At 66.8% G+C, this 96,411-nt stretch carries 89 protein-coding genes (1 of these 89 running past the window's edge); 77 read left to right on the top strand and 12 right to left on the bottom strand.

The features are described from left to right. Positions 1–76 precede the first annotated feature (76 nt). The 39 genes from rpsJ to WEG36_14015 all read left to right on the top strand — a co-directional run bounded on the left by rpsJ (position 77) and on the right by WEG36_14015 (position 24,639). On the top strand, positions 77–385 hold the full coding sequence (gene rpsJ / locus WEG36_14205; protein MEX1258764.1) for a 30S ribosomal protein S10: 309 nt from the start codon (positions 77–79) through the stop codon (positions 383–385). Between the two features lie 40 nt (positions 386–425). After that, complete coding sequence (gene rplC, locus WEG36_14200) at positions 426–1,043, top strand: 50S ribosomal protein L3 (GenBank protein ID MEX1258763.1); 618 nt, start codon at positions 426–428, stop codon at positions 1,041–1,043. A gap of 4 nt (positions 1,044–1,047) precedes the next feature. Further along, positions 1,048–1,704, top strand: a complete 657-nt coding sequence (rplD, locus tag WEG36_14195; GenBank protein MEX1258762.1) for a 50S ribosomal protein L4 — start codon at positions 1,048–1,050, stop codon at positions 1,702–1,704. Beyond that, positions 1,697–2,008 carry a 50S ribosomal protein L23 gene (gene rplW, locus WEG36_14190; protein ID MEX1258761.1) on the top strand — a complete coding sequence of 104 codons (312 nt, stop codon included), beginning with the start codon at positions 1,697–1,699 and terminating at the stop codon, positions 2,006–2,008. The genes rplD and rplW overlap by 8 nt, the downstream gene beginning before the upstream one ends. A 10-nt stretch (positions 2,009–2,018) precedes the next feature. Next, the gene (gene rplB, locus WEG36_14185) at positions 2,019–2,858 is read left to right on the top strand and encodes a 50S ribosomal protein L2 (protein MEX1258760.1); all 840 of its coding nucleotides are present in this window, start codon (positions 2,019–2,021) and stop codon (positions 2,856–2,858) included. A gap of 12 nt (positions 2,859–2,870) precedes the next feature. Further along, positions 2,871–3,161: a 30S ribosomal protein S19 gene (gene rpsS / locus WEG36_14180; protein ID MEX1258759.1), complete on the top strand. Its 291-nt coding sequence runs from the start codon at positions 2,871–2,873 to the stop codon at positions 3,159–3,161. Positions 3,162–3,184: 23 nt separating this feature from the next. Then, a complete protein-coding gene (rplV, locus tag WEG36_14175; GenBank protein ID MEX1258758.1) occupies positions 3,185–3,535 on the top strand; it encodes a 50S ribosomal protein L22 in 351 nt (116 codons plus the stop codon). A 4-nt stretch (positions 3,536–3,539) separates the two neighbouring features. After that, a complete protein-coding gene (gene rpsC / locus WEG36_14170; protein ID MEX1258757.1) occupies positions 3,540–4,199 on the top strand; it encodes a 30S ribosomal protein S3 in 660 nt (219 codons plus the stop codon). Positions 4,200–4,215: 16 nt separating this feature from the next. Beyond that, positions 4,216–4,638, top strand: coding sequence for a 50S ribosomal protein L16 (gene rplP / locus WEG36_14165; GenBank protein MEX1258756.1), 423 nt, complete (start codon positions 4,216–4,218; stop codon positions 4,636–4,638). 6 nt (positions 4,639–4,644) lie between these two features. Beyond that, complete coding sequence (gene rpmC, locus WEG36_14160; protein MEX1258755.1) at positions 4,645–4,848, top strand: 50S ribosomal protein L29; 204 nt, start codon at positions 4,645–4,647, stop codon at positions 4,846–4,848. A 14-nt stretch (positions 4,849–4,862) separates the two neighbouring features. Continuing rightward, positions 4,863–5,150, top strand: a complete 288-nt coding sequence (gene rpsQ / locus WEG36_14155) for a 30S ribosomal protein S17 (protein ID MEX1258754.1) — start codon at positions 4,863–4,865, stop codon at positions 5,148–5,150. Between the two features lie 43 nt (positions 5,151–5,193). Next, on the top strand, positions 5,194–5,562 hold the full coding sequence (gene rplN / locus WEG36_14150; protein ID MEX1258753.1) for a 50S ribosomal protein L14: 369 nt from the start codon (positions 5,194–5,196) through the stop codon (positions 5,560–5,562). Next, complete coding sequence (gene rplX / locus WEG36_14145; protein ID MEX1258752.1) at positions 5,562–5,927, top strand: 50S ribosomal protein L24; 366 nt, start codon at positions 5,562–5,564, stop codon at positions 5,925–5,927. The genes rplN and rplX overlap by 1 nt, the downstream gene beginning before the upstream one ends. Before the next feature lie 19 nt (positions 5,928–5,946). Then, a complete protein-coding gene (gene rplE / locus WEG36_14140) occupies positions 5,947–6,522 on the top strand; it encodes a 50S ribosomal protein L5 (GenBank protein MEX1258751.1) in 576 nt (191 codons plus the stop codon). A gap of 37 nt (positions 6,523–6,559) precedes the next feature. Beyond that, the gene (locus WEG36_14135; GenBank protein ID MEX1258750.1) at positions 6,560–6,745 is read left to right on the top strand and encodes a type Z 30S ribosomal protein S14; all 186 of its coding nucleotides are present in this window, start codon (positions 6,560–6,562) and stop codon (positions 6,743–6,745) included. A 13-nt stretch (positions 6,746–6,758) separates the two neighbouring features. Then, a complete protein-coding gene (gene rpsH / locus WEG36_14130) occupies positions 6,759–7,151 on the top strand; it encodes a 30S ribosomal protein S8 (GenBank protein ID MEX1258749.1) in 393 nt (130 codons plus the stop codon). 49 nt (positions 7,152–7,200) lie between these two features. After that, positions 7,201–7,740, top strand: coding sequence for a 50S ribosomal protein L6 (gene rplF / locus WEG36_14125; protein ID MEX1258748.1), 540 nt, complete (start codon positions 7,201–7,203; stop codon positions 7,738–7,740). 67 nt (positions 7,741–7,807) lie between these two features. After that, on the top strand, positions 7,808–8,176 hold the full coding sequence (rplR, locus tag WEG36_14120; protein ID MEX1258747.1) for a 50S ribosomal protein L18: 369 nt from the start codon (positions 7,808–7,810) through the stop codon (positions 8,174–8,176). Then, positions 8,176–8,703 (top strand): 30S ribosomal protein S5, encoded by a 528-nt coding sequence (gene rpsE, locus WEG36_14115; GenBank protein MEX1258746.1) that lies wholly within the window; start codon positions 8,176–8,178, stop codon positions 8,701–8,703. Before rplR ends, rpsE begins: the two co-directional genes overlap by 1 nt. Then, positions 8,696–8,899, top strand: a complete 204-nt coding sequence (gene rpmD, locus WEG36_14110) for a 50S ribosomal protein L30 (GenBank protein MEX1258745.1) — start codon at positions 8,696–8,698, stop codon at positions 8,897–8,899. Before rpsE ends, rpmD begins: the two co-directional genes overlap by 8 nt. A gap of 6 nt (positions 8,900–8,905) precedes the next feature. Continuing rightward, positions 8,906–9,352: a 50S ribosomal protein L15 gene (gene rplO / locus WEG36_14105; GenBank protein MEX1258744.1), complete on the top strand. Its 447-nt coding sequence runs from the start codon at positions 8,906–8,908 to the stop codon at positions 9,350–9,352. A gap of 47 nt (positions 9,353–9,399) precedes the next feature. Beyond that, entirely contained in the window at positions 9,400–10,713 is a 1,314-nt protein-coding gene (gene secY, locus WEG36_14100) for a preprotein translocase subunit SecY (protein MEX1258743.1), read from the top strand. Positions 10,714–10,726: 13 nt separating this feature from the next. Continuing rightward, positions 10,727–11,395 carry an adenylate kinase gene (locus WEG36_14095; protein ID MEX1258742.1) on the top strand — a complete coding sequence of 223 codons (669 nt, stop codon included), beginning with the start codon at positions 10,727–10,729 and terminating at the stop codon, positions 11,393–11,395. Positions 11,396–11,402: 7 nt separating this feature from the next. Further along, positions 11,403–12,176 carry a type I methionyl aminopeptidase gene (gene map / locus WEG36_14090; GenBank protein ID MEX1258741.1) on the top strand — a complete coding sequence of 258 codons (774 nt, stop codon included), beginning with the start codon at positions 11,403–11,405 and terminating at the stop codon, positions 12,174–12,176. A gap of 97 nt (positions 12,177–12,273) precedes the next feature. Continuing rightward, the gene (rpmJ, locus tag WEG36_14085) at positions 12,274–12,390 is read left to right on the top strand and encodes a 50S ribosomal protein L36 (GenBank protein ID MEX1258740.1); all 117 of its coding nucleotides are present in this window, start codon (positions 12,274–12,276) and stop codon (positions 12,388–12,390) included. Between the two features lie 41 nt (positions 12,391–12,431). Continuing rightward, positions 12,432–12,812: a 30S ribosomal protein S13 gene (gene rpsM / locus WEG36_14080; protein ID MEX1258739.1), complete on the top strand. Its 381-nt coding sequence runs from the start codon at positions 12,432–12,434 to the stop codon at positions 12,810–12,812. Positions 12,813–12,866: 54 nt separating this feature from the next. Continuing rightward, complete coding sequence (gene rpsK / locus WEG36_14075) at positions 12,867–13,277, top strand: 30S ribosomal protein S11 (protein ID MEX1258738.1); 411 nt, start codon at positions 12,867–12,869, stop codon at positions 13,275–13,277. A 51-nt stretch (positions 13,278–13,328) separates the two neighbouring features. Continuing rightward, positions 13,329–13,964 carry a 30S ribosomal protein S4 gene (gene rpsD / locus WEG36_14070; protein MEX1258737.1) on the top strand — a complete coding sequence of 212 codons (636 nt, stop codon included), beginning with the start codon at positions 13,329–13,331 and terminating at the stop codon, positions 13,962–13,964. 32 nt (positions 13,965–13,996) lie between these two features. Then, positions 13,997–15,049: a DNA-directed RNA polymerase subunit alpha gene (locus tag WEG36_14065; GenBank protein MEX1258736.1), complete on the top strand. Its 1,053-nt coding sequence runs from the start codon at positions 13,997–13,999 to the stop codon at positions 15,047–15,049. 69 nt (positions 15,050–15,118) lie between these two features. Continuing rightward, positions 15,119–15,484 (top strand): 50S ribosomal protein L17, encoded by a 366-nt coding sequence (gene rplQ / locus WEG36_14060; GenBank protein MEX1258735.1) that lies wholly within the window; start codon positions 15,119–15,121, stop codon positions 15,482–15,484. A 37-nt stretch (positions 15,485–15,521) separates the two neighbouring features. Further along, positions 15,522–16,049: a hypothetical protein gene (locus tag WEG36_14055; GenBank protein ID MEX1258734.1), complete on the top strand. Its 528-nt coding sequence runs from the start codon at positions 15,522–15,524 to the stop codon at positions 16,047–16,049. Between the two features lie 9 nt (positions 16,050–16,058). Further along, on the top strand, positions 16,059–16,280 hold the full coding sequence (rpmB, locus tag WEG36_14050; GenBank protein MEX1258733.1) for a 50S ribosomal protein L28: 222 nt from the start codon (positions 16,059–16,061) through the stop codon (positions 16,278–16,280). After that, a complete protein-coding gene (locus WEG36_14045) occupies positions 16,217–17,101 on the top strand; it encodes a uroporphyrinogen-III synthase (GenBank protein MEX1258732.1) in 885 nt (294 codons plus the stop codon). The genes rpmB and WEG36_14045 overlap by 64 nt, the downstream gene beginning before the upstream one ends. Positions 17,102–17,227: 126 nt before the next feature. Beyond that, the gene (locus tag WEG36_14040) at positions 17,228–18,571 is read left to right on the top strand and encodes a nucleotide sugar dehydrogenase (protein ID MEX1258731.1); all 1,344 of its coding nucleotides are present in this window, start codon (positions 17,228–17,230) and stop codon (positions 18,569–18,571) included. Then, positions 18,538–19,398 (top strand): 3'(2'),5'-bisphosphate nucleotidase CysQ, encoded by an 861-nt coding sequence (gene cysQ, locus WEG36_14035; GenBank protein ID MEX1258730.1) that lies wholly within the window; start codon positions 18,538–18,540, stop codon positions 19,396–19,398. The genes WEG36_14040 and cysQ overlap by 34 nt, the downstream gene beginning before the upstream one ends. 10 nt (positions 19,399–19,408) lie before the next feature. Beyond that, a complete protein-coding gene (gene cysD, locus WEG36_14030; GenBank protein ID MEX1258729.1) occupies positions 19,409–20,314 on the top strand; it encodes a sulfate adenylyltransferase subunit CysD in 906 nt (301 codons plus the stop codon). Further along, the gene (gene cysN / locus WEG36_14025) at positions 20,314–22,224 is read left to right on the top strand and encodes a sulfate adenylyltransferase subunit CysN (GenBank protein MEX1258728.1); all 1,911 of its coding nucleotides are present in this window, start codon (positions 20,314–20,316) and stop codon (positions 22,222–22,224) included. The genes cysD and cysN overlap by 1 nt, the downstream gene beginning before the upstream one ends. A gap of 118 nt (positions 22,225–22,342) precedes the next feature. Then, the gene (locus WEG36_14020) at positions 22,343–23,680 is read left to right on the top strand and encodes a UDP-glucose/GDP-mannose dehydrogenase family protein (GenBank protein ID MEX1258727.1); all 1,338 of its coding nucleotides are present in this window, start codon (positions 22,343–22,345) and stop codon (positions 23,678–23,680) included. Further along, positions 23,677–24,639 carry a UDP-glucuronic acid decarboxylase family protein gene (locus WEG36_14015; protein ID MEX1258726.1) on the top strand — a complete coding sequence of 321 codons (963 nt, stop codon included), beginning with the start codon at positions 23,677–23,679 and terminating at the stop codon, positions 24,637–24,639. Before WEG36_14020 ends, WEG36_14015 begins: the two co-directional genes overlap by 4 nt. 37 nt (positions 24,640–24,676) lie before the next feature. Here the strand turns inward: WEG36_14015 and purU are convergent, their stop codons facing one another. After that, positions 24,677–25,537 (bottom strand): formyltetrahydrofolate deformylase, encoded by an 861-nt coding sequence (gene purU, locus WEG36_14010; protein ID MEX1258725.1) that lies wholly within the window; start codon positions 25,535–25,537, stop codon positions 24,677–24,679. A gap of 246 nt (positions 25,538–25,783) precedes the next feature. On the opposite strand from purU, the gene WEG36_14005 reads away from it, so the two are divergent. The 10 genes from WEG36_14005 to WEG36_13960 all read left to right on the top strand — a co-directional run bounded on the left by WEG36_14005 (position 25,784) and on the right by WEG36_13960 (position 41,197). Next, on the top strand, positions 25,784–26,569 hold the full coding sequence (locus WEG36_14005; protein MEX1258724.1) for a tetratricopeptide repeat protein: 786 nt from the start codon (positions 25,784–25,786) through the stop codon (positions 26,567–26,569). Continuing rightward, positions 26,566–27,525: a tetratricopeptide repeat protein gene (locus WEG36_14000; GenBank protein ID MEX1258723.1), complete on the top strand. Its 960-nt coding sequence runs from the start codon at positions 26,566–26,568 to the stop codon at positions 27,523–27,525. Before WEG36_14005 ends, WEG36_14000 begins: the two co-directional genes overlap by 4 nt. 61 nt (positions 27,526–27,586) lie before the next feature. Beyond that, positions 27,587–28,720, top strand: a complete 1,134-nt coding sequence (locus WEG36_13995; protein MEX1258722.1) for a DegT/DnrJ/EryC1/StrS family aminotransferase — start codon at positions 27,587–27,589, stop codon at positions 28,718–28,720. A gap of 213 nt (positions 28,721–28,933) precedes the next feature. Continuing rightward, positions 28,934–29,815 carry an outer membrane protein assembly factor BamD gene (bamD, locus tag WEG36_13990; protein ID MEX1258721.1) on the top strand — a complete coding sequence of 294 codons (882 nt, stop codon included), beginning with the start codon at positions 28,934–28,936 and terminating at the stop codon, positions 29,813–29,815. 11 nt (positions 29,816–29,826) lie between these two features. Then, positions 29,827–30,432, top strand: a complete 606-nt coding sequence (gene nadD / locus WEG36_13985) for a nicotinate-nucleotide adenylyltransferase (GenBank protein ID MEX1258720.1) — start codon at positions 29,827–29,829, stop codon at positions 30,430–30,432. A gap of 79 nt (positions 30,433–30,511) precedes the next feature. Continuing rightward, positions 30,512–33,790: a preprotein translocase subunit SecA gene (gene secA, locus WEG36_13980; GenBank protein MEX1258719.1), complete on the top strand. Its 3,279-nt coding sequence runs from the start codon at positions 30,512–30,514 to the stop codon at positions 33,788–33,790. 82 nt (positions 33,791–33,872) lie between these two features. After that, a complete protein-coding gene (locus WEG36_13975; GenBank protein MEX1258718.1) occupies positions 33,873–34,868 on the top strand; it encodes a fibronectin type III domain-containing protein in 996 nt (331 codons plus the stop codon). Between the two features lie 649 nt (positions 34,869–35,517). Further along, positions 35,518–38,670: a SusC/RagA family TonB-linked outer membrane protein gene (locus tag WEG36_13970; protein MEX1258717.1), complete on the top strand. Its 3,153-nt coding sequence runs from the start codon at positions 35,518–35,520 to the stop codon at positions 38,668–38,670. Positions 38,671–38,694: 24 nt separating this feature from the next. Beyond that, positions 38,695–40,413: a hypothetical protein gene (locus WEG36_13965; GenBank protein ID MEX1258716.1), complete on the top strand. Its 1,719-nt coding sequence runs from the start codon at positions 38,695–38,697 to the stop codon at positions 40,411–40,413. A 64-nt stretch (positions 40,414–40,477) separates the two neighbouring features. Beyond that, on the top strand, positions 40,478–41,197 hold the full coding sequence (locus WEG36_13960) for a hypothetical protein (GenBank protein MEX1258715.1): 720 nt from the start codon (positions 40,478–40,480) through the stop codon (positions 41,195–41,197). A gap of 86 nt (positions 41,198–41,283) precedes the next feature. On the opposite strand, the gene WEG36_13955 is transcribed toward WEG36_13960, so the two are convergent. The 10 genes from WEG36_13955 to WEG36_13910 form a co-directional block, all read right to left on the bottom strand. Further along, positions 41,284–41,721 carry a hypothetical protein gene (locus tag WEG36_13955; protein ID MEX1258714.1) on the bottom strand — a complete coding sequence of 146 codons (438 nt, stop codon included), beginning with the start codon at positions 41,719–41,721 and terminating at the stop codon, positions 41,284–41,286. Positions 41,722–42,014: 293 nt separating this feature from the next. Next, positions 42,015–43,238: an FAD-dependent oxidoreductase gene (locus WEG36_13950; GenBank protein ID MEX1258713.1), complete on the bottom strand. Its 1,224-nt coding sequence runs from the start codon at positions 43,236–43,238 to the stop codon at positions 42,015–42,017. A 61-nt stretch (positions 43,239–43,299) separates the two neighbouring features. After that, the gene (gene ggt, locus WEG36_13945) at positions 43,300–45,078 is read right to left on the bottom strand and encodes a gamma-glutamyltransferase (protein ID MEX1258712.1); all 1,779 of its coding nucleotides are present in this window, start codon (positions 45,076–45,078) and stop codon (positions 43,300–43,302) included. A 166-nt stretch (positions 45,079–45,244) separates the two neighbouring features. Then, entirely contained in the window at positions 45,245–47,731 is a 2,487-nt protein-coding gene (locus WEG36_13940; protein MEX1258711.1) for an ABC transporter permease, read from the bottom strand. A 4-nt stretch (positions 47,732–47,735) separates the two neighbouring features. Continuing rightward, positions 47,736–50,153, bottom strand: a complete 2,418-nt coding sequence (locus WEG36_13935) for an ABC transporter permease (protein MEX1258710.1) — start codon at positions 50,151–50,153, stop codon at positions 47,736–47,738. Between the two features lie 5 nt (positions 50,154–50,158). Beyond that, complete coding sequence (locus WEG36_13930) at positions 50,159–52,576, bottom strand: ABC transporter permease (protein MEX1258709.1); 2,418 nt, start codon at positions 52,574–52,576, stop codon at positions 50,159–50,161. Next, positions 52,569–54,980, bottom strand: a complete 2,412-nt coding sequence (locus WEG36_13925; GenBank protein ID MEX1258708.1) for an ABC transporter permease — start codon at positions 54,978–54,980, stop codon at positions 52,569–52,571. Before WEG36_13925 ends, WEG36_13930 begins: the two co-directional genes overlap by 8 nt. Before the next feature lie 268 nt (positions 54,981–55,248). Continuing rightward, positions 55,249–56,583, bottom strand: a complete 1,335-nt coding sequence (locus WEG36_13920; GenBank protein MEX1258707.1) for an aminotransferase class V-fold PLP-dependent enzyme — start codon at positions 56,581–56,583, stop codon at positions 55,249–55,251. Between the two features lie 75 nt (positions 56,584–56,658). Next, the gene (locus WEG36_13915) at positions 56,659–59,070 is read right to left on the bottom strand and encodes a membrane dipeptidase (GenBank protein ID MEX1258706.1); all 2,412 of its coding nucleotides are present in this window, start codon (positions 59,068–59,070) and stop codon (positions 56,659–56,661) included. Positions 59,071–59,131: 61 nt separating this feature from the next. Continuing rightward, the gene (locus WEG36_13910) at positions 59,132–60,442 is read right to left on the bottom strand and encodes a Rid family hydrolase (GenBank protein ID MEX1258705.1); all 1,311 of its coding nucleotides are present in this window, start codon (positions 60,440–60,442) and stop codon (positions 59,132–59,134) included. A 409-nt stretch (positions 60,443–60,851) separates the two neighbouring features. Between WEG36_13910 and WEG36_13905 the strand changes: the two genes are divergently transcribed. After that, entirely contained in the window at positions 60,852–61,298 is a 447-nt protein-coding gene (locus WEG36_13905) for a cytochrome c (protein ID MEX1258704.1), read from the top strand. Positions 61,299–61,461: 163 nt separating this feature from the next. On the opposite strand, the gene WEG36_13900 is transcribed toward WEG36_13905, so the two are convergent. Then, positions 61,462–63,114, bottom strand: coding sequence for an FAD-dependent oxidoreductase (locus WEG36_13900; protein ID MEX1258703.1), 1,653 nt, complete (start codon positions 63,112–63,114; stop codon positions 61,462–61,464). 306 nt (positions 63,115–63,420) lie between these two features. On the opposite strand from WEG36_13900, the gene WEG36_13895 reads away from it, so the two are divergent. The 27 genes from WEG36_13895 to WEG36_13765 all read left to right on the top strand — a co-directional run. Further along, entirely contained in the window at positions 63,421–63,858 is a 438-nt protein-coding gene (locus WEG36_13895; protein ID MEX1258702.1) for a hypothetical protein, read from the top strand. After that, positions 63,855–65,174 (top strand): radical SAM protein, encoded by a 1,320-nt coding sequence (locus WEG36_13890; protein MEX1258701.1) that lies wholly within the window; start codon positions 63,855–63,857, stop codon positions 65,172–65,174. Before WEG36_13895 ends, WEG36_13890 begins: the two co-directional genes overlap by 4 nt. Beyond that, on the top strand, positions 65,171–65,413 hold the full coding sequence (locus tag WEG36_13885) for an acyl carrier protein (protein MEX1258700.1): 243 nt from the start codon (positions 65,171–65,173) through the stop codon (positions 65,411–65,413). The genes WEG36_13890 and WEG36_13885 overlap by 4 nt, the downstream gene beginning before the upstream one ends. Positions 65,414–65,518: 105 nt before the next feature. Continuing rightward, a complete protein-coding gene (locus tag WEG36_13880) occupies positions 65,519–68,539 on the top strand; it encodes an AAA family ATPase (GenBank protein ID MEX1258699.1) in 3,021 nt (1,006 codons plus the stop codon). A 189-nt stretch (positions 68,540–68,728) separates the two neighbouring features. Beyond that, positions 68,729–71,311, top strand: a complete 2,583-nt coding sequence (locus tag WEG36_13875; protein MEX1258698.1) for a putative Ig domain-containing protein — start codon at positions 68,729–68,731, stop codon at positions 71,309–71,311. Positions 71,312–71,344: 33 nt separating this feature from the next. Then, positions 71,345–72,007 carry a DNA repair protein RadC gene (radC, locus tag WEG36_13870; protein ID MEX1258697.1) on the top strand — a complete coding sequence of 221 codons (663 nt, stop codon included), beginning with the start codon at positions 71,345–71,347 and terminating at the stop codon, positions 72,005–72,007. A gap of 158 nt (positions 72,008–72,165) precedes the next feature. Next, on the top strand, positions 72,166–74,385 hold the full coding sequence (locus tag WEG36_13865) for a bifunctional (p)ppGpp synthetase/guanosine-3',5'-bis(diphosphate) 3'-pyrophosphohydrolase (GenBank protein ID MEX1258696.1): 2,220 nt from the start codon (positions 72,166–72,168) through the stop codon (positions 74,383–74,385). Between the two features lie 12 nt (positions 74,386–74,397). Next, the gene (gene uvrB, locus WEG36_13860) at positions 74,398–76,383 is read left to right on the top strand and encodes an excinuclease ABC subunit UvrB (GenBank protein MEX1258695.1); all 1,986 of its coding nucleotides are present in this window, start codon (positions 74,398–74,400) and stop codon (positions 76,381–76,383) included. Between the two features lie 16 nt (positions 76,384–76,399). Then, the gene (gene tsaE / locus WEG36_13855; protein MEX1258694.1) at positions 76,400–76,867 is read left to right on the top strand and encodes a tRNA (adenosine(37)-N6)-threonylcarbamoyltransferase complex ATPase subunit type 1 TsaE; all 468 of its coding nucleotides are present in this window, start codon (positions 76,400–76,402) and stop codon (positions 76,865–76,867) included. Then, complete coding sequence (gene tsaB / locus WEG36_13850) at positions 76,864–77,631, top strand: tRNA (adenosine(37)-N6)-threonylcarbamoyltransferase complex dimerization subunit type 1 TsaB (protein ID MEX1258693.1); 768 nt, start codon at positions 76,864–76,866, stop codon at positions 77,629–77,631. Before tsaE ends, tsaB begins: the two co-directional genes overlap by 4 nt. Next, the gene (gene hemB / locus WEG36_13845; GenBank protein ID MEX1258692.1) at positions 77,628–79,184 is read left to right on the top strand and encodes a porphobilinogen synthase; all 1,557 of its coding nucleotides are present in this window, start codon (positions 77,628–77,630) and stop codon (positions 79,182–79,184) included. Before tsaB ends, hemB begins: the two co-directional genes overlap by 4 nt. 651 nt (positions 79,185–79,835) lie before the next feature. Beyond that, positions 79,836–80,984 carry a LysM domain-containing protein gene (locus tag WEG36_13840; GenBank protein MEX1258691.1) on the top strand — a complete coding sequence of 383 codons (1,149 nt, stop codon included), beginning with the start codon at positions 79,836–79,838 and terminating at the stop codon, positions 80,982–80,984. A 54-nt stretch (positions 80,985–81,038) separates the two neighbouring features. Next, positions 81,039–81,848: a cytochrome c biogenesis protein CcsA gene (gene ccsA, locus WEG36_13835; GenBank protein ID MEX1258690.1), complete on the top strand. Its 810-nt coding sequence runs from the start codon at positions 81,039–81,041 to the stop codon at positions 81,846–81,848. Positions 81,849–81,850: 2 nt separating this feature from the next. Then, the gene (gene hemA / locus WEG36_13830) at positions 81,851–83,242 is read left to right on the top strand and encodes a glutamyl-tRNA reductase (protein MEX1258689.1); all 1,392 of its coding nucleotides are present in this window, start codon (positions 81,851–81,853) and stop codon (positions 83,240–83,242) included. Between the two features lie 74 nt (positions 83,243–83,316). Further along, on the top strand, positions 83,317–84,279 hold the full coding sequence (locus WEG36_13825) for an NAD-dependent epimerase/dehydratase family protein (protein ID MEX1258688.1): 963 nt from the start codon (positions 83,317–83,319) through the stop codon (positions 84,277–84,279). Further along, positions 84,276–84,995, top strand: a complete 720-nt coding sequence (locus WEG36_13820) for a MotA/TolQ/ExbB proton channel family protein (GenBank protein MEX1258687.1) — start codon at positions 84,276–84,278, stop codon at positions 84,993–84,995. The genes WEG36_13825 and WEG36_13820 overlap by 4 nt, the downstream gene beginning before the upstream one ends. A 35-nt stretch (positions 84,996–85,030) precedes the next feature. After that, entirely contained in the window at positions 85,031–85,426 is a 396-nt protein-coding gene (locus tag WEG36_13815; protein ID MEX1258686.1) for a biopolymer transporter ExbD, read from the top strand. A gap of 82 nt (positions 85,427–85,508) precedes the next feature. Beyond that, positions 85,509–86,276 (top strand): TonB C-terminal domain-containing protein, encoded by a 768-nt coding sequence (locus WEG36_13810; protein MEX1258685.1) that lies wholly within the window; start codon positions 85,509–85,511, stop codon positions 86,274–86,276. Positions 86,277–86,301: 25 nt separating this feature from the next. Further along, entirely contained in the window at positions 86,302–87,699 is a 1,398-nt protein-coding gene (locus WEG36_13805; GenBank protein MEX1258684.1) for a hypothetical protein, read from the top strand. 168 nt (positions 87,700–87,867) lie between these two features. Further along, positions 87,868–88,449: an OmpA family protein gene (locus WEG36_13800; protein MEX1258683.1), complete on the top strand. Its 582-nt coding sequence runs from the start codon at positions 87,868–87,870 to the stop codon at positions 88,447–88,449. A gap of 144 nt (positions 88,450–88,593) precedes the next feature. Further along, the gene (locus WEG36_13795) at positions 88,594–89,412 is read left to right on the top strand and encodes a tetratricopeptide repeat protein (protein MEX1258682.1); all 819 of its coding nucleotides are present in this window, start codon (positions 88,594–88,596) and stop codon (positions 89,410–89,412) included. Between the two features lie 81 nt (positions 89,413–89,493). After that, entirely contained in the window at positions 89,494–89,991 is a 498-nt protein-coding gene (nrdR, locus tag WEG36_13790; GenBank protein MEX1258681.1) for a transcriptional regulator NrdR, read from the top strand. Between the two features lie 22 nt (positions 89,992–90,013). After that, the gene (gene tatC, locus WEG36_13785; protein MEX1258680.1) at positions 90,014–90,859 is read left to right on the top strand and encodes a twin-arginine translocase subunit TatC; all 846 of its coding nucleotides are present in this window, start codon (positions 90,014–90,016) and stop codon (positions 90,857–90,859) included. Continuing rightward, a complete protein-coding gene (locus WEG36_13780) occupies positions 90,856–93,855 on the top strand; it encodes a putative LPS assembly protein LptD (protein ID MEX1258679.1) in 3,000 nt (999 codons plus the stop codon). The genes tatC and WEG36_13780 overlap by 4 nt, the downstream gene beginning before the upstream one ends. A 178-nt stretch (positions 93,856–94,033) precedes the next feature. Further along, positions 94,034–95,176 (top strand): hypothetical protein, encoded by a 1,143-nt coding sequence (locus WEG36_13775; GenBank protein MEX1258678.1) that lies wholly within the window; start codon positions 94,034–94,036, stop codon positions 95,174–95,176. Between the two features lie 76 nt (positions 95,177–95,252). Continuing rightward, positions 95,253–96,302, top strand: coding sequence for a glutamate formimidoyltransferase (gene ftcD / locus WEG36_13770; GenBank protein ID MEX1258677.1), 1,050 nt, complete (start codon positions 95,253–95,255; stop codon positions 96,300–96,302). Beyond that, a protein-coding gene (locus tag WEG36_13765) for a tetratricopeptide repeat protein (protein MEX1258676.1) crosses the window boundary here: on the top strand, positions 96,299–96,411 show its start. Its footprint extends 1,936 nt past the window's final position; 113 of the gene's 2,049 nt are visible here — the first part of the coding sequence; it begins with the start codon at positions 96,299–96,301; the stop codon falls past the right edge of the window. The genes ftcD and WEG36_13765 overlap by 4 nt, the downstream gene beginning before the upstream one ends.

Raw genomic sequence — 96,411 nt, 5'->3', positions numbered from 1 at the left:
GCCGGCGGAGCCCCTCGGGAGGAGTGCCCCGCGCCCCTCCCTCGCCTCGCGATCCAGGACTGACAAGGGAAGAGACATGGCGAGCAGGATCAGAATCCGACTCAAGGCCTTCGACCACTGGGTGATCGACCAGACCGCCTCGGACATCGTGCGCACCGCCGAGAAGACGGGCGCGACGGTGAAGGGCCCCATCCCCCTTCCCACGAAGCGGGAGCGATGGACGGTTCTGCGAGGGCCCCACATCGACAAGAAGTCGCGCGAGCAGTTCGAGCTCCGCACGCACAAGCGGCTGATCGATATCGTGGACAGCCGGCCGGCCACGGTGGACGCCCTGACGAAGCTCGACCTCCCGGCAGGCGTGGACGTCGAGATCAAAGTGGACTGAGACGGAAAGGCTTCAGCTAGACTTGAGAGAGATCGGAACGATGGCGGGACTCATTGGACGTAAGCTCGGGATGACCCGGCTCTTCGACGACGGAGGGTCGGCGGTTCCCGTCACGGTCGTCGAGGCCGGACCCTGCCCCGTGGTGCAGGTCAAGAATCCCGACAAAGATGGTTACGCCGCCGTTCAACTCGGCTTCGGCCGGAAGAAGGAGACGCGCAGCTCGCGCGCCGAGCTCGGTCACGCCGCAGGCGTCGGGCTGGACTACGCGCCGAGCGTGTTGCGCGAGTTCAAGGTCGCCGGGGACGAGGCCTTCGAGGCCGGGCAGCAGCTGACCGTGGAGCTCTTCCAGCCGGGGGACCGTGTGAAGGTGGTCGGCACCTCCAAGGGAAAGGGCTTCCAGGGCGTCGTGAAGCGCCATGGCTTCGCCGGCCGTCCGGCCGGCCACGGGCACCCGATGTCCCGAAATCCCGGCTCGATCGGGCCCGGTACGAATCCCTCGCGTACCATCAAGGGGAAACGTCTCCCGGGCCAACAGGGAAATGTGCGGTCCACGGTCCGGAATCTCGAGATCGTGAGAGTGGACCCGGAGCGGAACCTCCTCTTCGTGAGGGGGGGCGTCCCGGGTGCCCGCAACAGCTACCTCTTCATTTCGAAGTAGGACTATGGCCAAGGCTCGCTACTACAAAGCCGACGGGAAGAAGGGGCGCGCACGCGCCCTTCCGGACAACCTCTTCGCTGGAGAGGTGAACGAGCCAGTCCTCCATACGGTGGTCAGGGCGTACCTCGCGAACCAGCGCCAGGGCACGGCCTCCGGGAAGAACCGGGCCGCCGTTGCTGGAGGAGGCCGGAAGCCGTGGCGCCAGAAAGGGACCGGACGTGCTCGCCAGGGCTCGATCCGCTCGCCCCAGTGGACCGGAGGCGGACTGGCTTTTCCGCCCCAGCCCCACTCGTGGAGGCAGCGAATTCCGAAGAAGGTGCGGGCGCTCGCCAGAAGGTCCGCGCTCACGGCCCGTGCCGGCGACGACCGCGTCATCATCATCGACGCTCTCGAATTCGAGCGTCCGGCGACACGTCGGCTCGTGAAGTACCTGGAACAGATCGAGGTGCAGGGGAAGGCGCTGATCCTGACCGAAGGGACGAAGGGATCGGTGGTCCTCTCCGCCCGCAACGTCGCCGAGATCAGGGTGCGCCCCTTCGGAGAGGAGTCCACATACGACATCCTCTGGGCCGGAACCGTGGTGATCGAGCGGGGAGCCCTGGGCCGGATCGCGGTGGACGAGACCGCCGGTGACGGCGAGGAGGAGGAGGCCGATGCGTGACCTTCACGACGTGATCGTGGCGCCGGTCGTGACCGAACGGGCGACTGCCGCTCAGGAAGAACGAAACGTCTACACCTTCATCGTCCACCCCGACGCGAACAAGCACCAGATCGCCAAGGCGGTCGAGGCCGCGTGGGATGTGGTCGTCGAGGACGTGCGTACGGCACGCTACCAGGCCAAGACGAAACGCGCACTTCTCGGCCGGATGAATCCGCGGGCGCCGGTGGGACGGCGGGCCGCGTTCAAGAAAGCGATGGTCCGCCTCGCCGAGGGGGACAGCATCGAGTTCTACGAAGTGGGATGAGGATCTGACGATGCCGCTCAAGAAATTCAAGCCCGTGACTCCCGGAACTCGGTTCCGGTCCGTCGTGGACCACTCCGAGGTCACCCGGAAGGGTCCCGAGCGCTCCCTTACCGAGCCCCTCCATTCGAAGGGTGGACGGAACCACCATGGGCGCGTGACCATGCGGCGCCAGGGGGGTGGCCACAAACGGCGCTACCGGCGCATCGACTTCCGACGGGACAAACACGAAATCCCCGGTCGGGTGACGGAGATCGAATACGATCCGAACCGGAGCGCCCACATCGCGCTCATCACGTACGGGGACGGTGAGAAGCGATACATCCTTCACCCCAAGGGACTCCAGGTCGGGGATGAGATCGTCGCGGGAACGCACGCCGACATCATCGTCGGACACGCGCTCCCCTTGGACCGCATTCCGCTGGGCACGCTGGTGCACAATGTCGAGATGCGCCCGGGAAAGGGTGGACAGATGGCGCGCTCCGCGGGGTCGTCGGTGAACGTCGTCGCGAAAGAAGGGGATTACGTCACGGTACGGACTCCGTCGTCCGAAATTCGCCGCCTGCGCAAGGAGTGCATGGCCACGATCGGGCAAGTCGGAAATGTGGACCACGAGCTGCGCTCGCTTGGGAAGGCCGGTGCGTCCCGCTGGCTCGGGAAGCGGCCGAAGGTCCGCGGCGTCGCGATGAATCCGGTGGACCATCCGCTGGGAGGCGGCGAAGGCCGCACTTCGGGTGGGCGTCCGCCCGTCACTCCTTGGGGGAAGCCCGAGGGGGTGAAGACCCGCAAGCGGAAAAAAGAGTCGAACAAGCACATCGTCCGCGGACGCCGCCGCGGAAAAGCCACGCAGTAGGGGAAGCCGAAGATGCCGCGTAGCGTGAAGAAGGGCCCGTATATCGAGGAGAGCCTCCTGAAGAAGATCGAGGCTATGAACTCGCGTGGGGACCGAAAGGTCATCAAGACCTGGTCGCGCGCTTCCACGATCTTTCCGGAGTTCGTGGGGCACACTCTCGCCGTCCACAACGGGAACAAGTTCGTTCCGGTATACGTGACAGAGAACATGGTTGGGCACAAGCTCGGCGAGTTCGCCCCCACGCGGCTCTTCCGGGGACACGGCGGGAAACTCGCCGACAAGCGGGTCAAGCCCGCCGAGTGATCGCACCCGCGGAGACGAGAGAAATGGAAGCGAAGGCCATCGCGCGACATATCCGGATCAGCCCCCGCAAGGTGCGGCTCGTCGTGGATCAGATCCGTGGGCGCTCGGTCAACGACGCTTACGCCGTCCTTCAGTTCTCGAAGAAGTCCGCGGCGGAGCCGGTCGGAAAGACCCTCCGTTCGGCCGTCGCGAACGCGCAGGCGAAGGGCGAAGGGACAGGAGAAGTCGTGGACGTGGACGAGCTGATCGTCCGCGAAGTCTTTGTGGACGAGGGCCCGACCCTCCGACGGTTCCGGGCCGCAGCGATGGGGCGCGCCGCCCCGAGACGCCGGCGCACGAGCCACATCACCGTCGTCGTGGACAAGAGGGAGTAGGCGGATGGGACAAAAGACACATCCGACGGGATTCCGCCTGGGAATCCTCAAGGACTGGAAGTCCAACTGGTACGCGGAGAAAGACTTTCCCCGCCTCCTCCACGAAGATGAGACGATCCGCCGCTATCTGGAACGCAGGCTGTCACACGCCGCGATCTCCCAGGTGACGATCGAACGGAAACCCTCCAAGATCGTCGTGACCGTTCATACCGCCCGTCCGGGCGTGGTGATCGGGAAGCGGGGCGCGGAGGTGGACAAGCTCCGCGACGAGCTCGGTGTCCTCACGAAGTCCGAGGTCTCCGTCAACGTCGAAGAGGTGAAGCGCCCCGAGATTGACGCCCGTCTCGTCGCGGAAAACGTGGCACACCAAATCCGGAACCGGATCTCGTTCCGCCGCGCGATGAAGCGGGCGATCCAGTCGGCCCAGCGGGCGGGAGCCGAGGGGATTCGCATCAAGTGCAGCGGGCGCCTCGGAGGCGCCGAGATCGCCCGCGTGGAGGGATACAGCGAGGGACGCGTTCCCCTGCACACACTCCGCGCGGACATAGACTATGCGAACGTCGAGGCGCACACGACGTACGGAGCGGTCGGCGTGAAGTGCTGGATCTTCCTCGGCGAAGTGGTGGACGAACGCCGCGGCCGCACCTACTCGACGGACAGCTGACGAAGGGATCGGAACGATGCTTTCCCCGAAACGGGTCAAATACCGGAAGAAACACAAGGGGCGCATGCGCGGGACCGCGCAGCGCGGTAACCGCGTGTCTTTCGGTGAATACGGGTTGCAGGCGGCGGAGCCGGCCTGGATCTCGAACCGGCAGATCGAGGCGGCGCGTATCGCGATGACGCGCCACATCAAGCGGGGCGGGAAGGTCTGGATCCGGATCTTTCCCGACAAGCCGATCACCTCGAAACCCGCGGAGACCCGGATGGGAAAGGGAAAGGGAAACCCCGAGGGGTGGGTCGCCGTCGTGAAGCCGGGCCGGATGATGTTCGAGATGGAAGGTGTCTCCCGCGACATCGCCGAGAAGGCGATGCGGCTCGCGGCGGCCAAGCTTCCCATCAAGACCCGTTTCGTCGCGCGTGAAGAGGAGCTCGGGAGCTGAGCCATGTTGAGCGCCACCGATATCCGGGAGATGACCGACGAGCAGATCCGGGAGCGGGTCGCGGAGCTCCGGGAGGAGCTTTTCCGCCTCCGCTTCCGGGGAAAGATGATGCAGCTTGAAAGCGCGCAACTTCCGAGGCAGGTACGGAGAGAGATCGCGCGGATGAAGACGATCCTGCGCGAGCGGGAGCTCCGCGCCGCGAAGGCCTGAGACGAGACGATGAAATGAGCGAGACCGAGGGAGCTGCCGAAGCCAGGAGAAACGATCGCAAGGTCCGCCAAGGGGTGGTGGTCAGCGACAAGGGCCAGAAGACCATCGTGGTGCGGGTGGACCGGCACATCCGGCACCCGCTCTACCACAAGGCGATGGTCCGGTCGAAAAAATTCCACGCTCACGATGAGAACAATGACTACCGCGTGGGGGACGTCGTCCGAATTCAGGAGACCCGCCCCATTTCGAAGCTGAAGCATTGGCGTGTGATCAGCCTCGTCGAGCGCCCCGAAAGCGCCTGACCGGCCAATCCCACGCGACCGGACCCACTGTGGAGACTGAGGCATGATCCAGCAGGAGTCGATCCTGAGAATCGCGGACAACACGGGCGCCAAACGTGCGCTCTGCATCCGTGTACTCGGGGGATCGCGTCGCCGCTACGCGCGCGTTGGAGACGTGATCGTCGTGACCGTCAAAGACGCGATTCCGAACGCCGGGGTGAAGAAGGGAGAAGTGGCTCGCGCCGTCATCGTCCGTACGACCAAGGAGATGCGCCGGAAGGACGGCTCCTACATCCGCTTCGATGACAACGCGGCCGTCCTGATCAACGAGGCCGGGGAGCCGAGGGGGACACGCATCTTCGGTCCGGTGGGACGTGAGCTGCGCGAGAAGCGGTACATGAAGATCGTTTCGCTGGCACCCGAGGTTCTCTGATGGCGACGAAGAAACAGGCGAAACGGGCCAGCCGGCGGAAGGGCCGGACCCGAATCGTGAAGGGCGACCGGGTGCGCGTGATCCGTGGCAATTTTCGGGACGTCGAGGGACGCGTCGTCCGGGTGGATGTCGGACAGGGGCGGGTCGTCGTGGAGGGGGTGAACATGCGGAAGCGCCACCAACGACCGTCGCAGGACAATCCCGAAGGCGGGATCGTCTCCTTCGAGGCCCCGATTGATATCTCGAACGTGATGCTGATCGACCCGACGTCCGGCAATCCTTCCCGGGTTCGGGTGCGAATGGAGAAGGACGGGACCAAAGAGCGGATCGCCGTGAAATCCGGCAACGCCGTCCCGCGGCCGTAAGAGGGTAGAGAGAAAGGCGATGGAACCGAGACTGCTGAACCATTACAAAGAGCGGGTGAGACCGCACCTCCGGGAGGAGTTCGGATTTACGAACCTTCACCAGGTGCCGGGGATCCAGAAGGTGATCGTCAACGTCGGGATCGGCGACGCGGGACGGAATCAGAAGCTCCTGGATTCCGTCGTGGAGGAGTTGACCACCATCACTGGACAAAAGGCGCTCGTGACCCGAGCCCGGAAGTCCATCGCGAACTTCTCCCTGCGAGAGGGGATGCCGGTCGGCGTGGCCGTCACGCTCCGCGGCACGCGCATGTACGATTTCCTCGATCGCCTCGTGAGCGCCGCGATTCCGCGAATCCGTGACTTCCGCGGGATTCCGACGCGCTCCTTCGACGGGCGCGGGAACTACACGCTCGGGGTGAAGGAGCAGATCATCTTCCCCGAGATCGAATACGACTCGGTGGAGAAGGTGCATGGGATGGACATCACGATCGTCACCTCGACGCCCAAGGATGACGAGGCGTTCGCTCTTCTCCGGGAGATGGGATTCCCCTTCCGGGGGACGACGCCGGTTCCGATCGGGGCCGCGGCGAACTGAGGGACGGGTGAGATTTCAACTGGAATCGGGGTGTTGAATGGCTAAGAAGGCGCTGATCGAGAAGTCCCGGCGAAAGCCCAAATACGGGGTGCGCGCGTACAACCGCTGCAATCGGTGCGGGCGGCCGCGCGCCTTCATCCGCAAGTTCGGGCTCTGCCGGATCTGCTTCCGGCAGATGGCGCTCCGGGGAGAAATCCCCGGTGTTCGCAAGGCCAGTTGGTGAGGGGACCCAGACGATGATGACCGACCCGATCGCGGACCTGTTGACCCGGCTGCGGAATGCGGCCGGGGCCGGACACCGGTGGGCCGACATGCCGGTTTCGCGCCTGAAGGTGGAGGTGGCCCGTATCCTGAAGGAAAACGCCTATGTCTACGACTACAAGATCCTGGACGACGGGCGCCACGGCGTGCTCCGGATCTACCTCAAATATTTCGAGGGTCAGCCGGTCATCCGGCACCTGGAGCGGGTCTCGAAGCCGGGGCGGCGCCGGTACGTGGGGGCGCAGGCGATCCCCCGGGTCAGGAACGGCCTGGGAATGGCGATCCTTTCCACTTCCCGCGGCGTGGTCTCCGACCGGACCGCGAGACAGGAAGGGGTCGGTGGCGAGCTGCTCGCACTTGTCTGGTGACATGGCTGCGGCCCGAACGTTTTTTCTCGTGAAACTCTGAAGGCGAACGATGTCCAGGATCGGAAAAAGACCAGTGGAGGTTCCCAAGGGAGTCGAGGTCCGCCTCGACCGGGGGAGCGTCCACGTGAAGGGACCGAAGGGTGCCCTTTCGCTCGAGGTGCATCCCGAAATGCAGGTGGGGATCGCCGACGGCGAGGTCACGGTGGCGCGCCCGAGCGAGGAAACTCGCCACAAGGCGCTCCATGGGCTGACCCGCACCCTCATCGCGAACATGATCGAGGGAGTCACCCAGGGGTTCTCGCGAAAGCTCGAGATCCAGGGCGTCGGGTACCGGGCCGAAAAGAAGGGGAACGGGATCACGCTCCATCTCGGCTATTCGCATCCGATCGCCTTTCCAGCGCCCGCGGGGATCGATCTCCAGGTTCCCGTGCCGACCGAAGTGGTGGTCAACGGGATGGACAAAGCGCTCGTCGGCCAGGTCGCCGCCGAGATTCGAGGATTCCGTCCTCCCGAGCCGTACAAGGGGAAGGGCGTCCGATACGTGGGCGAACAGGTCCGGCGCAAGGCCGGCAAGACTGCCGGCGCGTAGTGCGCCTGGCCATGTGCACTGAGGCCGGCCGGAGGAGAGAATCGTGGCGAGGGTGAAGCGTTCGAAAATGCGCAGGAGCCGGTCCCTTCAGAGGACGCGGAGGCATTTGCGGGTGCGGGCGAAGGTTTCGGGGACGGCAGAACGCCCCCGGCTCGTCGTCTTCCGTTCCCTCCGGAACACCGAGGGGCAGCTCGTGGACGATCTGGCGGGTCGGACCCTGCTTGGACTCTCCACGCTCGCCCCCGAGTTGCGCACGCTGGTGCCGGAGGATGGCAGCGCTCGGATCGGGCGGGCTTACGCGGCGGGGAAGCTCCTCGCCGAGCGCGCCCGTGAAAAGGGGATCGAAGCCGTGGTCTTCGACCGCGGCGGATACAAATACCATGGCCGTGTCCGGGCGTTTGCCGACGGGGCCCGTGAGGGAGGGCTGAAGTTCTGATGGCCAGAGACAAGGAGCGGAGCCGGGATCGCGAGCGCGAAAGCGACCTCGTCGAGAACGTGGTCCACATCAATCGGGTCTCCAAGGTCGTGAAAGGGGGGCGGCGGTTCTCGTTCACGGCCCTCGTCGCGGTCGGGGATAAGAAGGGGAAGGTTGGGATTCAGCTCGCGAAGGCGAACGAGGTCGCGGAGGCGATCCGGAAGGGGATGGACCACGCCCGCAAGAGCATGATCCAGGTCCCCCTCGTGAAGGGGACGATTCCCCACGAGATCATCGGCGAGTGGGGCGCGGGGCGGGTGCTCCTCCGCCCGGCGGCTCCGGGGACCGGCGTGATCGCGGGAGGACCGGTGCGGGCCGTCGTCGAGGCGGCCGGCATCACCGATATCCTGACGAAGAGCCTCGGGACGAACAATCCGATCAACGTGGTCCGCGCGACGATTGACGGGCTCAGCAAGCTCGTGACCGCCGAGCAGGTGGCCCGCGAGCGGGGCGTAGCGGTCGAGACACTGGGAGGACGGCGTGGCTAAGAAGGCGAAGGCAAAGAAACTCGCGGTCACGCAGATCCGCAGCATCAGTGGCCGACCGGAAATCCATCGGCGCACCCTTCGCGCCCTGGGTTTCACGCGTCACCAGCAGACACGGATCCACGAGGACAACCCGGCCATCCGGGGGATGCTCACGCAGGTCCGGCACCTCGTGTCGGTCCGGGAAGTCGAGGAGTAGAGAACGATGACGGAGCTTCATGACCTGCGGCCCGCCCCGGGCTCCCGGAAGAACCGGAAGCGTATCGGACGCGGCCCGGGTTCGGGCACGGGGAAAACGGCGGGAAAGGGGCACAAGGGGCAGAAGGCGCGTGCGGGGGGCCACGTCCGCCCCGGCTTCGAGGGGGGTCAGATGCCCCTCCAGCGCCGCATTCCAAAGGGCGGCTTCACCCCCCTCAGGCGGGTGGAGTATCAGGTCGTAAACGTCCGTACACTCGAGGAGATGGCGGAGAGCGAGATCACCCCGGAGGTGCTCAAGTCCCGCGGGCTGATCGGTTCGGTCAAGGAACCCCTCAAGGTCCTGGGCACTGGCGAGCTCACGCGCTCGCTCAAGGTGTCAGCCCATGCCTTCAGCAAGTCGGCGCGGGAGAAGATCGAGGCGGCCGGCGGCTCAGTCGCCACTCTCGAGGCGTAGGATCCTGTCCGCCGTGTTCCACTCCCTGAACGGGATCCGTTAGCCTGATGGCGAACCCGATCCAGAATCTCTTCCGGTTCCCGGAGCTCAAGGACCGGATCCTTTTCACCCTCCTGATCCTCCTGATCTACCGGATCGGCGCGCACATCACCGCCCCGGGGATCGATCTGATCGCGCTGGAGGCGCAGTTCGGGGCGCTTCAGGGGACGCTGTTCGGCGTCTACGACATGTTTGTCGGCGGCGGGCTCTCGCGGGCGACGATCTTCGCTCTCGGGATCATGCCCTACATCTCCGCTTCGATCATGTTTCAGCTTCTTGCCGCGGTCTTCCCGGCCGTGGAGAAGCTGCAGAAGGAAGGGGAGGAAGGGCGGAAGAAGCTGACGCAGTGGACGCGTTATGCCGCGCTCGTCCTCTGCGTCCTCCAGTCCTATGGGTACTCGGTCTTCGTCGCTTCCATCGAGGGCGCCGTGATCGTCCCCGGCTTCCTCTTCACCTTCAGCACCGTCCTCGCCCTGACCGTCGGGGGGATGTTCGTCATGTGGCTCGGCGAGCAAATCACCGAGCACGGGGTGGGGAACGGGATGTCGCTCCTCATCTTCTTCTCGATCATTCAGGGGCTCCCGGCCGCGATCGTCCGGACCTGGGAAGCGATGCGGGTGGGCGAGATCACCCTCATCGCCGTGTTGGCTCTCCTCGCCGTCGTGCTCGGCGTGACGGCCGGGGTGGTCTCCATGACGATGGGCGCGCGGCAGATCCCCGTGCAGATCCCCCGGAAAGTCGTGGGGCGCGGAAGGGTCCAGGAGGGACAGAAATCTTATGTCCCGATCCGCCTGAACGCGGCCGGCGTGATGCCGATCATCTTCGCCCAGTCCTTCATCATCATCCCGGGGACGCTCGCGGCGGTTTCGAACATCGCCTTCCTGCGCGAGATCTCGGAGTACCTTCAGCCGGGGAGCTGGGTCTACTACGGCCTTTACGGGACCCTCGTCATCTTCTTCACCTACTTCTACACGGCGATCATCTTCAACCCGGTGGATCTCGCCGAGAATCTGAAGAAGCAGGGGGCGTTCATTCCGGGAGTGAAGCCGGGAGCGCGCACCGCCGAATACATCGACCGGGTCCTCACCCGGGTGCTCGTCCCCGGCTCGATCTATCTCGCGATCATTGCGATCCTCCCTTTCTGGATCTTCGACCTGTTCGGCATCCAGACCTTCTCGTTTGGAGGAACGGGGCTTCTGATCTGCGTGGGTGTCGGCCTCGATACGGTCCAGCGGGCGCAGCAGCACCTCCTCCTCCGGCACTACGACGGCTTCATGAAGAAGGGGAGGGTCAAGGTTCGCGGTCGGCAGAGGTACATGTGAGGGCAGTGAAACGATGGTCGTGATCCTGCTCGGCCCGCCGGGAGTCGGGAAAGGAACGCAGGGAGCCCTTCTCGCCAAGTCGGTCGGGTGGGACCGGCTGGTGACCGGTGACCTCCTGCGTGCGGCGCGGCGCGAGGGCACGGAGTTGGGAAAAAGGGCCCAGTCGTATATGGACCGGGGGGACCTCGTCCCCGACGACGTGATCGTCGCCCTCGTCAAAGAGCACTTGAAGGAGCTCCCTGAAGAACGGGGCGTGATCTTCGATGGGTTCCCGCGGACACTTCCTCAGGCGGAGGCGCTCGCGAAGGCCCTTCCGGAGGTGGGACGAGAGGTGGACGGCGTGCTCCTCCTTGAGGCGCCCGACGAGGTCCTCGTGAAGCGGATCGCGGGCCGGAGGAGCTGTCCACAGTGCGGGCGGGTCTTCAATGTCCACTTCGACCCCCCGGTGACGGAGGGGGTGTGCGACGAGTGCGGGGCCCTCCTCGATCATCGGAGCGACGACACTCCGGAGACGGTGCGGCACCGCCTGGAGGTGTACCGGGAGATGACGGAGCCCCTCGTCCGTTACTACGAAAAGAGCGAGGCACCGGTCCTCCAGGTGGATGGCGACCGGGCGCCGGAGCTGGTGCGAAAGGCGCTCTGGCAGGCGCTGGTTGAAAGTCTCGACGTGGATGCGGTGTGAGGAACCGATGATCGAGCTCAAGTCCGCCGCGGAGATCGAGGAGATCGCGAGGGGCGGAGCGATCATCGGCGCTCTGTTCCGGGAAGTCGAAGCGCGGGTCGCCCCCGGGGTTTCGACCCTGGAGCTCGATCGATTCGCCGAGGAATTCATTCGGGCGCATGAGGGAGCGGTCCCGGTCTTCAAGGGGCTGTATGGGTTTCCGGGGTCACTCTGCACGTCGATCAACGAAGAGGTCGTGCACGGCATCCCGTCGGCGAAACGAGTTCTCGCTCCGGGCGACCTGATTTCGATCGATGTGGGCGTGAAGCGGGACGGGTGGTGCTCGGACGCGGCGCGAACCTTTGCCGTGGGTGAGGTTGACGAGGAGACGGAACGGCTCCTCGAGGTCACGCGGGAGGCGCTGAAAGAGGCGATCCGGGCCGCGGTCCCCGGGGGACACGTGGGAGACATCGGGCACGCTGTAGAGGGGGTCGTCGAAGGGACGGGGTTTCGCATCATCCGGGACCTGGTGGGGCATGGCGTTGGACGACAGGTGCATGAGGAGCCCCAGGTACCGAACCTCGGAACGCCCGGGACGGGTCCCCAGCTCCGGGAGGGGATGGTCCTGGCGATCGAACCGATGATAGCCGTCGGCACGCACCGGATCCGGACCCTCTCGGACCGATGGACGATGGTCACGGCGGACGGCTCGCGGTCGGCGCATTTCGAGCACACGGTGGCGGTTACGGGCGACGGCCCGCGGATCCTGACCGCCGAGCCCTCCCCCGTTCCGGCGGGGTGAGACCGGGGGGGCCTCGAGAACGTCGGGGCATCCTTGAGGGCATGCGGCCTGGGGATTATACTTCTAAGCTCTACAATGAACGCCTGGCGAGGTCCCGATGAAGGTGCGCACAAGTGTCCGACCGATCTGCGAACACTGCAAAGTCGTTCGCCGTGCTGGTGTCGTGCGGATTATCTGCAAGCGGAACCCCCGCCACAAGCAGCGTCAGGGCTGAGGCACGCCGTCTCGGCGCCCTGCTGAAGTTCAGGAGACCCAATGGCACGCATCGCGGGAGTTGACCTCCCTCGCAACAAGCGAATCGAGATCGCGCTGACCTATATCTTCGGGATCGGGCGGCCTCGTTCGAACGAGATTCTCGAGGCGGCTGGGATCAGCCCGGACACGCGCACTCAGGACCTCACGGACGACGACATCGCCCGGCTCCGTCGCGAGATCGAGTCGAAATTCAAGGTCGAGGGAGCGCTCCGTACCGAGACCTCGATGAACATCAAGCGGTTGATGGACATCGGGTGTTATCGGGGCGTCCGGCACCGGCGGGGCTTGCCGGTGCGCGGACAGCGGACCAGCACCAACGCGCGCACCCACAAGGGGAAGCGCCGCGCGATCGCGGGAAAGAAGAAGGCGCCGAAGAAGTAGGTCGCCGGAGAGTCCGGTGGCCGCTTGGCCGTCCAAATTTGAGGGGGTGGGGGTTTGACCACGACGGGTCCAGGTGAAGCGAAGCCGACGACGCGCGGAAAGCGGTCGAAGCGCGTGGTCGAGGCGGAGGGGGTCGTCCACATCAAGGCGACCTTCAACAACACGATCGTGACGATTGCCGACAGTAAGGGCGACGTCGTCACCTGGTCGAGCGCCGGAAAGGCGGGGTTCAAGGGCTCGAAGAAGTCCACTCCCTTCGCCGCCACGATGGCCGCCGAGCAGGCCGGGCGGGACGCTTATGCCCTCGGCGTGCGGCGCGTGCACGTGCGCGTCCAGGGTCCGGGCTCGGGGCGGGAGTCGGCGATTTCCGCCCTCGCTACGGCCGGTCTTCATGTGAAGTCCATCGAGGACGTGACTCCGCTCCCGCACAACGGCTGCCGCCCGCCGAAAAAACGGCGCGTTTAGCGGGTCGCTGAACCCTCACTCCGAACTTCGCTCGATCGCACAAGGTGCCTGATGGCTCGTCATACTGGATCGGCCTGTAAGCTCTGCCGCCGCGAGGGACAGAAGCTTTTCCTGAAGGGGCAGAAGTGCTACACGGAGAAGTGTCCCGTGGACCGCCGCGCGTATCCGCCGGGCCAGCACGGCCCCGCGCAGGCGCGTCGTCGCAAGCAGTCCGAGTACGCGGTGCAGCTTCGCGAAAAGCAGAAGGTGAAGCGGATGTACGGGCTGCAAGAGCGGCAGTTCCGGAATCTCTTCCAAAAAGCGAGCCAGCAGGGCGGAGTTACCGGCGAGAACCTTCTCGTTGCGCTCGAAACCCGGCTGGACAACGTTGTTTTCCGCCTCGGCCTCGCGTCGAGCCGGAATCAGGCGCGCCAGTTGGTGCGGCACCGCCATGTCGAAGTCAACGGAGAGCTCGTGGACATCCCGAGTTATCACCTTCGTGCGGGGGATGACGTTTCCGTGCGGAGCGCGTCACGGGATCTCGACCCCGTCGCCGTGAGCCTTGGGCTGAGGACGCGCCCGAAGCTTCCGGAGTGGCTGACGCTCGATGAAAAGAACCGCGTGGCCCGCATCGTGAGGGCGCCCACCAGGGCCGACATCCCGATGGAGGTCGAGGAGCAGCTCATCGTGGAGCTTTACTCCAAGTAACCCGAACCCCCCGCGCCGCAGGCATGGAGGAGATGGTGGACATTGATCTGACCGGACTGGTTCTTCCCGAAAAGGTAGAAACCGTCCAGATGTCGGAGGACGGAAGGATCGGGGAGTTCCTCGTCGAACCGCTCGAGCGGGGCTACGGACACACGTTGGGGAATTCTGTCCGGCGCGTGCTTCTCTCGTCCCTGCGGGGTGCGGCGGCCTGGGCCTTCCGAATCGAGGGAGTGGTACACGAGCACCAGACGATCCCCGGAGTCGTGGAGGACGTGCACCAGGTCATCCAGAACATCAAGGCGCTCATCGTCGTGCTCGACGATGACGTGGACGAGGTCACTCTCGAGATCAAGACGAAAAAGGCCGGCGCGATCACCGGCGCCAGCATTCAGCCGAAGTCGGGCGTGCGGGTCCTGGATCCGGAGCACCACATCCTCACGCTTCAGGAGTCGCGCGACTTCCGAATGGAGATCCGGATCGACAAGGGACGGGGCTTCGTCCTGGCGGATCAGCACACGGTCGAAAAGGGCTCGCCGGTGGACCTCGTGTGCGTGGACTCGATCTACAATCCGGTCCGGCGCGCCAACTTTCAGGTCCTCGAGACCCGGGTCGGGCAGCGAACCGACTTCGACCGGCTGACCTTCTTCGTAGAGACTGACGGCTCGGTCAGCCCGGAACAGGCTCTGGCGGCCGCTGGCATGCTCCTGCGCAAACACCTCGAATACCTCCTCTTTTTCGGCGGAGAAGATCTCCCGCGTCCGGCTCCTCAGGGTGCGAGCCCCGTTCCGGAGTCGGTGCAGGATCTCTTCGGACGGCCGATCGAGGATCTCGCGGAGCTCAGCGTGCGTTCCCGGAACTCTCTCCAGAAGGAGAACATCCGGACGCTCGGAGAGTTGATCCAGAAGACCGAGGAAGAGATGCTCGGAATCGAGAACTTCGGGAAGAAGTCGCTGAAGGAGATCCAGGACTTCCTCGCGGAACACGACCTCCGCTTCGGAATGCGCATCACCGAACGGGACGACGGGCAGTTCTTTTTTGTGGACGAGGACGGTGCGGCGCTGCCGGTTCAGGCCGAAGACGAGTAGAGACGCCGCCGCGGGCGGACGAATAATTGGAGGCTCCCCTTTGGGGGGCTCGACGGAGGGAAAACGACCATGCGGCACCGGAAAACCGGCCGACAGCTTTCACGCACGGTGTCCCACCGGCGCGCGACGCTCCGGAATCTGGCTATAAGCCTGTTCCGGCACGAGCGGATCGAAACGACTACGGCGAAGGCGAAAGAGCTCCGCCCTTACGCCGAGCGGCTGATCACGCTCGCGCGCCAGGGAGACCTGCACGCGCGGCGACGGGCGGGGCGGCACATCCACGACCGGGATGTGCTCGGGAAGCTCTTCGACGAGCTCGGTCCGCGTTTCCAGGAGCGTCCCGGCGGATACACCCGCATCCTGAAGCTCGGGCATCGCCGGGGCGACGCCGCGGAGATGGCCTTGATCGAGCTCGTGGATCGGGCCGACGGGTAACCGACAAGCCTAACAAGCGGGAACCGGAGAGGGGACTATGGCGAAGCAGAGTGGCGGAGTGTTCGGCACCGTCTCGATGATCGTGGCCTTCGTGGTGATGGGGCTCTTTCTTTATTGGCTCTCGATCGTCTCGGAGCCGTCCGAGGTCGCGGTGGCGGAGGAAGGCGAGGCGATGCCGTCGCCCGCGGTTTCGCTCGGCCAGTTCGCGATGAACCCGATGGCATACATGAATACGCCTGCGGACCTCGACGGGGTCGAGGTGCAGGAGATCATCGGTGCCCAGGCCTTTTTCTTCGCGCTGCCGGACGGATCGCCCTATCTCGTGAGGCTTCCGGCTCCCACGGGGACCCCGGGGATCCAGGTCGCCCCGGGGGACCGGACACGGGTGACTGGGCAGGTGGTGGTGATGACGGATAGCGTGCTTCAGGCATGGGACGCCGAGGGAGTCTTCACCAACCCGGCCCATCGGATGGCGGTCGGCTCGGTCCCGAGCTTTCTCGCGGCGCAGACGATTCAGGTGACGCAACCGGCCGGTGCCGCCCCGGCGCCTGCGGGCACGAATTAAGAGGATAGAATGGCACGAGTCTGCTACGTTTGCGGGAAGGGACCGGGGAGTGGAAACCGGGTCAGCCACGCGAACAACAAGACGAGGCGGCGCTGGCTCCCCAATATTCAGCCCGTGAAGATCGTGGACGCCGCGGGCGAGCGGCGCCGCGTTCGGGTCTGTACCTCGTGTATCTCGGCCGGAAAGGTGAAGCGCGCCCCCGCGCTGAACCCGTTGGGAGACCGGGACTGACGGTTCGGCCGGGTTCCCCCTCCGAGACTCTCAGAGACCTTCGGGTCGCCGTCACTCGGGCCCGCTCGGGCTCCTCCGAGGACCGGCTTTCGGTCCTCCTCCGGGCGCGCGGCGCCCGACCCCTGCATTACGCTCTGACCCGCACCCTTCCCGCGACCGACCCGCCGGGGCTACACGCCGCCGTGTCCGGGTTCTTCGACTTCGACTGGGTGGTCGTCACCTCGGCCCGCACCGTGGAGCCGCTTTCCGAGGCACTCTCGAGTGCCGGGATCTCCCCCGCCGGCATCGGCGCGTCCTCCCTTCGAATTTGCGCCGTGGGACCGGCCACGGCGGCCGCGCTCCGGGAGGCGGGCTTTCCGGTCCACCTCGTTCCGGATCGCTTTCGGGCGGAAGGGATCGTTGCGGCACTGCGAGAAGAGGGTGGAGGCCGTGGGCTCCGCATTCTTTTTCCCCGCGCCGAGGAGGGGAGCGACACGATTCCCGGGGAGCTCTCGGAGGCGGGATTTTCGGTGGAGGTCGTCACGGCGTACGAGACGGCGCCCGACGAGGCCGAGGCCGCCCGCCTCGGCGCGGACGTGGCCGCCGGGAAGATCGATCTGTTGACCTTCACGGCCGGGTCCGCGGCCCGGAGCTTCGCCGCCAGCTGGGGCGCCCGGAGATCTCTCCCCCCGGGCGTGGGAGTCGTTGCGATCGGGCCCGCGACCGCCGGGGCCCTCGAACGCCTGGGAATTCCCCCCCAGGAGATCGCCGACCCCCACACGCTGGAGGGGGTGGTCGCGGGGGCCGAGAGATGGGCGCGCGCGAGGACCCAGGGGCCTTGAAACACCGCATCAACGCGATTCCACGCGTTGCCCGCCCTTCTTCCCTCCGCGATATTCCCGGCCGCCCGGGGGGGCCGTATCGGTGTGGGCTCGATCGCCGGACGAACTACGCAAAGGAAGCGCCGAATGGCCAAGTCCTCACTCGCCGACCGTTTCGGCGGCGACGACGTGATTTTCGGGGTGTTGGGGTTGGGCTACGTCGGCCTTCCCCTCGCGGTGGAAATCGGGAAGAGCGGGTGCCGCGTCATCGCGTTCGACGTGAAGAAGGACGTGGTGCAGGGGATCCAGGAGGGGCGGAGCCACATCCAGGACGTTCCCTCCGAGGAGGTGGCCGCGCTTCGAGAGGCGGGACTCCTCGAGGCGACCGACGACATGGCCCGCCTCGGGGAGGCGTCCGTCATCTCGATCTGCGTTCCAACCCCGCTTTCGAAGACGAGGGACCCTGACATCTCCTATATCCTCGCGGCGGGGCAAGCCGTGGCGGCGACGCTTCGCCCGGGCCAGCTCATCGTCCTCGAATCCACGACCTATCCGGGGACGACGAGGGACGTCCTCCTCCCCCTCTTCGAGGCTCGGGGGCTCCAGGTCGGGAAGGACTTCTACCTCAGCTTCTCTCCCGAGCGGATAGATCCGGGGAATCCCGCCTGGGGAACGCGGAACACCCCGAAGGTCATCGGGGGGATCACTCCGGCCTGCCTCGAGGCCGGCCTGGCGGCGTACCGGCGTTTCATCGAGACGATGGTCCCGGTCTCCTCCCCGGAGGCCGCGGAGATGGTGAAGATCCTCGAAAACACCTTCCGGGCGGTCAACATCGCCCTCGTGAACGAAACGGCTCAGATCGCCGACCGCCTCGGGGTGGACATCTGGGAGGTCGTGGACGCGGCGGCCACGAAACCCTTCGGATTCATGCGCTTCACTCCGGGTCCCGGCCTCGGGGGACACTGCATCCCGGTGGACCCGCACTATCTGTCCTGGAAGATGCGCACTCTCGATTATCGGACGCGCTTCATCGAGCTCGCGTCCGAGATCAACGCGGAGATGCCTCACTTCATGGTGGGCAAGGTCCGCGAGGCGCTGAACCGCGAACGAAAGGCGGTGAACGGCTCGCGCATCCTCCTTCTCGGCGTGGCGTACAAGAAGGATATTGACGACATCCGCGAGTCGCCGGCCCTCGAGATCATAAAGGATCTCGAGCGCGAGGGGGCGGAGGTCCTCTTCCATGACCCGTATATCGAGTCGTACGAGGATGACGGGAAGCGCTGGACGGGGGTCCCGCTCACCGATGAGGTACTCCGGTCCGCCGATGCCGTGCTGCTCGTAACGGATCACTCGAGCTTCGATCTGGGGCGCATTCTCGAGCACTCCAGGGTCCTGGTGGACTCGAGGAATGCGACCGCCAAGGTGACCGGCGAACAGGTGGGGGGGCGTGCGCCGCGGTGGATTGTGAAGGGGAGGGAGGCGCCTCGCTAAGGACTCGGCTTCCCTTTTCGCTCGATGATCTCACGGCGATCGTGCGTCGTACCGGCGAGGAGGTCCTGCGCCACTCCCCGACCCTTCCGACGGAAGAGAAGGGGGACGGGTCTCCCCTGACCGTCGCCGACCGGGCCGCACACCTCACCCTCGAGCGTGAATTGGGCACGCTCCTTCCGGGGACCCCATGCCTCTCCGAAGAGTCGGACCCGGAAGCGATCCGGGACCGGGCGAACTGGGATCGTTTCTGGCTCGTGGATCCCGTGGACGGCACCAAGGAGTTCCTGAAGGGAACGGGGGAATTCACGGTGAACGTCGCTTTCGTGGAGGGGGGACGGCCGATCGCCGGGATCGTTCACGCCCCTGCCCTGGGCCGGACCTTCAGGGGCGCGGAGGGGTGGGGCGCGGAGGCCGCGGAAGGCGACGACGCGTTTCGCGCGATCAGCTCCCGGCGCTTCCGGGCCGGGCGCCCCGTGTTGGTCGCGAGCCGCGACCACGCCGGGCCCGGGGTGAAGGCGCTCGCAGGGGCGCTCGGGGACAACGTGGAATTCACCAGCATGGGGAGCTCCCTAAAGTTCTGTCTCCTCGCCGAGGGGAAGGCGGACCTCTACTTCCGGGACCGTCCCACCATGGAGTGGGATACGGGAGCCGCCCAGAGTGTGCTCGAGGCGGCGGGCGGACGGGTGTTCACCTTGGACGGCGCGAGCTCCGGGGGCACGCTGCGTTACAACAAGGAGACCCTGACGAACTTGCCCTTCCTCGCCGTCGGGGACCCGGCGGGCCCGTGGCGCGACCTCCTGGGGCGCGCGGGGCTGGCACCACGATGAAGGGATAGCGATGAAGCAACGCGTACAGGGGCACCTGAGGGCCCTCGAAAACGAGGCGGTCCACGTCTTCCGTGAGGTCGCGGCCCAGTTCGACCGGCCGATTCTCCTCTTTTCCGGGGGAAAGGACTCGATCGTGATGGCCTGGCTCGCCCGTAAGGCCTTCCATCCGGCCCCGATACCCTTTCCCCTCCTCCATGTGGACACGGGGCACAACTTTCCCGAGACGATCGAATTCAGGGACCGCTTTGTGGCCGAGATGGAGGCCGAGCTCGTCGTCCGCTACGTGCAGGATTCCATCGACCAGGGAAGGGCGAAAGAAGAGAAGGGTCCCGAGGCGAGTCGGAACGCGCTCCAGACGGTCACCCTCCTCGACGCGCTGAGGGAGCTCCAGGTGGACGCCGCGCTCGGGGGAGCCCGTCGCGACGAGGAAAAGGCACGCGCGAAGGAGCGTTTTTTTTCCCACCGCGACCGCTTCGGCCAGTGGGACCCGAAAAACCAGCGCCCCGAGCTCTGGAGCCTCTACAATGGGAAAAAGAACCCAGGCGAGCACTTCCGTGTCTTTCCCCTGTCGAACTGGACCGAGCTCGACATTTGGCAGTACATCCGGCACGAGGACCTTCCGATTCCCTCCCTCTACTTTGCGCACGAGCGGGCCCTCGTCCGTCGAAATGGGATGCTTCTCGCACGCACCGAATTCATCCGGGTGCTCACGACCGACGAGGAGGTGCGGACGCGCGTGCGCTTTCGCACGATCGGCGATGCGACCTGCACCGGTGCCGTCGAATCCGCGGCGGGGACGGTGGACGAGATCATCCAGGAGACCTCCGTGGCCCGCGTCACCGAGCGGGGCGGGCGGAGTGACGACAAGCGTTCCGAGGCCGCGATGGAAGACCGGAAGCGGGAGGGGTACTTCTGATGTCCTCCCCCAGAGTTTACGCCGAGACGGAACTCCTCCGGTTCACGACGGCCGGGAGCGTGGACGATGGGAAAAGCACCCTCATCGGCCGCCTCCTCCACGACACCAAATCCATCTTCGAAGATCAGATGGAGCAGATCGAGGGGGCGAGCCGGCGCCTTGGGGAAGAAAGGGTGAACCTCGCTCTCCTCACCGACGGGCTCCGGGCCGAGCGGGAGCAGAAAATCACGATCGACGTCGCGTACCGCTATTTCGCGACGCCGAAGCGGAAGTTCATCATCGCGGATACGCCGGGGCACGTGCAGTACACGAGAAACATGGTCACCGGCGCCTCGACCGCCGAGCTGGCGGTCATCCTCGTGGACGCACGAAAGGGAGTGCTGACGCAGTCGCGGCGGCACGCCTTCATCACCTCCCTCCTGGGGATCCCGCACGTCATCGTCGCGGTGAACAAGATGGACCTCGTGGGCTACTCCGAGGAGGTCTATGACCAGATCCGCGCCGAATTCCGCGAGTTCGCGACCAAACTCACGGTCAAGGATATCTCCTACGTCCCGATCAGCGCGCTCGAGGGCGACAACGTCGTGGACTGGTCCAACCGGATGCCCTGGTACAAGGGGGGCTCGCTCCTCCACAAGCTGGAAAACGTCAGCGTCGGGGCGCGCCGGAACCAGATCGACTTCCGCTTTCCGGTGCAGTACGTCCTGCGCCCGCATCAAAACTTCCGAGGATACGCCGGAACCGTGGCGTCGGGCTCCATCGGCCCGGGTGAAGAGGTTCTCGTTCTCCCCTCCGGGATGCGAACCCGCGTGCGCACCGTGGAGACCTATGAGGGCGTGACGCAGGAGGCGCGAGCCGGGGAAGCCGTCGTCCTCACCATGGAGGACGAGGTGGATATCTCCCGGGGCGACATGGTCGTCCGGAAGAAAAATCTCCCCGAGCTCGGCAATCGTTTCGAGGCTTACCTCTGCTGGATGAATGAAGAGGAGATGGAGCCGGCCCGTCCGTATCTCCTCCTTCACACGACCCGGCAGGTGCAAGCCTTCGTGGACAAGGTCGAGTACCGGGTGGACGTGGACACGCTTCACCGCGAGAAGACCCGGACACTCGGCCTGAACGAGATCGGGCGGGTGGAAATCTCGACGTCGAAGCCCCTCTTTTTCGACTCCTACCAGATCAACATCCAGACGGGGAGCTTCGTCCTCGTGGATCCGCACACCAATGTCACGGTTGCGGCCGGGATGATCCGAGGCATGGTGCGACGGTTGGATCTCGAAGGGGAAGATTCTCCAAAATCCGGCCGACCGGTCTCGCCGAACGTCGTCTGGCAGGCCTGGAACATCCCGCGGGAGGAGCGGGAGCTCCGAAACGTGAACCGGGCGGCAGTTCTCTGGCTGACAGGTCTTTCCGGTGCCGGAAAGACCACGATCGCGCGCGAATTGGAACGCCGCCTCTTCGAGCGGGGCGTGCGGACCATGCTCCTCGATGGGGACCAGATCCGGCACGGGCTTTGCGGAGACCTGGCCTTCAGTCCTCGCGACCGGGTGGAGAACATCCGACGGGCCGGTGAGGTCGCGAAGCTCTTCTTCGAACATGGGAATCTCGTACTTTGCACGTTCGTATCGCCGTACCGGGAAGGGCGCGACAACCTCCGGAAGCTCTTCCCGGAGGGACGGTTCCTGGAGATCTGGGTGCATGCGCCGCTCGAAGAGCTTCGAAAGCGAGATCCCAAGGGGCTCTACCGGCTGGAGGCGGAGGGGCGGCTCGGAAACCTCTCCGGGAGCCGCGGACCGTACGAACCGCCCGAAAAGCCCGAGATGGAGCTCGACACCTCATCGATCCAGGTCGAAGAGGCCGTGGATCGCATCGTGGACCGACTCGTCCAAGACGGACTAGTACCCCCGGGATGACCTCGTCCTGTCGTATCCGTCGCGGCGCCGGGGGGGCGGGTGCCGTCGCGTTGTCGGAGCGGTCCCAGTCAGGTAGGTTTTCGCCCATCCTTCGTTCTCGATCCCATTCGAACGCCTCATGAAAGTCACCATCGTCGGAACCGGATACGTTGGACTTGTCGCGGGTGCGTGCCTCGCGGAGACGGGGAATGACGTCACCTGCGTGGATTCGGTCGCGGAAAAAGTGAAGGCCCTCTCGGAGGGCAAGGTCCCCATCCACGAGCCGGGTCTCGACCCGCTCGTCGAGCAGAACCTTCAGGAGGGACGCCTTCGCTTCACAACCGAGATCGGGGACGCCGTCCGCGCGGCGGAGGTGATCTTCATCGCCGTGGGGACGCCCGAACGTGAAGATGGGTCCGCCGATCTCCAGCACGTGCTCGCCGTCGCACGGTCCATCGGCGACCACATGAATGGCGAAAAGGTCGTCGTGACGAAAAGCACGGTCCCGGTCGGGACGGCGCGCCTCGTCCGCCGGGAGATCGAGGCCCGCACCTCCCATCCCGTCCACGTCTGCTCGAATCCGGAGTTCCTCAAGGAGGGAGCCGCGGTCGAGGACTTCATGAAACCCGACCGCGTGGTTCTCGGGGTGGAGAGCGAGCGGGCTCGCGCGACGCTGGAGGAGCTTTACGCCCCCTTCGTCCGGACGGGGAATCCGATCCTGTTCATGGACGTGGCTTCCGCCGAGATCACCAAGTACGCCGCCAACGCGATGCTCGCGACCCGGATCAGCTTCATGAACCTCATGGCGCGCCTCTGCGAGGTCACGGGCGCCGACGTGGATCGAGTGCGCCATGGCGTAGGGAGCGACTCGCGGATCGGACAGGCCTTTCTCTTCCCCGGGATAGGGTACGGCGGGTCTTGTTTTCCGAAGGACGTGAAGGCCCTGCTCAAGACGCTCAGCGAAATGGAGCAGGAAGGGGGCCTCCTCGACGCGGTGGAGCGGGTGAACCACGACCAGAAGCGGCTCCTCGTGGACCGAGCCGTGCAACGATTCGGCGAGGACCTTTCGGGGCGTACCTTCGCGGTATGGGGGCTGGCCTTCAAGCCGGGAACCGACGACATGCGCGAGGCGCCGAGCCTTGTCGTCATCGAGGGACTGCTCGCCCGGGGCGCGCGCGTTCGGGCCCACGATCCGGTGGCGATGGATCGCGCCCGCTCGATCCTGGGGGAGCGAATCGAGTTCAAGGAGCACAACTACGATTGCCTCGAAGGAGCCGACGCGCTTTTCATCTGCACCGAGTGGCAACCGTACCGGCGGCCGGACTTCGATCGGATGCGGGGGCGCTTGCGGCATTGCATCATCTTCGACGGGCGAAACCTTTACGAGCCCGCCCGCATGCGTGAGCTCGGCTTCGAATATCACTCGATCGGGAGGCCGGCCGTGCTCCCAGAAGCGCCGAAGGGGCCGCCGGCATGAGGGTTCTCATCACCGGTGCGGCGGGTTTCCTCGGGTCTCACCTGGTGGACCGCTTCCTCGCGGACGGCCACCGGGTCGTGGGTGTGGACAACTTCATCACCGGGCACCGGAGAAACCTCGAACACCTCGCGGACAATTCAAGCTTCTCCTTTATCGAGCACGACGTCTCGACACCTCTCCACCTGGCCGGGGAGTTGGACGGGATCCTCCACTTCGCGTCACCCGCGAGCCCGGTCGATTATCTCGAGCTTCCAATCCAGACCCTCAAGGTGGGAAGCCTAGGCACGCACAACATGCTCGGAATGGCGAGGGCGACAAACGCGCGCTTCCTCCTGGCCTCGACCTCGGAGGTTTATGGAGATCCTCAGGTCCATCCGCAACCGGAGAGTTATTGGGGAAACGTGAACCCGGTCGGGCCGCGCGGAGTGTATGACGAGGCGAAACGATTCGCGGAGGCGATCACGATGGCGTATCACCGCGCCCACGGGATCGATACGCGGATCGTGCGGATCTTCAACACCTATGGGACCCGGATGCGGCCGGGCGACGGGCGGGTCGTCTCGAACTTCATCGTACAGGCGCTCCGGGGGGAGCCGCTGTCCATCTATGGATCCGGCGAGCAGACGCGGTCCTTTTGTTTCGTGGACGACCTCGTGGAGGGGATCACGCGACTCTTCCACGCCTCGGGTTCGGACCCCGTGAACCTGGGGAACCCCAACGAGTTTACGGTGGCGGAGCTTGCGAGGGTGATCGTCGAGGAAACGGCCAGCGCCTCGGAGATCCGATATTACCCGCTTCCGGTGGACGATCCCAAGGTGCGGCGCCCCGACATCTCACGGGCCCGCGCCCTCCTGGGGTGGGAGCCCAAAGTGGAGCTCACCGAAGGAATTCGCCGAACCGTACCCTGGTTTCGCGCTCTCGTCGAGACTGGAAACGCGCGCGCCCGGACTCTTCAGTAACCCGGGAGCGGGGAGCCGCAGGGCGAGCGGGCCGGCGTCAGGAGGCGCCGCCGAAACAGATCGTACGGCGGCCGGAGACGATGATCTGGTGTTCCACATGCGCCTTCACTGCGCGCGCGAGCACGATCCGCTCCACATCGCGTCCGATTCGGCGCAGCTCCTCGGGGGTGTGCTCGTGCGTGACCCTCTCCACACCCTGCTCGATGATCGGCCCCTCGTCGAGCTCTTCCGTGACGTAGTGCGCCGTGGCCCCGATCATCTTCACGCCGCGGGCATACGCGCGTTCGTAGGGATTTCCCCCCTGGAAGGCTGGAAGGAAGGCGTGGTGGATGTTGATGATCCGGCCGCGATAGGGCGCCACGACGTTCGCCGTGAGGACCTGCATGTACCTCGCGAGCACGACCAGGTCAATGTGATACCGGCGAAGGAGCTCCTGAAGGCGCTCCTCTTGCTCCGCGCGTGAATCAGGCGTCACCGGAAGAAAGTGGAAGGGGATGCGAAAGCGGTCCGCCACACCTTCGAGCGTGGCGTGGTTGCTGATAATCACGGGGATCTCGCACCGGAGCTCGCCCTCCTCCTTTCGGAGGAGGAGATCGTAGAGGCAGTGCGGCGCGGTGGTCACCAGGACGGCGATCCGCTGGACGTAGTCCGTGTAATGGACGGACCACTCCATCTCCAGCTCCCCGGCGAAGGCGGCGAAGTCTTCTTCAAGCTCCTTTCGCGAGGTTCCGAGGTCCTCGAGGCTGAGTTTCATGCGCATGTAAAAGTGCCGATCCTCCGGGTCCACGTATTGCTGGCAGTGGAGGAGGTTGAAGCCTCGCTTGTAAAAGAAGTTGCTCGTGGAGGCCACGAGACCCTTCCGGTCGGGGCAGTCAATGAGGAAGACGATGGCGGACATCCGGCACAACCCCCTGGAAACAAATGAGGCGCGACCGAGGGGGCCTCGCGGCACTTCGGAGCGCGCGCACGGAGGGTACGTGGACCAGGGAAGGGAATCAAGGCTCTGGAATGGCTTCAGGAATGGCTGCGAACGGAATCGTCGTCGAGGGTCCGGCGCCCTCAGGACCAAAGTGAGGGCCGGAGGTGTTTCACTCCCGCGAAGGGGCCGGCGGTCCCCCTCCAAACCAGAACGGAGGCCTCCACGATGCTCGAAGACGCGAACGATGGTTGGACCCCCGGTCCTTCTCCGGGCCGGCAGGGCTTCGCTTTCAACCTGAAACATCTGATCGCACGTGGGAGAGCGGCGTGGGAGCGGGACGATTACGCTTCTGCGCTCGCTGACTTCGAGGAGATCCTCGCCGCTAATCCCGACTTTCCCGATGTCCGGAATTGGGCGGGGGTCTGCAGGGCGATGTTGGGGCACCCGGACAGGGCGCTCGACGAGTTCGACCAGGCGATTCGGCTGAATCCACGGTATGCCGATGCCCATCTGAACCGCGTCGTGATCCTGAGCGAGCTCGGGCGCTCCGATGAGGCCGGCGAGTCGGTGGATCGGCTCCGCGAGCTCGATGCGGCGGCGGACGACTCGTTCCCGGCGGAACTCGGAAACCGGATCGCCGTGGACCACTCCCGGCTTGGAGACCTCTACATGCAGGCGGGGCGCGCCGAGGACGCGGTGGAAGAGTACCGGAAGGCGCTCGAAATCCGACCCTGGTTCGTGGACATCCGGAATCGGCTCGCCCAGGGATTCGTCGCGATGGGAGAGCTCGAAGACGCGGTGGACGAGCTGACGCTCGTGCTCGCGGAACACCCTTCCTTTCTCGACGCCCGGGTGCGGCTCGGCGCGCTTCTCCTTCGGATGGGGCGACGCGACGACGCGATCGCCGAGTGGCGGCGCTGCCTGGAGATGGACCCTCATGACCGGCGGTCGCGCGCCTACCTGATCTCGGCGGGAGTCCAGTTCGACGAGGTCGAGGTATCACCGGTATGACCGGACTCCTTCGCAAGCTCCGCCGCGGAGCCCGGAAAACTCGGGTTACCATGCTGCTCCTCCTCGGGGCGATTCCGCTCGTGGCATGCGGCGGATCAGGATCCGAGGAAGGCGCGATGCGCCGGGGCGACCAGGCGTTCGCGAGGGGCGATCTCCCGGAGGCACTCGCCGAGTACCGCCTCGGGCTGCGCCAGGGCGATCGAACCGTCGAGCTCCTGGTGCGAGCGGCGCACGCGTACGCGCGTTCCGGACGGATCGAGGAGGCGCGCGCGCATTACGCGGAGGCGGTGGCGCTCGATTCGGCCGTCGCGAACCTGGCCGCTTCGGACTTGCTCCGGGTGGCGGGGGAAGCCGTGGCACGGGACGACGGGATCGCGGCCGCGACCGCTTACGAAGCCGCGATGGAGATCCGCCCGGGGGTCAGCCTGTCGGGGGTCGCCCTCCCGCTCGCGAGACATTTCGCGCGCAGGGGCCAATACGGGCAGGCGGTCCCTTTCTTCGAGAAGGCCGTTCTCGAAGCGGCGTCGTCGCCGGACGTCGTCTACGAGATGGCACGGGCACACCGCGAGCTCGGCGATTGCGAGCGCGCTCTGATCTTCTTCGAGCAGGCTAGAAACGGACTTCGGCGTGACCTCCTTTCGGAGCTGGACTACTACGTCGGGGACTGTTCGACCGAGCTCGCCCGCGCGGCTCAGATGAATGGGGACACCGAGGAGGCGCTCCGGATGTATCAGAACACGATCTCGATCGGCGAGCCCCGAAGAAATGTGGCGCCCGCCTGGTTCGAGATCGCGGAGATTCTCGCCGCGAGGGGCGAGTGCGCGGCCGCCGTCCGGGCCTTCGAAAACGTCATCGAGGTCCTGCGCCAGGACCAGGCGACGGGAGCCCTCTGGGACCGGGCGCGCGATCGGATAGACCAGATCCGTTTTGGCCGTGGCACTGACGGGCCCTGCTGACCCCGCTGTTTCGGGACCGCTCCTTTCCCAACCTCTCCCCCGGTTCTCCCACGAAGGCCAGATGCGCGTTCCCCTCCTCGACCTGAAAGCCCAGCATGAGACGATCAGGGACGAGGTGTCGGATGCGGTCTCGCGTGTGGTCGAGTCCCAGGGCTTCGTCCTGGGCCCGGAAGTCGAGGGTCTGGAGAAGGAGATGGCCGCCTTCCTGAACGTCCCCTGCACGATCGGGTGCGCCTCGGGGACGGACGCACTGCTTCTCCCCCTCCGGGCCATGGACCCGAGGCCCGGCGACGAGGCGATCGTCCCGGCCTTCACCTTCTTCGCGACCGCGGGCGCGGCCTGGAACGCGGGGTTCCGGCCCGCCTTCTGCGATGTGGATGCCGAGTCCTTCAACGTGACGCTCGAGACCGTCGAGGCGGCCTGGTCCGATCGGACACGCGCCGTCGTTCCCGTGCATCTCTTTGGCGAAATGGCCGCGATGGCGGGACTCGTACAGGTCTCGAAAACTCGAGGGGCCTTCGTCCTCGAGGATGCCGCGCAGGCGATCGGGGCGCGAAGGAGGGAAGACGGCCCGGGCTCCCGGGATGGATGGGTCATGGCCGGAGCGGCCGGCGACGCCGGGGCCTTCTCCTTTTTCCCGACGAAGAACCTCGGCGGGTTCGGCGACGGCGGCCTCATCTCGACGCACCACCCGGAGCTCGCCGACAAGGTCGCGAAGCTTCGGGTCCACGGGGGACGGCAGATGTACCATCACGAAATGGTGGGGACGAACTCCAGGCTGGACGCGCTTCAGGCGGCCGTGCTTCGCGTCAAGCTGGGGCACCTCGAGCGATGGACGGAGGGCCGCAGGCGAAACGCCGCTTCGTACGGGGATGCCCTTGCCGATGTTGCGGAAGTTTTCCTCCCCAAGGAGTCCGCCGGGACATTCCACGTCTATAATCAGTATACAATTCGCGCGGAGCGCCGGGACGCCCTCCGCGGGTTTCTCCAGGAGCGTGGCATCGGAACGGGCGTGTATTATCCGGTTCCTCTGCACCTCCAACCCTGTTTCGCGGAGCTGGGCGGACGACCGGGGACTTTCCCCGTCGCCGAGCGGCTCTGCGAAGAAGTCCTGTCCCTTCCGATCTTTCCGGAGCTCGGAGAAGACCGCCTGGCGCAGGTTTCCGACGCGATCCGGGACTTCTACGGACGATGACGGAGTAATCGAAACAAGAGGGGGGGACCGCCGCCAAGGGCTGCCCCAGGGGCCGCCCCTAAGGGGCTGGAGGTTGATTCCGGAGGGTGCTGCGACCAGACTTCCGGGCTTCCCCGGAAGGCCCCGGCCGCGGAGGAAGGGGCCCGTGGGGTGGGCCGAATGACGAAAACGGGGTACGGGCGCGAGGGCGATGAGATGGGCCACGGGAGAGCGATGAGCGGATCAGGCGGTCGGAAAACCCCTGAGGTGGGGCGGGGCCCCGAACTGGGGCGGGTGTCCCCCAGCGGCGAGGGGGGGCTCCCCGTCCGGGTTTCGCCTGACGCGCCGACTCGCCGGTCGAGCCGGGGCCTTAGTCTCTTCGCGTTGGCGGTGGTGCTTTTGCCCCTGTCGTGCGCCTCGGCGATCCGGTTCGCCGGCCTCGGGGCGGAAGAGCTCTACTCGACCGGAGTCGCTGCCTTCGAGGAGGAGGATTGGGACGCCGCCATCGAGGCCTTCGGCCTCCTGGTCCGGGAGTCGCCCGGTCACCCGCGCAATCCCGAGGCCCGCATCTATACGGCCCGCGCCCACGCGGCGCGTGAGGAGTTCATCACCGCGGCGGCAGAGTACGAAACCTTTCTCCAGCAGCACCCGGGCCACGGGTTGGCGCCGGAGGCCTCGCTCGGGATCTGTCGGGCATACGCCGAGCTCTCGCCGATCCCGGCGAGGGACCAGACCTACACGCGCGAGGCGATCCAGGCTTGCTCCGAGACTGCGCTCCAGTTCCGCGGTCTCAACGTGGCCGAGGAAGCCCAGGCCATCGGGGATGAGATGTGGCGGAAGCTGGCTGAAAAGGAGTACGAGGAGGGGCGCCAATATCACCAGCGTGGCGGTCTCGACTCCGCGATCCTCATCTACGAAGCGGTGGTGGACACCTATCCCGATACGCCCTGGGCTCCGCGGGCGCTCCTCGCGATGGTCCGGGCGTACCGCGAGTTGGGATGGGATGCCGAGGCCGAGGACGAGGCGGCGCGGCTCCTCCGCCTGTATCCCGCATCGGACGCGGCCCTCGAGCTCCAGCGGGAGCTTGGGGACGAGGACCCGTCCGCGGGGCTCTGACCGGGATGCCGGTGGGCCAGCGGCCTCGGAAGGCCGGAGTCTTCGGGGGGACCTACGACCCGATCCACGTCGGTCACCTCGTCACGGGAATCGAAGCGCTCGAGACTCTGGAACTCGACCTCCTCATTTTCGTTCCGGCGCTCCGCTCTCCCCACAAGCCGGACGCAACGCTGACTCCCGCGGAAGTGCGCCTGGACATGGTACGGGGCGCGGTCGAGGGATACCCCCGCCTCAGGGTGAGCGATCTCGAGCTTCGGCGTTCGGCTCCCTCGTACACCGTGGACACCCTCGCCGAGATGGCCACCTCCGAGCCGGACACGGAGATCACGCTCATCCTCGGGGTGGACCAGTGGCGGGCCTTCGGACGCTGGAAGGAACCGCGCGAGATCGTGCGCCTGGCCCGGATCGCGGTTCTCACCAGGGACGGCGAGCGCCCCTCGGAAAGCCTCCCGGAACTCGGGGACGGGCCACCTCCGGCCTTCCTCGAGATCCCGGTCACGCGGTTGGACGTGTCCTCCACACTGGTGCGCGAGCGGGTTCGCGCCCGCCGCTCCATCCGCTTCCTCGTGCCCGACCCCGTGGGGCGGATCATCGAGGCGAAGTCGCTGTACCGTTGAAGGACGAAGGCCCCGCCGCCCGGGCATCAAAGGCGTTGCCCTGCCGGGAAAGGGGGGCCAGCGGTAACTTTCAAGGGTTATGAACCTAAAGTCGCTTTTAAAGAAGGTCGTCGGCTCCCAGCACGAGCGGGAGGTGCGCAAGCTCCAGCCGCTCGTGGACGAGATCAACCAGCTCGCCGAGGAGTTTTCCGCCCTCTCCGACGACGAGCTCCAGGGAAAGACCGCGGAGTTTCGCGCCTACGTCGCCGAGCGGACCGCCTCCGTCGAGGAGCAGCTCCGCGCGGCCCGCCATGAAAAAGCCCAATCGTCGGACCTGGCCGAGCGGGAAGCCCTCGCCGTGCGCATCCAGGAGCTCGACGCCGAGCTGAACGACACGCTCGATGCGGCGCTCGACGAGCTCCTCCCCGAAGCGTTCGCGGCGGTCAAGGCGGCGTGCCGGAGGCTGGTCGGCCGGGAGGTCGTGGTCACCGGGCAACCGCTCGTCTGGGACATGGTCCCCTACGATGTGCAGCTCGTCGGCGCGATCGCGCTCCACCAGGGAACCGCGACCGAGATGGCGACGGGGGAGGGAAAGACCCTCGCCGCCACGATGCCGCTGTACCTGAACGCGCTCGCGGGCCGAGGCTCCCACCTCGTCACGGTGAACTCCTACCTGGCCGAGCGCGACGCCCAGTGGATGGGGAACGTCTACCGGGTGCTGGGCATGGAGGTCGGGGTCATAGACCTTCACCAGCCAGGGAGCGAAGAGCGGCGCGGCGCGTATCGCGCCGACATCACCTACGGAACGAACAACGAATACGGCTTCGACTATCTCCGCGACAACATGGTCCATTCGCTGGACCGGCGGGTCCAGCGCGGGCACCGGTACGCGATCATCGACGAAGTGGACTCCATCCTCATTGACGAAGCGCGAACTCCGCTCATCATCTCGGGCCCGGCGAGCCGGAACACGGAGACGGTCTATCGCCAGTTCCAACCCCTCGTGGGGAAGCTCTACCGTGAGCAAATGGAGATCGCCTCGAAGCTGATCGCGGACGCTGAAACCGCGCTAGAGGCGGGGGACGAATGGACGGCCTCGCAAAACCTTCTCTCCGTGAAGCGCGGAACACCGAAGCACCGGCGGCTCGTCAAGATGTTTTCGGACGACCCGTCCCTCCAGATGCTCGTGCAGAAGGCCGAGGCCGACCTCATGCGCGAGAAACGGCTCCACGAGCTGGACGAATACCTTCTCTTCGCGATGGACGAGAAGGGACACAACGTCCACCTCTCGGACCGGGGGATAGACCAGCTGAGCCCGGACGACGCGGACGCCTTCCTCATTCCGGACCTTTCGGAGGCAATCGGGCGGATCCAGGAGGACGAAGATCTCACCGCCGGCGAAAAACGCGACAGCATCGCCAAGTTGGAGGCGGAGTACGCGAGCAAGAGCGAACGGATGCACGTCATCCACCAGCTCCTCAAAGCGTACGCCCTCTTTCAGAAGGACGAGCAGTACATCATCGGGGAGGACGGACAGGTCGTGATCGTGGACGAGTTCACGGGCCGCCAGATGGTCGGCCGCCGGTGGAGCGACGGGCTACACCAGGCGGTGGAGGCGAAGGAGGGAGTCGAAGTTCGCGGGGAGACCCAGACGCTCGCCACCGTCACGATCCAGAACTACTTCCGGATGTACGACAAGCTCGCGGGGATGACGGGTACGGCGGAAACCGAAGAGAACGAATTCCACCAGATCTACACTCTGGACGTTCTCGTGATTCCCACCAATCGCCCCGTGATCCGGGACGACCGCAATGACCTCATCTTCAAGACGAAGAGGGAGAAGTACAACGCCCTGATGGACGAGGTGGTGCGCCTCAACAAGATGGAGCTTCCCGTCCTGGTGGGGACGACCAACGTCGAGGTGTCCGAGACCATGTCGCGGATGCTGAAGCGGCGCGGCATCACGCACAACGTCCTGAACGCGAAGCAGCACAAGCGCGAAGCGGACATCGTGGCGGAGGCCGGGCGCCCGAGCGCGGTCACGATCGCCACCAACATGGCGGGCCGCGGAACCGACATCAAGCTGGGGAAGGGGGTGGTCGAATCGCGCACCGTCGGTTGGGCGAAGGCGCGCGGTCTCGATCTCGAAGAGCTCGCTCCGGTGGATCCCAACCTCTGGGCCGATCTCACCGAGAAGCCGGACGACTTCGAGATCGAGATGGGCGGGCTCCACATCCTGGGGTCGGAGCGGCACGAGTCCCGCCGGATCGACCGGCAGCTCCGTGGACGAGCTGGACGCCAGGGCGATCCGGGCGCGAGCCAGTTCTTCCTCTCCCTCGAAGACGACCTCATGCGTCTCTTCGGGTCGGAGCGAATCGCGTCGGCGATGGAGAAGATGGGCGCGGAAGAGGGGGAAGTGATCACCCACGGCCTCGTCACCCGGTCCATCGAGCGGGCGCAGAAGCGGGTCGAGGGGAACAACTTCGAGGCCCGGAAGCGACTGCTCGATTACGACGACGTGATGAACCAGCAGCGCGAGGTCATCTACGACCTCCGCCTCTTCGCGCTCGAAGGCGGCGGGGATCTCGTCGGCGAAATCTGGGAGATGATCGATACGGCGATCGAAGCCGTGGTGGACGAATACGCGGCCGACGGCTCGCACCCGGAGAGTTGGGAGCTCGCCGCCCTCCGGCGCCGGCTTCTGACCGATTTCCTCCTTCAGGTGCCTGTCCTCCCCGACCAGGAAGGAAGCGTAGGGGACTTCGTGGATGCGGAGGAGGTCCGCGAGGCCGTCCTCACGGCGGCCCGCGAGCAGTTCGAGGCGAAGCTCCAGAGCTTCGGCGAACATGCCGAGAAGCTGGAGGGATGGATCCTCCTTTCGGTCCTCGACGACAAGTGGAAGGACCATCTCTTCGATCTCGACTCGCTCAAGGCCTCCATCAGCTTCCGCGGCTGGGGACAGAAGGATCCCCTCGTCGAGTACAAAAAAGAGGCCTACGACATGTTCGTGGACCTCATGACGGACATCCGAAAGACCGTCACGAGCCTCTTTTACCGGGCGCAGCTCGGACAACCCCCGCCGGTTCGGGGCCGCGTCCCGCAGCGGCTCCAATACACGGGACCGGATGCGGCCCCGGACACGGGGGTCACCGGCACGGCCGCGAGGGGAGGGCGGGGTGGTGCGGTCCGGCTCGATTCGGTGGGGGTCGCCGCGACCGCGAGGGCCATGGGGCCCGACGATCCGGCGCGGCTCCAGACGAACCGGGGCGAGGCGCGCCCGCAGCTTCCCGTGACGGCCACGGCGGAGCCCGGACGAAACGACCCGTGCCCGTGCGGGAGCGGGAAGAAGTACAAGAAGTGCCACGGGAGCGCCGGCTAGGAGGGGAAGGCCCTCACTGCTCGAGGTCCCTCCAGGATCCGGCTCCCGATTCCCCTGATTTGCGCCGAGCGCCGGAGAAGCCATGGAAGGGACGAAGCGAATTCCGACCGAGACCGCCGCCCCGCGCCGGCCGGGTCGGCGCCGGTGGGCCCCCGCCCCCTTCGTGGGGATCGCCCTCCTCGCGACGGGGTGCGACGAGCCCCTGCTCTCGATCAATCCGAATGCCCCACCGACTCCCGGCGGTCTCATGGTCCAGGCCGGGGATGAAGAAGTCTTGCTCACCTGGGACGATGTCGTGTACCTGCCCAACCAGGGGCACGCCTTCAACGTCTTCCAGGGGACATCGCCACAGAGTCTCGTGAAGATCGCGGGGCCCTTCCCGACAGCCCTGGAATACGTGGCCCGGGGGCTGACCAATGGCACCACTTACTACTTCGCGGTGTCCGCGGAGAGCTTCGGGGCCGAAAGCGCCCGCTCGGCCGTGGCCGACGTCGCGCCGGAGGCCCACTACCTCGTCGAGGGATGGGGGGTGGGGCGCGCCGGCCAACAAGTGAGGGTCACGCGAAGGACCGTCGGCATCGAAGGAGCCGAGGTTCGGGTCGAGGGGACTTCGCTTACGCATATAGGAGACGGCGTGTACGCCGGCGATCTCGCGGACGCGCCCGCCGCCGGCACGATCATGACGGTCGAGGCGGTGGTCGGGGAGTCACTCGTCGTCGGCACCGGCGAGATTCCGCTCACGCCCGTTCTGACGGCGCCGGCGGACGACGCCACCTACTCCCCGGACCAATTGGTGCCTGTCGCCTGGGAGTTGCTCGACGATCCGGACGGATTTCAGGTCCGCGTCTGCTGGGACGAGTGTGCCGCGTTCCAGACGTTCACCCTGACGGACGGGAGCGCTCGAAGCTTCGAATTCTCACCCCTGGGACTTCCCGTGGATCTCTTCTCCGAGTACACGATCGAGGTCCTCTCCCACAACCTTGGGTCCTTCACGGGACCCCACGAGTCCGGCTCGCGGATGGAGCTCCCGGCCGCTTCGGATCCGGGGGGAGGGCGCACCGTGCGCCTCCTTCCCTGACGGGGCGCCGCCGCGGTCGCGAGGGCCCCGAGACGAGGGGATGGAAAACGCGTGACTTGCCAATGGCGGCTTGGGAGACAATTATGACCTCCATACGTAACAGAACGCCGGCGAGACGATCCCCTCCCGGGGATGGCCGGGCGACCCAAACCGGACCGGATGACGCGACAGGGCAACCGAGCGGGCCTGGCGACATTGCATGGAGAGTTACGTAGGCGTACAATGCGGCAAGAGACCTACAGAAATGTAAGATCCGGGTCGCCTCCCCACCCCCGCGTAGGGACGACCCCCTTGAGGGCCCGCTCGCCTCGACCAGGCGACCGGTCCCCTAAATCGAACGCAACACAGGTAATTGCCTGCCAGCGGCGGGAGGTAAGCACGGGTGGAACGCGCTTTGCTTCCAGTTCTTCATGGATTTTCGTGGGTCCGCACGCGCGAGCGCTTTTCGCTCGCCGCTTCGGTCCCACGTTCTTTGTACTTTCCAGTGTGGTCGGCTCGGCGTCCTCTTGGGACCCGGGCCCCCGAAGTACACTGGCTTTTGTCGGGCGTGGCTCGGCCCGGTTGTCAGTGGTGAAGTGATCGTCCGCTACTGTCTCAACAGGAGGTGTACATGGCTCCGCGTCATGTAAGGGCAGGATGGTCTTGGGGGATGATTTGCCTGACGGCGTTGGCCGTCGCGATCCCCATGGAGACCCAGGCTCAGCAGACCGGCCGTATCGTCGGTACGGTCACCGATGCGCAGAGCGGTGGACCGCTCGCATCCGTGCAGGTCTTCGTAGAGGGCGCCGGCGTCGGAACGGTGGGTGGCGCGGACGGCTCCTTCGCCATCGAAAACGTGCCTGCCGGCACGCATTCGGTGGTGGCGCAGCGCCTCGGGTACAGCCAGGTGCGGCAGGGGGATGTGACCGTGACGGCCGGTGCCGCCACGACACTCAACCTGGCCATGGCGCCACAGGCGCTCGCGCTCCAGGGGATCGTGGCCACGGGACTGGTGGACCCGGTTGAAGGGGTCCGGTCGCCGATCGCGGTGGCGCGGGTGACCCGTGAAATGATGCCCGTCACGGTCGGTGGTTCTTCGGGTGCCATCGAGAACCTCGCCGGCCGGGTCGCCGGAGTTCGCATCAATCGGAACAATACGGGTCCGGGGAGCGGCGTCTCGATCATGCTCCGGACGCCGACGAGCCTTCGTGGAGGCGGATCGCCCCTCGTCGTGGTGGATGGCGTCATTCTCAGCGGTGAAGGGGTCCCCGGGACGGTGGATCTCGAGAGCATGGATATCGAAAGCATGGAGGTGATCCGGGGCGCGGCGGCGTCGTCGCTCTACGGCTCGCGCGCGGCCTCAGGCGTCATCTCGATCACGACGGCCCGCGGCCAGGCGCTCGGGATCGGGCAGACGCGGTTCACGGCCCGGACGGAGTTCGGGGTCAGCCAGAACCTGAGGACTCCGGATCTGAACAACAGCCACGCCTACTACATGAACGCGGCCGGGACGGAGTACACGCTCGCGGACGGGGTGACGGTCGTGGATCGTGCCGCCCGCGTCCGTCCGGCCGACGCCCGGTCCTTCCTGGACAACCCGTATCCGGGTCCCATCTACGACAACGTCGGCGCGATCACGCAGGGCGGGCAGTACATGAGCCAGAACTTCCAGGTGACCGGGAACTCGGCGGAGACGAACTTCTCGCTCAGCCTCGCGCACAACGACGACAAGGGGTCGCTGATCGGTTCCGCCGGCTACCGCCGCTCGTCCATCCGGATCAACCTGGACCACCGCTTCCATGACGACCTGAGCGTCGGCGTCTCCTTCTTCAATTCGAGGGACCGAAGGGACAACCAGGGATCCGGCGCCTTCGACGAAATTCTGAACGCTCCGCGGGACGTGGACTTCAGCATCCAGGATGCCGAGGGGAACTACGTGCAGGACCCGGGTGGGCTCGGCGTACAGAACCCGCTTTGGGAGTTCGCGACTCGCTCGGATCTGACGCGCGGCTCGCGGACGCTCGCGAACCTTTCTCTAACTTGGACCCCACTCTCCTGGTTCCGCGCCTCCGGAAACGTCGGGTACGACCGGGGCGACTCCCATCAGGTTGAATACGTACCCAAGGGAACGCCCGGCGACATCGGCGACGAGGACCTTCTCGACGGCGAGATCCACTTCGACGACGACCTCGATGAGGCGTGGAACGCGGAAGGGTCCCTCACCCTGATGCGGGACTTCGGACAGCTGAACGTCCGGACGACGGTCCGCGGGATCATGGAGGCCGACCGAAGCCTCGAGGCCGCCCGCGACGGGGTAGACTTCATCCTTTTCGGCGTTCCGCAGCTCTCGAACGTCGCGCCGGAGGACCGGAACGCCACCTCGGAAGAGCGAGATATTCACTCGATCGGGTACCTGTGGGACACCGCCTTCGACTACGCCGGGAAGTACATCTTCAGCGTCCTGGGGCGGCGGGACGGAAGCTCCCTCTTCGGGCCCGACAACCGGTGGCACAACTACTACCGGGTCGCCGGCGCCTGGCGCATCTCACAGGAAGATTGGTTCAACGTGGACCTGATCGACGAGCTCAAGATCAGCGTGGCGCGGGGGACCGCCGGTGGCCGTCCCTCGTTCGCGAATCAATACGAAACGTGGACCCAGACAGGCGGGATCCCGACCAAGACGACGCTCGGCAACCGGAACCTCGCGCCCGAGCACACGACGGAGCACGAATTTTCGCTCAACATGGTCATCGCCGACCGGTTCGGGATCGTGCTGACGCATGCGAGACAGTCCACGGAGGGCCAGCTCAATCCGGGGCCGCTCCCGGCGATCACCGGCTATTCGAGCCAGTGGCAGAACGCCGGAACGATTTCCGGGCACACGACGGAGTTCGAGTTCGAGGCGCAGGTCATCCAGCAGCCCAATCTGAACTGGACCAGCATGGTCGTGGCGGACTATTCGAACGCCAAGATCAGCGAGTGGGACATTCCCTGCTACGCGCAGTCCTGGCGCTGGAACTGCGTGGACATCCCGGTCTACGGGATCTATTCCCGCTGGCTCCTCAAGGACGTGGAGTCCCTGAACCAGCACCATGGCGGCTCCCTTCTTCCGATCGCCGACCAGTTCGAGGTGAACGACGAAGGGTTCCTCGTCTGGGTGGGCGAAGGAAATCATTACTGGGAAGGGGCCGGCGAGAATGGGATCCTCGGCGACGACGACGACCTCTGGGGCACGTCCAAGGAAGTCAACGGCGTGACGTACGGGTGGGGCGATCCGTTCTACGAAAGGCTCGAGCTCGGCGGCGCGCACCGGACGCTCCTCGGCGAGGGTGCACCCTCGAACTTCGGGTGGATCAACAACGTGCAGTGGGGCGGGTTCACCTTCCACGCGGCGCTTCACGCGTCCGTCGGCGGCCAGACCAACAACCGGCACTTCCAGAACATGATGCGGAACACCCGGCTGACGTCGCCGGAGCTGGATCAGTCCGGGAAGGATGACGAGCTGAAGAAGCCGATCAGCTACTACCGCGCGGCGGTGGACGGGGACAACAGCTACACGATCGAGGACTCGAGCTACCTGAAGATGAGGACGCTCTCGGCGAGCTACAACATGAACCAGAACACGCTCAGCCGGTTCGGCCTCGGCGGGATGGGAATCGAGGCGATTCGCCTCGGCCTCATCGTGCGAAACGTCTTCACGCTGACGAACTACGACGGGTTCGATCCGGAGACCGGCTTCGACCTCAACTCGTTGGCGAGTTCGGATTCGAGCGACTATCCGCCGACGCGGACGCTCACGGCCGAGTTCGAGATTACCTTCTGAGCCCCACACCCCAAGGACTATCCGATGCTGAAGAAAAATAGATCGACGGGATCGAGGGGCAGGGGGGCCGCACGCCTCATTGCGGCCCTCGTGGTTCTCGCGGGCGCCTCCGGGTGCCTCGAATTGGACATACCCAACCTGAACGACGCGGACGCTGCGCGTGCGGCGGGAAACGCGGAGGACGTCCAGGCGTTCATCGGAGGTGCGTTTTATCCGACGATGTGGAACGCGCTGCACGACGACCAGCAGACGACGGCGGCATGGCCGGTCGCGGCCTCCGAATCCACGGCTACGATGTCGGGCCTCACGACCCAACTCTTTTGGGAGGAACTCCGAGAGCCCCGAGGTCTCCACGACAACGGGGTGATTCTCTCGATCGGAAACGGCCCACAGGGCGCGCGCGACTACTGGGCCTGGGTCAACGAGACCGCGAGCGTCGCTTACGACGGGCTGCGGTTCCTCGACGGCGGAATCGAGATCGAGGAAGACGACGTAGACGTGACCCCACGCGCCCGGGCCTTCGCGAAGTTCATGCAGGGGTGGGCGTGGGGATACGGTGCGATGATGTTCGATCAGTTCCATGCCCTTCCGGAGGATGTCGAGCTTCCCGCTGACCCCCTGTTGGTGGTGGACGTCGCCGTCGAGCACCTCTTCGATTATGACGTGGTGGTTGAATTGGCGATCGACGCGCTCGAAGAGGCGATCTCGATCGCGCAGGCGAATCCGACGGTTGTGCAGTATCCGGCCTTCCCGGAGTCGCAGTTCTGGTTCGGGTCACCGACGCCCATCTCGAACGACAAGTTCATACGGATGGCGAATACTCTGGCCGCACGCCTGCTCGTGCTTTCGTCGCGGAACCCGCAGGACCGCGCGGACGTGCCGTGGGACCGTGTGCTCGCGTACACGGCCAACGGGCTGAACGACGCGGTCGGAGACTACGAGTTCCAGCTCCAGGGGGTCCGGGAAAGCCAGCTCATGTCCCGATTCATCAACTCGGCCACCGGGACACAGAACTACCGCTGGGACTACCGGGCGATCGGCCCGGCCGATCAGTCGGGTGCATACCAGAACTGGATCGGCTCGCCAGTTGCGCAGCGCGACCGGTTCAACATCGAGACGCCGGACCGCCGGATCACGGGGTTGACGCCCACCTCGAACGGGTCGTACACGGTATATCACGCGAACGACAATGGGTTCACCGCCGAGCGGGGCACGTACCTTTTCTCGGCGTACCAGTGGCGGCGGCATCACCTGGAGAATGGGATCTCCAACCTGAACGACGACGCCGACGACATCGGTGAGTATGGACTCATCACCGTGGATGAGAACACGCTGCTGCGAGCAGAGGCGTTTCTCCGAACCAACAACGCCGCGGCCGCGGTGCCCCTCATCAATGTCACGAGGACCCGGCCACGGACGATTCTCGGGACCGAGCATCCCGGGCTTCCCGCGGTGACCGTGGCGGGCGTTCCCAACCCAGGGGGTGTCTGCGTGCCCCGGTTGGACAATGGAGACTGCGGTGGGCTTTTTGCCGCCCTCCGCTATGAGATCGTCATCGAAAATGCGGTGATGGATGTGGCGCGTGGGTATGCGGAATCGAGGGGATGGGGCACACTTCCGGACGGCGCCCTGCTGCACTGGCCCGTTCCCGGGAACGCCCTCAGTCTATACGGGCTGTCCCTCTATACCTATGGAGGGGTCGGCAATCCTTCGACGGCGACCTACGGACCCACCCCGAACTGACGAACCCCGGGGTGCGACGCGGGAGACCGCGTCCACCTGAAACAGACTAAGGAGACGGTGTCTCATGAGAGGCAAAAACAAGATTAAGGGGGTCGCGTTCGCCGGGGCGGCGCTGCTGGCCACGACGGCCTTCGCACCGGGGGCCTCCGCGCAGCTAGGCTCCGGTCCAGGGGCGGGGGACGAAATCGTGAACTTCGCCATCCACTTCGGGATGCTCGCGCCCGTTACGAAATTTGATGACCCCACGGGTGGCCAGAGCAGCCTCGAAAGCGGGGCGGCCTTCGGAGCGTCCGCGACGGTCTGGCCCTATGAGCGCATCGGCCTTCGTGCGAAGGTCATGCGGAGCTCGAATTCGGGGACCAATGACGAATTTCCCTTCGCGGCGCTCGCGGTCCAGGAGGCCACTCAGTGGATGTTGACCGGCGAGGTGGTTGCACGCCAGACCTTCGATACCGGATCGTTCTCCGGCTTTCCGTACATCGCCGCGGGGGTCGGTGGGAAGCAGTACTATTGGTCGAACGCGCTCCACGACGAGGAACGGTACTTCGTGGTGACCGGAGCCGGGGGAGTCGAAGTCCGGCATGCATCGCTCGGCCGGTTCGGCTTCAACGCCGAAGTCCGGGCGTATCGCTCGAACTTCAACAGCTTCGGGATCAACGGGGGGAACTGGCGGGTTGGTACTCCCGCGAACCCGATCGAGCCCGTCGGGTTTTACGGTGGCGTGACGGACGACGTCACCAACTGGGACGTGATGTTCACGACCGGGGTCTCGATGACCTTCTGAGTCGCGAGAGCTGGAACACCGCCCCGTGGCAGGTTCGAGGCGGCCCCGCGAAAGCGTGGGGCCGCCTCGACGTTTTTTGGGACCCGCTACGGAATCACGGTCCGCTGGCTGACGATGATCGCCGCCTCGACATGCCGCCCGGAGGCCAGCCATGGAAACTGATTGGTCGCGTCCGTCCCGGTCAGGTAGCGGATCCCGCCGACCATGCCAATGGGAATTTGACGGAGAGCCCCCACAGGCCCGAAGTACTGACCGTCCGTGACCACCACGATCTCGGAGGGAAGGCGCGTGCTCCGGGCTCGGGTCCCGGCGGCCAGGAGCCAGTTGGGATGGAGGCGCGCGATGACGTCAAAGGCGTTCGTGCCTCCGACGGCCTGGACCTCGGAAAGGGTGATCGTCCGGCTGTCGGAGCTGCCGAGCGATGAGGCCCCGGTGGCGCTCGTCTCAACGGCAGCGGAAGCGCACCCCACGGATGCGGCCACCCCGACGGCGGCCAAGAGGAAGAGGGTGAAGCGGAGCTTCACCGGCCTCCCGGGCCCGCGAAGGCCGTGCGGGGCACCTCCGCCCTCGGGACGCGACGAGTCGGCGCCTGGAGGGGGAACGGGGCGCATCGAGGAATCCATAGGTCACCTCCGGAGCGGCCAAACGGGGGGAGGGGCCGGAATCGGCCGCGGCCCGAAGGCGTTCTGGTCGCTACACCGTCAACTCGTTGGTTCCCGCCGACCGGGAGCGCCGGGAGGCACCGCGAACCAACGGATAAGAGAACCTTGCCACTAAGCTAGTTATACCAGCGTTATTCGCGTCGGGTCCGCCGAGCTCAGGAGGCCAACCCAAAAAAGGATTCTACCGCCGGCGGTGTCCCCACCTCGGACACGCGATAGGGACCTGGTGGAGAGGAAGGGATGCGGATTCCGGCGAAGTCCTCCATCGCGTTCTCCATGACCCGCACGCGCTCCTCCTCGTTCACCTCCAGGCTCCACTCTCCCCGCTGCTGCACGTGCCCCAGGACGATCCCATCGTGGCGCGGCATCATTCCCCCCATGGAATAATCCACCTCGGGCTGGGGGATGAGGACGACCAGCTGTCCCTTGACCGGCGTGAGCTCCGTGTCCCCCAGGAGATCCCGAGCCCCGAGTCCCGTGCAGTTCACGATCAGCTCTTCGTCGAGGAGCATGAAGTCCGCGGGAGACTCGAAGGAGCGTACCACAATGCGTCCTCCGAAGGCGAGGACGTCACGCATGAGCGCTTCCAGATAGATGGACGGCTCGAAGCGCAGCGTGGGACGCATCCGCGCGTAGGGAGTCTGGAACGGGTGTTCCCCCGGCTGGAGGAGAACACTTCCCACCTCGGTGGAGGCCGGAAGGAGCGGCTCCTGTTGAGCGCCGCCGCCCCCTCCTCCTCCACCGCCGCCGCCCCCTCCTCCCGTCGCGTTGGTCGTCGGCGAGAAGGAGTTGATCCAGGCGACTCCGTATCCCCGTCCCACCAGAAGCTGATGCTCGCGGTAGGCGATCTGCACGGCCTCCCGGAACTGCCGGTCCCACTCGGGAGTCCGGCGGTCACCGCTGACGAGCCCCGAGGTGGGGGTGAATCCGGCCCAGGACATGTTCGAAGTCGTATCCGGCGGGAGGGATTTGGCGTAAATCGTTACGTCGAAACCCCTTCGCTGGAGCTGGCGGGCCGAGGTGAGCCCCACGATCCCGCAGCCGATCACGGCCGCGCGCCGATCCGTGTGGGCGAGCGCGAGATCCGCCGCGAGGGCGCCCGTGCCCCAGGAGAGCGACATTCCCGAGCCGCCGTGCCCGTAGTTCTGGATGACGGTCTTGGCATCCAGCCGGTCGGCGCGGAGAACGAAGCCGGAGTCGCGGGCGGGACGCAGGCCCACCGTCGTGCGGATGACACGGTCCCAGGAGACCTGGACGGGATATAAATTGACGGGTGGCCGCCGTGGCGTGGATCCGCCGAACAGCCTGGGAGCGCAACCTCCCAGGGCGAGGCCGAACGCCGCCGTTGCACCGGTCGCCAGGAACCGCCGCCGCCGCATCACGCCCTCCGGCCGAGGCCTGAGTGATGGCGTGTCCTTCGCGCCGCTGTCGCGCGCGCCCTCATTCGATGGACGCTCCCGCATCCGAAGACCGAGGATCCGGTACGCCCACGTGCATCCCGGTGGCCGGATCGAACATGATCGCCTGGACCTGTCCCTGGCCACCGCCATGGTTCACGGTGTGCCCCATCGCCTCGAGCGCCTGGACGACGCTGACGTCGGCCCGGTTCTCGATCGAGAGCCGATCGGGGAGCCACTGATGATGGCTTCGGGGCGCGGCCTGAGCCGCCTCGAGGTCCATGCCGAACTCCATGATGCTCATCGCGACGTTGAGGACGGTATTGATGATCGTCCGCCCGCCGGGGCTTCCGATCACTGCCACCAGCTCCCCGTCACGGGCGAGGATCGTCGGGGTCATGCTGGAGAGCATCCGTTGCTCCGGGCGGGCGAGATTCGGCTCGTTCCCGATCTGCCCCCCGTCGGTGGTGATCCCCGGGAAGCCGTTGAAGTCGCCCATCTCATTGTTCAGGAGGAAGCCGCCGCCCGGCACCGTGATCTTGGAGCCGTAGCCGGCCTCCAGCGTGTACGTGACCGAGACGGCCAGGCCGTCCGCGTCCACCGCCGAATAGTGGGTGGTTTCCATGCTTTCGACCGGGATCTCGAGCTGCTCGATCGAGGAGACGCCGGCACGGTTCGGATCGATCCCCGCGCGGAGCTCGGCCGCATAATCCTTGCTGGTCAACATCTCGATGGGAACGGGCCAGAAGTCGGAGTCGGCGAGGTGGCGGGCGCGGTCCCGGTAGGCGAGCCTCTGGGCCTCGGCCATGTGGTGGAAATAAGGCGCCGTCCCCTGGCCCATGGACTGGAGATCGAACCCCTCCAGGATGTTCAGCATCTGGACGAGCGCCACGCCGCCGCTGCTCGGCGGGGGCATGCTGATGATCTCGTATCCCTTGTACGTGCCTCGGATCGGCTCGCGCTCGACCGCGTCGTATTGGGCCAGATCCTCCTCCGTGATCATTCCGCCGTTCGCCGCCATGTCGGTGGCGATGAGACGGGCGGTCTCCCCCAGATAGAAGCCGTCTCGCCCCTCGTTCATGATGCGGGTGAGCGCCTGGGCCAGGTCGGGCTGGGCCCAGGTCTCGCCGGCCGCGTAAGGTACTCCGTTCTTGGAGAAGGCTTGGACGCTGGCGGGGTATCTCGACATGGATCCCCCGACCTGCCCGGCGAGCGACCGGGCCAGCCCCTCGCTCAGGACGATCCCTTCGGCCGCCAGCGTCACCGACGGCTGGACGATGCCCGCCCATTCGGCTCGTCCGTATCGTTCGTGCGCCAGGGCGAATCCCGCGACCGTGCCGGGGACGCCCACCGCGAGGTGGGAATTCGCCTGCACCTGACGGGAGTATTCCCCGTTTTCATCCACGAACATCTCCGGATGAGCCGCGAGAGGAGCCTTTTCCCTGAAGTCGATAGCCGTCGAGCTTCCATCGGGAAAGCGGATGACCATGAACCCGCCGCCTCCGATGTTTCCGGCCGTCGGATGGACGACCGCGAGGGCCAGCCCCGTCGCGATGGCGGCGTCAACCGCATTCCCTCCGGCTCGAAGGACGGCGGCCCCGGCCCGGCTGGCAATCTCGTTCTGCGAAACGACGACCCCCCCGGTGGTCCGGACCGTCTGGCCGACAGCGGCCTGGTCTACCTGCGGGGACACCCGGATCGGTTCGGGAGCCGCGGGGGCGCAGGAGGCGAGAAGCACGCCGCCGGCCAAGGCCAGCCCGGCGAGTGAGAACCAGCTGTTGGAACGCTTTCGCGGGCGCGAGACTGCGGGCCATCCGACCATACGAACTCCTCCGGTCGAGAGGGGGGTGTCAACCTTCGAAAAGGGCCGTTCGCGGCCCGGACCACCCCTGAAGTCCAGGCCACGCCTCGTGCCCATCAGCCCGAGCGTACCGCCCGTAACGGCCTCCCGCAAGGTTCGCCTCGCCCCTCTCGGGGGCGCCGAGAGGTCACCCCTCGCTGAGGGCGACGGCGGGATCGAGCCGGAGGGCCCGGCGGACCGGAAGGAGCGTCGCCAGGAGTCCGGCCGCGGCCAGGGCGAGGGCCGCGATCAGATAGACTCCCGGATGCAGGTGACTCACCCCGAAAAGCAGGCTCTCCAGCACGCGGCTCAGGACCAGCGCCACCGGCAGACCGACCAGGATCCCGATCGCGACGGGGCGGAGTCCATCCCGAGCCAACAACCCGAGGAGCCGGGAGGCCGGCGCGCCCAGGGCCATTCGGATTCCGATTTCCTGACGCCTTCGTGTCACGAGGTACCCCACCACGCCGTACACTCCGATCCAGGCCAGGACGACGGCGAGCACCGCGAACATTCCGATGAGCCCGGCGCGGACGGTGGGCTGCGCGACCGCAAAGGAAAGGACGTCGTCGAGAGTACGGACCTGGGCCAACGGCACTTCGGGGTCTATCTCCGCGAGCGCGGAGCGCATGGACGCGACGATCGCGGTGGGCTCGGCCCGCGTGCGGACGACGAAGATCATCGCATGATAGGACGGTGTCTGACTGTTCGGCGTGTAAAACATGGGGATGGCGTCCGCCTCCCGGAGATCGAGATGTTTCACGTCGCCGACCACCCCGACGACCTCGCGGGACCCCGGACCACCGATGCACTGATAGCTGAACTCCAGATCCGGGCAGGCAGCGCTGAGGGCCTCATCGGGGATGCCGCTATTGTAAGTGAACCGTCGCCCGATCGGATCTTCTCCGGGCCAGAGCTGATCCGCGAGCGACTGGCTCACCACCGCGACGAGGGAAGATCCGGCTTGGTCCCTCGAGTCGAAGAGTCGGCCGCGCACGAGCGGGACTCCCATGGCCTCGAAGTATCCGGGTGTGACGGTCCTGGCCTGCGGTGACGGGCCTTCACCGGGCGGGGGAAGGGGCCTCCCGTCCACGTAAATGCCGCGACTGTCATAGTTGTCGGTCAGGGGAAGGATGTTGACTCCGCCGATCGCGATGATGCCCGGGATGGCCCGCGCGCGCGCCTCCAGCTCCTGTTGGAGAGGCGTCTGGGTCCCTTCCGGATACCGCGCCGTCGGGGGTGCGACCTCCATGGTGATCGCCTGCGTCGGTTCGAAGCCGGTCGAAACGTTTCTCAGGTTTAGCAAGGTGCCCACCAGAAGTCCCGCGCCGGCCACCAGGACGACGGAGAGCGCGACTTCCGCGGCGATCAGGATCTCTCTCGAGCGCCTTCCAACCGCGCCCACGCCCTGCCGGCCGCCCTTCGCGAGGGCGCTCTGGAGATCCCCGGACGAGAGGGAAAGCGCGGGAAGCATTCCGAAGGCGAGCGAGGCGACGATCGCCACCAGCGCTCCGAAGGTGAGGACCAGGGGATCGAGGGCGATGTCCCCCGCGCGCGGGATGCCGGCGGCCGAGAGGCGGGTGAGGAGACTGGTCGTGGCGGAGGCGGCGAGGAGCCCTCCTGCTCCGCCGATCAGCCCGAGCACGAGGCACTCCGTCAGAAGCTGCCGCACGAGTCTCCGGCGCCCGGCGCCGAGGGTCGTGCGTACCGCCAGCTCGCGCTCCCGGCCGGCGCCTACCGCGAGGAGGAGCGTTCCCAGGTTCGCGCACGCCACAAGGAGGACGAGCCCCGCCGCGCCGAGGAGGATGAGGAGCGTGTTCCCCGCGTCGCCCACGACGGCCGCGCGAAGTGGCTGCAAGTGTACACCCTGCCCGGTGTTGCTTTCCGGATACTCCCCCTCGAGCCTGCCGGCGATCGTGGAGAGTTCGGAGCGTGCCTCCTCGATCGTGCTCTCGGGCGCGAGGCGGCCGACCGCGCGAATGAAGTGGCCTCCCCGGTTCGCATCGGCACGCTCGAACCGATAGGGCGTGAAAATCTCGGCGCTCCGGTCCGTGCGCTCCTCGATGTGCCGAAACTCGGCGGGGAGCACGCCGACGACCGTGGTGGCCGTCGCATTCACGAAGATGGTCTGACCCACGATCGAAGGGTCGGCGCCGAACATGGAGCGCCAGAGCCCGTCGGAGAGAATGGCGACGGGGCTCGCGCCGGGAAGGTCCTCCTCCGGTGCGAAGAGGCGGCCGAGCGCCGGGTTTACGGCGAGGGTGGGGAAGAATCCCTCCGTCACCTGCACACCCCCGATCCTCTGGGCGGTCGCGCCGTCGCTCACGGTGGCCGGCCCGATCCACCCATGCGCCCCCATCCTCGCGAACTGCCCCGACTCGCGTTCCAGGTCCATGAAGTCGGCGGGGGAGAGGTTGTCCGCTTCTCCCGTGGCGATATCGAGCCCAGCGATACGGACGAGCTCCTCCGGGTCCTCGAAGGGAAGCGGCCTCAGGACCACGGCGCGGACCACGGAGAAGACCGCCGTATTGACGCCGACGCCGAGGGTGAGGGTGAGGACCGCGATTGCGGTGAAACCGGGGCGGCGGCCGAGGCCACGAAGCGCGAAGCGCAGATCCTGGAGGATGGAGTTCATCGTTTCACTCCGAGCGGAGGGCGGTCAGGGGATCGAGAGTTGCCGCTCGGCGGGCGGGGATCCAGGTGGCCAGGGCGGCCACGAGGAGGAGAACGAAGACGGCGGCGACGAAGGTCCAGGGATCCAACGGCTCGACACCGAAGAGCACGGCCCGCGTCACTCCGGCGCCCGCGACGGCGATCAGGACACCGAGCACCGTCCCCGCGAGAACGGGACCCACGCCCTCGCTGAGGGCGACCCGCACGACTTCTCGCCCGGTGGCACCGAGCGCCATCCGAATGCCGATTTCCGAAGTCCGCTTCCGGACGAGGAAGGCGAGAACGCCGTAGAGCCCGATGGCGGTCAGCACCACCGTGAGTGTGGCGAGCGCGCCGAGAAAGAGCGCAAAGAAGCGGGGCCGCGCGATGGACGAATCCACCGCGTCGGCGAGGGTCTGGATCTGCGTGAGGGCCTGCCCCGGATCGATCTCCCGGAGTTGTCCCAGGAGGGGCGCGACGAGTGCCTGCGGGTCGCCGGATGCACGAAGGACGAAGGCCATCCCGCGACGAGAGAGTTGCTCCTGGGCCAGATAGATCGTCGCCCGCGGAGGAGCCTGAGGCCCTCGTTGGAGGATGTCTCCGGTCACGCCGACGATCGTCCAATCCAGCGACGAGGCCCGGATCGTGCGTCCGACCGCCTCCTCTCCGGGGAAGGCGGTTCTCGCGAAGGTCTCGTTCACGAGGACGACGCCGACCGCGTCCTCACGGTCCCCGTCGGTGAAATCCCTCCCGGCCACGAGTGGGATTCTCATGGCGCTGAGAAGGCCCGGGGAGAGTTGAAGCACGTCGGCGGACTCCCGGCCCTCTCGAACCGCCGGGTCTTCGCCCGGAAGCTCCCAGTCCCACGACTCCCCGGTTCCGAGAGTGGGGAGAGACCGGATGGATCCCACGGCCTCGACACCCGGAATCGCGCGGAACCGGTCGAGAGTCTCGCGGTGGAAGGCCCGGTAATCTTCCCGTTCCGGGTACCGGCTCGCCGCGATCACGAGCGAAACCGAGAGGGCCCCCTCGGGTTCGAAACCGACGTCGAGGGTCTGAAGGTGCCAGAGGCTCCTGCCGAGGAGGCCGGCTCCCACCAGGAGGACGACCGAGGCGGCAAACTGCGCGGCGATCAGGGCCCGGCGCGTTCCGGGCGCGACCGAGTACGATCCCGTGCGGCTTCCCGCGCGAAGCTCGTTCGCCGGATGGAGGCGGACCGAAGCGAGCGCGGGCAGGAGCCCCGAGGCCACGACCGTGAGCAGGGACACGAGAGTCGCGAAGAGGAGGACCTCGGGGCTGACCTCAACTTCTTCGATTCTCGGGAGGACGCCGGCGTTGAGGGCCTTGATCGCCCCGGTCGTCCAGAAGGCGATGAGCGTTCCGGCGGCTCCTCCCAGCACGCCGAGCACCAGGCTGTCCGTGACGAGCATTCGAATCAGGCGCGCTCGGCCGGCCCCGAGGGCGATGCGGACGGCGAACTCCCGGGTGCGCCCCAGCCCTCGGGTCAGAACCAGATTCGCCACGTTCGCGCAGGCGACGACGAGCACGAAGCCGACCGCCGCAAAAACCAGGAGAAGCGAGCGCGCGACGCCACTCACGGTGGCGTCCTTGAGCCGAAGGACGTCCACGCCGCGAATCTCCTCATTCGATTCGGGATACTCCTCGGCGAGGGCGGCCGCGACGGACGACAATTCGGAACGCGCTTGCTCGGGGGTGACCTCGGGCCCCATGCGCCCAATTCCCTCCAGGAATCGGACCCCTCGGATCTCCGTGGGAATGGAGCTCTGAGAAACGATGGCCAGCGGCGTCCACACTTCCATCCCCACCTCGGGAAAGGCGAAGCCGGCGGGCATCACTCCGACGACACTGAAATTCTCGTCGGATAGGCGGAGCGTGCGACCCACGGCCGCGGGATCGGAGCCCAGCTCGTCGGTCCAGAATCCGTGGCTGACCACGACGACCCGGGGATCGCCCGTTTCGTCCGCCTCCGCGATGACCCGACCGGCGAGGGGAGCGACGCCGAGCGCGGTGAAGAATCCCGCGGAAACATGGGTCGTGCGAAGCTCCCGCGCCCCCGCGTCGGACTGGAGGACCAGGTGCATGGGGAGCGTCGAATAGACACCCATAGCCGGGACGGCCGCGCTCCGGGCCGCCCAGTCGCGGAGGTCGGGAAGGGAGATGGGGATCTCCGTGGCACCCCTGGGCGGATCGGCGGAGTGGAGCGTGACCACACGGTCCGGATCCGGGAAAGGAAGGGGCGCCAGAAGAATCCCCTGGACCAGTCCGAAGAGGGTGGTCGCCGCTCCGATTCCGAGTCCCAGCGTGATCACGGACGCTGCGGAGAAGCCAGGACTGCGGATGAGCTGGCGAATCGAGATTCGGAGGTCCGAAATGAGATTTGGCATCGGCATCATTCTCCGCGAAGCACGTACATCGGATCGATTTTGGTCGCGCGGCGGGCCGGGATCAGGGTGGCGACAACACCCGTCGCTCCCAGGAGAAGCGTCACGAGGGCCAGGATGAGGGGGTCCCTCGGGGCGACCCCGTGCAGGAATTCCGCGAGGAGGCCGCTCCCCGCGAGAGCGGCGGCAAGTCCAATGCCGAGACCCGCAAGAACGGGGACCAGGCCCGTGCCGAGAACCGATGCCACAACCTGGCGTTCGCGGGCCCCCATCGCGAGACGGATTCCGATTTCGGGCCCCCGCGAGCCCACCGAATAACTCACCACGCCGTACACCCCGAGCCCCGCCAGGACCAGCGCGAGAAGTCCGAATCCACCGACGATCCAGAGCCCCACGCGACGCCGGGCGAGCGAGCCGGCGAGGCGCTCGTTCATCGTGGCGAGCTCCCACATCGTCACCTGGGGATCCACCTCCCTCACGGCGGTGCGGACCTCGGCCAGGAGCGACGTCGGGGGAACGCTGGAGCGCATCGAGACGATGGGGGAGGTCGGAGGGGAGCCCGCGAAGCTGAAATAAGTCTCCGGGCGGGCCTCTTCACCGAGTCCGAAGTGCCGCACGTCCCGCACGACACCGACGACGGTGTACCAGGGGTCGTCCGGGCCCGGATTCGCGGTCGAGAAGCGCACGCGCTCTCCGAGGGCGGTCCCGCCGGGCCAGAGCCGCTCGGCCGCCGCCTGATTCACGAGGATCGCGAACCCTTCCGAGGCCAATTCCTCGGGGAGGAGATCGCGCCCCTCCACCAAGCGGATTCCCATGGCCGGGAGATAACCCGGGGTGATCCTCCTGAATTCGATCTCCGGATGCTCCGGGACCGGAGCCGGGCGCGACTCCACCTCGAGCGTCGTGGTGAGGCTCAACGCCATCAGGGGAAGCCGCGTCGTGGCCCCGGCCTCCGAGACCCCCGGAATGGCTTCGACCCGCGTCAGGAGATCCTCCACGTACAGGAGACGCTCTTCGGCGGAGGGATAACTCTCCGCGGGGATTCCCACTTGGAAGGTGAGCACTCCATCGGACTCGAACCCTGGGTCCACGCCGAGCAAGGCCGCAAAGCTGCGCACGAGGAGTCCGGAACCCACCAGAAGCACGACGGCGAGCGCAACCTGCGAAGCCACGAGTCCACCCTGGAGGCGCCGCGAGCGCGTGGCGCCGCCTCTCATCCCCCCGCGAAGAGGCGCGTGGAGGTTTCCCTTGGCGAGGTGCAAAAGGGGTCCGAGGGCGGCGAGCACTCCCGCGAGGCCGGTTACGAAAAGGAGGAAAAAAAGAACCCGCCCGTCGGCGGCGACGGCCTCGAGGCGAGGGAGATCGAGCCCGGCCGAGGCCCTGAGTCCGTCGAGGATCCACTGAGCCGAGAAGAATCCAAGCACTCCGCCGGCGACCGCGAGCACGACTCCTTCGACGACGAGAAGGCGGCCGAGCCGGGGAAGGCGCGCACCGAGGGCCGCGCGGAGGGCCATCTCTCCGTCCCGTCCGAGGGCGCGGGTGAGGAGAAGGCTCGCCACGTTCGCGCAGGCGATGAGGAGGACCACGCCGACTCCCGCCAGAAGCGCCAACAGGGGTCCGCGGACTCCCCCCACGATCTCCTCCCCGAGCGGGAGAAGGTCGGCCTCGAGTCCAGCGTTCGCGTCCGGGAGCTCGACCGCGAGTCGGTCCATGATCGCCGCGACCTCCGCCCCGGCGGCGTCGAACCCGACCCCCCCCGCGAGTCGCCCCACGCCCGTGATCCAGCGGACGCCTTCCCGAATGGCCAGGGGGCTCTGCTCCAATGGAAGCCAGAGATCCGGCGCGAACAGGAGCTCGAAGCCGGGCGGCATCACTCCCGCGATCACCGTCGGCACCCCGTCAATCGGGAGGGTGCTCCCCACGCTGGCGGGGTCCGCTCCCAACTCGCTGGTCCAGAAGCCGTGGCTCACGACGGCCACCGGCGTGCCCCCGACCGCATCTTCTTCGGGAAGAAACCATCGCCCGCGCGCCGGACGGACGCCCAGCACGTCGAGGAGGGAGGCCGAGGCGAACTGCGCGGCGAAGCGGGCCGGCCCCGCCTCCCGTCCGATGGTGACGTTCCAGTCGAAGGGTGCGACCCCGCCCATCCGGCTGAAGCCACCTGCCTCTCTGTCCACCTCCCGAAAGGTGCCGATGGAAAGAGTCTCTCTCTCGACCTCGTTCAGCCGGTTGTAGTGCCGAACGAGGATCAGGTCCTCCGCATCCTCGTACGGAAGCGGCTCCAGAAGCACCCCGTTCACCACGCTGAACATCGCGGTGCTCGCACCGATTCCGAGGGCCAGCGTGAGGATCGCCGCGAAGGAGAAGGTTGGACTCCGCCGAAGCTGGCGGAGTGCGAATCGGAAATCGCCGAGCAGGTCACCCATGCCGGAGTCTCTCCATCGGAATCGTGAGTGCAGCCCGCCGTGCCGGAAGCCAGCTCCCGGCGACGGCTGCCGAAAAGAGCACGCCCACCGCGGCCGCGATGGTCAGGGGATCGGTCGGCGCGATCCCGAAGAGGAGTCCCTCCACGGCCCGACCCGCCAAGAGGGTTGCGACGAGTCCGACCGCGACGCCGATTGCCGCCGCCCCGGCTCCCTCGAGGAGGACCGCCCCTCGAATCCCGGTCGGGCGTGCACCCAGCGCCATGCGAATGGCGATCTCTCTCCGGCCCCGGGCCACCGAATACGCGACTACGCCGTAAACACCGACGGTGCCGAGCAAGAGAGCGACTCCGGCGAACGCCCCAAGGAGGCGGGCGACGAAGGTCCGCGTTCCGGCGCTCCCCCGGTACAGCTCGGTGACGGCCGCGAGCCTGCGGACCGGGAGCTGGTCGTCCACTCTTCCCAGTGCGTCACGGAGCATCGGAGCGAGAACGACACCATCCGCGGCGGACCGGACGAGAACGGTCATCCACGACATCCAGGGCCAGAACCGTTGGGCATGCGCGAGGTAGATCGCCGCTTCCGGCTCGGCGTCGAGACCGAGATCGCGCGTGTCGCCGACGACTCCCACGATTTCCACCCAAGGCTGTTCGTCCGCGAAGCGGATCCGGGCGCCGACGGCATCCCCGTCCGGCCAGAGCCGACGGGCCAGGGCATCGTTCACGACCGCGGCCGGGGGTGCACCGGATCGGTCGCCCCCGGCGAGCGCCCGACCTCCGAGCAGGGGGATGCCGAGTGTCTCGAAGTAGCCCGGGGTCACGGCCCGGAGGGAGACGGGGGCCTCCCGCGGGTTCGCCCCGGGGCGAGGCCTCCCCTCGATCACGAAGCTGAAGGTGTTGCCGAAACCGACGACGGGTGGCTCCGCCGTGCCCGTCGCCGCGATAACGCCGGGAATTGCGCGGATTTCCCCGAGGAAGCGGTCGTAGAGCGCATCCTGATCCGCCTGCTCGGAATAGCGCGCTCGCGGGACGTCTACGGAGACCGCCCAGAGATCGGTCGTATCGAAGCCGGGGTCCACCTCTCCCAACTCGAGGAGGCTTCGAACGAGGAGTCCCGCTCCGGCCACCAGCACCAGCGCGCCCGCGACCTGCGCGGCCAGAAAACCGTGGCGAAGACGCCGGGGAATGCCCTGCGCAGCGAGATCTGGGCGCAGTGGGGTGGGTGTGGATCCTCCGCCTCCCCCGGCCCGGAGCGCGGGAATGAGACCGATTCCGAGGCTCACGGCGAATGCGGTTCCGGCGGCCGTTACGACGACTCGCGCGTCGAGGCGGGCGTTTTCCAGGAAGGGGACCCCGCCCGGCGCGATCGCGAGGAGCAGGTCGAGTCCCACTCCCGCGAGGAGGAGCCCGCCGCCCAGCCCGAGCGCCGTCAGCACGCCCGTTTCCGTCAGGGATTGGCGAATCAGACGACCCCTCCCTGCGCCGAGCGCCTGACGCACCGCGAACTCCCTCGCCCGGTCGAGCCCCCGCACCAAGAGGAGGTTCGCCACGTTCGCGCATGCGATCAGAAGGACGAGTCCGACGGTCCCGAGGAGGAGGAAAAGGCTCGCGCGCACGTCACGGGTGCGGTCCGCCCGATACGGCTCCACCCTGGCGCCCCACCCCTCCATGAACTCCGGATGCGCCTCCGCGATGCGCGAGGTCAACGCGAGCAGCTCCGAACGGGCCGCGTCCAACGAAGTGTCTTCACCGAGCTTCCCGATGACGCGCCACTGGTGGCTCCTTCTCGACTCACGGTCCGCCTCGGTGAGGCCGAGAAGCAGCCAGAGCTGGACGTCGGAAGAGGGGAACTGAAATTCCCCGGGCATGACTGCCATGACGGTGTACGCGACTTCCTCGATCAGGATGGTCTCACCCAGGACATCGGGATTTCCGCCAAAACGGCTCTCCCAGAGGGCATGGCTGAGGACGACGGTCGGCTCTTCGGTTGCGCCGGAAGGGAGGGGGCGGCCGAGCTCGGGCGCGGTGCCGAGGACTCCGAAGACGCTCGGCGTGACCTGGAGGCCGACCACCAGATCCGGATCTCCCGAGCCGGCGATCCCCAGCTCGATGGCCCCGCCGTAAGCCCCGATCTCGGAGAACGAGGTCAGAGCGTCGCTCCAGTCGAGGACGTTTCCGCTCGAAACGAGGTTCGCCTCCCCGGTCGCCGGAGCCACCTCCCAGAGCGTTGCGAGGCGGTCGGCTTCCGGGTACGGGAGCGGGCGAAAAAGGACTGCGTCCGCGACGCTGAAGATGGCCGCGTTCGCGCCGATGCCGAGGGCGAGCGTCGCCGTCGCGACGACGGTGAAGCCGCGGTCGCGGAAAAGTCCTCGCAGGGCAAGACGGATGTCGGCGAAGAACTCTCTCATGCACCCACCTTGAAGCCGAGGTCGGCGTGCGCTCGCATGCCGGTGAAGCGGTTCCGCCCCGGGGCCGGCCCGGGCCGAATTCCGCGTAGGGAGCGCGCACTCCCTACGGAGACTCCTTAAGGAAGGACCGTGCCGCGGAAGCCTGGCACGGTAAGTCGTGTGAGGATATATGATTGCATGAGTCTGGCCGCCACCGCGCGCGCGCCCCGAATGTCCGGATCCGGATGGTCGTGTCCGGATCCGAACAGGGTGGGAAGGTCAGCCGCGCTTAGGTGCGCAGCCGCGGGACTAGCTCGGCCATCCCGGCCGCTGCCCGGTCCACGTCCGCGAAGGTGTTGTAGATATGCGGGCAGAGACGCATCCCCCCGGTGCTCGCGCCCGCCACGCGGTGCTCGGCGTAGAGCGCGGAGCTGAGCTGCCCGTTCGCGACGCCTTCGAATCGAAAAATCACGACTCCGCCGCTCATCTCGGGCGAGCGGGGCGTCACCGCTTCCGCTCCCGGAATCTGGGCCAGCCGGTCCTTCAGGCGGGCGGCGAGCTCGAATACGCGCGCCTGGATCGGGGCCTTGCCGATCATCTCGTGGAAGTCGAGACAGGCGGACATCCCGGCGATCGTGGCATCGTTCCTCTGGCCGAGGGTCTCGAACTTCTCCGCCCCATCCGGCGGAGTGCCACCTCCGCCCCAACCGACCCCCACGATCCCCGGCCAGATCTCGGGCACCCGTTCCGCGCGCACGTAAAGGATTCCGCCCTCTTTGGGCCCCATGAACCACTTGTGTGCGCTCGACGAATAGGAATCGCAACCGAGTGCGTGGAGATCCAGATCGAAGAGTCCGAAGCTCTGCGCTCCATCCACGTGCACGTGGATCCCGCGTTCGCGCCCGATTCGGCAGAGCTCGGCGGCGGGAGGCCTGATTCCCGACATGTTCGAAACGTCGGAGAAGGAAAGGACGCGGGTCCGAGGGGTCAGCTCCCGCACGAAGGCGTCCAGAATCTCTTCCGGTGCCGTGGGAGCGGGAGGGACAGTGACCCGCCGTACCGTGAAGCCGTATCGTGCCGCGCGGACATCCCAGGCCACGTTGTTCGTCTGGTGATTCTGATTCCAGAGAAGGACCTCGTCGCCGGCGCCGAGGGGGATCCCTCCGACGATGACGTTGTTCGCCTCGGTCGTGTTTCGCACGACGGCCATCTCGGTCGGGTCCGCCCCGAGGTAGGTTCCCAGCCTCGCCCGCAGGTCGTCCAGGAGCGCGCCATACTTGGAGCGGTTCTGCGAAGACACATCGCCTTCGACGTCGCGCATGGCCTGCTCCACCGCGTCGTTCACCACTCGGGGCGCCGGACAGAGGTTCGCCGCGTTCATCGGGGCGATCCCATCGCGCAGGGGAAAGGCCGCGCGGACCTGGGTCCAATACGCCTCGTCGGCGAGGGCCTCCGGTCGGAGCGGCGCAGTGAGCGGCGCGGTGGGTGCGAGCTCGCGGGCGGCCACCTCCCGCACGACCACGGGTGCGACCGCGAGACCCAGGGATCCCTGGGCGAGCTGGCGCAAGAACCGGCGCCGATCGGAAACGTTGCGGGTGGGACCGTGCAGATCGTTCACGCTCATCGTCCCTCCTCCTGTCGGCGGAGCCGACCGTGCCATGGCGGCGCGGCGCGCACCCCGGGGCTCCTGCGAGCTTTCTTAGTCGGCGATCTCTCTTCCCATCTCTTCCGCGACGCGCTCGGCTTCCTCCATGATGCGGAGGAGGTTGCCGCCCCAGATCTTCACGATCTCCTCCTCGGTGTACCCGCGATTCACGAGCTCGAGGGTCACGTTGAAGGTCTCCGAAGCGTCATCCCACCCCTCGATTCCGCCGCCTCCATCGAAGTCGGAGCTGATTCCGACATGATCCACACCGATCAGGTCCACGACATAGTCGATGTGGTCCACGAGCTCTCTCACCGTCGCAGGCGGTGGGACCGGCCACTGCGCGTCGATCTGCGCCATCCGCTGGTCGTACGCGGCGCGCCGGTCGGGCGCCATCTCCGCGAGAGCCGCCTGGATGGCTTGCCCTCCGCCGGAGAGTCCGAAGTCCGCCTGAAGGGCCTGGACCGCGGGAGCGCGCTCGGGCGGCGGCGTGACGAGATAGGAGTTGAAAGCCACGATCTGCACGACGCCGCCATTGTCCTGGAGCGCGCGCAGCAGCTCGTCGTCCAGATTGCGGCTGTGATTCGCAAGCGCGCGGACGGACGAGTGCGAGGCCATCACCGGCGTCCGCGACAGCCGCATCGTCTGGAGGTTCGCTTCCTTCGAGGGATGGGAGATGTCGAGAATGATCCCCCACCGGTTCGCCGCCGCGATCACCTCCTCCCCGAGGGGCGAGACCCCGTTCCAGCGGTAGCCGTCCACTTCACCCGTATGGGAATCGGAAAGCTGGTTGTTCCCGTTGTGGGCAAGCGAGAGGTAACGGACGCCCAGCTCGGCGAACCGTCGCACGTTCTCGACGTCCTCTCCGAGCGCATATCCGTTCTCCATCCCCATGAGCGCGACGAGGCGGCCTTCGGCGGCGACCCTCCGGACGTCGTCCGCGGTCAGGGCGAGACCGATCCGGCTCGGCGCGAGCTCGGAGGTGAGCCTGCGGATCGCCAGGACCTTGTCCATCGCCGTGTTATAAGCGCCCCGGTAGCCTTCCGCCGTGAAGTCGTCCCGCTGCCCCTGGTACATCGAGAACCAGACGGCATCGAGCCCGCCCGCCTCCATCGAGGGAAGATCCACCTGCGTGTTCTCGAGTCCGGTGAGGTAGTTCGGCTCGCTCGCCGTGAAGTTCCCCGCGTTGATGTCGGTGTGCGTGTCCGTCGCGATCGCCCGTTCGTGGATCATGCGGGCGCGCAGCGCCGTGACTTCCGCGTCGAGTCCCACGAGCGCGCCGCCTCCCTGGGCTCGGAGCGGCGCGACCCGCGCGCCGGCCAGCCGGGCGGTGGCCCCGAGCGTGGTCTGCATGGCATTGAAGCCCAGGCGATAGTCCGCGTCGTCGAAGGTCTCCAGAAGGTCGGTCGGCTGGTGCCAGTGCGGGTCGGAGCCCAAGCCGATCTCGAAGAGTCGCCGATTCTCACGCACGCTGACCGAGGCGACGAGATTCATGAAGGGGGTGGAATCCGTGTTGCTCATCGAATTGCTCGCCGCGGCCGGGTGATTCGTCGCGAACATCCGATTCGCATTGATCAGCTCGACGGCGAGACGGGAGGACTCCTCCCAGAGCGTGGAGTTCATCTGATATTCGACGTCCACGTCGGCGTCGAGCACCTGCTCGTCCTGAACCGGATTCCCATGGTCGAACATGACCTTGTCGTGCTGGATCATCCCCATCCACCTCGGCTCCGGATACGCGCCCGATCCGGCGGGGCTCTCGATCCCCTGCAGCTCGGCTCGCTGCTCGACATACGCCCGAGCCCCATTCAGCCCGGTTTCCTCGTTGTTCCAAAGGGCGAAGCGGACCGAGCGGTCCGTGCGGACGTCGGGGGAGGCGAGGACGCGCGCGATCTCCATGACCAGCGCGGTGCCGGAGGCGTTGTCGTTCACCGCTTCGCCACCGCCCCGTCCATCCATGTGGGCGCCGAGGATGTACATCTCGTGCGGAGCGGTGGAGCCGACCTTCGTCGCGTAGACCTGTTCGCGAGGTTGTCCTTGGTACTCGTACCGGAGCCGCTCGGTCTCGTATCCCCAGCTCCGGAGCTGGGCCTCGATCCAGTCCACGGCGAGGGCGTTCCGTTCCGTTCCCTGTTCGCGGTCCCCAAACTGGGCGAGCCCCGCCACGAGCGACTTATAGTGCTCGAAGTCGAGGCGTCTCACGACTGTCCAGGCGGCGCTGTCCGCGGCCGTCATCGGAACCCCGCCGAGCACGCCGTTCGGAAGCGGGCGCACCCGCGGCGGGGTCGGCGCCTCGCCCAGCACGACGCCGTCCACGATGACGACGGGACGCGTGACCTGATTCTGCGCGACCGCCTCGCGGGGCGCAGTCCCCGCGAAAGCGGCGGCCGCCAGGACGGCCCCCAGCACCGACCGGATCGGAGGGACCATTCCCTGGCGGGGGCTTCGGCTGGCTCGACCTTTCATTTCACCCTCTCGGCACGGGCCCGGGCCGGCCGCGCCCACCCGGGCCGATCAATCCGGATCGTCAGAACCCCTGCGGCGGACGCACGACGACAGCCTCGACCTCCACCGTCCGCCCACCCGGCAAGCTCTGCACGACATAATTGGTTCGGACCGGCTTGTGCGGATTCCGCTCCGCGTTATTGAAGTACAAGCCGTACGCGTCGTTGAACCCCTCCTCGCCCGCGACGCGGTAAACGCGGAGCTCCGCGACATCCGCCATCGTCGCACCCATCAGCGAGAGCCGCTCCTCCATCTGGGTGAGCACGCTCATGCCCTCTTCGGTCGCCGCTGTCCCTTCGGGCGCTACGATTCCGGAGAGGAAGACGAGCTCAGGGTAGGGAGCCACCATCGCCCCCGCAGCGATGAAACCCGTCCCGGTCATGCGCAGATTGGGATTTTGGGACTCCCGGTCGAGAACCTCGAACGCCGGCATCGGTGCCTGCGGGACGGCCCACACTTCGATCTCCACAAATCGCGGGTTGTTTCCGGTTCCGAAGCCGGGGGCCGCCCACATCGTCCATGCCGGCCCCTGCCCGCCGGCCAGCTCGCTCAGCCGGTCGAAGACCGGGGTCCATCCGGCGAAGTCCACCGTGGCCCGGTCGGGCTGGGGCGTCGGCAAGACCCGCACGAAGAATGCGTCCGCCCAGGCGAGCCCGTGGTCGGCGAGCGTGTTCGCGAGGCCGTTCATCGCGCCGCGCATGTGGTCTTCCATCGCCTCGGGGTTGGCGAGGGAATTCCGGTTGGGAAGCACGCCCGACGAGAGGAAGAGCCCCGGGCTCGTAGCCACGATCGCGGTTGGATTCCCCGCGGGGCCCACATAGCTCAGGTTCGGGTTCGCCGTCGCGCGGGCACCGTCCACCGCCGCCCGGTGTCCGCGGTCGAGGGGGAAGGCGGCCACTACGTCCAGCACGATCCGCGCGCTCCCCGGCACCCCGGAGGAGCCCACCGTCGTGCGCGCCGGCGGCTGTCCCGAACCATAGAAGCTTCTCCACGCGCCATCCCACGCCGTGAATTCCGTACCATCGCCGGGGGCGAGACCCGCTCGGACCTTGAGAACGTGGCTCCGGTCCAGCCCGACTTCGCTCAGACGTGCCTCCATCGCGCCGAGCGCCGCTGCCGCGGCCGCGCCGACATCGCTCCCTTCACCCTCGATTCCCCCGAACACGGCGAGTGTCGCGCCGGCGGGCGCCATCACTCCGGCCGCATAGGGCGCCCCCGCAAGCGGAAAGACCTCCTGGCCCTCGACCCCTCCACTCCAGAGCACCGGGGCGAGGAACAGGGCTGCGACGAAGAAGCGCGAAGCTGCTCGGAAACCGTGTGAAGCGTTCGTCATGAGGAGTATCCTTTGCATCGGATGAAGAGTGGCGGCACGGCTCCTCGGAGGTGGCGTCCTCACGCTCGCGCGAGGGACGGAAGTCTCCCGGGGTCCTGCGCGGGGGCGAGGATCGGAATCGCAAGATGCGAACCCGTGCCCCGCTCAGCAAGCGAGGAGGGCGGCCCACGAGTGCTCCCGGACGGAAACGCGCGGGCCGCGTGAAGGAACGTGGCTTCCGGGATGGATCTGGCGAGGAACGGGTAGTCCTCGGTGAGGGACACGGTTACCTTCGGCTTCGGATCGTCGGGACCGTCCAACACCGACGGAAGCGGACTACGACGGCCACTGTCGCCAGGACGGTGAGCGACATCGAAGTTCTCCTCCCGCTGAAGGCCTCCGATAGGCCGAACCTCTGACGGGGAAGCCCATGAATGCGTACTCCCTGCGAACGCTTGCTCTCGTAATTCTTTCGCTAACCGTGACGGGCTGTGGAGGGGTCCAGGAGGGGGGTGGCTCCGGGGACGGGCCGGCCCCTGCCGGACCCAGGTCGGTCACCGGGGGCGTGTATACCCCGTCTCAGGCGATCCTCGGCGAAACCGTTTTCGACATTTACTGCACCGCCTGTCACAGCGCGTTCGACCTGCTGTCTCCCAATTTCGCCTCGCGGTGGTCCGGAAGGTCCTTGCAGGAGCTTTACCTCAGGATCAAGAACACGATGCCGGAAAACGATCCCGGCGTGCTCACCGAAGATCAAACCGTAAACGTCATCGCCTACATGCTGAGCAGGCAGGGTTTCCGCGCGGGGGACATACCACTCCCGCGGGAACCGACGGCGCTCGGGGCCATCACGATCGAGACCACCGGGGGGCCCTGACTGACCGTTCGCCGGCGGATCCGGCCTCGCGAGGCCGCCCGCTCACCTCCGTTGGCGGGCGCTCTGCGAGGAAAAGAACGAAGGGGGCCGCGCGGTGAGCGGCCCCCTTCGTTTCACCCGACTCACTCCGCGGCTAAAGGCCCGAGCACGGCTTCCCCTCGCGCTACTGGCCCATCACACGCGCATGGATCAATTCCACCGCGCGCCACGCAGACTCGACCGCACCCTCCTGCCAAGCCGGATCCCCGCTGATCGCGGCGGAACCGAGGTAGATCCGACCGTGGGCCTGGCTGAGGAGGTCCATGTTCTCCCCCGGGTTCTGCCCCCAGGCACCCTCGCTGAACGGCACCCTGGGCCACATGATCGCGTAGGCGCTTTCGAACTCTTGCCGCATCTGCGGGTGCACTTTGCTCGCGTGCGTGAGCACATGCTCGAACCGCATCCGGACCGGCGAGTCTATGAGAGGCACGCCGTCGATTCCCGGAACGTTCGGTCCACCGTAGAAGCCGAGAAGGACCCCCTTCTTCGCGCCGTAGTCGTTCGACGGATACGAGAAGGACGGGAGTGGGTTGCCGCCGCCGCCTCCTCCCCCTCCGCCCCCACGTCCGCCGCCGCCTGCCGCGGGCTGCGGCGCGGCCTGCGGATTGAATGCCCTGAACTGGAGGTGCCCCCCGTAGATCTGATGGTCTTCCTCCCAGAACCGGCGGGCCATCTGCAAGCCGATCTTCGAGCTCGAGCTGTGGGTGTAGGCCTGCACCACGGCCGCGACTTCCGGCGAGAAATTCACCTCCAGTTGCTTGAGAATGGTCATGGGGAGGCACGAAACCACGTAGTCGGCCGCGACCTCCTGCCGTGCGCCTGACTGCGTGTCCTCCCACACGACCCGCACCTCGTTCTCCAGGGTGCGGATCGAGATGACTTTCGCGTTGAGGGTCACGCGGGGTCCGTGGAAGCGCTGGAAAGCCAGCGGGATCTGCTGCATCCCCCCGGTCGGCTGCAGGACGGGTACCGGGCCTCCCGTTCCGGAGGTCAGCGACCGCACCTGGTTCGCGAACCCGGACTGGAGGAGGAGGCTCAGGTCGTAAGGGTCCTCCGAACCCCTGACCCGGGCGTTCGGCTGGTAGATCCGATCGGGATTGCTCAGGTACCCCGCGCTCGTGAGGAACTGGAGGAGGCGATCCTTGTCCTCGGTCGAAAGCTCGCTGTCGAGGGACCCCTGATCGAGCGCCTTGGCGAGAAGCTCCGCCGTGTGCCCCCACATGTCGGAGGTGAGCTCCCGCAGGAGGAGCATCCGGTTGGCGAGGGGGCCGAGCGCCGGATCCTCGCTGAAGAGCACCTCGTTCAGGTCGTTGAAGGGCTCCATCCGGACATCGAGCTCCTTCGCATACCCCAAAATCCCGTGGTGGTCGTGGGGGAGCCGCCACGGACCGGCGTTCACGTATTGCCCCTCGTCGAACTCACACACCTGTGTTTCCCCGCCCGGGCCAAGCTCCGTGTGGGTATCGCCCCGGCGCACCGACCAGTTGAGGCCTCCGACACGGTCGCGCGCCTCCAGGATCTGGTAGTCGTATCCGAGCTTGCCCAGCTCGTATCCGACGACCATCCCGGAGACTCCGGCCCCGAGGACGATCACGCGGGTGTCCTGGGCCTGTCCGCTGAAGATCGGCCTGGGCCGAATCGGTTGGCCGCGGAGCTCCAGAGCGCCCATCGCGCCGAGCATCACGGACGACCCGCCCAGGGCGCCGAACCACTTGAGAACCTGCCGTCGGGTCAGACTGGATTCCGTGCCGTACCGAGCCGATAGATCGTCGCTCATAACTGGCTCCTGAGTGGGAACGCCACCCCGGCCACCGAGGGCGGCGGGGTCAGATGGGGGAGTGCGCGTGGGGGAACATACATTGCCCCTCCAAGTCCGGTCAACGAAAGGTTGTACCCCGCAAAAACGAGAAAGGGCGACCCAGGGGAAAGGCCCCAGGCGCAGGCCCGGCCGGGGGTCCGGCCCGGCCCTCGGCCGACTGTCCGTCTCCGTCAAAGTGTGGCTCTCCCTACGTCATGCGACGTATGGGGCGCGGCTGGGCCACCCCGCAACTTTCCAGGCGTACACCTTCGCATGGGAGGGCGCATGGACGACCCCAATTCGACCGACCCGATCGCCCGGCGGAACCGGCTCGTCGGCTGGTCTCTTTTTCTCGCCGGGATCGCGGGAGGGATGGTCCTCGGCCTCTGGGCCTTCGACGGCCCGGCCCCCGCCCCCGCGCGATTCGCGGAATACGACGGACTTCCCCGGCGGCTCCTTCGCCTGGGGCACATCGCCGCGATGGCGCTCGGCCTCACGAACATCTTCTTCGGGCACGAGCTTCCCGGATTGGCCCTCGGCCGAACGGGAAAGAAGGTGGCCTCAGCGAGCCTGATCTGTGGGGCGACGCTCATGCCGGCGATCCTCACGGCCGCCGCCTTCCACGAGCCGTGGAAGTATCTCCTCCCGCTTCCGGCGACGGCGACCTTCGTGGCCGTGGCTCTGATCTGTGCCGGACTGGTGCGTGAACGGAGACCGGCATGAAGATCGGGCTCATCGCGATGTCGGGGGTGCGCGTGCGCAGCCGCGAGCTCGTCGAGCTCGGGGTCACCCTTCCGGGATTCGTGAACCGGGGAAAGGTGATCGCGTCCCTCCCGTCCCTCGGTCTCCTCGTCGTGGCCGCGCTGACGCCACCGGAGCACGAGGTCGCCTATCTGGAGGTGGATGCCGTTCCCGGCACACTTCCGGACTTCGACCTGGTCGGGATCTCGACCTTCAGCGCCCAAGCCTACGAAGCGTATGCCCTGGCCGATCGTTATCGAGAGCGCGGCACGACAGTCGTCATGGGTGGAACGCACGCTTCGTTGCTTCCGGACGAAGCGCTGGAGCACGCGGATGCCGTTGTCTGCGGGGGAGCCGAGGAGGTCTGGTCCACCTTCCTCGAGGACTTCGTCCGAGGAGAGTTGCGCCCCCTCTATCGCGGAAGCAATCGGAATTTCTACAGCCGCGGGACTCCGGTGATGCCCCGCTTCGAACTACTCGTCGGGCGGCCATACAATCGGATCACGATTCAGACGTCGCGAGGATGTCCCCTGGATTGCGACTTTTGTGCAGCATCGAAAATCTTCACGCCACGTTTCGAGCAGAAGCGGGTGGCGGACGTCGAGCGGGAGGTGGCCCGGGTCGCCTCCCTCTTCGACCGTCCGTTTCTGGAGCTCGCCGACGACAACACCTTCGTGAATCGGGAGTGGTCCGAGCGTTTCCTCCGGATGCTCGCGAAGTACGACTTGCGATGGTTCACCGAGACCGACGTCCGCGTTGCGGCGCATCCGGGACTTCCGCGCCTGTTATACGAGGCCGGCTGCTCGCAGGTCCTGATCGGCTTCGAAAGCCCGCAGGCGAAGAGCCTGGCGGGAATAGATCGGTCGAACTGGAAAGCGAGGCGGCGGGGGGACTACCTCAGGACGATAGACACCCTCCAGGGCGCCGGCGTCACCGTGAACGGGTGCTTCATCGTGGGTCTCGACGCCGATACGCCGGAGATCTTCGAGCAGGTGCGGGACTTCGTTCGGGAATCGGGGCTGATCGAAGTCCAGGTCACCGTTCTCACGCCATTTCCCGGAACCCGCCTCCATGATCGCCTGAAGGAGGAGGGGCGGCTGCTCCAGGAGCGCTTCTGGGATCGGTGCACCCTCTTCGACGTAAATCACGTCCCGATGCAGATGACGGTGGACGAGCTCGAGTCGGGAGTCCGATGGCTCTTCCGGGAGCTCTACTCGGACGAAGCGACGAACCGGAGGAGGCGCCATTATATCGAGCTTGTGAAGCGGTTGAATCCATCCGAGGCGCTCGTCGGATGAGGCCCGCGAGCGAGGCCGAAGCCTACGTGCGCGCCGTGATCGGTCGCGTCACCGCGCGGGCTCCGGATGCCTTCGGACCGGACGAGGACCTCGCTCGGGCCGTCGGTCTGGACTCCTTGTCGCTCCTCCAGGTCGTCGCCGAGGTCGAAGAAGCGTACGACGTCCGGATTCCCGACGGGGAGATGGACCGTCTCCGCACTCTGCGCGACTTCCTGGCGCAGGTCCAGCGAGGCGATTGAACTTTGTGGCCCGCCTGGGAAGAGAGGCCTATGATTCCCCCGTCCGCCGCAGCCCGTGGGCGATCTCCCTCCGGACGCGAAGGTCCGCATGAGGCTCCGTGACTGATGCAAGCTACCCGTCCTTCGATTCCGGAACGACTCCCCCTGTGTGGGAGGCCGGAAGAGTACGCTCTCCTCCTCGGCGCGCTCGACCGCGCCACCGCGGGGAAAAGCGCGTCGGTCCTCCTTTGCGCCCCCCAGGGAATGGGGAAGAGCCGTCTGGCGGCGGCGATCCGGGAGGAAGCCGAGCGCCGTGGCTTCCTCGCCGTGTCGGCCGCGGCCTATGCGATGGAGACGGGAGTACCCTATTCGCTCTTTTGTGACCTCCTCGACCCGCTCTCCCGAGACCAGGACCCCGCGGCGCTTCTGAGCTTCACGCGGGGTGCGCCCGAATTCCAGTTCGTTTGCCCATCCCTCGCGGTTTCGGCCGACGCAGCCGCCGCGGGGACGGCGGACGCGATTCCCGACCTCCGGAACCGACTCCTTTGGAACTTTCCACCCTTCCTCGATCGCCTTCGACGCGATAGACCTCTCCTGCTGGTGCTGGAGGATGTCGAATGGGCCGATCCCTCGTCGCTCGAGCTGCTCCATTTCCTGATCCGCCAGGACCTCGACATCCCCTTGATGACGTTGGTCACCCTCGATCCTCAGGGGGCGCCGAGCGGCCCCGCCGTCCTCGAGGCCGCCCGTTCGCTCGCCGAGGGGAAGCGGCTCGAGGTCCGTATGCTCCAGCCGCTGGACGCGTCCGCCATCGAGGAGCTTGTGAGCCGCGGCTTCGGCGTGGCACCCGACGTGGTTCGCCCTTTCACCCAGAAGCTGGCGCGCTGGACGGGGGGGAACCCACTCTTCGTGACGGAAGTGCTGGGGCAACTCGTCTCGGCGGGCCGGATTCGGCGCGACGCGGGACGTTGGCTCGGTTGGAGTCTCGACGAAGTCACACCGCCCGGATCGGTTCGGGACCTCATCCTCGATCGCTTGCGCCCCCTCTCTCCGACGGTCCGGGTCGTCGCCGACACGGTAGCCGTTGCCGGGGTCCGAACGAAGTTCGAGCTCCTCGCCCGCGCCGTGCCCGTGCCGGAAGCGGTCCTTATCGCGGCGCTCGAAGAGCTGACGTCGGCCTCGGTTCTGGTCGAAGAGATGGAGGGGACCGATCTGCTCTACGCTTTCACCCACCCTGTTGTCCGAGAGGTTGTCTACGCTGAGATCGGGGCGGCGCGCGCGCGCGGGATGCACGGAAAGTTGGCGGCGGCTCTCGAGTCGCTCTACGGAGATCGGGCCATCGACCACGCGGTGGCGCTGGCCGAGCATCTGATGCACGCGGGGGATGAGGTGGATCGAGTGCGAACGGCCCTCTACCTGGGGGCCGCCGGGCGTCAGGCTCTCGAGGCCCACGCCGATCGCGAGGCCGTTCGTTATCTCGAGCGCGCCTTTGCCGCGCTCCCGGTCGGCGCCCCGGGGGATATGGTAGCCGAGCGGGCTCGTCTCCTGGAGGATCTGGCGCGCGCTCAGCAGAGACGGGGGAAAAACGCCGAGGCGGCCCGCCACCTTCTCGCCCTGAGAGAGGCGATCGCGGCCACCGGCGAGCACGAACGGCTCGCCGCCGTGGACCGGAGGCTCGGGCTGGCCGCTTTTTGGGGCGGAAGTCCCCAAGAGGCCCTCCAGCACCTGCATCGAGGGCTCAACGAGGCCCGGGCCGCGGGGAGCCGGGAGATGGAGGCGCGGCTCAGGCTCGCCAGGAGCGCATGTTTCCAGGAAACGGCGCGTCCGGTGGAAGCGCACGAGGAGGCCACGGAGGCGCTCCGCTTGGGGGGCGAAACCGGGGATGTCGGGATCCGGGTGTCGGCCCACATGAATCTGATCCTTCTCCATACATGGTCGGGTCCGACCAAGGAGGCGCGCGAACATGGGCGGGCCGCCCTCGCCCTCGCCGAGGAAGCGGGCGACCGGGCGGGACAGCTCGCCGCACATTGGGCGATGGCGGTGCTGGAAGGACTCACCGGCCACCCGCGCGAGACGCGGCGGCACCTGGACCTCGGGGCCGAGCTCGCCGACCGCTTGGGCTCTCCCCACCTACAGCTTCGCCTGTCCGAGGTCGAAATAGATTACGCCGCGCGACTGGGCCAGTGGGACCGGGGCGCGAACCTCGCCGCCGAGGCGATTCGGATGGCGCGGGAGTTGAATCAAGGGCTCAGCCTCCCCCGACTCCTCGTCCTCTCCGGGATTCTCCATCTGGGAACCGGGGACCTGGACACGGCCGATCTTGAGATCGCCGAAGCCAGGGCATTGGCCGGACTCCAGGAGGATGCCGGCCCCGCGACGACGCACACCGCCATCCTCGTGCAATCGGGGCTGGCGGCCCTCCACCTGGCGAGAGGAGAGTTCCGGGAGGCGATCCGAGAGGGTGAGATTGGACTGGCACTAGTGGACCGGAGCGGTTACACGGCCTGGGCGATCCTGCGGCTTCTTCCGACCATCGCGGAGGCCTCGCTTCACCTTCGCGATCTGGAGCGCGCGGAACGGGTTGCGCACCGTCTTCGCGCAGATGCCGAGCGCTTCGAGAACCCCTTGGGGCTCGCCTGGGCCGAGATCTGCCACGCGCTGGTGACCTGGCTTCGGGGGGACCTCGCGGGGGGCGCACGGGCGATGGAACGAGGGGCCGAAGGGCTGGAGGGGATGGGTCTCCTCCCCGACGCGGCCCGCCTCCGCCGCCAGCTGGCCGGCCGGCTCGCGGAGCTGGGTGACCGCGAGGCCGCGGTCCGCGAGCTCCGCCGGGTACACGATATCCTGGCCGGTCTCGGAGCCGCACCGGAGCTGGAGAAAGCGAGAGAACAGTTCCGCGAGGTCGGCGCTCGCCCGCCGACCCGGTCGTCGGGTTCGCCGGGATCCGGAGTCCTGACGGCGCGCGAGGCGGAGATCGCCCGCTTCGTGGGAGAGCGAAAGTCGAACAAGTCCATCGCCCGGGAGCTCGGGATCTCACCGCGAACGGTCGGCACTCACCTGTCGGCCATCTTCAAGAAAATGGAGGTGGAGTCGAGGGTCCAGCTCGGCGATCTCGTCCGCGAGGGAATTCTGGAAGACGGCGCCTGAGCCGGAAACTGTGGCGCCCGCGCCTCACCGATTCGGCCCACGTCCGGGCCATTCACCCCTTTCGCAATCCGGGAGAAAACTCGAAGGTAAAAGAGTTCCCGTGAGCGTGGCGCCTCGGACCCGAGGTCCTGGCGTCCCTCCCCACGGGACGGGCATGCGCTCCCCGTCGTGATGAGGAGATCGCCGTTCGTGCGATTCGACCGTTGGCTCGCAGCCGTCCCGGCGATGGCGGCGACCGTCCTCGCGACTTCCTGCCTCGCTGAACGCGGGCCCACCGATCCGGATCCCGGCGCGGTCGCCTCCATTGCGATCCTCGCCGACGGCCCCCCCGTCGTTCCGGTCGGAGGCACCCTGCAGCTCGAGGCCCAACCGAGGAACGCCCTCGGCGACTTGCTTCCCCTGTCCACCGTGATCTGGAAGAGCTTCCAGGAAGAAGTGGCGCAGGTCTCACCGGGGGGCGTCGTGACGGGAATCAGCGAAGGCCCCGCCCTGATCACAGCTTCCGCCGGGGGGCGCACCGGAAGCATCGCCCTCATGGTGGAGATTCACGAGCCTCCGGCCGCGCCGTCGGGCCTCGCCGGGAGTCCGGGCTCGAACACCCGAATCGAGTTGACCTGGGACGACAACGCGGAGAACGTGGAGGGATACCGGGTCGAGCGCGGCTCTCCCGTGCCGGAAGCGAGCCTCGCCCTATTCGTGGGGGTTGCCGAGTTCGTGGAGGTCGCCGAGCTCCCAGCCGGCGCCAGGTCATTCTCGGACGCGGGGCTCTCCCCGGCGACGACGTACCGGTATCGCGTGCGCGCCTGCAACCCCCACGGGTGTTCTCCGTATTCGGACCCCGTTGACGCCACGACCCGGGGGACCCTTACCGTAACGACGGCGTCGCTTCCCCCCGGAGTCGCGAACCAGCCGTACGGCGCCACCCTCGTGGCGGAAGGTGGGGACGGACAGTTCGGCTGGAATCTGGTCTCCGGTGTCCTGCCGGAAGGCCTCGCCCTCGCTCCCCATGGCGAGATCGCTGGAACGGCGCCCTCGTTCGGGGGCTCGAGCTTCACGGTTCGCGCGGAGAGCGGAGACGGTCAGGAGGCGACCCGCGAGCTCTCGCTCGAGATCTTCTCCCCTCTCCAGATCTCGACCGAGCTCCTGCCGGACGGTGAGGTCGGAAGCCCGTACGAGCAACTCCTCGAGGCGGTGGGAGGGGACGGCTCGGTCAGATGGACCCTCCTGGGAGGATCGCTTCCCCCAGGCCTCGCACTCGAGAGCCATGAGGGTCTTCTCCACGGGATTCCCGCCCACCCCGACGCCTATCGGTTCACGGTTCGGGCCGAGAGTGCCGACGGACAAACGGTGGCGAGGGAATTCACGCTGACCATTCACCCCGGACCGGTCGCGATCACCACGTCCGCCCTCCCCGGAGCGATTGTCGGCACCTTCTACGCGCACTCCCTGGCGGCCGTGGGCGGGCTTCAGGATTACGCGTGGTCCGTGACGGGCGGCGCCCTTCCACCCGGGCTGACTCTGTCGTCCGGCTCCGGCCTCATTGCGGGACCGCCGACTGCCGCGGGGAGTTATCCCTTCACGGTGAGGGCCGCGAGCGGCGACGACTTCGATGACGGCACGTTTTCCATCCTCGTCGAGGCGGCCGTGCCGAGCGGCACGCCCGTCGAAATCCAGAACTGGTACCTTCCGGTCGGATTCGTCGGGGAGCCCTACGATTACCCGGTGGCGGTCGCGGGGGGGGACGGCGAGGAGTACGAATTCGACGTCGTTGCGGGCTCCCTCCCTTCGGGGATCTCCATCCTTTCCGATGGTACGCTCGCGGGCACGCCCGACGGGAGTGGGACCGCGCACTTCGCCCTCCGCGTTCGGAGCGGAGGCTTCGAGGCGACCCGTGCCTTCGCCCTCAGCGTCTCCTTCGCGCCGCCCTCGGGATACAACATCGCGATCGTGAACGTGACCGGGACGATGCCCTCCCCCGCCGTCCGCGGGGAGCTCGACGAAGCGGTCGCCAAATGGGAGTCCGCGATCACTTCCGATCTCGGGACGTTCCTCGTGCCCGCTCTCGGGATCCTCGGTTCCTGCCTGGGACATGCGGGGAAGCTCCGGCCCGGCGAGCCGATCGAAGATCTCGCGGTCTTCCTGGACGTCGCCTTCATCGACGGCGCGTCCCCATCTGGCAACATCCTTGCGCGGGCAAGCACCTGCTCCCCCTTCGATGCCTCCGCCTTCCCCCGGGTCGGGGCGGTCCAGTTCGATTCGGCGGATCTCGACACCTTCGCCGGGGAGAAGATGCGAGGGCTGATCATCCACGAAATCGGGCACGTCATCGGAATCGGGACGATCTGGGATTTTCCGCCGAGAGACTTCCTCATCGGCGAGGGAGGATCGAATCCCCGCTTCGTCGGTGCGAGTGGAATCGCGGCGTACCACTCCCTCGGTGGGAGCGACGCGAACATTCCGGTCGAGACGAACGAATTCCCTCCGGGAACGGCCGACGCCCACTGGCGGGAGTCGGTCTTCGACCACGAGGTCATGACCGGATTCATCGAAAACAGCGCCTTCATGCCCCTCAGCAGAATGTCCATTGCGGCGCTCGGAGACCTCGGGTACAGCGTGAACCTCGGAGCCGCCGACGCCTACGCCATTCCGGCGCCCGGAGCGCCTGGAGCGGCGGCTGAGCCCGGCACCCGCATCCCGCTGAACGACGTCGTCGTCGAGCCGATCTACATCCTGAACGGGGACGGAACCGTCGAGCAGATCGTCCCGCGCTGATCTCTTGCTGATCGCCTCCCAGGAGCTTTGGGGATGCCGACCGGTGAGACTCCGCGTGGCCAAAGGCCGAGGGAAAGGATGCGCGCGGTGGGTGCGCGGGCCCTCTCGCACCGGGAGCTCCTCGCTCTCCTCATCGGGGCGGGTTCCGGCGGCCACTCCGCTCTCCGGGTGGCGGACCGGATTCTTGCGGCAACGGGAGGACGCCTGCGCATTCTGAGCGGGATGACCGGCCCGGACCTGGAGACCGTCGGGGGCGTCGGCCAGGCCACTTCCGCCCGCATCCTGGCGGCGCTGGAGCTGGGGCGGCGCGCCGTGGAGGAGCACCTTCCCGAACGCCCGCGAATCCGGGGCCCCTCCGATGTGTTCGCCCTGATGGCTCCCCGACTACGGGACCTTCCCCACGAGGAGTTCCACGCCCTCCTCCTGAACAGCCAGCACCGGGTCCTCGACGACATCACGGTGACCCGGGGGATCCTCGACGCATCCCTGATCCATCCCCGGGAAGTATTTCGCCCGGCGATCGTGGGGAAGGCGTCGGCGATCGTCCTCGTACACAATCATCCCTCCGGCGACCCGAGCCCTTCCGCCGAGGACCGCGCGGTCACGCGCCAGATGGTCGAAGCGGGCCGGGCCATCGGCATCCGCGTCCTGGACCACGTCATCGTCTCGGACGGAGGGTGGGACACCGCCGACTAAAGGCCTTCCACGGACTCTCCCGGACCGCACGAAGGGCCGCCCCTCCGCCCCGTTCTCGCCGTACCGTGTTTCAGGGACCCGGAGGACGCTAGATTTCAACTGTTCCCCTTCGTGCGACTTCCCGGATGCGGCAGACCCCCCGAGCCCGATCCCCGGCCATGAGTCCCCCCGCCGAAGCGGCCCCTTCCGCCTCCCCGACCATCCGGGGGATTCCGCGCGAGCTCGCGCGGGCGCTGGAGGGGTATGCCCGCCGCCTCGACGTGGACAAGATTCGCGAGGCGTACGAGCTGGCGGAGGAGGCACATCGCGGGCAGAAACGCGCCTCGGGAGAGACCTTCGTCAGTCACGCGGTGGAGGTCGCCACGATCCTCGCCCAGTTCAAGCTCGACACGGCCTCGATTATCGCGGGGCTCATCCACGATGTCGTGGAGGACACGCAATACTCCCTGACGGACGTGGAGCAGAGGTTCGGCCCCGAAGTGACCTCGATCGTGGATGGGGTGACGAAGATCGGGAAGGTGCGCTTTCGCTCGAACACGGAGCGGCAGGCGGAGAACTACCGGAAACTCCTCCTCTCCATGGCGGAGGATGCGCGGGTCATCATGATCAAGCTCGCGGACCGCCTGCACAACATGCGGACGTTGGAACACCTCCCCCGCGACAAGCGGCAGCGTGTGGCGCTGGAGACCCGCGAGATCTACGCACCGCTCGCGCACCGGCTCGGAATGGCCCAGGTGAAGTGGGAGCTCGAGGACCTCGCCTTCAAGTTCCTCGAGCCCGGCGAATACGAGGAGCTCCGATCGCTGGTGCAGGCGCGGAGAAGGGAACGGGAGCGCCAGATCCTCGAGATGCAGCGCCCGCTCAAGGAGCTCCTCGACCAGGCGGGGATCCCTGCCGAGGTGACGGGACGCCCTAAGCACCTCTGGTCCATCCATCGGAAGATCGAGCGACGGGGGAAGCCGTACGAGGAGATCTACGACCTGATGGCCATGCGGGTCGTGACCGACACCGTCCAGAACTGTTACGCGGCGCTCGGACTGATCCACTCCGCCTGGACGCCGATCCAGGAGCGGTTCCACGACTACATCGCGACGCCCAAGTCGAACATGTACCGCTCCCTCCACACGACCGTCTTCGGTCCGGGGGCGCGACGCTACGAGATCCAGATCCGAAGCGAAGAGATGCATCGGACCGCGGAATACGGAATCGCCGCGCATTGGCGCTACAAGGAGGGGGAAGAGCGGAAGGCCGACGAGGTGGACGAGGCCCTCTCCTGGTTCCGTCAGGTGCTCGAGTGGCAGCAAGAGGCCTCCGAGCCCGAGGAGTTCATGGAATTTCTCAAGATGGATCTCTTCCTCGGAGAGATCTTCGTCTTCACTCCGAAGGGAGAGGTGAAGCAGCTCCCCGTGGGCGCGACGCCGATCGACTTCGCCTTCGCCGTGCATACGGAGGTGGGGCTCCGGTGCGCGGGAGCAAAAGTGAACGGGAGGATCGCGCCCCTCTCGAGGGAGCTGAGGAACGGGGACACGGTCGAGATCCTCACCTCGCCGAAGCAGACTCCGTCGCGCGACTGGCTCGCCTTCGCGAAAACGCCGCGGGCGCGCGGCCGGATCCGCCATTGGATTCGCCAGGAGGAGCACCAGCAGTCGGTGAAGCTCGGGCGGGAGTTCCTGGATCGGGAAGTGCGAAAGCGGAGGATCTCCCTTCCCGCGGAGGAGGTCCTCGCCGGGGCGGCCCACGCTCTCGATCTGGGAGAGTGGGAAAATGTCCTCGCGGCGCTCGGCCGGGGGGACATCGGTCCTTCGGGCGTCCTCAAGGAGCTCTTCCCCGAGGCGGGGGCGGACGGGGCGTCTCCGCCTCCCCCATCGCCGCTCCGCAAGCTCGCGAACCGTCTCCGCAGGGCGCAGCCCGGGGTGAAGATCCAGGGGCTGGACAACCTGATGGTGCGGTATTCGCAGTGCTGCCAGCCCGTACCAGGCGACGATGTGATCGGCTACATCACGGTGGGACGAGGCGTCTCGATCCACCGGCAAGACTGCCCGAACGTCCTCGGGCTGTCCCAGGATCCGGAGCGGCGCGTCGAAATCGAGTGGACCGCGGAGGAAGGCGAGCGCTTCCTGGTGAAGCTCTACACGCGTGGCTCCGACCGGCGCGGCCTTCTCTCGGACATCGCTCACGCCATCGCGGACACCGGAACGAACATCCAGCACGCGGATATCCGGGCCGTGGACGACGGGATGCTCGGCGAGTTCGTGGTCGAAGTGCGCAACCTCGATCACCTGAAGAAGGTCATGAAGGGGATCGGCCAGGTGAAGGGCGTTCTCTCCGTGGAACGCCGCGAGTCGTTCCGCGACTCCGATCTCGTGGATCTGGAGTAGCGGCTACCGCGGATGCCGGAATTTCAGATCGAGGCCCCCTTCGAGCCGAAGGGCGATCAGCCGAAGGCGATCGAGGAGCTCTTCGAGGGACTGGTGCGCGGGGACCGCTTCCAGACGCTTCTGGGAGCGACGGGGACGGGAAAGACCCTCACGATGGCGCACGTCGTCGCGCGCCACCGCCGTCCAGTCCTCGTGATGTCCCACAACAAGACGCTCGCTGCCCAGCTTTACGGGGAGCTGAAGCAACTTCTTCCGAGAAACGCGGTCGAGTACTTCGTCTCCTACTACGACTATTACCAGCCGGAGGCCTACCTCCCGGCCACCGACACCTACATCGAGAAAGATTCCTCGATCAACGAGGACATCGACCGCCTTCGCCTTCGCGCGACCTCGTCGCTCTTCGAGCGCGAGGATGTCGTGGTCGTTGCGTCGGTCTCCTGCATCTATGGGCTCGGAAATCCGAGCGACTACCGCTCCCTCATGTTCGAGCTTCGCACGGGGGAATCGGTGGGCCGAAATGCGCTTCTCCGTGCGCTGGTCGCGATCCAGTATCGCCGAAACGACATCGCCTTCGAGCGCGGGACTTTCCGCGTCAGGGGCGATACGGTGGAAGTCTTCCCGGCCTATGAGGAACAGGGAGTTCGAGTCGAGTTTTGGGGAGATGAGGTCGAACGGATCACGCGATTCGACCCGCTCACCGGCGAGCTCATCACGACGCTGGGACGAACCGCGATTTATCCGGCGTCCCACTACGTCACCCACCGGCGCACGATCGAGGCCGCGGTCCCCCTGATCCGGCGGGAGATGGACGAGCAGGTGAAGAAATTTCAGCGGGAGGGAAGGCTCCTCGAGGCCCAGCGCATCGAGTCCCGTACCCGCTTCGACGTCGAGATGATGCTCGAAATCGGCACCTGTCCGGGGATCGAGAACTATTCCCGATTCACGAGCCGAAGGGAAGCCGGGGAGCGCCCGTCTTGCCTCCTCGATTACTTCCCGAAGGATTACCTCGTCATCGTGGACGAGTCGCACCAGAGCCTTCCCCAGCTCCAGGGGATGCATCGGGGCGACCGTTCGAGGAAAGAGACGCTCATCGAGCACGGCTTTCGCCTCCCCTCCGCATTGGACAACCGGCCCCTCACCTACGACGAGTGGGAAGGGATGATCCACCAGGCGGTCTTCGTCTCCGCCACGCCGGGGGATCGAGAGCTCCAGCTCTCGAAGGGGGTCGTCGTCGAGCAGATCATCCGCCCCACGGGCCTCGTGGACCCCGAGGTCGTGGTTCGGCCGGTGAAGGGGCAAGTGGACGATCTTCTCGCTGAGATTCGCGAGCGGGAAAAGAGGGGAGAGCGGGTCTTGGTGACGACTCTCACGAAACGAATGGCCGAGGATCTATCCGAGTACCTCCAAGGGGTGGGGGTGCGCGTGCGATACATGCACTCGGACATTGATACGATCGAGAGGATGGAGATCCTCCGTGGGCTCCGCCTCGGGCGCTTCGACGTCCTCGTGGGGATCAATCTCCTGCGCGAAGGACTGGATCTTCCCGAGGTCTCCCTCGTCGCGATTCTCGACGCCGACAAGGAGGGGTTCCTGCGGGACGCGCGCTCCCTCATCCAGACGATCGGGCGGGCGGCGCGAAACGTTCGCGGGCGGGCGATCCTCTATGCGGATAAAATGACGGACTCCATGCGGCGCTGCCTCGATGAGACCGAGCGGCGTCGCGAGATCCAGGAGGCGCACAACGAGGAGCATGGGATCACGCCCGAGACCATCGTGAAAAGCGTGCAGGAGATAGAGTTCTCCACTCGGGTGGCCGACGCGCGTACCGCCCCGGCACCTCGCGTCGCCGAGGCGCTGGCCACCTATCAGGAGGAGATGAACCTGGAGGAGCTCGCGAAGGTCTTGGAGAAGGAGATGGAGGAGGCCGCCGCGCAACTCGACTTCGAAAGAGCCGCGCTCCTTCGCGACGAGCTCTTTGAGGTCCGGACAAAATTGTGAGGAGCCACCCCGCGCCATGATCCTCTCGGAGCGGAACCTCGTGCGCTGGGGAGAGTGCGTCGGCCGGGACGTCGGGACCCCTGTTTTCCTGGGCCTCAAGGGACAGCTCGGGGCGGGAAAGTCCGTCCTCGCCCGCGCGATCGCGCAGGGGGCCGGCGTGGAAGCGGCCGTGCCGTCGCCCACCTTCAACCTTCTTTTTCGATACCCGGCGCGTGAAGGGGTCGAGGTCGTGCATCTCGACCTCTATCGCCTCCGCGAGCCAGACGAGCTCTGGGAGTTGGGTTGGGAAGAACTCGGACAGGAGTCGGAAATCGTCATCGTGGAGTGGCCCGAGCGGGCGGGCGATCACCTTCCGGCGGACCGCTGGGACATCCACCTCGCCCCGCCCGAGCCCGGATCCCACCTCCGGATGGTCCAGGTCCACCGCCTGGGAAATCCTCCCCACCTTCCCGGCTTTCCCGTAAGCCTCGAGGAGAGCCGGTGAGCCCGCCCGCCCTCCTCCTCGCCTTCGACGTCTCGACCCCCGTCGGCTCGATCGCTCTGGCACGAGGAGAGGAGCTCCTCGCCCGCGAATTCCTCCTCCAAGCGCGTGATCATGCCGCGCGCCTTCTTCCGGGGATCTCCGCGACTCTCGATCGGGCCGGAGTGAGCCCGCGCGACCTCGAGGGAATCGTGGTGGGGAAGGGACCGGGCTCGTTCACCGGGGTCCGCATCGCGGCGGCGACCGCGAGAGGTCTCGCGATCGCCCTCGGGATTCCCCTCTGGCCCCGGTCTTCCCTCGCCGCGGCCGCGGTCTCGGACGGCTCGACGCTCCCGGAGGGTGTCGCCGGTCCGATCCCCGGCCTGGCCGTGGAGCCGGGGGCGGGTGCGCCAGGTCGGCCCCGGTACATCCTGTTCGACGCCCGGGGTGACCGGGTCTACGGGGCCTGCTTCAAGCTCGGCGGCGAGAGGCTCGAGGTCCTCGTCCGCCCACACCCGGCGACAGTGGGCGAGGTGCTCTCCGGGCGACTTCCGGCAGGCGTCCTCTTCGCGGGCTCCGGCGCGCTCCGGCACGCGGCCACGATCCTCGAATCGGGACACCGGCTCCTCCTCCCGCCGACCGGAATCCCGACCGCCGAGGGACTACTGCGTCTACAAGCCCTCTCTCCGGACGATTCCCCTGAGCGGCCGGGCAGCCGCTGGGAACCCGACTACCTCCGCGGATCCTGGGCGCGCCGCCCAACGGTCGGCCGCACCCGGTCCCGATGAAGGATCCGGCTCCACCGGAACCGGCGCCCGCGCCAATCGGCTCCCGGCTTATCCAGGACCGGGAACGCCTTGCGGTCCGCATTCGAGATGCGCGTCCAAGCGACCTCCCCTCCGTCGTGGAGGTAGAGGCGGCGGCGTATTCGGTCCCCTGGAACTACGCCTCGTTGAGGGCGCTGGTGCGCCGCGAGGGGGTTCGTTTTCTCGTGGCTCAATTGCCGGAGCCGGAAGGTAGATTCGTCGGCCACGGAATCCTCCGTTGGGCTGCGGACGAGGGAGAGATCGTAAATCTGGCCGTGGTGCCCGAAGTGCGAGGAAGGGGGGTCGGGAGCGACCTCCTGGACCATCTCCTCGAATTCGCCCGGGACTCCGCCCTCCGGTCCGTCTTCCTCGAGGTGCGGGCCTCCAACGACCCGGCAATCGCCCTTTACCGCTCGCGGGGGTTCCGCCAGGTGGGGGTCCGCGAGCACTATTATGATCATCCCCGAGAGGATGCGCGGATCCTGCGCCTCGATCTTTCGTCCCCGCCTCTTCGCCCCCCCGAAGAGAGCGCCCTCGCTTCTCGAGCCGGAGCACCGATGACGGAGCTACCGACCTATCGCGGCCGCCGGTTGAGGGGAAGCGAACGCCTCCGCGCGCTCGTCCGCGAGACCCGCCTTTCTCCCGGCCAACTGCTCCTTCCCCTCTTCGTCGAAGGAGGAAGGGGGGTGCGCACCCTCATCCCCTCGATGCCGGGAGTCGCGCGCACGTCGGTGGACGAGGCGGTGAAAGACGCGCGCGAAGCGTTCGAGCTCGGGCTCGGAGGGGTCCTCCTGTTCGGAATTCCGGAAAATAAGGACGAACAGGGGACCGGGGCCTGGAAGGCCGATGGAATCGTCCAACGCGCCGTTCGGGATCTCAAAGGAAAGCTCCCGGACCTTCTCGTGGTGACCGACGTCTGCCTCTGCGAATACACGACGCACGGACACTGCGGCGTTCTGGACGGCGAGACGGTGCTGAACGATCCGACGCTCGACCTCCTGGCCCGTACGGCCGTGAGCCATGCCGAGGCGGGCGCCGACATGGTCGCGCCCTCGGACATGATGGACGGCCGGGTCGGGGCCATCCGTGCCGCGCTGGACGGAGCCGGATTCGTCGAGTTGCCCATCCTGAGCTACGCCGCCAAATACGCCTCGGCGTTTTACGGGCCCTTCCGCGATGCCGCTGACTCGGCACCCGCCTTCGGTGACCGGCGGGGATACCAGATGGACCCCGCGAACGCGGACGAGGCGATCCGCGAGGTCCTCGCCGATCTCGAGGAGGGCGCGGATATCGTCATGGTCAAGCCGGCGCTCGCGTACCTCGACGTGATCCGGCGGGTGAAGGAAGAAACAGGGGCGCCCGTGGCGGCCTACCACGTCTCAGGGGAGTACGCGGCGATCATGGCGGCGATCGAGCGGGGATGGCTGGACGAGCGCGCGATGGAGGAGGCGCTCCTCTCGATCCGGCGGGCGGGGGCGGACATCATCGTGTCTTATTGGGCGCGGGAATACGCGCGGAGGTTGGGGCGCGGCTGAGGGGGGGGTCGGGGGGCTGCGGCCACCGACCTGCCGTACTTTTTCCCATCTGAACAATTCCTGGCGTCTGCCCCCGGACGGTCGGTGGCCGCAGCCCCCCGACCCCCCCTCAGCCCTCCGCGTTCGTCGCACGGGGCAGCCCCCTCCGGACGCTCGGCAAACCCGCCCCCCTGAGCCCTCAGCCGTTCGTCGTTCGCGCGGGGAGGCAGGCCGACGGTCGGTGACCCCCCCCCCGGACCCCTCACTTCCTCCCTCATCCGCCCCCCCTACCCCTCCCTAATTTCCGATTGCGACAATACAAGGACGCCGAAAGGACGGAGGGCTGGGGGCAGACGTCGCCGACCGTCCGGGGGCCGCTGCCCGGAAGCCAGCGTCGCGAAGAGGTACGGTAGGAAGGTGACGTCTGCCCCCAGCCCTCCGTCCGATGACCGACCGACCACCCCCCGCACGGTTCTTGCACCAACTTCCCCGCAGCGACACCAGTAAACATTTGTAGTCAAATCGTTGACCCCTCTCCTTCGGGCCCGTATCTTCCCCGAAGGACGGCCGGGGCGCGGCGCGATCCGGGCGTTTGGCACTCTGCCTGGCTCGGATCGGAAAGGATTGCCCTTTCCCGCACCCGGCTGCCACACCGGAGCACAAGGAGCCGTCATGATCCGCTCCGTAGCCATCGCACTCGTCCTCCTGATTTCGTTCCTTCCGGCCGGCGCTCAGCAGCGGGCGGCGGCGGCGCGAACCCATGTCGTCTTGCCCGGCGAGACGCTGGGCAGCATCGCCCGTCAATACCTGGGCTCCGCCGCGGAGTGGGCCCGGATCTTCGAGGCGAATCGCGGCCAGCTTTCGGACCCCAACCGGATCCGTGTGGGAATGGAGCTCGTCCTGCCGGGCGCGGCCCCCGCCCTGGCCCCGGCGGCCACGGTCCTCGGGGTGCAGGTGGACGGACGGCCGGCAGTGACGGTCGCGACGCTGCCTTTCGAGGAGCGGCGGGCCATGCTGGAGAGCCGTCCCTTCACCCCCGGCAACCCGCCCGAGCGGGACCTTGCCACCCGAACGGTCTTTTTCGACTCCGGGGGACCGGAGGTGGTCGGTCCCATCGTGATGACTCAGGGCGAGGCCGACACTCCAGCGGTCCCCGAGGGAGTGTTCCTCGCCGCCGGATGGATCGTGTCCGAGGGGGACGGGAGCGATCGCATGGGCGAGGTGGTCGGCTTGGCGAGTCCCGGAGCACCTCTTTCGACGAGTGTGAGCATTCAGCCGGGCGCGGAGGTCGTGCTGCGGTTCTTCGGGGAAGGCACGCCCAGAGTCGGAGAAGAGTTCCTGACCTACGCCCTCGGGGCGAGGATTCCAGGTTTGGGGGACGTCACGGTTCCCTCGGGAATCGTCCGGATCGAACAGGTGGATCCGTCGGCCGTTGTCGCGCGGGTCGTGGACGAATTCGGGCGCCTCCGCGTCGGACATCTCCTGACCCTCGCGAGGACCTTTCCGCTCTCCTCCGGCGTACACCCAGCCCCGTCGGACTCCGGCGTGCGTGCAAGGCTCCTCGCCTTCCAAGAAAGGAAAGAGCTTCATCTCCCCGGCGACTTCGCATTCATCGATCAGGGAGGGGATGCCGGGTTGGTCGTCGGAGATGAGCTTGCCGGAATCGGGGCGAGCGGGGGGGACGGAGCGGAACGGGAGGTCGCCCGCTTCCAGGTCGTCGGTATCCGTGATTCGACGGCCACGGTCCGATTGCTCTCCGTCGCGACTCCGGGTGCAGTTCGGGCCGGTCTCTGGATGGTGCTGGATTCGAAGATGCCGTGACCTGTCGGTCCGGTACGCTGAGTTGGCCCGGAACACCCTGCGGCGCGGAAGCGCGTGATCCATCTTTTCGCCCTCCTCTCCTACATCGGCGCCTTCGCCCTCTGGGTGGTACAGCTCCTTCGCGGGGCGGGGGGGCGGAGGGCCTTCGCCGCAGCCTCCCTCACGGTCGTCGCGGTCGCGATACACGCGCTGGCCCTGGTGGATTTCTGGCGGACGAACGGAGAGCTCCCCCTCGTGGGACCGGGCGCGGCGCTCTCCTCCCTCTCCTTCATCGGCGGTCTCGCTCTCATCGTCATGCTACCGATGCGGGGCGCGGGGAGGGTGGCGCTCGCCCTCCTCCCCTTCGTCGTCGTGGTTCAGGGAGTGGCCCTCGCCCTGGGGATCGAACTTTCGCCGCGTTCGATGGACTTCCAGGGCGCGGGATTCGTCTTCCATGTCGCGTTGGCCTTCCTCGGCCTCCAAGGGCTGGCAGTGGCCTTCGCGGCAGGTGTCATGTACCTCATCCAGCACCACGAGCTGAAGGAGAAGCGGCTCGGCCGGTTCTTTTTCTTCACGCCTCCCCTCGCCACCCTCGAGACGGTAGGGCGGATCGGGCGCTGGGTGGGATTCGTCTCCCTCACGCTCGCACTCGTCGTGGGGTGGGCATGGACGGTGCAGAATCCGGGAGCGATCCAGCTCTCCGATCCGAAGGTGGCGCTCGGCGTTTTCAGCTGGTTCGTCTTCCTCGGCATCTTCATGGTCCGCGGCGCGAAGGGGGGCTCGGAGTATCGGGGGGCCCTCGCCGCGATCGTGGGCTTCGCCCTCGTCATCGGCGTCTACCTCGCCCTTCGGCTCGCGTCGGGCGGAAGCGGGCTCTTCCTGTGACGATGCCTCTCGCGGTGGTCGGCATCAGCCACGAGACGGCGCCCGTGGAGGTCCGAGAGCGTCTGGCCTTCGGTCCCGCCGAAGGGGAGCTCGCCCTGGTTTCTCTCCGCCAGGAGGCCGGGGTCGAGGAAGCGGTCCTCCTCTCGACCTGCAACCGGACGGAGGTCTACCTCTTTCCGGCCCAGGACGAGAAGGCGGTAGGTGCCGTCGAACGGATCTTCCAGAACAAGGCGGGTCCATCCGAGGGGCCTCTCGGCGACTACCTCTTTCAGGAGTGGGGAGATGACGCGGTCCGACACCTCTTCAAGGTGTCGGCGGGGCTGGATTCGATGGTGACCGGGGAGGCGGAGATCCAGGGACAGGTCCGCGACGCCTATCAGCGTGCCCTGGGGATTCCCCTCGATCCCCCGATGGCGGGGCCCTTTCTTCACCGACTCTTTCAGTCCGCGCTTTCTCTCGGCGGCCGCGTGCGCTCCGAAACCGCCATCGGCGAGGGCTCTGCTTCGGTGGCCTCCGTCTCCGTTGAGTTGGCGCGGAAGATCTTCGGGTCGCTGAAGGGGAAGCGCGTTCTCCTCCTCGGGGCCGGGGAGACCGGGGAGTTGATCCTGGCGGCGCTCACGCGCGAAGGGGTGGAAGGTGTGGTCGTCGCCAATCGCACGTATGACCGTGCCGTCAGCCTCGCCATGAAACACCGGGGGCACGCGCTCCCATTCGAACGGATCCGCGAGGCGCTGCCGGCCGTGGACATCGTCCTCAGCTCGACAGCTGCACCGCACCCGGTCCTCACTCGCTCCATCGTCCGCGAGTCCTTCGTCGAGCCCCGTCGCCACCCACTCCTCATCGTGGACATCGCCGTGCCTCGCGACGTGGATCCTTCCGTCGGCGACGAGCCCGAGGTCTTCCTCTACAACGTGGACGACCTGAGAAAGATCGTGGAGGATCACGTGCAGCTCCGCGAAGGATCCGTCCCGGAGGCCGAATACCTCATACGGAAGCACTCCGACGATTTCCGGGCCTGGTACGCGTCGCTCGAGGCGGTCCCGGTCATCCAGGGGATTCGCAAGCGGGCGGAGGTCGCGCGGACATCGGAGCTGGAGCGCCTCTTTCGTGGAATGGAGCACCTCTCCGCCGGGGACCGATCGCGAATCGAGGAGTTCTCGCGACGGCTCCAGAACAAGCTCCTTCACGAGCCGACGGCTCGGCTTCGCGGCCACGTCCCGCCGATGGACAGCGCCGAGCTCATCGAAGCGGCCCGTTTCCTCTACGGACTCGAAGGGGAGGGTCTTCCCTCGAGCCCCGGTGAGGTCGGGCAGGGGACGCGGGAGGTGGGGGAGGTCGGAGGGGACACAAACGAGGGTCCGATCGGAGACGAAGAGAAAACCGAACGGGACTGATTCACACGCACGAGGAGGCCAGGGCGAATGAGCGGAGCGGGGAGAGGCGCGGGACGCCGCCCGGGAGAGTGCCCATGAACGTGCTCGTGACGGGGGGAGCGGGTTTCATCGGAAGCCATGTCGCCGAGGGGTATCTCGCCCGGGGAGACGATGTCTGGGTCGTGGACGACCTCTCCTCCGGGAAGGAGGCGAACGTTCCCGAAGGGGCGACCTTCGTGCGCATGGCGATCGAGGATCCCGGACTCGCCCGACTCTTCTCGCAAGTCGGGTTCGACCTCGTGAATCACCATGCCGCCCAGATCAACGTGCGTGTCTCCGTCGCGGATCCGGCGAAGGACGCCCGGACTAACGTTCTCGGACTCCTGAACGTCTTGGAGGCTGTGCGCAGGCAGGGGCGCGGGCGAGTGATTTTTATCTCCTCGGGGGGTGTCGTGTACGGGGAACCGGAAGAGGTCCCCACACCCGAGACTGCGCCGAAACTTCCGCTCTCTCCCTACGGAGTGACGAAGCTCGCCGGCGAATTCTACCTCCAGTACTACCGCCGGGTGCATGGCCTCGACTACATCGCGCTTCGGTACTCGAACGTGTACGGGCCCCGCCAGGATCCGGACGGGGAGGCCGGGGTCGTCGCGATCTTTTCGACGCGGCTTCTCGCGGGGGAAGAGCTCCACATCTACGGGGACGGTGAGCAGACACGCGACTATGTCTATGTCGGCGACCTCGTCCGTGCGAACTTGATGGCGTCCGACTTGCCGATTTTCTCGGAGGGCGGACTCGACGATCTCGCATTCAACGTGGGAACCTCTCTGGCTACCAACGTCCTCACTCTCGCGAACGTGCTGGAAGAGGTCTCCGGGCTCCAATCGGGCCGGAGCTTTCAGCCCGCGCGCGACGGAGAGCTCCGCCACAGCACGCTGAATACCTCCAAGCTCCGGTCCTTGGGGTGGACGCCCCAGGTCGGCCTTCACGACGGGCTCGGGGAGACTTTCCGGTGGATCGCGGCGCGTGAAGGGGCCAAGAAGGGGGGTGCGCGGTGACTCTCCTCCTCCTCCAGGCCGGGCGTGAGGTGCCGCAGTGGTGGGGAGATCTCGTCTTCTCGGGCACGGCCCCGACGATCGTCATCCTCCTCGTGCTCGCCGCGTTCTCGCTGACCCAGTGGACGATCACCTTCTGGAAGTGGAAGGTCTTTCGCGCGGTCCAGGCGCAGGGGGATCGCTTCCTCGACGCCATGGAGCGATCGCAGCGGATGGAGGACGCCTACAAGGTGATCCTCGCGCTTCCGGATTCACCCTATGGCCGGGTCTTCCGCCAGGGGGTCAACTTCTTCAGCGAGTTGAGACCGGGCGCGCTCCGAGAAGGGGCCGCACCCGGTGAAGGGCTCACGCTGACGCAGCTGGAGGTTCTTCGGATGGTGATGGAGAAGGAAGAGGCGGAAGAACGGGACGAGCTTGCCGTCGGCCTGACCTGGCTCGCCATCATCGCTTCGGTCGCCCCGCTCCTCGGGCTGATGGGGACCGTGATCGGGGTGATGAACTCCTTTCTCGGCATCGTCACGACGGGCTCCTCGAACATCAACGCTGTCGCGCCCGGAGTAGCGGAAGCGCTCATCACGACGGTGGCGGGGCTCGCCGTCGCGATCCCGGCGGTGATCGCCTACAACTACTTCGTGGCCCGCCTGAACCTCGTCACCAGCGAGCTGGAAGGGTTCTCGTCCGAGTTTATCGGGACGCTGGCCCGTGAGGGGCGGGTGTGAGGGGGCGCCGCACCGCGAGGCGGGACGACCTCCGAATGAACGCGGAGATCAACGTCACCTCGCTCATTGACGTCGCTTTCACGCTTCTCGTGATCTTCATCATCACCGCTCCAATCCTCCAGGGCGGACTGGAGATCCGGCTTCCCCGCGGCGAGCTCCAGCCCGTCACCGCGCAGGGGGCGCCCTTCATTCTGGACATCCTGGAGGACGGAACGGTGAGCATCGGGGACACGCCTTTCACGGTCGAGGAATTCGCGGAGGCATTCCGGCAGCTCTACGAGGTGGCGCAGCCGGACATCGTCTACATCCGGGGGGATGCGCGCGCGGATTACGGGATCGTGTTCGGCGTGACCTCCGCGGTCGGCGCGGCGACCCGTGAAGATGGCGTCCCGATCCTGATGGTTGGTGAACCCGAACCCATTCCGCGTTGAGGGTGAGGCTGGTCGGCCGGGGGCGTTCGCCGGTGCGGCGACCCCTTTCGTCCGTGCCGTGTAGGACCTCTTTCGAGGACCGATGAGCGACCGGAACCAGAATCCCGACCGAGCCACCCACGATCCCCGCCGCCCCGGCCGCGGGCCTGTCCTCGCGTCGTTCGCGCTCCACGTCGTCCTCCTCCTCGTCACTTGGATCCTTCAGCGAGGGGTCCGCGACGTCGTCGAATACGACACGTACCAGGTCGAGATCGTGACCATGGGAGACCCGGCGGAGCTCGAGGCGGCAGCGCCCGAGCCCCCGGTCGTCGCCCCGACGCAGGAGATTCCCCCGGAGCCGGAGCCGGAGCCGGAGCCCGAACCGCCACCACCCGACCCCGAGCCGGAGGTCGTGCCCGAACCGGAGCCCGAGCCGGAGCCCGAGGTGCGGCGGGAGCCCGAGCCCGAACCGCCCCCGGCGCCCCGGCCGGAGACGCCCCCCGTCGTCGAACAGCCGCCGGTCACCGCGGAGACGAGCACGGCCGAGATGAACGTTCGGATGGAGGGCCTCCGGCGGGACTTCCCGGAGTATTACGCCCGCATCACGGCGAGGATCGATGCTTGCTTCCGGCCCACGGGATCGCCGGCGGGGACGGTCGTCCTTCGTTTCGAGATCCAGGACGACGGCACGATCCCGTCGTCGAGCATCCGCGTGCATTCCCGCTCGGGGAATCTGACCCTCGATATCCAGGCGGTCGGTGCGGTGGAGTGTGCCGGGCGCGGGCAACTCGGGCCCCTTCCCGGCGACCTGAATTCAGAAGTCCTTCCGGTCCAGTTCACGTTCTCCCCGGGCCGAGGCCCGGGGGGGTGAGACCGCCGAATCGAGGAGAGCCACGATGACCATATTCGCAACCCCCATCCACCTTCGAGGCCGCGTTGCCGGGCTCGTCCTCATCGGGGCCCTCTCCGCGGGGGGAGCGGGGCTCGACGCCCAGGTCGAGGAGCGTTTTCCCGGGGTGAGCCTCGGGCTCCAATACGAAACCCGTCCATTGCCGGCGCTCGCGATCCAGCCCTTCACGGCCCCCGCGGGGGCGGAGCCGCTCGCGAGCCAGGTCGAGAACATCGTCGCCCGCGACCTCCGCTACTCGGACCGGTTCAACGTGATGGCGAATCTCCCGACGGTGCTCGCCCGTGAAGGGGTGGACTACGAATTCTGGGACCAGATCGGCGCGGTCTGGCTCGTGGCCGGGCGGATCGAGGGATCCGGGAATTCGACGGTCCTCCTCCTGGAGCTCCACGACGTCACCTACCGCCAGGTTCGTCAGCGCGGGCGAATCCCCATCCGGGCTCTGGACTCCCCCGACTTTCGGATGTCGGTCCATGTGGCGTCGGACGCCGTCGTACAGTGGGCCTTCGGAGAACCGGGGATCGCGGCGACAAGGATCGCCTTCTCGCGACGGATGGACGACGGGACCCAGGACCTCTGGATCATAGATTCGGATGGGGAGAATCTGCGCCGTCTCACGCGCCACCAGGTCATGGGGTTTGGCCAGCCCATCTCCCTCGGACCCGCCTGGTCTCCCGATGGGACGCGCCTCGCCTACCAGTCCTTCAAGGACGTCGGGATGCCCCGGATCTACCAACTGAATCTCGTCACCGGCCAGGAGACGGCGATCCCGACGCCGCGTGACGGGGACTACATCACCCCGTCGTACCACCCGGACGGGGAGCGAATTTTCTTCGCGGTCAATGGGAGCGGACGGAACGGACTCTACAGCTACAACATCGCGCGAGGGTGTTGCTTCACGCCGATCTTCGAGGGCCGGAGCAACGACCTGAGCCCGACCTTCTCGGCCGATGGCACGAGGATGGCGTTTAATTCCCTCCGGCTCGGGGACGGCGCTCCGCAGATTTACGTAATGCCTGCGGACGGCTCCGGCCGCCCCGAGCTCGTGTCACCCTACGTGTACGATCGCCCGGGGTTTTATACATCCCCCGACTGGTGCCGGACGGGGGGGATGATGCTCTTCCACGGGAGAGTATTCGAGCGCGGAGCCCACCAGATCCTGGTCGCCGACATGACTCGGCGGGCTCCCCTGGTCCAGCTCACCTTCGAGGGTGTGAACGAGGACCCGAGCTGCGCTCCCGACGGGAGGCACCTGGTCTACTCGGCCACCCGTTCCTCCGGGCACAGCTTGAGGATCGTGGACATGGTCACCGGGAACGAGCGGACGCTCGTTTCGGGGATCGAGCCGATTCTCCCGGCGTGGTCACCGCAGCTGCCGCTCCGATGAGCGGAGGCGGGGAAGTGGGGAGCGGCTGAAAGGCAGGCCCTAACGTTGCGTGGGGCACACGCATCTCGTATATGACAGATTGGTTCGTCCGGATGTTGAAGCGTCCAATTTCGACCTGAGCGTTTGGACCCGCTGGATCCCGTGAAACAACTTCTTTAAGGAGCCTGGATGATGCATCGCAGATCCCTTCTCGCCTTCGCGATTCTCGCGGGGCTGACGCTCGCCGCGTGCGGGAGCGAGCCGCCTCCGCCACCCGCTCCAGAGCCGATGCAGGAGGCCGGGCCCAACCTCGATTCGCTCCGCGCGTACGAGGACTCGGTGCGGGCGGCCGAGGCCGAGCGGCAGCGCTTGGAGGCCGAGCGAATGGCCGGGTTGGCGAACGCCCGCGCGATCCTCGAGCAGAGAGTCCACTTCGACTACGACGAGGCGGCGCTCCGTTCGGATGCGGAAGGCGTTCTCCGCCAGAAGGTTGCGATCCTTCGGGCGAGCCCCCAAGTCCAGCTCCGGATCGAAGGGCATGCCGACGAGCGGGGATCGGTCGAGTACAACCTCGCGCTCGGCAACCGGCGCGCGCAGGCGGTCGTGGACTTCTTCGTCCAACAGGGTCTCGCGGCGAGCCGCTTCCAGACCACCTCCTTCGGGGAGGAGCGGCCCCTCGTGAACCAGAGCAACGAATCCGCTTGGGGGCAAAACCGCCGCGCCGAGTTCATCATCTTCGCGGGCGGCGACCAGATCAATCCGGGGAACTAGCCGACCTCCGGTCGTTTCTTGCGGGGCCAACCGGCCGGGCGGACCTCGCGTCCCCCGGCCGGGGTAGCCCCCGGCAGGTGCCGCTTCCGATCGAGTGCCGGCCCTCGTGCACCGGCGTGGGCCGCCCCAACCCAGCAGGGGATCATGGTCCACACCGCCCAACCGCACGGGAGTCCGTTCGAGCCCGTCCGGTGCGGAGCCCCTCCGCGCCGCCGTCCGTTCTCCCTCCTCGCGATCCCGGCCCTCTTCGCCCTCTCCGCCTGTGCGACGAAGGCGGACGTGCGCGACCTCCGGGAGAGCATCCTGGAACTCTCGGCCCAACAAAACGCGATTCTCCGCGACATCCAGGCCGAACAAGAGGCGCAGTCGGATTCGCTCCGCGCGCTCCAGAGGGGGATCCAAGACTTCCGCGCTGAGACGCTACGGCGGATCATGATCGTGGAGGACCAGCTCCTCCGCACGCAGGAGCTCGCGGGGCTTTCCCAACAGGAGCTCGCGCGGATGCGGGACCAGCTCGACCGCGACCGGGCCGCCGCCGCTTTCGGTGCCGGGGGGGGCTTCCCCACGGGGGACGCGGGAGGAGGAGGGGGCTCCGCCGGCGAGATCTTCACGGCGGCCGTGGGCCAGCGCAACACGGGGGGCCTGACGGCAGCGCGGATGGGGTTCCAGGACATCGTGAGCCGCTTCCCGAACGATCCACTCGCGCCGGAGGCGCGATTCTACCTCGCCGACATTCTCGAGCAGGAGGGCGACCGGGAAGGGGCGCTCGCCGGATTTCTGGAAATTGCGGAGTATCATCCCTCGGCGCAGACGGTCCCGAACGCCCTCTACCGGGCGGCGAATCTCTACCGCGACCTGGGAAACCGCGAGGAGGCGCGCACTCTCTACGAACGGGTGGTGAACACGTGGCCGGAGAGCCCCTCCGCGGCGCTCGCTGCGGACGCGCTTCGGAACCTGAGGTAACGCCGCCCACCGCACCGAACCGGCCGCCCCCCGCCCCCGCGGGTCCGCGGCCGACCGGACTCACCGCAGACCGCCCCTCCCATGCGCTGCCCACGATGCGACTCGGACCGGAACCGGGTGGTGGATACCCGCACGAGCCGCGGTGGGCGAGCCGTCCGCAGGCGCCGCGAATGCCTCGAGTGTGCCTTTCGCTTCACGACCTACGAGTACGTCGAAGCTCGCCCCATTCAGGTTCTCAAGAGGGATGGAAGCTCGGAGGAGTTCGACCGCGGCAAGCTCCTCCGCGCGATCCAGACGGCCTGCGCGAAGCGGCCCGTTTCCATGGAGCGGATCGACGAGCTGGTGGACGCAGTCGAAGACCTCCTGTCCAAGCAGGCCGGGCTCGAGGTCCCGAGCCAATCCATCGGCGAGATGGTGATGGAGGCGCTCAAGCCTCTCGACCGCGTGGCGTACGTTCGATTCGCGTCGGTCTACAGGGACTTCCAAGACGAGGACGAGTTCCAGAACTTCGTGGTGGAGCTGAAAGAGAAGGCGCGGATGGAGCTCGAGCGCGAGCACCAGTCGGAGCTTCCGCTTTGATGTGGGGAATCGAGGGGCGTGAATGTCGTTGAAAGGCCTGTTCAGCCGAGCCGGGAAGAAGGCGGGGGAGATGCCCTTCCTGGATCACCTGGAAGAGTTGCGGTGGCGGATCCTCAAGTCCGTCGCCGCGATCGTCATCGGCGCGATCCTGGGGTGGGTGATCGTCCAGCGCTTCGGGGTGATGGACCTCCTCATTCGCCCGGTGCGCCCGCTGCTGGGCGACAACGGGCTCGCGGCCCTGAGTCCCCTCACTCCCTTCATGGTGACGCTGAAGCTCGCGCTCGTTGTCGGGCTCACCCTCGCCTTCCCGATCGTGGTCCACCAGGTCTGGGCCTTCCTCTCCCCCGGGCTCACGAGGGAGGAGAAACGAGTCATCGTCCCGAGCCTGTACTTCGGCCTCATTCTCTTCATGACGGGAGTCGCGGCCGCCTACTTCGCGGTCCTCCCGGTCGCGCTCAAGTTCCTGGCCGGTTTCCAGCAGGACTACCTCGACCCGATCTACGAGGTCGGCGCCTATCTCAGCTTCGTGACCAAGCTTCTGATCGCCTTCGGGGTGGCCTTCGAGCTTCCGGTGGTCATCATGATCCTCTCCGCGCTGGGGCTCATGACTCCAAAGTTCATGCGGGAGAAACGGCGCCACGCCATCGTCATCATTGCGGCTGCTGCGGTCGTCCTCACCCCGGGGGGCGATGTCGCGTCTTCGGTCCTGATGACTATTCCGATGCTCTTCCTTTACGAGATCAGCATCTTCCTTTCCGCGGCGATCCAGCGGCGGCGGGAGCGGGGCGAGACGGAAAACCGACTCCTCCCCGTGGAGGAGCCGCCCACGGGCGCGGTGGGGATCCGGGGGCCCTGGGACAACTCGTGACCGCGCGATCCATGCGCCTTCCAGCGCCGGCTCTGGCCGCCCTCGTCGTCGTGAGCTTTGCCGCGCGCCCGGGCGAGCTTAAGGCGCAGGAACCCGCCGCGCCCTCTGCGGCCGCGGTGCGCGCGGATTCGCTCCGAAACGTCGTGCTCGACCGGCTCCGCGGACGGCGGGAGGTGGGAGCTCCCGTGGAAGGGGATAGCGTTCCGCCCGACTCGGCGGCGGTGGAGCCGGGAGCCGACCCCACGGTCCCCGCGGTCGTGGTCGTCCAGCCGCGCATCCCCGCGGAACTCCCCCTCGGAGCCGACTCGATCATGGAGGCGCTCCTCCGCGTCGAGGGCTTCAGCTCGGCCAGTTACAGCGGCGACCGGGCGGATTTCTCCGCCCCCTCGCGGCGCCTCGTCCTACAGGGGACCGAAGAACGTCGCGCGACCTTCTCGGGGGACGGAAATCGCCTCGAGGCGGATTCCTCGATCACCTACGACGACACGGTCGAGCGGATCCGGACCGCGGGCCGCACCGACTTCGTTCCCGCAGTGGGTGCGCCGGTCCAGAGCGCGGTTCTGATCTACGACGTCGCCGCGAACCGAGGAACCGCGAGGGACGCTCGGACGACCTACGATGAGGGCGCGCGCTGGATCGTGCAGGGAGATCTCGATTCGGTGGAGTCGGGGCTTCTCTTCGCGAGCTCCGCGCGCTTTACCTCTTGCGATCTCGCGAATCCGCATTCGTACTTCGAGGCGTCAGAGCTCAAGATGGTGAGCAACAGCATTCTCGTGGCGTGGCCGGTTCGCATGTATATCGAGGACGTCCCGGTGCTCTGGCTCCCCTTCATCTTCCAGAATCTCGAGCGGGGACGGTCGAGCGGGCTCCTCACGCCGGTCTTTTCGATGAACGACATCGTCCGGACGTCGTCGGGCTACAACCGACGGCTCTCGAACCTCGGGTTCTACTGGTCGATGAGCGACTACTCCGATGTGACCCTCGCGCTCGATTGGTACTCGAATAATTACACGGCGGTCCAGACCGGGATGAACTACGCCTGGAACCGGCACTTCCTCACGGGATCGCTGAACGTGAAGCACTATTGGGGAGTGAGTGGGCGCCGCGAGCTCGGGCTCAACACGTCGAACGATTGGCGTCCGACCGAACGGACGAACGTGCGCGGTGGGGCGAGCTTCATCTCCAGCTCCGAGTTTCTCCTGCAGAACTCGCTGGACCCGAGAGAGATCAACCAGACCGTGGATTCGGACGTGAGCGTCTCGCGGCGTTTCGACTTCGGGAACCTGACACTGGGCGCTAGCCGCAGGCAGTATCTGAATGAGGATCGAACGGAGCTCACCCTTCCCTCCGGAAGTTTTTCCCTCTCGACCCTCACCTTGCTCGGCGCGCCACCGCAGACGGCCCGTTGGTACAACAACATCGGCGTCACGGGCTCGACGAGCTGGAGCCAGCGGAAAGTGGAGCGCGGACTCGACCCGGAGGCCGAGTTCAGCTTCTCGCAGACCTCCAACGTGCGCACGCAGGGAAGCGCGCGTGGGAGCATGAGAGTGGGCGATCTCTCGCTCTCGGGATCCCTTCAGGCGTCGGAAATCGTCTTCGGCAACGTACCCGGCGAGTTCTTCCCCGCCGGGTCCGAAAGCTTCGGCGAATTCCGTTCCGCCGATCTCAACTGGTCCGCGTCCCTCTCCTATCTCCAACGCCTCATCGGTTCCACGACGCTGACTCCAAACCTCTCCCTTGACGGGCAGATGCTCAGGGTGGACTCGATCGCGGAGGCGACCCGATTCGTCGAGGCGCCGCTTCGGACCCGGATAGGCGTCACCCTCCAGAGCGACTTCTACGGATTTTATCCGGGCTTCGGGCCCTTCGAGACGCTCAGGCATAAGATCACCCCCGCGATCACCTGGTCGTATTCGCCGGAGGTGGAGCCCACGGAGTTGCAGGAGAGGGTCTTCGGGGGCGGATTCGCACGAGTTCAGAACGTCTACGGAGTCAGCATCAACCAGACCTGGGAGGCGAAGGCGCGCGAAGGGACGGACGTGGCGCCGGTCGCGGGTGTCGCGGGGCTGCCGATCGTCGCCGACACGACCGCCGGAGACGCGCCGCCGGGGGCCGAAGTCGAGGCGGGGCTCCTGGTGGCCGAAGAGCTGGAGGTGATCCAGGGGGACGCGCCCCTCCCTCAGACCGGCGACGACGGAGGCCCGGGCCGCCTGCCGCCTTCGCGGGTCGTGACCCTCCTCGCTCTGAACACCAGCGCGCTCAGCTACGACAAGATCGTGGCGGATTCCACCGGGCGTTTTCTGGACGGCTTTACTACGACGACTCTCTCGAACACGATCAGCTCCGACTACCTGCGCGGGCTCAGCCTCTCCTTCTCTCACTCCCTCTTCGATGATTTCCAACGAGCGGAGGAGGGCGGGGCCCGGCGCTTCGACCCACACCTCTCACAGGTCAGCCTCGGCTTCGGCTTGAACGAGCGTTCCGGTCTGGTAACCCTTCTCCGCAGGCTTCTCCGGATTCCGGCGACTTTGCCCCCCGAGGCGGAAGCGCCGCTTCCCGAGGAGCCGGAGGAGGCCCCAGGCGAACGGGCCGGATTCGACGCGAACCGGGTGATTCCGGGAGGGGTCGGGGAGATGGATGAGCGGCCACGCAGGGAGGGATGGGATGCCACACTCCAATATTCCCTCCAGCGACCTCGCCCGACCGCCGTCGGGGCCGGTGACCGCTTCCAGACACTCTCCGCGCAGATCTCCTTCGCGCCTTCCGAGAACTGGACGGTGGACTGGAGGACCTCTTATGACGTGGAAGAGAGGCGGTTTAATGACCATGTCGTCCGGCTGACCCGCGACCTGCACGAGTGGGAGGCGAATTTCAGCTTCCGCCAGACGATTACGGGAAACTGGTCCTTCCAGTTCGAGGTTGCGCTTCGCGCAAATCAGGACCTTCGCTTCGACTTCGAGCAAAGGAGCTTGGAAGGGCAGGGGTCGGGCCTCTGAAGCATGTCCCCCTGAGGGGACACATCTTTGCGACCCGATCCCACCTCGATCCCGGGAAATCGCGCAGGGTGGCCCTTTTCGGCGGCGGCATGGGTCCTGCTCCTGGGATGGACGAATGTGGCCCGGGTCCCGATCCCGCGGGGCCCCTCCGCCGCATCCCGAACGGAAGGAGCACGACATGGGAGACCGCGCGGGCGGCGCACGCAGCGTCCGAACGACGATTCTGGCCATCCTCCTCTCCCTCGGCCTGTTCGGGTGCGAATCCGGCGGAACCTTGGGTCCGGGCAATGCCCCGGCGCCTCCCCTCGACTTCGACGCCTTCTACTACAACCTCGCGGTCCACCTCTCCTGGGAGCTGGCCTCGGATTGGGATGGCGAGCCCTTCAGAATCTTCGGAAAGAGGGTCAACGATCCGAACTATTTTCTGATCGCGGAGGTCACGAACTGCTCGAACGGCCTCTGTTCGTACCGGGACGTGAACATCCTCCCCAACGTGACCTACCAATACTACGTGGCGGCCGTGGGCCCCGGTGGGACCGAAACGCCCTCCGACGTGGCCATCGAGGTCCTCGTCCCTACTCCGACACCTCCTCCCACCCCGGGCAGCTTCGAAGCGATCGCGCTCGACCGCGCGATCTTCCTGACCTGGGACACGCAGAGCCGATCGGCCGACGACTTCGCCTTCTACCGGGTCTACTTTCACAACGGGACCTCCGGGACGTTGATCGGGGAGACGGACTCCGAAGGATTCCTCGACCTCCTCGTCCAGAACGGAGACACCTACGGGTACTTCGTGACGGCGGTGGACAACGTCGGGCACGAGAGCCAGGGGAGCACGCTGGCGCAGGCCACGCCGAGACCCGACTTCCAGGGCGAGTTCCTCTTCGCCTTCGAAGACGTGCCGGAGGAATCGGGCTTCCGGTTTCAGGTCAACGATCAGGACGACCCAATTGTTCATGGAACCGACGCGAGTCGCCACTTCCGGCTCGAGGCCGACTTGGACGGGTGGTTCCTCGTTCCGGGACCCACGGCGCAGGTGCATCCTCAGGAGAGGATCACGACCGCCCTCCGGTGTGGGCCCGCGGCCGACCCGGGGTGCGTGGACTTCCCGGCGGCGCCCTCGACCGGGTACGTGTCCGCGCCGGTGGGGCTCGCCCCGGAGCGGAGCTACGTGCTGCGCGTGCAGGAGGGGAACAGCTTCCGGTACGGTGTGGTCCGTGTCACGCACGTGGGGTTCGCGAACGAGGGAGCCTTCGCGGTCTTCGACTGGGCCTTCCAGCTCCAGCCGGGTAACCTGAACCTCGCTCCGCCGGCGCCCTGACCGAGCGTGCGATCACCCGGAAACCCTTGGGGTGCTTGGCTTGTGCCCCCATCCGCCCCGGGCTATCTTCCCGACCATGATACCTGTGCTGGAGGCGGTGCCCAACTTCAGCGCGGGACGGGACCGACCCCTTCTCGATCGCTTGATTCGAGCCGCCGAGGACCGGGGTGCGGACGTGTTGGACGCGTCGGCCGACGCGGATCATAACCGGGCCGTGATCACGTTCGTGGGACCGCCCGACGTCGTCGAGGAATCCGCGGTGGCCCTCGCCGAGCTCGCCGTGGAGGCGATCGACCTGAGGGAGCACCGGGGGGTTCACCCCCGGATCGGGGCGCTCGACGTCCTCCCCCTCGTTCCACTCGTCGGTCTCACCATGGATGAGGCCCGAGCCTCGGCCCGGCGCGTGGGGGAGCGGCTCGCCGCCGAGGTCGGCCTGCCGGTCTATTTTTACGGAGAGTCCTCGGAACCGCCGGGGCGGCGGCTGGCCGAGCTGCGACGCGGGGGATTCGAATCGTTGGCCAGGGGGTTTCCCGAGGGGCGGCGGCCCGACCTCCTTCCGCAGGGGTGGAGCCATGCCGGAGCGCATCCCTCCGCCGGGGCCGTCTGCGTGGGGGCTCGACCCCTTCTGTTGGCCTGGAACGTCGAGGTCGAGGGACTGTCCCGCGATGCCCTCGAAGAGTTGGCCCGAAGCCTGCGGGAGAAGTCGGGCGGCTTTCCGGGCCTTCGCGCCCTCGGTTTCGTTCGGGGCCCGCAAGCGTTGATGCAGATCTCGATGAACTTCGAGGACGTCGCGCGCCGGAGTCCCTTCGAGGTCTTTGAGGCCGTCGAGACCCGGGTCGTGGAGTGGGGTGGAAGGATCGTGGAGACGGAGGTGGTGGGGCTCATTCCCGACCGTCTCCTGTTGGAGGCGGGAGCCGATCGCCTGACGCTGCGGGGACCGGGAATGGACCGTGTCCTCGAACACCGGCTGCTGAACCATGTGACGGACCGGGTCGCGCGCGAAGTGGATCTCCTCGAGCGTTCCGTCCTTCCGCATCGGAGTGTGCTTCCCGCAGAGGTATCGGACGCCGTGAATCGACTCGTGCGGGCCCTCTCGAACCGAAGATTCCGGGACTTGGAGCCATGAAGACCGATGCACTGAAGGAAGAGGCGCGCCGTTTTGAGCAGCGCGAGGAGTGGGGAAAGGCTCTCGAGCTCTACCTCCAGGCGATCGAACGCCAGGCGGACGAAGACGA

The sequence above is a fragment of the Gemmatimonadota bacterium genome, assembly GCA_040882465.1.
Lineage (GTDB): Bacteria > Gemmatimonadota > Gemmatimonadetes > Longimicrobiales > Gaopeijiaceae > JBBEBG01.
Note: the sequence above shows the minus strand (reverse complement) of the source record. Positions and strands in the feature narration are given on the sequence as shown.

Bases quoted from the DNA above. Each gene is read 5' to 3' on its own strand.
- WEG36_13885 (MEX1258700.1), top strand. From the start codon at position 65,171: ATGAGGCCCGCGAGCGAGGCCGAAGCCTACGTGCGCGCCGTGATCGGT.
- rplP (MEX1258756.1), top strand. From the start codon at position 4,216: ATGCTTTCCCCGAAACGGGTCAAATACCGGAAGAAACACAAGGGGCGC.
- rplO (MEX1258744.1), top strand. From the start codon at position 8,906: ATGACGGAGCTTCATGACCTGCGGCCCGCCCCGGGCTCCCGGAAGAAC.
- hemA (MEX1258689.1), top strand. From the start codon at position 81,851: ATGCCTCTCGCGGTGGTCGGCATCAGCCACGAGACGGCGCCCGTGGAG.
- ftcD (MEX1258677.1), top strand. From the start codon at position 95,253: ATGATACCTGTGCTGGAGGCGGTGCCCAACTTCAGCGCGGGACGGGAC.
- WEG36_14005 (MEX1258724.1), top strand. From the start codon at position 25,784: ATGCTCGAAGACGCGAACGATGGTTGGACCCCCGGTCCTTCTCCGGGC.
- rplF (MEX1258748.1), top strand. From the start codon at position 7,201: ATGTCCAGGATCGGAAAAAGACCAGTGGAGGTTCCCAAGGGAGTCGAG.
- rplN (MEX1258753.1), top strand. From the start codon at position 5,194: ATGATCCAGCAGGAGTCGATCCTGAGAATCGCGGACAACACGGGCGCC.
- tsaE (MEX1258694.1), top strand. From the start codon at position 76,400: ATGATCCTCTCGGAGCGGAACCTCGTGCGCTGGGGAGAGTGCGTCGGC.
- rpsQ (MEX1258754.1), top strand. From the start codon at position 4,863: ATGAGCGAGACCGAGGGAGCTGCCGAAGCCAGGAGAAACGATCGCAAG.
- rplE (MEX1258751.1), top strand. From the start codon at position 5,947: ATGGAACCGAGACTGCTGAACCATTACAAAGAGCGGGTGAGACCGCAC.
- WEG36_14065 (MEX1258736.1), top strand. From the start codon at position 13,997: ATGGTGGACATTGATCTGACCGGACTGGTTCTTCCCGAAAAGGTAGAA.
- nrdR (MEX1258681.1), top strand. From the start codon at position 89,494: ATGCGCTGCCCACGATGCGACTCGGACCGGAACCGGGTGGTGGATACC.
- map (MEX1258741.1), top strand. From the start codon at position 11,403: ATGATCGAGCTCAAGTCCGCCGCGGAGATCGAGGAGATCGCGAGGGGC.
- rpsH (MEX1258749.1), top strand. From the start codon at position 6,759: ATGATGACCGACCCGATCGCGGACCTGTTGACCCGGCTGCGGAATGCG.
- cysN (MEX1258728.1), top strand. From the start codon at position 20,314: ATGTCCTCCCCCAGAGTTTACGCCGAGACGGAACTCCTCCGGTTCACG.
- WEG36_13950 (MEX1258713.1), bottom strand. From the start codon at position 43,238: ATGCGGCGGCGGCGGTTCCTGGCGACCGGTGCAACGGCGGCGTTCGGC.
- WEG36_14055 (MEX1258734.1), top strand. From the start codon at position 15,522: ATGGCGAAGCAGAGTGGCGGAGTGTTCGGCACCGTCTCGATGATCGTG.
- rpmJ (MEX1258740.1), top strand. From the start codon at position 12,274: ATGAAGGTGCGCACAAGTGTCCGACCGATCTGCGAACACTGCAAAGTC.
- WEG36_14020 (MEX1258727.1), top strand. From the start codon at position 22,343: ATGAAAGTCACCATCGTCGGAACCGGATACGTTGGACTTGTCGCGGGT.
- WEG36_13930 (MEX1258709.1), bottom strand. From the start codon at position 52,576: ATGGGTGACCTGCTCGGCGATTTCCGATTCGCACTCCGCCAGCTTCGG.
- WEG36_13900 (MEX1258703.1), bottom strand. From the start codon at position 63,114: ATGAGCGACGATCTATCGGCTCGGTACGGCACGGAATCCAGTCTGACC.
- WEG36_13865 (MEX1258696.1), top strand. From the start codon at position 72,166: ATGAGTCCCCCCGCCGAAGCGGCCCCTTCCGCCTCCCCGACCATCCGG.
- WEG36_13905 (MEX1258704.1), top strand. From the start codon at position 60,852: ATGAATGCGTACTCCCTGCGAACGCTTGCTCTCGTAATTCTTTCGCTA.
- rplQ (MEX1258735.1), top strand. From the start codon at position 15,119: ATGCGGCACCGGAAAACCGGCCGACAGCTTTCACGCACGGTGTCCCAC.
- WEG36_13890 (MEX1258701.1), top strand. From the start codon at position 63,855: ATGAAGATCGGGCTCATCGCGATGTCGGGGGTGCGCGTGCGCAGCCGC.
- WEG36_13995 (MEX1258722.1), top strand. From the start codon at position 27,587: ATGCGCGTTCCCCTCCTCGACCTGAAAGCCCAGCATGAGACGATCAGG.
- rplR (MEX1258747.1), top strand. From the start codon at position 7,808: ATGCGCAGGAGCCGGTCCCTTCAGAGGACGCGGAGGCATTTGCGGGTG.
- WEG36_13920 (MEX1258707.1), bottom strand. From the start codon at position 56,583: ATGAGCGTGAACGATCTGCACGGTCCCACCCGCAACGTTTCCGATCGG.
- radC (MEX1258697.1), top strand. From the start codon at position 71,345: ATGCCGACCGGTGAGACTCCGCGTGGCCAAAGGCCGAGGGAAAGGATG.
- WEG36_14015 (MEX1258726.1), top strand. From the start codon at position 23,677: ATGAGGGTTCTCATCACCGGTGCGGCGGGTTTCCTCGGGTCTCACCTG.
- WEG36_13940 (MEX1258711.1), bottom strand. From the start codon at position 47,731: ATGAACTCCATCCTCCAGGATCTGCGCTTCGCGCTTCGTGGCCTCGGC.
- WEG36_13910 (MEX1258705.1), bottom strand. From the start codon at position 60,442: ATGACGAACGCTTCACACGGTTTCCGAGCAGCTTCGCGCTTCTTCGTC.
- WEG36_13775 (MEX1258678.1), top strand. From the start codon at position 94,034: ATGGGAGACCGCGCGGGCGGCGCACGCAGCGTCCGAACGACGATTCTG.
- WEG36_14040 (MEX1258731.1), top strand. From the start codon at position 17,228: ATGGCCAAGTCCTCACTCGCCGACCGTTTCGGCGGCGACGACGTGATT.
- WEG36_13915 (MEX1258706.1), bottom strand. From the start codon at position 59,070: ATGAAAGGTCGAGCCAGCCGAAGCCCCCGCCAGGGAATGGTCCCTCCG.
- secY (MEX1258743.1), top strand. From the start codon at position 9,400: ATGGCGAACCCGATCCAGAATCTCTTCCGGTTCCCGGAGCTCAAGGAC.
- WEG36_13960 (MEX1258715.1), top strand. From the start codon at position 40,478: ATGAGAGGCAAAAACAAGATTAAGGGGGTCGCGTTCGCCGGGGCGGCG.
- rplX (MEX1258752.1), top strand. From the start codon at position 5,562: ATGGCGACGAAGAAACAGGCGAAACGGGCCAGCCGGCGGAAGGGCCGG.
- bamD (MEX1258721.1), top strand. From the start codon at position 28,934: ATGAGCGGATCAGGCGGTCGGAAAACCCCTGAGGTGGGGCGGGGCCCC.
- WEG36_14095 (MEX1258742.1), top strand. From the start codon at position 10,727: ATGGTCGTGATCCTGCTCGGCCCGCCGGGAGTCGGGAAAGGAACGCAG.
- rplW (MEX1258761.1), top strand. From the start codon at position 1,697: ATGCGTGACCTTCACGACGTGATCGTGGCGCCGGTCGTGACCGAACGG.
- WEG36_13965 (MEX1258716.1), top strand. From the start codon at position 38,695: ATGCTGAAGAAAAATAGATCGACGGGATCGAGGGGCAGGGGGGCCGCA.
- WEG36_13970 (MEX1258717.1), top strand. From the start codon at position 35,518: ATGATTTGCCTGACGGCGTTGGCCGTCGCGATCCCCATGGAGACCCAG.
- rpmB (MEX1258733.1), top strand. From the start codon at position 16,059: ATGGCACGAGTCTGCTACGTTTGCGGGAAGGGACCGGGGAGTGGAAAC.
- WEG36_13840 (MEX1258691.1), top strand. From the start codon at position 79,836: ATGATCCGCTCCGTAGCCATCGCACTCGTCCTCCTGATTTCGTTCCTT.
- WEG36_13825 (MEX1258688.1), top strand. From the start codon at position 83,317: ATGAACGTGCTCGTGACGGGGGGAGCGGGTTTCATCGGAAGCCATGTC.
- secA (MEX1258719.1), top strand. From the start codon at position 30,512: ATGAACCTAAAGTCGCTTTTAAAGAAGGTCGTCGGCTCCCAGCACGAG.
- WEG36_13895 (MEX1258702.1), top strand. From the start codon at position 63,421: ATGGACGACCCCAATTCGACCGACCCGATCGCCCGGCGGAACCGGCTC.
- WEG36_13815 (MEX1258686.1), top strand. From the start codon at position 85,031: ATGAACGCGGAGATCAACGTCACCTCGCTCATTGACGTCGCTTTCACG.
- ggt (MEX1258712.1), bottom strand. From the start codon at position 45,078: ATGGTCGGATGGCCCGCAGTCTCGCGCCCGCGAAAGCGTTCCAACAGC.
- WEG36_13935 (MEX1258710.1), bottom strand. From the start codon at position 50,153: ATGCCAAATCTCATTTCGGACCTCCGAATCTCGATTCGCCAGCTCATC.
- rplB (MEX1258760.1), top strand. From the start codon at position 2,019: ATGCCGCTCAAGAAATTCAAGCCCGTGACTCCCGGAACTCGGTTCCGG.
- rplD (MEX1258762.1), top strand. From the start codon at position 1,048: ATGGCCAAGGCTCGCTACTACAAAGCCGACGGGAAGAAGGGGCGCGCA.
- WEG36_13805 (MEX1258684.1), top strand. From the start codon at position 86,302: ATGACCATATTCGCAACCCCCATCCACCTTCGAGGCCGCGTTGCCGGG.
- WEG36_14135 (MEX1258750.1), top strand. From the start codon at position 6,560: ATGGCTAAGAAGGCGCTGATCGAGAAGTCCCGGCGAAAGCCCAAATAC.
- rpsE (MEX1258746.1), top strand. From the start codon at position 8,176: ATGGCCAGAGACAAGGAGCGGAGCCGGGATCGCGAGCGCGAAAGCGAC.
- purU (MEX1258725.1), bottom strand. From the start codon at position 25,537: ATGTCCGCCATCGTCTTCCTCATTGACTGCCCCGACCGGAAGGGTCTC.
- hemB (MEX1258692.1), top strand. From the start codon at position 77,628: ATGAAGGATCCGGCTCCACCGGAACCGGCGCCCGCGCCAATCGGCTCC.
- rpsJ (MEX1258764.1), top strand. From the start codon at position 77: ATGGCGAGCAGGATCAGAATCCGACTCAAGGCCTTCGACCACTGGGTG.
- WEG36_14000 (MEX1258723.1), top strand. From the start codon at position 26,566: ATGACCGGACTCCTTCGCAAGCTCCGCCGCGGAGCCCGGAAAACTCGG.
- rplC (MEX1258763.1), top strand. From the start codon at position 426: ATGGCGGGACTCATTGGACGTAAGCTCGGGATGACCCGGCTCTTCGAC.
- WEG36_13925 (MEX1258708.1), bottom strand. From the start codon at position 54,980: ATGAGAGAGTTCTTCGCCGACATCCGTCTTGCCCTGCGAGGACTTTTC.
- WEG36_13795 (MEX1258682.1), top strand. From the start codon at position 88,594: ATGGTCCACACCGCCCAACCGCACGGGAGTCCGTTCGAGCCCGTCCGG.
- WEG36_13800 (MEX1258683.1), top strand. From the start codon at position 87,868: ATGATGCATCGCAGATCCCTTCTCGCCTTCGCGATTCTCGCGGGGCTG.
- rpsS (MEX1258759.1), top strand. From the start codon at position 2,871: ATGCCGCGTAGCGTGAAGAAGGGCCCGTATATCGAGGAGAGCCTCCTG.
- uvrB (MEX1258695.1), top strand. From the start codon at position 74,398: ATGCCGGAATTTCAGATCGAGGCCCCCTTCGAGCCGAAGGGCGATCAG.
- rplV (MEX1258758.1), top strand. From the start codon at position 3,185: ATGGAAGCGAAGGCCATCGCGCGACATATCCGGATCAGCCCCCGCAAG.
- rpsD (MEX1258737.1), top strand. From the start codon at position 13,329: ATGGCTCGTCATACTGGATCGGCCTGTAAGCTCTGCCGCCGCGAGGGA.
- tatC (MEX1258680.1), top strand. From the start codon at position 90,014: ATGTCGTTGAAAGGCCTGTTCAGCCGAGCCGGGAAGAAGGCGGGGGAG.
- WEG36_13975 (MEX1258718.1), top strand. From the start codon at position 33,873: ATGGAAGGGACGAAGCGAATTCCGACCGAGACCGCCGCCCCGCGCCGG.
- WEG36_13810 (MEX1258685.1), top strand. From the start codon at position 85,509: ATGAGCGACCGGAACCAGAATCCCGACCGAGCCACCCACGATCCCCGC.
- rpsM (MEX1258739.1), top strand. From the start codon at position 12,432: ATGGCACGCATCGCGGGAGTTGACCTCCCTCGCAACAAGCGAATCGAG.
- WEG36_13880 (MEX1258699.1), top strand. From the start codon at position 65,519: ATGCAAGCTACCCGTCCTTCGATTCCGGAACGACTCCCCCTGTGTGGG.
- cysD (MEX1258729.1), top strand. From the start codon at position 19,409: ATGAAGCAACGCGTACAGGGGCACCTGAGGGCCCTCGAAAACGAGGCG.
- rpsC (MEX1258757.1), top strand. From the start codon at position 3,540: ATGGGACAAAAGACACATCCGACGGGATTCCGCCTGGGAATCCTCAAG.